Raw genomic sequence first — 89,622 nt, 5'->3', positions numbered from 1 at the left:
CCAAATCCACGTGAAGTGACGAAGAACCCACAATAATTACCCTCCCCAATAGCATCTAGGCCTATTATGTCGCCAGGAAGAAAGAAATGTGAGATTAGTTCCTTTTTATTTTCATGTTGAATTATTTGCTTTAATGTACCACATTGTACAACGTATAATCCTTGAAATGGTTTTCCTTGGTGAGCTAACGTGTTTTTTTTACGTAATGTGAATAGAGGCTGAGAAAGGTTGATTAAATCCTGTGTTTCTAAAAATGAGTGTGACCCATATATATGTTTTCGATGTGTATTTAAACTTCCTAGTTTGTTTAGTATTTCCATATCCCCTCCCCCTGCCTGTGTTTTTTCCTGAGTGAACAGTGCATAGTGTGAAGAATAATTGAAATTTAATGATAGTGTTTCGCAGTGAGTTTTAGCTATATGAAAAGCTTGCAGCTTGTGGTGTTTGTTTTATAGCTTTTTGTGAAGTGTGGTTCATTAGGGATAGGTATCTATAGGTTGTACAAAATAGAGTCTTTAAGAATGGCTTTTATCATGCGTATTGTGTTGATAAATTTGCTGAGAATAATTATCTGGCTTTTAGTGATTTTTTAATGCTTTGCCGATTGTGCTGGAGAGATGGTGCTTTGTAACTGTGAATGCTGATCAGCTCTGTTTGATAGCCATCCTCAAAGAGCATAGCATGCATAGCATCTTCATCGAGTTAGCAATACAGGCGTTGTGCTTTTCTGGCTATGTTTTTGTGACTATGTTTTTCTAACATAGCTACCAGGGGCGTCTTCGAGCGGTGGGTAGGTTTGTGAACCCACGCCGGGTGCCTTAATAAGAGAGCCTGACCTTGTTGCCAACCATGATTGCCATGCAGCCCACCATGAACCTGATTTAATTACTGTGCGTTCCAGCCAGGTGTCTGGATCAATATAGGAGTCACCTTCACAGGCGGTGGCTATCCGATAATGCCGATGCGATTGTTCAGGGGGGCTAATAATACCCGCGTTATGACCTCCACTAGTGAGTAAAAAAGTAATCTCAGGCGCATCTGCAATGAGAAGCAACCTATAGGTGGATCGCCAGGGTGCGACATGATCCCACTCAGTTCCGACACAGAAGATAGGTATCTGAATATCGCTAAGTGCCACCGGACGGCCATCTACTCGCAGGCGACCTTCGGCTAGATCATTATTTAAAAAAAGATGACGCAAGTATTCAGAGTGCATACGGTAGGGCATACGCGTTGCGTCGATGTTCCAAGCGAGGAGATCGTTAATGGGTTGCCGTTTGCCTAACAGGTACTCGTTAACGATCCGGGACCAGATTAAATCGTTAGAGCGCAGTATCTGGAAGACGCCGGACATTTGCTTAGTATCAAGAATACCTTGGGCCCACATCAAATCTTCAAGGAAGGCGAGCTGCTTTTCGTCAATAAATAGCATCAATTCGCCAGCTTCCCGAAAGTCCGTTTGCGCGGCGAAGAGTGTCATTGAGGCTAAACGATTGTCTCCATCTCTCGCCATTGCAGAAGCGGTAATGGCCAAGAGTGTGCCCCCAAGACAGTAGCCTACTGCATGTACCTTCTGACTAGGAAATAGGTGTTCAATGATATCAAGGCTTGCCAGAATGCCTTGTTGCCGATAGTCATCCATTCCAATATCGCGATCATCTGGCGTTGGGTTACGCCATGAAATTATAAAAACCGTATGGCCATGATCGACTAAGTACTTAACAAGCGAGTTATGTGGCGACAGGTCCAGGATGTAATATTTCATAATCCATGCGGGCACAATGAGTATAGGCATCGCGTGTACCCTTTCGGTAGTAGGGATGTACTGAATTAGCTCAATCAGATGATTACGATATATCACCTTGCCTGGCGTGATGGCGATATTTTGACCAACCACATACTGTTCAGCACCCACTGGCCTTTTGCCAAGATAGTGGTTCTGGATATCTTCACAGCAATGCTGTAGTCCTTGAACTAGGTTGGCGCTGGCGCTTTCAAAGGTCTTTTTGAGCACAGTGGGATTGGTTAGTAAAAAATTGGAGGGCGAGAACACATCAAGCCACTGACGAGCACCGAATTCTACTGCCTGTTCGTGATGCGGAGATAAGCCGCGTAGTCCGGTGGTAGCGTTATGCCACCACTGCTGTTGAAGAAGAAAACCTTGATAAAGCAGGTTATAGGGAAAATAGCGCCAAGCAGGATCACGAAAACGACGATCCTGTGGCAAAGGCTCATACAAGGAGTGGCATTGGGGTCGAAAGCCGAATGGCTGGCCCAAGCCAGTAAACGAAGATGTTTCTTCATTGCTTTTTGTAGTAGATGAGCCTGAGTTCCAGGAGAAAGCTGGAGGCTAGATAGCCAGTCCAAATAAGTCAGCATGGCCGATGTAGGGGAAATACCGAGTGTTAGCCCGGCCAATGATGCACGTACTAGCCTGTCGATATTTTGGTATTGAGTGTCGTCGTAAATCATCAACATGAAACCTCATACAGGTAGTTAGGCTGCCTGTCTCTTGCCTATCTTTGATTTAGTATCCTGAAGCCGTTTTTGCCACTGAGTGATCTATGTTTAAAAGATACTTCGTTTTAAATTTTCTATGAAATCGGCTTGGCTGATAAGTAAAAAGTATCATGTCGCTTTGTTAAGTTTTTGATTTTTAAAGTGGCCTGTAAGCTCTTATTTGGCAATAATATTTTGGTTGATTGCATGGAGAGGTAAGTTGCTCTGGGTCAATTTTTAAACGTTTTAATACTTTTTCGTTACGTTGGTCACCTTTTCAAAAAAAATGTTTGCACTATAAATATCCAAGTGACATCTAATGGCATTTTATTTGATGCCTAGGATTAAACGTGCTGGATATGGATTTTGACGAAATCAGATGAAAGTAGATAGGAGAGAAGTCGTGGAAAAAACTGCCAACAAACCTGTGGTTGCGGGTCAGGAGTCAAGCGCATTACCAGCCAGTCGGTCGCTAAATCCGCTTGAAGAATTTGATCGATTAATGGAGGGGTTTTTTGAGCGTAGCTGGCTAAAGCCTTTCTTTAGAGATGATGTGATAAAGGAAAGGCTCGGTTTTTTTGCCCAGAATAACCCTAAGATTGACATTATTGACCGAGAAAAGGAGCTGGTCGTTCGTGCTGAGATGCCTGGTGTTGATCGTAAGGAGATCGATATTGAGATCACCGACCATGCTGTGATGTTAAAAGGGCGGCGATCTGGTGAAACCGAAGAAAAGAAAGATGAATATTATCACTCGGAAATATGGCAAGGCGCTTTTGCTCGGACTATTGCCTTGCCTGTAGATGTAGATACACAGCATGCAGAGGCCAAATTCAAAGATGGCATCCTGACAATCACCATGCCCAAATCCAAACAGGCGTTACGGAGAAAACTTGAGGTCAAGTAAATCGAAAATTATTTAAAAGTCATTTAGTTGACGGAAAGATTAACTGCAAAAAAAGGAGTATTGATGATGTCAAAATCAGATAGCCAACTTCAAAAAGATGTGCTTGCGGAACTTAGCGATGAACCCTCTGTCCGAGCGTCGGATATTGGCGTAGAGGTAAAAGACGGCATTGTAACATTAGCGGGTCATGTTGATAGTTACGCTGAAAAATGGCATGCAGAGAAGGCGGCTCAGCGGGTTGATGGTATTAAAGGAGTAGCCGTGGAAATTGACGTAAAATTGCCAGGAGAGAACCAGCGCACTGATGCTGATATAGCACGTGCGGTTAAGAACACGCTTGAGTGGAATGTATTTATTCCCAACGACCCGATTAAGGTAATGGTTGAAGATGGATGGGTAACGCTAACAGGGGAGGTGCCCTGGGAGTATCAACGTCGCCTAGCTACAAGCTCTATTCGGTATTTAGCAGGTGTTACCGGTGTTAGTAACCAGATTGTTCTCAAGCCTAAGCCGACAACGACGGCGGTTAAGGCTAATATTGAGGCCGCACTTAAACGAAGAGCGCTTCAAGATGCTAATGCCATTAAAGTAGATGTGCATGATCATAATGTCACGCTAAGTGGCAAAGCCCACAATTTTGCAGAGAAAGAGCTCATACACCAGGCTGCATGGAATTCACCTGGTGTCTGGAAGGTGACGGATAATATCAAGATCTGAATACGCTCTATGCTAGAGGCCGATAACATTCGGTTTAGTCATCGAATCACTTAACGTGGTTCGATGACGTTACACTTCGGGTGCCCCGCTAGGGAGAGAGGGCGACTACTTAATCTGCTGTTCGGTGAAGCGCTGCATGATGGTGAGCGTCTTATCGCTGACGTGATGCTCCATCCCTTCGGCATCAATTCTTGCCGTGCTGTCATCTACGCCGAGCGCCCGTAAAAAGTGCATACAATGTCGTGGCGGGCGCGGGACGTTTCCGCCATTTTCTGACCCTCTTCGGTCAAAAAAAGCGAGCGATAGGGCTTGCTGGTCACTAATCCTAGTTCATTCAAGCGACGAATCATTTTCGATACGGTTGCTTGGCTTACTGCCATACGATTGGCGATATCGGCGGCGCGTGCCTCGCCACGATGCCGAATTAAATCGCCAATTAGCTCGACATAATCTTCGATCAACTCGGTTTCGTGTGCATTGCGCACCGTTTCATACTGCTGTGCGTGCTGTTCCACGGGGGGCAGTGCATCACCGCTTTGACCGCGTGGAGAGAGGGTGCGCTGCTGTTCGTGATCACTCATTGGCAAAGGTTATCAAGGTTAGTGGAAACGTTAATTGGCGATGGTAGCGCATTTTTCACGATAATTGTTAGCCAAGGCTAAACTGTTTGCACAAAGCTTTTTTGTTGAGCTACAGTTGTATTTAACACCAGCCTAGCACGAGGGAGAAACAGGATGCCCAAACAGTATGCGTGGGCCTTACTAAGCGCTTCATTGGCTTGGACCAGCGTTGTGACCACCGCGCAGGCGGAGGAGTTGCAGCAGCCGTCCATCAATATTGCAGTGACTTTTTCTGTGCTCGGTGACTTAGTTAAAAAAGTAGCCGGTGAGGATGCCAACGTAACGGTACTCACGCCTATTAATGCTGAGGTGCACGAATGGGAGCTAACCCCCGACAACTTTGCAGCGCTTGAGGAGGCTGACATCGTTTTCTACAACGGCTACCAGCTTGAGCAGTGGATGCGTCAAGTTGAGTCGGTTGTGCAAGAGGATGTACCAATGGTTGCCGTTGCCGAAGCCTCTGGCTATCCCACTCAGTCGATCGTTACTGGCGATATGGAAGGGGATGTTGATCCACATATGTGGATGGATCCGCGTGCCGCCATTGCCTACGTGCAAGCTATCACAAATGCTTTGAAAGATGGTTTGTCTCACCAAGGCGATGCCCTTCAGCAGCGAGCGACTAACTTGGAGGCACAGCTGCAAGCTCTTCATGTAGAGCTACAGCAATCGCTGGAAGCTATCCCAGATGAGCGCCGCATACTGCTCTCTAGTGAAGCGGCCTTCCTCTATTTTTCCGATGCCTACCGTTTTGAGCATGACGGTATTTGGGGCACAAATGCTGAAACAGAGGGCTCGCCGCGCCAACTGATGCGAGTCATTGACCGTATCAAGGAGCGCCAGCCTGCTGCTCTGTTCTGGGAAAGCACGATATCGGATCGTCACGTGACCAGTATTGCTCGTGATACGGGGCTGCCAGTGGCAGGGCCACTCTATGTCGATTCGCTGAGTGCTCCTGATGGTGAAGCTGCCGACTATTTTGCTATGCAACGCCATAATGTGGCGTTGCTGCGCCGTTACTTGGCTTCTGAGTAATTTTTATGGATACGTCTCTAGCAATGCACACAGCTGCGATTGAAGTAAAGGGACTCTATGCTGCTTATCAACGGCAGCCGGTATTAGAGGATATCCATCTCTCGTTACCGGCAGGCCGCTGGACAGCGATTGTGGGGCCAAATGGCGCAGGTAAATCGACACTGTTTCACGTTTTAACCGGTAGTATGAAGCCGCTGCGTGGCCAGGTTGATGCATTTGGCAAAGCGATTGAGCATCATAGAAAGGCGGGTAGTATCGCTTATATGGCCCAGCGAGAAGCAATCGAGTGGGATTTCCCCATCTCGGTTTGGGAAACCGTCATGAGTGCTCGCTATGGGCATATGCGCCAAGATGCTTGGTGGCGGCGGTTACTGCCTGCTCGCTGGCATGAGCAGCGGCATTACCACGCGGTCGAAAAAGCGCTGGATGATGTCAATATGATGGCATTTGCTGACCGGCCCATTGGAGCACTCTCTGGAGGGAAAAAAAAGCGTGTGCTGCTTGCCAGAGCGCTGGCGCAAGAGGCGAGTATTCTATTGCTGGACGAGCCGTTGGCAGGCGTTGACCCGCCCAGCGAGCAGCTTATCCTGGATGTTTTAAAGCGGGAGCGCGAAGCGGGAAGAACCATTGTTATGGTCACCCACGATATGCCCGGAGCGCGCCGGTATGTGGATCACGTCGTACTGATTAACCGATTTATCCGCGGAGAAGGAGCCCCTGACGAGATGCTCAGCGATAGCAAGCTGGCGGAGCTAGCCGTTAGCTCCATAGAGCAATCTGCATACGAAGTCAGTGTGGCTGGCAGCCCAGCGCTGGCAACCAAATAGTAGGCATCAGACATGTTACATACGTTAGACGCTTTTAGTAGTGCACTAGTGGCCGGGCTGATTGCTGCGCTCATGGTGCCGGTCAACCTGTTGCCTGATAGCATCTCGGATGCTTTTCAATACGCGTTTATGCAGCGGGCGTTGCTCACGTCGATGATGGTCGGCGCTATTTGCGGCATGCTCTCATGCTATGTGGTACTAAAGCGCTGGTCGCTACTTGGGGATGCGATTTCCCATGCCGTACTACCAGGGGTAGCGATTGCCTACTTGCTGGGGCTGCCTTTTTTTATTGGCGCCTTTGTGACCGGGGCTTTAACGTCGCTGGGGATTGGTGCTATTGAGCGCCATACTCGAATTAAATCCGATGCGGCAATGGGTATTATGTTTACCGGGGCTTTTGCGCTTGGCATTGTGCTGATCAGCAAAATTGCCTCTAGCACTCACTTAATGCATATCCTGTTTGGCAATGTGCTGGGGGTGCAGCAGTCAGCACTTCTGCTGACGTTAGCAGCGAGCGTCGTAGCGCTGCTGGTGGTTTGGCTCGCCTTCCGGCCGCTAATGCTCTACGCCTTCGACCCAACTCAAGCCCAGGCCTTGGGATTTAACACAGGCGTCATTCACTACGGTTTGATCCTGCTGCTCACTCTCACAATTGTGGCCAGTTTAGAAACTGTGGGCATTATCTTAGTAGTAGCCATGCTGATTACGCCGGGGGCAACGGCTCACTTACTCACCGACCGCTTCAAAACCATGCTGTTTATCTCTGTCGGGGTAGGGGTGGGCTCTGCGGTACTGGGTTTATGGCTATCGTTTGCGTTTGATGTGGCTTCCGGCGGCACTATCGTATTAGTGGCCACCGGCTGCTTCTTTATGGCACTACTGTTTTCACCGAAACACGGTGTGTTGATGCGCCTTTGGCGGCATCGCCAAGTCGGCGCATCTTAATACTACTGCGAGGCTTCCTGCAGTTTCTCCCAGGTTTTTTCAGCAATGCCGATGCCTGCACCGGTCATCAATAGGTAAGTTTGATCGACACCGGCACTATGCAGCGGCTCGGCTTCATCTTGAAAATGAATGCCAGCAATAGCTGGCCAGTGAAGCCAGCCTTGCGCAGCTCGCGACTTGCTATCAGCTTGCTTTCCAGTTCGGGGGTAGCCAAGGTGACAGCGGAGAGGCCGCGGATATCCAACTGGTGCCAAAACCCCACATCCTCAATATCGCCATAATAAACATGGCGCTGGTTGTCTGACTTGTTGGGGTCAGAATCGATACCTACCACTTCTAGCCCTTTATTGCGGAAGAAATCGTAAGCTGCACTGCGTGTTCGCCCCATACCCAACACTAGTACAGTGGCCGTTCCTAGGTTGACGGGGTGCTCATCAGGGTGGCGCGCATGGCGTTCAAAGCGAGTTAAATGTTTTTCCCAGCGGTCAAACAGGCTATGCGCCAAGCGGTTAAAGGGTGCCGCTATGACGAATGAGAGCGCCACGGCAATGGCTAACGGAACCAGCCACTCCTCTAAAATGCTTGAGGCGACGATGAGTCCAAACTCGCTGTAGGCCGTGAGGCTTAAACTGCCCAGAAAAGCGTTTCTAGCGCGTAACCGGAAGGCTATCAGCAGAGCAAAAAACAGCACTCCCTTTAGCGGCAGTACAATGGCAAGCGCCACGGCAAATAACAGTGCATTGGCATCCGGTAAGCCTGCCATGCCAATTTGCAGGAAAAAGCTGATCAGCAGTACTTCCTTGAGCCCCCATAGCGCTTTGGAAAGCTCCTGGGCGCGAGGGTGATTGGCTAGTAGTAACCCCATTACCAGAGCGCCCACCTCAGAGCTTAATCCAACGGCTTCAAAACCCATGCCGCCGACGGCAATCGCCAGCACCGCACCCATCAATACTAATAGCTCGTCATGCTGAGCAATGCTCATTAGCCAGTACAAAAGCGGGCGAAGTAGAGGGAGTAGGAATACCAACAAAGCCCACAGGCTGGGTGATTGGCCGCTATACATACTTAGCACTGCCAGGGCAGCCAAGTCTTGGATAATCAAAATGCCAATGGCAATACGGCCGTGTAGTGCACGCAGCTCACGTTTGCTTTCCAGCACTTTAGCGGCCAGCACCGTGCTGGAAAACGACAGTGCGATGGCCAGCAGTAGCGCGGTATCCAACGGTAGTGAAAAAAGCACCGAGAACCCAAAGGTAAACACTAGGCAGGGAATGACTAAGTGAATCAAAGCGCTGCCTAATACCACCGGCTCGGCCAGGCTTCTAATATTTAGCTTCAAGCCAATAGTGAACAGTAGCAGCAGTACACCTAGGTGGGCGAGATGCTCTAGGAGCGGGCCTGCGTCGTCAGGCAGGCCAACGCTGGGGCCAAACGCATTGAGGGCAAACCCAGCCCTAAAAAGCCGACTAACGGGGGAAGATTGACTTGGCGGGCGGCAATACCGAAAACAAACGCGAACGATAAAATAAGTACTTCAAACATGCGGTGTCCTTAGCAAAACGTGTTGGGCTGGCTATTTATTAATACGCCAATGTTTTTGCATTTCGATAAATGTAAAAGAAGCGGACCATGTAATCAGTACGAAGCCCGTCAGTGCCAGCGTGCCGTATAGGAACCGAACGGGTCCGACGGCATAGATATCCCCGTAGCCGACGGTGGTGTAAGTCACTGAAGAGAAGAAAATATAATCTAGCAGGTGAAAGCTCTCATAGCCTTTCAGGGCGCCGATGCCGTTTATGGCCGAGAGCCACCAGCCCGTTAAACCAAAGAGCCAAATTTCAGCGATATGAGTGGCTAGCACGCCGAACGCCATCACGAGAATACGCTGGCGATGGGGGCGGTGCGACTGCTCAATTTGTCGAGAGATTAGCCACAGTGCTTCGTAATGCAGTAAGACGGCAAGCACGACGGCAATAAACGTCGTGATCACAACAGCTACATGTCCAGGATAGGGAATAGCCACGTTACATTAGTACCCAAAACGTTGATGAAGTGGGCAGTGATTTAGCATAACCGGCTGCCAAACAGTAGCAGTGATGGATCTAGTGTTTGCCATCCCCACCAAGCCAGAAATAAGAACCCGCTGAATAACAGTAGGCTAAGTGCCGTCCATAACGTAGTGGTTGGCGTCATGATGTCACCTGGGGCGCAGTGGGGCGGGTGAGAGGCTTCTCACTAATAAACCAATGAAGAGCGGCAGCGACTACCGAGAGGATAATAGCAATCTGCCACACCGTATTGTAATGGCCGGTGATGTCGTACAGATAGCCACCCAACCATACCCCCATAAAGGAGCCTAGCTGATGAAACAGGAACACAATTCCCCCCAGCATGGATAAGTGGCGCACACCAAAGACCGAGGCCACAATACCGTTAGTGAGCGGAACAGTGGAGAGCCACAGTAGCCCCATTGCAATACCAAACAGATAAGCGCTGGTGGTGGTCAGCGGTAGCACGATAAAAGCGGTAATCACTACACCACGAATTAAGTATAGCCAGCTCAGCAGGTGCGGCTTAGACCAAATGCCGCCCATCCAGCCAGCGGTATAGGTACCTACAATATTGAATAGCCCGACAAGAGCGAGCACCGTGGTGCCTACCTGCACCGCTAAGCCGTTATCGAACAAATAGCCTGGCAAATGCACCGCGATAAACACCACCTGAAAGCCACACACAAAAAAGCCCAGGCAAAGCAGCCAAAACCCTTTTTGCCCAGCCGCTTCGTTAAGCGCATCGCGCAGGCTTAAATCGCCCAGCGCATTGGCGCGGGGGCGGTCTTTTACCATCGCGCCTAGCGGTATCATCAGCGCAGCAATCGCCCCCATGGCCAGCAGCGCAGAAGACCAGCCTAACCACTCAATCAATCCTAGCGTGCCGGGCAGCATAGCGAATTGACCAAACGAGCCTGCCGCACTGACGATGCCCATTGCCATACTGCGTTTTTCAGGCGCGACCGCACGGCCAACGGCACCTAAAATGACCGAAAAGGTAGTGCCTGATAAACCAAACCCAATCAGTAGGCCAGCGCTTAGGGTCATTCCTAAAGAGCTGGTTGCAAGGCTCATTAAGCAAAGCCCTAGTACGTAAAGCGCACCGCCTACCACGATAATCCTGGCCGCCCCAAAACGGTCGGCCAGCGCGCCAGTAAAGGGTTGGGATAAGCCCCAGATCAGGTTTTGAACAGCCAATGCGAAGGCAAAAACGCCACGGCCCCAGCCAAAGTCGCTGCTGATGGGCTCCAGAAACAAGCCAAAACCATGGCGTAGACCCATGGCGGTTGAAATAACCAGGCTGGCGAGCACAATAAGAAGCAGCGTGTGGTGTCTTTGGAGTGCCATGTCACGTCTCTTTTATGTGGTTGATTAACGCGTCTAACTCTCGCATGGCTTTGATGGCTTTAGAAGCTTCGCCATAGCAAGCGTTAAGTGTCACCAAAGGCCGGGATACTAAGCAGTATCTTATAAAGCAGCAAGCCTAGTTAATAAAAGTAGCGCTGTGCTCGCTGCCATGATCAAACTGATTTCCACCTGGCGTAGCCTTTGTTTAGCCTGATTATCAGCGCTCTATCTGTTAGAATCTGCCACCTTCGGCGTTAATGACCTTCCAATAGCTCTAGGTATTTCCATGAATGCAGTAATTCTTGCAGTGCTCGTCATGGTGGCACTGTCGCTTCTTCGCGTGTCCGTGGTTTTCGCTCTGGTGGTCGGAGCGTTAGTGGGGGGGCTAGTGGGTGGCCTTTCTCTAGACGATACGCTCAGCGCGTTTAATGAGGGCGTCGGTGGTGGCGCGCAAGTAGCGCTAGCGTATGCAACGTTAGGGGCTTTTGCGGTGGCCATCTCCCGTTCCGGCCTGCCCGATATGCTGGCGAATCGATTGATTACCATGTTGGGGAAACATGCAACGGCCGCTCATCAAGCGCGTGTAAAAATGCTCCTACTCGTGGCCGTATTGCTGGTGGCGATTTCTTCGCAGAATGCGATTCCGGTGCATATCGCTTTTATTCCCGTACTGATACCGCCGCTGTTGGCGGTGATGAACCGCCTACAGCTAGACCGCCGTGCCGTAGCCTGCGCACTGACCTTTGGCTTAACCGCTCCCTATATGCTGCTACCGGCGGGGTTCGGGGCGATCTTTCTGAACGATATCTTGCTGGCAAACTTGAACAGTGCCGGCGAGTCGTTAGGGCTGGAAATTACCCGCGGCATGGTGCCCATGGCGATGGCGATTCCGGTGGGTGGTATGGCCATTGGTCTACTGGTAGCGCTTTTGTTCAGCTACCGTGGTCAGCGCGAGTACGCCAATCAAGATTTAGCCGCGCCAAATGCGCAACAAACACAGAAACCTGCTGAACCTCATATGCTGGGGCTGGTAATGTCGGGTGTGGCGATTGTGGCTGCACTAGGCTTGCAGCTGTATACCGGCTCTATGATCGTAGGGGGCTTGGTCGGTATTGGCTTGCTCTCCTTAGGCGGCATTTTCAAATGGCGCGAGGCGGACGACCTGTTTACCAGCGGCATGCGCATGATGGCGCTGATTGGCTTTATCATGATCTCGGCGGCTGGCTTTGCTGAGGTGATGAAAGCCACTGGTGATATCGAATCGCTCGTCGTTGGCGCATTCGATCTGTTCGGCGATAACCGTGGCTTAGCCGCGTTGGTGATGCTGCTGGTCGGCCTGTTTATTACGTTGGGCATTGGCTCTTCGTTCTCTACCATTCCCATTATCGCGGCGATTTTCGTGCCGCTGGCCGTGCAGTTTGGCTTCTCGCCCATGGCGACCGTGGTGCTGGTTGGCACCGCAGCGGCGCTAGGTGATGCGGGTTCTCCTGCATCGGATTCCACTTTAGGGCCAACCTCAGGTTTGAACGTGGATGGTCAGCACGACCACATGTGGGACAGCGTGGTACCGACCTTCCTGCACTACAACATTCCACTGATTGCGTTTGGCTGGCTGGCAGCCATGTCGCTTTAATCAGCGATATCTGCCGCGTCAGTCGTGGTGAGTAATGCAAAGGGCAGCGATAAGCTGCCCTTTTTTAATGCAATCTAGCGAGTGGTGTTGCTACTGTTTTGGCAAGTGAGTTTCAAAAGCGCTCAGCAGGCCGCGCAGTAACGAGAGCTCTTTTCGGCTGGGTTGGGCACGAGCGAACAGCGCTTGCAACTGCTCTTCAGTGCGGGCATGAGGCTGGGTTAAGAACCCGCTCTGTTGCATGAGTTTTCCAAGGTGCTCCTGGAAATAGCCAAACTGTTCCCGGCTAGGCGGTGTGGCTTCCAATGGGCGCTGATACTCAAAGCCGCTGGTATCGCGCTTCCGCCAAGCACGGTGCACTTCATAAGCGAGAATTTGTACCGCTTGGGAGAGGTTCAGAATGCCGTACTCAGGGTTGGCGGGAATGCTGACCTGATGGCTGCAGCAGCGAATCTCATCGTTGGTTAAGCCCGAACGTTCCCGACCAAACACCAGTGCAACAGGGGCCTGCGCGGCGTTCGCAATGACCTGTCGCGCCATGTCGTCTGGTTCATCAAAATGCGGGAGCGGCATGCTGCGTAACCGGGCGCTGGCACCGACGACTTGAACGCAGTCGCTAACGGCTTCTTCTAACGTGCTTACACAGCGAGCGTTTTCCAGCACATCCGTTGCGCCAGCGGCTAAGCGAGTAGCTTCGTCATCGGGAAATGTGCGCGGGTTTACCAGCACAAGTTCCGTTAACCCCATGGTTTTCATGGCGCGGGCAGTGGCGCCAATATTACCCGGATGAAATGTTTGCACCAGTACGATACGAATATTGGAAAGCACGGGAAATTAAACCTAAAAGCTGCCAAATAAAGGCGATGATGGTAGCACGCTTTGTTGCGCCATAAAGGTGATACAAAAGAAAGAACCCCGCCGAAGCGAGGTTCTTAATGACGTTAACCGTCAGAGCGATAGGCTCATGGGTGCATCACATCATGCCGCCCATGCCACCCATTCCGCCCATGCCACCCATATCAGGGGCAGCTTCTTTCTCTTCCGGGTCGTCAGCGATCATGCACTCAGTGGTGATCATCAGACCAGCAACAGAACCGGCGGACTGAAGGGCAGTACGGGTTACTTTTGCCGGGTCCAGAACGCCCATTTCGAACAGGTCGCCGTATTCGCTGGTTTGCGCGTTGTAGCCGAAGTTGCCGGTCTCATCTTTAACACGGTTGATGACGACGGCGGGCTCTTCGCCAGCGTTGGCAACGATTTGACGCAGCGGTGCCTGCATAGCACGTAGCGCCATGTTGATACCGCGGTTCTGGTCTTCGTTGTCGCCGGTCAGGCCTTGTACTTTGGCCATTACGCGTACCAGGGCAGTACCGCCGCCAGGCACAACGCCTTCTTCTACGGCAGCGCGAGTTGAGTGCAGCGCATCTTCAACACGGGCTTTCTTCTCTTTCATTTCGACTTCGGTAGCTGCACCGACACGAATCACAGCAACACCGCCTGCCAGTTTGGCAACGCGCTCTTGCAGCTTCTCTTTGTCGTAGTCAGAAGAGGTGTCTTCGATTTGCGCGCGGATTTGGTTAACGCGTGCTTCGATGTCGCCTTCTGCACCCGCACCGTCGATGATGGTGGAGTTTTCTTTCGACATAGTCATGCGCTTAGCGGTACCCAGGTGATCCAGGTTCGCTTGCTCAAGCGTCAGACCGACTTCTTCAGAAATCACGGTGCCGTTGGTCAGGATAGCGATATCCTGCAGCATGGCTTTACGACGGTCGCCGAAACCAGGTGCTTTGGCAGCGGCTACTTTAACGATGCCACGCATGTTGTTCACGACCAGCGTGGCCAGCGCTTCGCCTTCGATATCTTCAGCGATAATCGCTAGCGGCTTGCCTTGCTTAGCAACAGCTTCCAGCACCGGCAGCAGTTCGCGGATGTTGGAGATTTTCTTGTCGACGAGCAGGATGTAAGGGTCTTCCAGCTCAACGGTCATGGTGTCTTGATTGGTGACGAAGTAGGGCGAGAGGTAGCCGCGATCGAACTGCATACCTTCAACCACTTCCAGCTCGTCTTCAAAGCCGCGACCTTCATCGACGGTGATGACGCCTTCTTTACCGACTTTTTCCATCGCTTCAGCGATGATTTCGCCAATGCGCTTGTCGCCGTTGGCAGAGATAGTACCTACCTGGGCAATGGATTTGGTGTCGGTGCAGGGTACAGACATTGCCTGGATCTCTTTCACTGCCGCAGCGACCGCTTGGTCGATACCGCGCTTAAGATCCATCGGGTTCATACCGGCAGTAACGCCTTTCAGGCCTTCCGCGACAATCGCTTGAGCCAGAACGGTGGCGGTGGTGGTGCCGTCACCAGCGGCGTCAGAAGTTTTAGAAGCAACTTCTTTAACCATCTGAGCGCCCATGTTTTCGAACTTGTCTTTCAGTTCGATCTCTTTGGCAACCGATACACCATCTTTGGTCACGGTCGGTGCGCCAAACGACTTGTCCAGTACTACGTTGCGGCCTTTCGGGCCCAGCGTAACTTTTACGGCGTTTGCCAGAATGTCGACGCCGCGCGCCATACGTTTGCGAGCATCATCAGAAAACTTAACTTGCTTAGCTGCCATGTTCGTTACTTCCTAAATATTGAAATAGAAAAGTGAAAGTAAGTAGCCGAGGCGGATTAGCCTTCAACGACGGCCAGGATATCGGCTTCGCTCATGATCAGAACTTCTTCGCCGTTGATTTTTTGCTTTTCAACGCCGTAGCCGTCTTTGAAAATCACCGTATCGCCAACTTTTACATCCAGCGGGCGTACGTCGCCGTTGTCGAGAATGCGGCCATTACCAACAGCCAGGATCTCGCCACGCGTGGGTTTTTCCTGTGCATTACCCGGTAGCACGATGCCGCCAGCGGTTTTCTGCTCTTCTTCCACGCGACGGATCACAACGCGATCGTGCAAAGGACGGATATTCATGCTCACGTTCTCCTGAGTATCGTCAAAGCCCCTAGGGGCAGTTAGCTTAAAGTGATTTCCGTGGGCTAAGCCCTCGGAAAGTGAAGGCACGTTGCCTTCATGTTTATGGCGAAAGCGTAGCTTTCACCGAACCTGTGTGCTGACTCAAAAGTGGGGGCTAGCCAACACCTTTCAAGGGGGGATAAGAAAAAAATTACATAATCGCGGTTTTCAAAGGCGATAAGCACTTAGCGCCGACGGGGTGTATCGTCGCCGCTAATAAACTCTCCCTCAATTGGGCCGTTTTGCGTGTTGGAATAGTCGCGCTGAGTGTTCTGCTCCCAGCCTGAAGAGCCGCTCTGGTAAGTGTGTTGCTTGGCTGTTGCAGTTTTGAGCCCCGCCCAGGTCAGCGCTTTCATCAGCAACTGGCGCGCATTGGGTATGAGGCAGGCAATGCCCAGTGCATCCGATAGAAACCCCGGGGCGAGCAGAAGGGCGCCGCCAAAAATTAATGCCGCCCCAGTGAGCAGCTCTTGCGAAGGAATTTCACCCATCTGCATGCGCTGGCGTGCGCGGGCAAAAGTAGAAACGCCTTCCTTGCGAATGAGGTGAAGCCCGATAAAGCCTGTGCCTAGCACTAATAAAAGCGTGGTTAGCAGGCCTATTTGGCTGCCGATGGTAAAAAGCAGCACAAAGTCCAGTAGAGTGAACAGCGAAATAAAGAGAAGAATAGGCATGGACGACTCCAAAACAGGCGTAATCGTTGAATATGGTGACAGAAATATAAAAAACAAGCAGCAAGTGTGGTTTGGCAAGCCAAAGGCCGCTCGATATTTTAAACTGGCTCTTATATGCTGCAGTGCACAAATATTGGTGAAAGAGTGCGTGTTGTTGGTACTAGCTAGCTGCCAGCACGCTTGCTTAAGGAGAAAGAGATGCAATTAGATAAAAAAGTGGTGGCGATTACCGGTGGTGCCCGTGGATTAGGGTTTGCCATTGCCAAGCGGTTAGGCAAGCAGGGTGCTCAGATTGCCCTCATTGATATGAGTGCAGAGGCTTTAGATAGCGCGGTCTCTGCGCTTGGTTCTGAGGGCGTATCTGCCCATGCATTCGTTGCTAATGTGGCAGACGAGCAATCGGTTCAGCATGCCTTCGCTGATATCGCCCAGCGCTTGGGGCCTGTCAGTGGCTGTGTGAATAATGCAGGCATTACTGACGATGGGATGTTGATTAAAGCGAAAGACGGCGTTGTAGAAAAGCGCATGTCGCTCGCTTCATGGCAGCGTGTGCTGGACGTTAACCTAACGGGTGTATTCCTATGTGGGCGTGAAGCGGCGACGCACATGGTTGAGGCTGGGCACGAAGGCGTTATCGTCAATATTTCTAGTATTTCCCGTGCGGGTAATATGGGGCAAAGTAACTACGCAGCGGCAAAGGCGGGGGTACATGCGCTAACGGTGACGTGGGGGAAAGAGCTGGAGCGCTATGGAATTCGCACCGGTACTGTGGCGCCAGGGTTTATCGAGACTGAGATGACTGCCTCAATGCGCCCAGACATGCTGGAAAGAATTGCCGCAAGCGTTCCATTAAAGCATTTAGGTGAGCCTGACCATATTGCTCAAAGCGTGGCGTTTGTGTTTGATAACGACTACTTCACTGCGCGTATTATTGAATGCGACGGTGGTTTGCTGCTTTAACCAAAAAGCGATGAGCATTGGCCATATAGTGCGCTGATGCTCATCAGCTAGGGGCTTGTGTTAGGTAGCGCTAACACTCAAAGTAGTCCCTCTGAATTGCCCGCTGAAAGTACATTTCTAGGCGTACGGTCATTGCCCAGCGCGGGTCGTAGCTATCTTCACGCTGGAAATGCAGTTCAGGAATCACATCTCCAAACAGAATCCCTTTATGAAGATCGCGACGGTAGCGCGTCTGTAGGTAATAATTGGTCATGCGCGGGTTAGAAGCGCTTTCACCAATCGCAATGGCAGAGTAGCGCATGGCGCTGCGGTCATTTAGTCGCTGATTCAACTCAGCCACTTCGCTATATTCTAAGGTGTCTTCTTCTTCGCGCCATTGAACCGTGGTAATGAAGCGTAGATGGCGATTTTCCGATAGCGGTCGGCCCATGTCCCAAGTAGTACGCGCTGAGTAACCATCATTATTAAACCAGGATACTCGGTTGAAAGACTCTAACTGCCAGGGGCCGTCGCCAATATCCCAAAGCCGCTCACTGGTAAAGCGTACGTAAGGGTCCAGAGGCATGCGAAGGCGAATACCCGCGCCAATTCGGTTGCTCCAGTTTTCGCGCTTATTACGACTCTCTAGCCATCCAGGCCAAAGGTGGAGGTGCTGCGGTCACGCTGGTCGTTATAAAGGCGGCCGGAGCCTTGATCTGCCAACGTGCCTTGTGATTCTTCTGGGTCGCTTTCAATGACTAGGCGTAGACGCTCTTCTGTCGTAGGCAAGTCGATCCGGTAGCGGACACTAATATCGCCGCTGGTGCCATCACCTTCCATCCAGTCAATTTCCTGGCCAAGGCGCAGATAGGATTCATTATTGACGGTTGCGGACTCTCCGCCCCCAAAAAATGCATCAATGTTGCGAGAGGTGTTGTCGACCCAGTTGCCAACGCTGGCTCGAAAGGGCTCAACGCGCTCCTCTGCCCAGTCAGGTAAATCGCTATCTTCCTCAGCAGCATGACTTTGAAACGAGAGGGCGGTAAGTGTGCCAAGGCAAATAAACGCAATGACGGGTTTCATAGGTCTGTCCCCAAAATTTTAATTATGCGCACTGCATTATTGTACTTTATGCATTTCGCTATCTTTAGCCCATTTCAAAACGCGTTTGCGATCTCTTCGGCTATTCATGCGCTCTGTATCGACTTTTAGTGGCGTTAGCTGATGAAGCGGGTCCGTCGTTAGGTCAAGAGCAAAGCGACGTGACGCTCCAACGGGCATATCTTCAGAGCCATAAATGGCAATGACGCGTATTTCCAGCTCTGGCTTCTGTTGTTGCAGTGTTTGCTCATCAAGCTGCCAGTGGCGCGTTAATTGCTGAACAATCGCACCAAACGATTGAATATGTAAGTAATCGCCTGACGCCAGCGGCCCTTGATGGGTGCGATAACAGGCCTCATCATCATCGCCGCTCTGCTGCTGATACTCCACCACGTCTAGTTCATAAATACCGTCACGGGTATGGAGCACTGCCACCAAATGCTGGATGTAGATCGCTTCACTGCTCATATTGCTAATTAAACATAGCGCGTCAGTGCCAACACCTTTGCCGCGATTCACAATAATACGAGGGCGGCGTTGACGAACGTAGCCGTTATAGAGCAATTGTGCGTAGAAAACCCACACAAATAGCGTGCAGATGCTAGTAATCGCTGAAATTGCCTGGGCGTTGTCATTAAGCCATTGCATAAGTTGAGATCCTTCTCAAATTAAACGGCGATCATAGGTCGCTAACGTAGCGTAAAAATTGGCGCGCGTCAGCTAGTTAGAGCAGTTTGAGGGAATTTAGAAACAAAAAAATTCGGTTAGCATTAAGCTACCGAATTATTTGAAATGATACGCTTTAAATTGGTGCGGATGGGGAGACTCGAACTCCCACACCTTACGGCACTAGAACCTAAATCTAGCGTGTCTACCAATTCCACCACATCCGCAGAAGACGAGGCGTATATTATCAACATTTGCGCTAATGTCAAATCTTACAGCGCTATTTTTTAACATGAAGGCAAAGGAGGACTTGAAGCGGTGAAGAAATGGATCGTGACCATTAACCAGTGGCTCAAGCAGGGGCTGCCCGGCTACTGTGCATTTTGCCTTACTGGGCGCTCATCAAGTGCAGGGTGGTGCGATGAATGCTTTGCATTGCTTCCCTGGAATCTTCATAGCTGCGAGCAGTGTGCCGAGCCGCTGGCGGGGGTGGCTGGTAAACGGTGTAGTCACTGTCTGACGGAGCCACCTAGCTTTACCACCACGACAGCGTCGCTTTGCTACCAAGATACGATAACTTCCTTGGTGCACGACTTTAAGTTTCATGGCTCCCCACGTGCGGGAATGCTGCTAGTTGAGTTGATGTTATCCCGGTGCCCCAGCCAGATGGCCAGCGCATTGCTCCCTGTGCCTATGTATCCCGGGCGTGCCAAAGAGCGCGGATTCAATCAGGCGCAGTGGCTGGCTGAACGGCTAGGCGACCGGTTGGATCTACCGGTGATGCAGGCGCATTGTATTAAGCATTTGTCTTCTCAGCGCTCTTTAAACCGCCGGGAGCGACAGCAAAACTTAGCAAGTGCATTTATGGTGGATACTGAGATGCCCGCGCATGTGACTATTATCGACGATGTAGTAACAACCGGTGCCACCGGCCATGCGTTAGCGACCGTACTGCTGGAACAGGGTGCCAAGCGCGTTGATATTTGGGCCGCTGCCCGTACACTGCTGCAGAAGAGTTGATAAACTAGGCAGCCCATCCAAGGAGTCATCTATGCCGCATCCGTTTAGCGCGCTTTCGCCTGATCTGGTTATGTCAGCCGTTGAGTCGATAGGTATTTGGCCTGCTGGCGAACCGTTTGCTCTCAATAGCTATGAGAATCGTGTGCTGATGTTTCGTGATGACGACGGTGGTCGCTGGGTCGTTAAATTCTATCGGCCAAACCGCTGGTCAAATGAGGCTATTCAGGAAGAGCATGATTTTTTAACCGAGTTAACGCAGGCGGGCGTTTCGGTGGTGGCACCGTGGCGCAATGGCCAAGATGTATCGTTGCATGAGTATCAGCAGTTTCGCTTTGCCTTATTCCCACAGTGCATAGGGCAAGCACCCGAGTTAGATAACCCTGCCCATCTATTTGCCTTAGGTGAGGTGCTGGGTCAACTTCATGAAGTGGCTGCTAAAAAGTCGTTTCAGCATCGCGGCACGCTATTGCTCAGTGAAGGGGTGACCGAGGCCGAGCAGCGCGTAGTGACAAGCTCTTGGCTCAATAATCATCAAGCCCGCACCTATCAAAACGCAGTCGATAAGATTCGCCGCCAACTTGAGACAGTACATATCCCTTCTGCAAGCATGATACGTACCCATGGAGACTGCCATTTAGGCAATATTCTTGGCCGCGATGAGACATTTACGCTTGTCGATTTTGATGATTGCCTGATGGCGCCCGCCATCCAAGATATATGGATGCTGCTGCCCATGGAAAATCCGCAGCTATGGCGGGCGCAACTCAGTGAGATGATAGAAGGCTATGAAGAGACAAGTCCGTTTCCCCATCAGCAAATGTCGCTTATTGAGCCATTGCGTGCTTACCGCTTAATACGTCACGCGGCGTGGCTGGTAACTCGGTGGGATGATCCTGCCTTTCCTCGGGCATTTCCCTGGCTGGCAGAAAGTGGCTATTGGGATCAGCATATTCGCCAGCTTGAGCAGCAACTACTGCACCTGGATAAGCCATTATGGTTGGCCTAATGCATCGGCTGGATTAGTTTTATCTTGTACCTTTAAAGGCGACCCTTAGTGAGATGCTCGCGAAGGGCCGCCTGGGTCTTGCAGGTTGACTACTCAGGCTGCTCTGTTGGGGCTGGGTTTTCTACGCTTTGGTCAGGGTCTGGACGCTCACCAGGAATAGGGTTGCCGACACCTTCCCCATTGGCTTGGCGACGGGTGGCATTAATGTCAGCCGAGGGATTGTCTTGAGCCTCAATACGGACGCTTTGATCTAATGCCAAGACGAAGGTTTGTCCAGGAGTTAATGAGCAGGAGCCGTCGTCGCAGGCAAGACCATACTGGCCATCTTCTGCATAGGCGCTGGCTGAAAAAGTGCCTGAGTAGATGGCGCTTTCTGAATCGTGGGTTTCAATGCAGGTTGCGTCTTGGGTAGTAATACGGACGCGATCACCGTTTAATTGCGCATTGGCTACTAACAAGCAGTATTCAGGCAGTGAATGGGTGGTGCCGCTTGCTTGTTTTGGATGCAGCAGAATATCGCTGTAACGTGTTTGGCTGCTATCAAAATTCAAAGCTTCAACGACTTCAACGCCTACTTTCGCGCCGCTGGGAAGTTCCAGCGCCGACTCTTCTGCGTGCAAAGGTGATACAAAGAAAGTACCCAGCAGGGCAGTTAGCCAAAAGGGCGATGATTTAAATGACATAGCATACTCTCAACAGTGGCCCCTGCACTATTAGCAGGAAAATTGTGCTTTTATCATAGCACAGCTCAATTAGTGCCGAAGGGGGGTGCGTGTCACTCTGCCACAGCCTGCATAGGTGCGTTAAAATAGATTAATCTACTGTTAGTATTGTACATGAATTGATTAAGATATATTTTTTGTACAGGATAGGCGTTCAGCTAGCACTCGCAGGGTAAGGCAGCTAAACGGAAGAAACCGTAAGCTACTCAGTAGCTTGCCGATAATGGAAGCTCGCTGGCGCGATAACATTGCTGCAAGGCGATTAAGTGATAGCGAATAAGCACAGTTTTGATGAGGCCTACAATGACCGACGATCTCGCCCAACACTACCGTCAAATTATTTCCGCGCTCGGTGAAAACCCTGACCGTGAAGGGCTGCGAGATACACCAAAGCGCGCAGCTAAAGCCATGCAGTTTTTAAATGCTGGTTATCATCAATCATTAGAAGAAATAGTGAATGGGGCCGTTTTTGAGTCACAGACCGATGAGATGGTGCTGGTCAAAGATATCGAGCTCTACTCCATGTGTGAGCACCATTTACTGCCTTTTATCGGCAAATGCCATATCGCCTATCTGCCGAGTGGCAGGGTGCTGGGCCTTTCCAAATTTGCTCGTATCGTCGATATGTATGCACGTCGAATGCAAATCCAAGAGAATTTAACGCGTGAAATCGCCGAGGCGGTTCAGCAGGTTACTCAGGCAAGAGGGGTGGCTGTTGTGATTGAAGCCCGCCACCTCTGCATGATGATGCGCGGTGTGGAAAAGCAAAATTCCAGTATGACCTCATCGGTTATGTTGGGAGGTTTTCGCAGTAGCCAGGCAACGCGCCAAGAATTTTTAACGCTGATCAACTGATCTGAGTGAAACTCAGCAGGTTTCATGTCAAAGACTTGGTTAAATGCCTCGTTTCGTCTTAGCATGAACAAGTAAATGAGCCTGCAAGGCCGTCATTTGGTCAGGAGTCTGTCATGGAAGCGCTGAAAGAAACACAGCTGTATTGCCCGTTTGCCTATATTGACGGCAGTTGGGTAGCCGCCGACAGCGGTGAGCAAATCAACGTTTTGAATCCAGCCACTGGTGAGTCGGTTGGTGAGATGCCACGCCTAGGTAAGGCGGAAACCGAACGTGCCATTGATGCTGCCGATGCGGCGCTGCCGTCATGGCGGGCGTTAACCGCTCAGGAACGGGCAGACTTATTGCTCAAGTGGCATGACCTAATGCTTGAACACAAGCATGACCTTGCTCTGCTGATGACCCATGAGCAGGGCAAGCCAGTGAAAGAAGCAGAAGGTGAAATTGCCTACGCCGCGAGCTTCTTACGCTGGTTTGCTGAAGAAGCTCGCCGTGTTTACGGTGAAACCATTCCAGCCGCCAATGCTAATCAGCGTATTGTGGTGACGAAACAGCCGGTAGGCGTTGTTGGCGCGATTACGCCGTGGAACTTTCCCGCTGCGATGATTACTCGTAAAGCAGGGGCGGCACTGGCTGCTGGCTGTACCATCGTGGTGAACCCGCCAGTCAAACGCCTTTTTCCGCCACTGCGCTGGCGTTACTCGCCGAACGTGCTGGCATTCCCCGTGGGGTTTTCAATGTGGTGCCAGGCAGTGCGTCTGACATCGCGAAAGCGCTTACAGAATCTCCCAAAGTCCGTAAGATCACCTTCACGGGCTCGACGGAGGTGGGGCGCACTCTGATGGCTCAGGCCGCTGAGCATATCCAGAAAATTTCTTTGGAACTGGGGGGCAATGCGCCGTTTATCGTTTTTGAAGATGCAGATTTAGACGCGGCTGTTGAAGGTGCCATGGCGGCTAAATTCCGTAACGCCGGGCAAACCTGTGTATGTACTAACCGCTTTCTGGTGCAATCCAGCGTCATTAACGCGTTTTGTGAAAAACTTGCCGTTGCAATGAACAGCGAGCTAAAGGTGGGGGATGGAACAGAGCCAAATATTAATATTGGCCCGCTCATTGACGAGAATGCTGTTAAGAAAGTCAGTGAGCACGTTCAAGATGCCATTGATAACGGTGCGGAGCTGCTTCTGGGTGGACACCCGCACCCCTTGGGTGGCAACTATTTCACACCAACGCTGATCAGCTTTGCTACCGATGCAATGAAAGTGGCCCACGAAGAGACGTTTGGCCCGCTGGCAGCCGTTTTCCCCTTCGATGACGAAGAGACCGCCATTGAGATGGCCAACGACACCCAGTACGGCTTGGCTTCTTACTTCTACTCTCGCGATTTGGCTCGCGTGTGGCGCGTAGCGGAGGCGTTGGAGTATGGCTTGGTGGGCATTAACACCGGGCTTATTTCCAATGCGGCGGCACCCTTTGGCGGGGTGAAAGCGTCGGGTCTTGGCCGTGAAGGTGGCCATCAAGGCTTAGAAGAGTATCTGGAAACGAAATACCTGTGCATTGATCTTGGCAAGTAATACGTCCTAGACCGAAAAAGCCCTCACTTGAAGCAAGTGAGGGCTTTTTTTAATGCAGGAGGCTATCCTCTGATTAGTGGCGGAAGTGGCGCATGCCGGTAAATACCATGGCAATGCCCGCTTCGTTAGCGGCATCAATCACTTCCTGGTCGCGCATGGAGCCGCCAGGCTGAATAACCGCCGTAATGCCCGCTGCTGCGGCGGCATCGATGCCGTCTCGGAAGGGGAAGAAGGCGTCAGAAGCCATCACTGAACCAGGAACGGAAAGCCCTTCATCTGCCGCTTTAATGCCGGCAATTTTAGCCGAGTAAACCCGGCTCATTTGGCCTGCTCCTACGCCAATCGTTTGGCCTGCTTTGGCGTAAACAATCGCATTGGATTTCACGAACTTTGCTACTCGCCATGCAAAGGCAAGGTCGCGCAGTTCTTCTTCAGACGGAGCGCGTTCGCTTACCACGGTAAGCTCATCTTCAGTGACCATGCCTTGATCACGATCCTGTACCAGCAGGCCGCCATTCACGCGTTTGAAGTCAAACGCAGGCTGCGCCGTACCGGGCCAATGAGCGCTTACGTCCAGTAGGCGCACGTTCTGCTTCTCGGCCACAATGGCGGCTGCGTCGTCGCTGACCCCTGGAGCGATAATGACTTCGACAAACTGGCGGTCAATAATCGCGCGTGCGGTTTTGGCATCCAGCGGTACATTGAAGGCGATAATGCCGCCAAAGGCGCTGGTCGGGTCGGTCGCGAAAGCTTTCTCGTAAGCTTCCAGAGCCGTTGCGCCCACGGCAACGCCGCAAGGGTTGGCGTGCTTGACGATGACACAGGCGGTATTCTCAAAGGCTTTTACGCACTCAAACGCCGCGTCAGTGTCAGCCACGTTATTGAATGAGAGCGGTTTGCCTTGAAGCGTCTTGGCGGTGGCAACGCTTGGCTCGCTGGCGGCGGGGTCCACATAGAAAGCCGCTTTCTGATGCGGGTTTTCACCGTAACGCATGTCCTGCTTTTTATGCAGCTGCAGGTTGAAGGTGCGGGCAAAGGTGTCGTCTTCGCTGGCTACCTGACGGCCAAGATAGTCGGCGATGGCACCGTCGTAACCAGCGGTATGCTCAAACGCTTTAACGGCTAGATCCAAACCGGGTGGCGGCGCTCACTTGACCAGAGTGGTCGTTAAGTTCGCCCAGCACCCGGTCGTAGTCGCTGGCGTTAACCACAATCGTGGTATACGCGTGGTTTTTGGCGCAGGCACGTACCATGGTGGGGCCGCCGATATCGATATTCTCGATGGCGTCTTCCAGCGTGCAGTCTGGCTTGGCGACCGTGGCGGCAAAGGGGTAAAGATTCACCACTACCATGTCGATTGGTGAGATGTCATTCTCTGCCATGACAGCGTCGTCTTGGCCGCGGCGTGCCAAAATACCGCCGTGAATTTTTGGATGCAGCGTTTTAACGCGTCCATCCATAATCTCTGGAAAACCGGTGTGCTCAGATACTTCCTTAACCACAATACTGTTCTCTTGCAGTAAACGGAAGGTGCCGCCAGTGGATAGCAGCTGCGCCATGTTCGGCGAAGCCGCGGGCAAACTCTACGATGCCAGTTTTATCGGATACGCTCAGCAGGGCGCGGCGAACGGGGGTAGCGGTACTATCGGCCATAAGGGTGCTCGTCGTGTGCAGGTCGGAGTTTAAAACAACAACGCCCCTTTAAGGGGCGTCACTTTCAATTAATCCATACAGCTTAAGCTTTTTGCGCAGCGTGCCACGGTTTAAACCAAGCACATCCGCCGCGCGCGTTTGGTTGCCATCGGTGTGTTCCATTACACATGCCAACAGAGGAGCTTCCACCTCTGCCATCACCATGGCATACAAATCGGTAGTTTGGCTGCCATCGAGATGTTCGAAGTAGCGGCGCATTGCCATCTCAACCGCTTCTCTTAGCGGCTGTGGCTGGGCACTGTCGGAAGGGTCTGCTAGCGTGCCAGAGAGATGGGAGGAGCGTTCGCTGGAGAACAGGTTGCGTTCATTCATGCAGCATGGCTTCCTTTGGCTAGCAGACGCTTAGCGGCGTCGTGGGTCATGGCGTTATTAATCCAGTCAAACTGCGCTTCAGTCGAGGCAAGGGCATTAAACTGCTGCTTGAGCGCTCGCTGTTCAACGTCTGAAAAGCGGTGGTCGTCATTGAGATACCAGCCGACATGTTTGCGTGCGATGCGTACGCCCATGGTATCGCCATAGAACGCATGCAGTGCCTGCAGATGCTCAAGTAGTATCTGGCAGCGCTCTGTCAAACTGGGTGGTGCTAACCTTTCACCATGAGTTAAGTAGTGAGTGATCTGTTGAAAAATCCACGGATTTCCCTGAGCGCCTCGGCCTACCATTACGGCATCTGCGCCTGTATAGCGCAGCACGTGGGCAGCCTTTTCGGGCGACGTGATATCGCCGTTGGCAATCACCGGGATAGCAAGGTGTGACTTAATCTCAGCAATCGTGTCGTATTCAGCCTCACCAGTATAGCGCTGTTCTCGGTGACGGCCATGGACAGCCAGAGCCTGAATGCCTGCAGACTCTGCCAGTTTGGCAATGCGCAGTGCATTGTTCGACGCGGCGCACCAGCCGGTGCGTATCTTGAGCGCGACGGGAATATCCACTGCGCTCACTACGGCATCTAAAATCTCAGCAACTAGCGCTTCATCGCGCATTAGGGCAGAGCCCGCCGCCTTGTTGCAGACCTTTTTCGCTGGGCAGCCCATGTTGATGTCGATGATTTGCGCGCCAAGCTCAGCATTAAGCCGGGCGCCCTGGGCCAGCATCTTGGCATCGCCTCCGGCAATTTGCACTACCCGGGGGGCGGGCTCGCCTTGATGATCCATGCGTAGCTGAGATTTACGGGTATGCCATAGCGAAGGGTCAGCGGTGACCATTTCACCTACTACCCAGCCAGCGCCTAGCCGACGGCAGAGCTGGCGAAACGGACGGTCGGTGACGCCCGCCATGGGAGCCAGCATTACCGGGTTAGGCAGTTGGTAAGGCCCAATCGCAGGTGGCGAAGTAATCATCAAGGTCATTGCGGTGCACTTTGGTAGGCATGAAATCGACGAGTAGGACGTTTCAAGGGGGCGTATGATACGCCTACTCGACAAGGGATTGAAGGCCAATTCCGATTTTATGCGGGGCGGTGACCCGTCAAACGCACCCAGCCTTCGCGCACGGTGGGTTCATCCATATAAAGCCCTTGGGCTTCGTAGGCTTCCAGCACATCTGAGGCTTGATTGGCCAGTATGCCGGATAGTGCAATGTGACCACCGGGCGCTACGTGGCCAGCAATCATGCTAGAAAGCTCGACCAGTGGTCCTGCCAGAATATTGGCCGTGACGATGGGGTAGGAGCCGCCTTTGAGTTGTTCTGGGTAGTAGAGCGCGAGCTGCGCCGCACCAATAGCATTACGCTCCGCGTTTTCGCGGCTGGCTTGTAGCGCTTGTGGGTCAATATCCGTGCCGTCTGCATGCGTCGCTCCCAACTTCAGCGCCGCAATGGCGAGGATGCCCGACCCACAGCCTACATCCAGTACGGCTTTGCCCTGCAGTTCATTACGCACGGCTAAACTATCCAGCCACTCAAGGCATAGCGCGGTGGTCGTATGTGTGCCTGTACCAAACGCGAGGCCCGGATCAAGGATTAAATTGACTGCGCCAGCTTCGGGCGGCTCATGCCAACTAGGAACAATCCATAGCCGTTCACCCATGCGCAGAGGGGTGAAATCATCCATCACTCCCGCTCCCAGTCACGGTCAGCCAGCAGCTAGTATTCAATGGTCGGGCACGGCTCACCGGGCACTTGCTCAGCCCAGGCGGCTTCAATACGGCTTAACATGTCGTTGATACCGTCGAGATCATCATAGAGGCCCGTCAAAATGGTGTCTTGCCATAGTGGGGTTGTGCCGCGCTCGGGCTCAAAGACGGGATCGTCGTGGGCGTCCTGTAGGCCAATGGCCGTCGCGCCCTCCTCGAGCAGCAGCTCTTCGAGAAGGTCGGCTTGTTCGGGGGCGACGTGTGCTTTTAATTGCAGCCAGGGCATCGGGGGTCTCCACGGCGTTTAGAGGAACAAGGAACAAGCGAAATTGCGACATAACTAGGACAAAACAGCAGCGGGGTGGCGATGGCCACCCCGCAGAAACACCCGCCAAGCGGCAGGCGTAGTAGCAACCTATGGCTTAGCCGCTTAGCTTCTTTTCCAGGTAGTGAATATTGACACCACCCTGGCGGAAGTAGCTATCCCGCACCAGATCTTTCTGAAGGTCGATATTGGTCTTGATGCCTTCGACCAGCAGCTCATCGAGCGCGTTGCGCATGCGCGTTAAGGCAATCTCGCGGTCAGCGCCCCAGGTAATCAATTTACCAATCAGGGAGTCGTAGTGCGGCGGAACGGTATAGCCGGTGTAAAGGTGAGAGTCCATCCGAACGCCTAAGCCACCGGGTGCGTGGAACAGTGTGACTTTGCCAGGAGAGGGCATAAAGGTACGCGAATCTTCGGCATTGATACGGCACTCAAAGGAGTGACCGTTCAGCTTTACATCTTCCTGGCGAATTGAGAGCGGCATGCCCGACGCAATACGCAGCTGCTCTTTAACGATATCCACGCCCGTGACCATTTCTGTCACCGGGTGCTCTACCTGTACGCGGGTGTTCATTTCGATGAAGAAGAACTCACCGTCTTCGTATAGGAACTCGAACGTACCCGCACCGCGGTAGTTAATCTCGATGCACGCCTGGCGGCAGGCTTCAAGCACTTTAGCACGGGCTTCTGGATCAATACCTGGGGCCGGTGCTTCTTCGAGTACTTTCTGGTGGCGGCGCTGTAGCGAGCAGTCGCGGTCATACAGGTGAATAGCATTGCCCTGGCCATCAGCCAGCACCTGAACTTCCACATGGCGAGGCTTCTCGAGAAACTTCTCCATATAAACCGTGCCATCGCCAAAAGCGGCATGGGCTTCGGTGCGGGTAACGGTAATGGCGGAGAGTAGGTGGCCTTCGGTATGCACAACACGCATGCCGCGTCCACCACCACCGGCAGCCGCCTTAATGATGACTGGGTAGCCAATGCGACGTGCAGTGGCCAGGTTAGTGGCGTCATCATCACCTAGCGGGCCGTCGGAACCGGGTACTGTCGGTACGCCAGCGACCTTCATGGCTTCAATCGCGCTGACTTTATCGCCCATCAGGCGAATGGTTTCAGCGCGTGGGCCAATAAAAGTGAAGCCCGAACGCTCCACCTGCTCGGCAAAGTTGGCGTTCTCAGATAGGAAGCCATAGCCGGGATGAATGGCGCTTGAGTCAGTCACTTCAGCCGCGCTGATCAGCGCAGGGATGTTTAAGTACGATTGCGCCGAAGAGGCAGGGCCAATGCAGACGGCTTCATCGGCAAGACGAACGTGCATCAGTTCGCGGTCTGCTTTGGAGTGAACCGCAACAGTTTTAATCCCTAGCTCTTTACATGCGCGTAAGATACGAAGGGCTATCTCGCCGCGGTTCGCGATAAGTACCTTGTCCAGCATGGGAGAATCCACCCGTGTTGATATGAAAGATTAAGCGAGGACGATCATCGGTTGATCAAATTCCACCGGCTCGCCATCTTCCACTAGGATGGCCTCAACCACGCCGTCGCGGTCGGCTTCAATCTGGTTCATCATTTTCATCGCTTCAACGATACACACAGTGTCGCCTTGCTTCACTGTATCGCCTACTTCAACGAATGCTTTCGCACCTGGTGCCGGGCTGCGATAGAAAGTGCCTACCATCGGCGAGTTAACTGCTTCACCGCGATAGCTAGCGCCTTGAGGTTCGGCATCGGCGGGGGTAGTGGCCACTGGCGCTTGAGGAGCAGCAGGCGCGGGCTGCGCGTACTGAGGCATCGGTTGCGGCTGCCACGCAGCGCCGTTGGGGTGACGGCTGATACGAACCGATTCTTCACCTTCCTGAATTTCGATTTCACTGATGTTGGACTCTTCCAGCAGCTCAATCAGTTTTTTAACTTTGCGAATATCCATTCGTATAGCCCCAAAAGTTGATCAAAGTAACACGTCGTCACAGGAGAGATATGCCTGCTAGGCGCGGCGCTTTTAAGCGCAGTAAACCAAATTTAAAAATGAAGAGAACGCAGCACGATGGCGAACGTTAACCCAGACTCAGCGCTAAAAGATGGGTTTTTTAGCAAATATGGCTGTGGAGTTTGCCGAAAAAGTCACCCACTGTCCAGTGGCCGCGGTAATGTGTGTGATATTTGCGACTTAAACAACTGTTTGACGACGATCGCGACACGGCAGCTTAAAAATGTGTTCAAAGCCGGTTGCACTGGCGCAACCGGCCATGAGTTCATCTTTTATCCCTGCTGCCAGCGCTTGAACGAGTCGAGATGCTGAACGAGGTCTTGAGCAGTCACTTCGCCCTGAATGCGAGCCTCACGCACTTCCTTGCCCTGGCTAAAGAGTAGCAGGCTGGGCGGGCCAAAAAGGTTGAAATGATTGAGCAGTTCGCGACTTTGTGCATTGGTCTCTGTCACATCGACCGCGATTAGTTGAAAATCGTTCAATGCAGCGGCGACTTGAGGATCAGGATAGACATCTCGCTCCATCAGTTTGCAGGAGATACACCACTCTGCAGTGAAGTGGGCAAACACGGGCTGCCCCGCTTGAGAGGCTTGCTCCAACTCAGACTGTAGTGCGCTGAGACTGTCGACTTCTTCAAAGATCGGAGTGGTAGCGGCTTCCCCTGTACTAGAAGTGGTCACTGATAGCGGTCGTAATGGATTGCTGCTTCCTGGGCGGCGCCCAACACTAGTGCTACCCCCCAGGCCAACAGCATTAACCCCGCCGTTTGCCGGGCTTTTGCCCAGCCGTGAGAGGGCGATGTATTCAGTGCGCCAAGGGTGAGGGCACTGCCGATTGCTAGGGCCGCCCACAGCAGAAGAGAGATTGATGGCGCAATTAAACGCTCAATCATCCAAATCGCTACACCTAATAACAACAGCCCGAAAGCAATTTTAACGCCATTCATCCAGCCGCCAGAGCGGGGTAGCAGCGTTGCGCCGAAGGTGCCCACGAGCAATAAAGGGAGCCCCATGCCAAGTCCAAGCGCAAACAGCACTGCGCCACCCATAATGGCGTCCCCAGTGGAAGAGATAAATCCCAAGGCGCCCGCTAGCGGAGCCGTTACGCAGGGAGACACCACTAGCACTGACACCGCACCCGCCACCGCCAAGCCCAGTGGGCCACTGCGCTGGGCGCGGGCTTGCCAAGTGTCTACTTTACTGGCGATTCGCGGTGACATGCGAAGGTCAAAGGCGCCAAACATTGCCAAAGCGAGCAGGGTAAACAGAATGGCAAAAGTAATTAAAACGGGGGCGGACTGTAAATGTGCCTGGAGGTTTAGCCCGGCTCCAAACAGCCCCATTAATACGCCCACTAGGGCATAGGTAACGGACATGCCAAGCACATAGCTGGCGGAGAGTACAAAAGCGCGGGGCTTGGTGGGGTTCTGGCCAACCACGATGGACGACAGAATGGGAATCATCGGCAGCACACAGGGCGTAAAGGTTAGCCCGATGCCAGCGAGGAAAAAGAGCCCTAAGGCGAGCGGTAGGCTGGTATCACTAATCAGCGCGCTGAATTTGCTATCTTCACTTTGCGGGGCGGAGAAGCCAGCGTTCTCGCCCGATTGAGTCGCTGCGCTGCTTGGGGCAGGTTCACCCGTGCTTGTTTGATTTGGAGAGCTTTGTTCGCTCTCATCCTGCCAGTTGGCAAACGTGCTGGGCGGTGACGTTTCTGCGGCTTCAAGGGTGATGCGCTCAGGTGGGTAGCATAACCCCGCATCGGCGCATCCCTGAAAGGTCAGCTCGATACTGATTGGCCCGCTATAAGGGGCGCTCAGCGGAACATCAAAAACGAGCTGATCGCGAAAAACGTACACATCCCCCACAAATTCATCGGTGGTGAATGTGCCCTGTGGGATAACAGGCTCTTCTAAGTCGACCGATGCCTGCTGGCTCGTGACGGCAAGCTGGTGGCGGTACAAATAGTACTCATCGGCAATGTCGATCCCAATGCTGAGCGTATCACCATCGTGCCACGCGCTGGGTTGGAAGGCTTCCATCACTGGCAGGAAGTCGCTTTGATTGCTTGAGGAGAACCACTGTCCATGGGCCAATAAAGGTAGCCAGCACAGCATAAAAAACAGGCTAAAACGTCGCATGAGTAACACGGAGTATCCTTTGCGCATTGGTAACAGGTTGGGGGTACAAAGAGGCAGGATAGCGCACCTGCTGAGATTAGCGTATTTACTGCGGTGACGTGACGCGGTGCTTCATGCTCCGTTAATGTAAACGCAAAAGGCCGCCTCTAAAGGCGGCCTTTGCAAGCAGTGTCGTGACGCTAATTACGCTTTTTTGTAAGCCGCGGCCGACTTTTCGATGGCCTTGCGAGCGGCTTCAACGCCTTCCCAAGACTCAACTTTGACCCATTTGCCTTTTTCGAGGTCTTTGTAGTTCTCGAAGAAGTGAGCAATTTGCTGGCGCAGCAGTTCGGGCAGGTCAGTCACTTCCTGCACGTCATCATACAGCGTTGAGAGTTTCGGGTGCGGCACGCATACCAGCTTGGCGTCTTCGCCGGCTTCGTCGGTCATGTTCAGAATGCCCACCGGACGCGCGCGAATGATGCTGCCAGGCGCTACCGGATGAGGGGTCACTACCAGCGCGTCTAGCGGGTCACCGTCGTCGGCCAGCGTGTGCGGGATAAAGCCGTAGTTGGCCGGGTAGAACATGGGCGTGGCCATGAAACGGTCAACGAGGAGGGCACCCATATCTTTGTCGATTTCGTACTTAATCGGCGCGTGGTTAGCAGGAATTTCGATCGCCACGTAGATATCGTTGGGCAGATCCTTTCCAGCGGGGATGTTATCAAAGTTCATCGTTGGTTCCTTGGCTTGGCTTTTCTTACCTATTGCAGAGCGCAGTAGCTAAGCAGTTGATGCATTGCATTAATGGTGAAGAATTATACGAACAAGGTCGATAGATTACCAATGCGACATAGGTGTTTAGCGGCGTGGATGTTGAAGATCACCGCGATTTAAGGGAATGCCTCATATTAGGCAGCTTAGTGAGCTTCAAAGTAGTAATGGGGTACGGGCTGGGTTTTTGTACCGGTCGCGACGTTAGGTGGGCATCGTTTCGCTGTGCCAGCGTGTATGATAGCTCTCTGTGGTTGTGATAGTAGTGGATATGGTGGTTGCGATGGTGAGCCGTAAGCCCAGGAGGATGAGTTGGCGCACGCCCAGTTGCTAATTAGTTATGGTCAAGCGTTTGTTGCCCCAGAGCGGCGGCAGCACCGCAGCTCAATGTCGGTGCGCCTGCCGGAAGCACCGCTGTTAAAAGTGAAGGGCGGCTGTGCGGTGATTAGTGACTCGATTTCCCGCAATACCATGGCCAAGCAGGCTGGGGATTTGAGTGTTCGTGGGTTTCTCTCTGATTACTACTCGACCCCCGAGCACTGGGATACCAAAACCTCGGCCACCCGCGTGCTGCGCGCCCTCAATAGTTGGTGCTATAGCCAAAGCCAGCATGTTAAAGAGGGTAGCTTTGTTTCCTCGCTCTCCGCGATGGTGTTTTTGGGCCGCGAAGGGCATCTGTTCCATATGGGCGATACGCTGGTATTTCGCTTACGTGGCGCCGAGTTTGAGCAGCTCACTCGCGACCACGTGACCGATGTGGGCGGCTATCGTTATCCTTCCCGCGCGTTGGGCATGGACGGTAGCGTGGATATTGATTACACCCATCTAGCGCTCAAGCAGGGCGACCTATTTGTGTTCACCACCCAAGCGGTTCGGGGCACGCTAATGCCGTCGGACTATGTGCGCCTCATTCGGCAAGATGCCAGCGACTTGGATGCCGCCTGCGAGCGTTTGGCCAACGAGGCAAAGCAGCGCGCTCAGGAGCGCGGTTACGGCGGTGATCAGTTCTGCTTTCAACTCCTGCGTATTGATGAGCTGCCGGAAGAAGCAACCGACCACCCGGGCATGCTCTACGGCGATCTGCCGATTCCCCCAGAATTAGCTCCTGGCGAGCGCCTTGATGGGTTAGAAATTCAGGCCGTGCTGTCACGCAACGCCCAGTCTCGCGTTTACCGAGTTCGTGATGTGCATAGCGATCGCGTGATGGTGATGAAAGCACCCAGCCCGGAGCTTTCACTGCGTAACGCCTATTTAGAGCACTTTTTACTGCAGCAGTGGGTGGTGGAACGGGTGAATTCGCCCTTTGTGGTAAAAGTCATGGAACCCTCGCGCCCACGTCGCTACCTATACTACCTCATGCAGAACGTAGAAGGTGAGACCCTGCGCCAATGGGCCGAGCGCCACCCGCAAGCGAGCCTCGTCCAACGTCTCGATATTGCCAATCAGTTAGGCAAGGCAGTTCAAGCGCTGCATCACCGCGATATTATCCATCAGCAGGTTACGCCAGATAACGTGCTGATTGATCAGCATGGAAAGGTAGTGCTGGCGGATTTTAGCGCCTGCCACATGCGTGAAGTGGATGGCCATCGTCACTCAGGCGAACTGCTTCGCCAAATCGGCTTTAATGAGCACACGGCTCCAGAGTACGCCCTGGGCGACAGTGTGGGGCGACGCAGCGATCAGTACTCGCTGGCATCCACGGTTTATTGGCTGTTAACCGGAGAACTGCCCTATACCTTGACGCCGAATAAGCTGCGCTGTCATACCGATTTAGAAGAGCTCAGCTACCGTAGCGCCCGTACCACCAACCCGGAGATTACCCCCGCGTTGGATGAAGCGCTGCGCCGAGCGCTGGACCCACAGCGGCCGCTGCGCTTTAGGCGCATGTCGGAGTTTCTTCACGCGCTACGTATCCCGTTAGGACGGATGCCTCAGCGAGAAGAGCCACGGACGGAGTCTCGACGCTTTTGGCAAGGCGTGGCGGGCATTTTGCTTTTGCTATTGGTGCTTTCCTGGCTGCTGCGTTAGGAATGCGTCCAGTAGTCAACTCTATTCAGGACAGGACACTGTTTTCAAAACGCTCTCGCAGAGCGTGTAAACGGGATATTGAAGACGGCATTTCTCTTGGTTCAGCCAGGAGATGTTTGTCAGGCACGTACGATGGTGAATGAGTCCGTCGAGATTTATAACAGTCAGCGGCCACACCTAGCGCTGAAATACAAAACGCCCAATGCAGTGCACTGGGCGTTTGAGATGAAATAAGTGTCAATCTATTTCAGGACTAGACACCAGCGTTTCAGCCAGCCGAGAAGTTACAGTGTGAATTTAGGCAGCTTCTGCTCCACTTTCGCCAGCTTGAGCTTGGCGACTTTGGGCAGGCCATTCTCGAACGGAGGGAAGTCTTCGCCTTGGATCAGCGGCGAGAGGTAGTCTCGGCATGCTTGAGTAATGCCAAAGCCGTTCTCGCTGATGAAATCGCGAGGCATGAATTTCTCTTGGTTGGCAATTTGCGACAGCGGCGCAGAAATCACATCCCACTGGTAGGGGGTTTGTGAAATACGGCGGATCGCCGGCATCATGGAGTTCTTGCCCGCCAGTGCCAGCGTCACCGCTTCACGGCCCACTGCGTATGCTTGCTCAACGTCGGTTTTTGACGCTAAGTGGCGAGCCGCACGCTGTAGGTAGTCGGCCACGGCCCAGTGGTATTTGTAGCCTAAATCTTGCTTGATCATACCGGCCAGAGTGGGCGCAACGCCGCCTAGCTGGCGGTGACCGAAAGCATCGGTGTTACCCGCATCTGCCAGGAAGGTGCCGTCTTCGTAGCGCGCGCCTTCCGATACTACGATGACGCAGTAGCCGTACTTCTTAACGCTCTCATCCACCCGTGCCATGACCGCTTTACGGTTAAAAGCCACTTCCGGGAAGATAATCAGGTGTGGCGGCTCGCCTTCACCTTCGCCTGCCAGTCCGCCTGCGGCGGCAATCCAGCCCGCATGGCGGCCCATTACTTCCAGCACGAACACTTTGGTCGACGTGGCGCACATGGAGGCGATATCCAGCGATGCTTCACGGGTAGACGTGGCAATATACTTTGCGACGCTGCCAAAACCGGGGCTGTTGTCGGTAATGGGCAGGTCATTGTCGACGGTTTTAGGAACATGAATCGCGGTCAGCGGGTAACCAAGCTTTTCTGAAAGCTGTGACACCTTTAGGCAGGTGTCGGCGCTGTCACCGCCACCGTTATAGAAGAAATAGCGGATATCGTGCGCTTTGAAGACTTCGATCAGGCGCTCGTACTGGGCGCGGTGGGTATCAATATCCTTCAACTTGTAGCGGCACGAACCGAACGCACCGCCAGGCGTATGACGAAGTGCCGCAATGGCATCATCACTCTCCTGGGTGACATCGATCAGGTCTTCCGTCAGCGCACCAATAATGCCGTTATGGCCGGCATACACCTTGCCGATTTGGTCGGGGGCTTGCCGGCAAGCTTCGATAACGCCGCAGGCGCTGGCATTGATGACGGCGGTAACGCCACCGGACTGGGCGTAAAAGGCATTATGCTGGGCCATGGAAACGTCTCATCTCCTGAAAACGGGTGGTTTCATCGTTATTGACGGCAAGCGTTCGCTCCCTTGCTTGCCGATGCTTCACAGGCGCACTAAAAGTCGCCCTGTGAACCAAGCGCTCTTAATTGACGCAAAGTTTAGCGTAAAGCTATTTCTGCTGCATTACATGCTGTTTCAAGCCCGCCGCTGCGGGGGTTTTTAGCTGCCTGCGCGGATTACTCATCGCCACCGTCCAGCGCTTGTTCACGCTGGGCTAGTCGCCAGCCGCCCAAATCTTTATAGCGGTTAACCATTGCGCAAAACAGCTCAGCCGTGCGCTCGGTATCGTAACGCGCGGAGTGGGCCGCTTTGTTATCAAACTCAATGCCTGCCGCACGGCACGCTCTGGCCAGCACAGTTTGACCATATACAAACCCGGCTAGCGTCGCCGTATCAAAGCTTGAGAAGGGGTGGAACGGGTTGCGTTTGATGTTGCAGCGGTTGGCCGCGGCATTCAGAAAGCCGTGGTCGAAGGCAGCATTATGGCCGACGAGGATCGCCCGTGAGCAGCCGTGGGCTTTCAACGACTTGCGAATGGGCCGAAAGATCTCACCCAGCGCCTCGGATTCGCTAAGCGACACTTGGCGACGCAGCGGGTCATCCAGATTGATCCCTGTGAAGTCTAATGCCGACTGCTCCACGTTGGCCCCCTCAAAGGGGTGGATGTGGTACGCATAGGTCGCGTCAGGCAGTAAATTACCGTCCGGGTCCATGGTGAGGGTGACAGCTGCAATTTCCAATACGGCGTCCGTTTGGGCATTAAACCCACCCGTCTCCAAATCAATGACAACCGGTAAATAACTGCGAAAACGCTGGGCCATCAATTCGCGGGCAATTGCCTCGCTCATGCAGCTCTCCTTAGTAAAGCGAGTAGTCGGTCAGAATCAGCGGCGAGTGTTTGCCGCTATGGTTGGGTGATTCTAGCAGCTTTACCCCTAAGGCGTCGTTGACGGTATTCGCTGAGCATTGAGAACGCTATACTGACGGTTTGAATAAACAGGTAGCGCTGGCTTAAGGGCGCTACCCTTTCTGGTGAACTGCTTTTTACAAGGAGCAAAGAATGTCCGATGTCAAAAAGGTTGTGCTGGCATATTCAGGCGGCCTGGACACATCCGTAATCGTTAAGTGGTTGCAAGAGACCTACAACTGCGAGGTAGTGACCTTTACTGCCGACATCGGTCAAGGTGAAGAAGTCGAGCCTGCTCGTGCCAAAGCGCAAGCGCTAGGCGTAAAAGAGATTTACATCGAAGACCTGCGCGAAGAGTTCGTACGCGATTACGTCTTCCCGATGTTCCGCGCCAACACCATTTATGAAGGTGAGTACCTGCTGGGCACCTCTATTGCTCGCCCGCTGATTGCCAAGCGCTTGATCGAAATTGCTAACGAAACCGGTGCAGACGCTATTTCTCACGGTGCGACGGGTAAAGGTAACGATCAGGTGCGTTTTGAGCTGGGCGGCTACGCGCTGAAGCCAGGCGTTAAAGTCATCGCGCCATGGCGCGAGTGGGATCTCACTTCACGCGAAAAGCTGATGGCTTACTGTGAAGAGCACAATATTCCGGTCGATTTCTCCAACAAAAAGAAGAAATCTCCCTACTCCATGGATGCTAACCTGCTGCACATCTCCTACGAAGGCGGCATTCTGGAAGATCCTTGGGCCGAAGCCGAAGAAGACATGTGGCGTTGGAGCGTTTCTCCTGAAGCCGCGCCAGAGCAGCCGACTTACGTTGAGCTGACGTACGAGAAAGGCGACATCGTTGCGATTGACGGCGAAGCGCTGAAGGCACATGAAGTGCTGGAGAAGCTCAACAAGCTGGGTGGCGATAACGGCATTGGCCGCCTGGATATCGTTGAGAACCGCTATGTGGGCATGAAGTCGCGTGGCTGCTATGAAACGCCAGGAGGCACGATCATGCTGCGCGCTCACCGCGCGATCGAGTCACTGACGTTAGACCGTGAAGAGGCTCACCTGAAAGATCAGCTGATGCCCAAGTATGCCGAAGTAATCTACAACGGCTACTGGTGGAGCCCTGAGCGCCGCATGCTGCAAGCTGCTATTGACGAGACGCAGAAAAATGTCTCGGGTGTTGTCCGCATGAAGCTCTACAAAGGTAACGCTACGGTAGTCGGTCGTAAATCTGAGCAGTCGCTGTTTGATGAGTCTATCGCAACGTTTGAAGACGATGCGGGCGCTTACAATCAGAAAGATGCCGAAGGCTTTATCAAGCTGAATGCGCTGCGTCTTCGTATTGCCGCGGGCAAAGGTCGTCAGCAGAGCTAACGTTCAACAGTGGCCAGCCTCAGGGCTGGCCACTGCGTAACAGGAGCCGTTATGTTTAAGAAGTTGCTTTCAGGCTTATTTGGTTCGCAGGGCGGTGGTAACACGAGTACTGGCACCAAAGCGGCTGAATCGGTGGAGTATAAAGAGTATTTAATTATCTCCCAGCCCGATAACCAAAGCGGCCAGTATCGCGTGAGCGGCTGGATACGCAAACCCGATAGCCAAGGTGGCGCGCAAGAGCACCGGTTTGAGCGTTCCGATATGTTGCCGGGGCGTGAGGCTTGCGATGCGCTAATGGTGTCAAAAGCGCAGCGCTATATCGATGAAGTGGGGGATGCCATGTTCGAGCCCGACCCCCGCCGCGATAGCAGCACGGCTAGCTAATTATGGGCGTCCATTAGGGCGCGCGCTTCTATGGCTGCTTGCAACATAAGCTCTGCGGGCACGTCCGGGGTAGCAACACCCCGCTCGCAAGCTTCGACATCCCGTAACAGCTCTCCTAGTGGGCCCTGGTACCCTACAAGGGCGTGGCGAATAGCATGGTTAAGCGGTAGCTCTTGGAGCATGGTCTCTAAGTCAACACCTAAAATTATCGGCATATGCGAAAAAAGCCCGGTTATAAAGCTCTCTTCTCCATCAAGGCCTCGTTGTAAAGCCAACGCTTCGCAGGCAAACGCATGCGTTAATCCATTAATCAGATTAACTTTGCTGGCAGGGCTGTTGCCCGCCAGCATCACAATAGAAACCAGCGTTCTCAGCTCTTTCAGGCCAATAATATGGATGCAGTCCAGCAGTTTGTAAGCAGGACGCTGAGAGGCTTTCTCAGCTGAGTTGGCGCGTTTAAATACAGCATTAAGTAGATATGGGTCTCGCGCTATTAGTGTGCTTAATGCTGGCAGGCGTACTTTATCGCTATATAGCTGGGCGAGGAGCTGCATTTGATTGGCGCGGGACGAGCTACGGCGCTGGGTCTGCGTGGCTTGCACTTGGGGGCGTTGGTAAAAATACCCTTGAAACAGGCGAAAACCGAGTGCTTTACACCGCTCGAAATCCGCATAGGTCTCTACGCGTTCGGCCAGCAGCGTATACCCTTTGCTATAAAGGCGTTGAATAAGTTCTACGGGTAATCCAACCGATATATCGAATTTAACGATATCGGCAAGGTTTAATAGCGCACTATTGGCGGAAGTGAGCTCGAAATCATCAAGCGCTAACGTATAGCCTTTTGCCTTTAGTTGACGTAGAGCGGCGATCAGCGGCTCGCTCGGTTGAGTATCCTCTAGCACTTCGATAACAATTTGATTGGTCGGAAGGCCATCCAAATCGGGATTAAGCAGCCACTGTTCAGAAGCATTAATAAAAATCTGACGCTGGCCGCAAAGCTTTTCCAAACCAATTTCATAAATAGCCACAGCACAGGCACGAGCGGTTGCCTGAACATCATCTAATACTGCGGCGCTATAGGCAGATATATCCCCACGGTAGAGCAACTCATCTGCAATATGTTGCAACTGGGCATTCACTATGGGTTGGGTGGCGATGGTGTAGTGGCCACTCTTCTCTTGTTGAGCTAATCCATGCATCGTGTTGCTGCTCCGCCGGTAACGGGTGAAAAGCGTGCGAGGGCGCGAAGAATAGCGTCAAAGAGTCAGCGGATGCTAGTTACACTGAGATACCATGCGTTAAACGGCACAATTGTTTACATAAAAGAGGCTTTCGGAAGTTCCAATACCATTTTGGTGCCACCTAATGGGGATTCGGTAGCCCATAGTTTGCCACCCAGGTGGTGAATTATAGCGCGGCTAATGGGCAAGCCTAAACCGCTTCCTTTAGGCCGACCTTGCATTGAAGTGTGCTCTTTAAGCTGCAGCTGATAGAATTTCTCAAAGACATTTTCGCGCTCTGTAGGCGGAATGCCTGGGCCATTATCCTCAACGCTAAGCTGAAAGGCATTGTCGATAGGATAAACAGACAGCTTTATCTTTGGGTGTTGAGGGTTAGCAAATTTTCGTGCATTTTCCAGTAGGTTAATAATGACCTGCTCAAGGCGGTCTGGGTCCGCAATGACAATGGCGGGAGCATCCGCTGCATAAAACTCAAACCCAATACTGTTCTCCTCATGTAAGCGGAAGATGGCATCGCTATTTGTTTTGCAAGTTTTGTTAAGTTTACCGCCACTGGCTTCATGGTTAATCGGCCGCTTTCAAGTCGCGCTAAATCCAAAATCTCCTCAATAAGCCGGGAAAGGCGCTGGCTTTCCAGTACCATAATGCTGAGAAATTGTTGACGTTTATCGGCCGCGATATCGGGTGTGTCGCGTAAAATTTCTGCAAATGATCGTATAGATGTTAGTGGCGTGCGAAGTTCATGACTGACCATAGCGACAAACTCATCTTTCATGCGATCAAGCTCACGTAACCGTTCGTTAGCGCTGCGTAGCTCTTCACCGACACGAGCTAGTTCCTGGGACTTTTGCTCTAATTGGCGGTTGTATTCTAAGGCCTGGGAGGTGGTGTCTAAAATAGTGAGCACTGACTCTACATCTAATGCTTCACCACGTAAGACCGAGTTGATTAATACGCTGGCGGATGCGCTACCCAGGGAGCCAGCCAATGATTGTTCAGCACGAGTGATTAGTGCCTTAGACGCTGGCCGCTGATAAGCATCGGTCTCGGTAACAGGTTGTGCCGTTTGGGATGCAAAGACACGCTGAGTTGCCATACTTCCCAAATACCGAATTAACAGTGCATGGAGTGCGCCTTCGGTGGTTTCACCTTGCCAGAGTGAAGTGGTTTGCAGATTGGGGTGCATTGCCTCGGTAAATAGTGCGGCCTGAGTCTGCTCTAGTGGTGTAGGACGAGTGAATAATGATACGCCAATCAGTAAGCTAACATTAACTAGCATGCTCCAAAACAGTGAATGCGTATAAATATCCCATCCGCTTAGCCCCAGCAGCGCGTAAGGTGATAGCCAACTGATTTCCCAAGGGCCCTGGGTGATTAACGTCTCTTTCAGCCAGCCCGACTGTGCAAACCCCGGCAGCAGCAGCGTATAGAACCAGATAAAAAATCCAGCGAGCAGCCCTAACGTTGCCCCCTGGCGCGTTGCCCCGCGCCAGTAAAGCCCGATGAGCAGTGCAGGGGCAAACTGGGCCACTCCCGCAAAAGAGACCAGCCCGATGGTTACCAGGCTGTAGCTATCGCCGATCAGCGCATGGTAGAGATAGCCCATGAGTAGAATCAGCAAAATGGCGATGCGCCGAATGTTGAGTAGCCAGTCGGCAAGCCGGCCATGGCGCCCAATATAAAGGCGCTTTACTTTCAGCAGCAGAGGCATAATGAGCTGATTGCTGACCATGGTAGAGAGGGCAATCGTCTCAACAATGACCATGCCGGTGGCGGCTGAAAGACCACCGATAAAGACTAACAGCGGCAAACCTTCTAGCCCCGCAGAGAGGGGCAGCGTGAGCACGAAGCTATCGGGATCGCCCTCGACAAGTAGCAGCCCGGCTAAGGCAATCGGGATGACAAACAGGTTAATCAACAGCAAATAGAGCGGGAATAGCCCGCTGGCGCGATGGAGGTGCTGCTCGTCAACATTCTCCACCACGAGAACCTGGAACTGCCGGGGTAGTGTAAAGAAGGCCAGAAATGCCAGCAGCAGCATACCCACCCAGCCCGTTGCGCCGCCAGGTACGTTTTCTAGGCGCATGCTATTGATTAATGCTGGTGTAGCAGCGACTTCGGCTAAGAGGGCGCCTGGCCCTGCAAACATGATGAACGTGACAAATACGCCCACTGCCAGAAAGGCGATCAGTTTCACCAGGGACTCTACGGCAATGGCAGCCACCATCCCTTCGTGGCGCTCGCTGGCATCTAAGTGACGGGGGCCAAAAAGAATAATAAACACCGCCAACACCATCGCTATCCAAAAAGAGCGGTCCATCCAGAAGCGTTCGTTCTCTAGCGTGATATCGGCACCCAGCGGGTAGTTCATCAGTACCGCATGACTCACCGTGATGGCTTTTAGCTGAAGTGCGATATAAGGGGTGATGGTGATGAGCGCCATGATGGCCACGAGCGCCCCTAAACGAGAGCTTTTGCCGTAGCGGGCGCTGATAAAGTCGGCAATCGAGGTGATGCGCTGCTGTGCGGCAATGCGCACCATTTTGCGTAGTGTAAAAGGGGCTAACAGCATCGCCAGTGTCGGCCCCAGGTAAATCAGTAGGAAGCTAGGGCCATACTGTGCTGCGCGGCCAACGCTGCCGTAAAACGTCCAGGCAGTACAGTAAACCGCGATAGAGAGGGCATAGACCGTAGGCGAGCCAATCAGCGAGCGCCCCTGTTCGGCGCGCCGGTCTCCCCAGGCGGCGACCATAAAGAGCAGGGCCAAATAGCAAAAGGCGGTACCAATCACTACCCAATCGCCGCGCATGGTCATGGTTCCTTGGGAGGCTCAACCAGCCAAGCGGTGAATCCAATGAGCGCTCCCCAAACGACAAATAGGTAGAGCGGTAGCCAACCCAGCAGGCCCGGTAAACGATCAACAATAAGCAGCATCGGTGGGCAAAACATAAACAGTGCCAGCAGGGCCAACGCGATGAGCCGTTCGCGCCTGCGGGAGGGAGCGCTGAAGGGGTTCATGGCGCGCTGGCATCCTCTTTATCAAAGGCATTTGCCTGCAGGGCAAGCAGCTCTTCCAGCGTATCAATGCCTCGGGCCTCGAGCCGTGGCAGCAGTGATAGCCATAGCTCTGCGGTAACGCGGGCATCACCTAACGCCGTGTGGCGAGTGCCCGGTGGAAAGTGGAGGTCATAGCGCTTGGCTAGCGTGTCTAAATCGTGACCATCCAATGCTTCATCGAGCGCTTTTGAAATAAGCAGTGTGTCTAAAACGGGAATATCAAAGGCAACGCCATGGTCGCTAATGGCCAGCATATCGAAAGCCGCATTATGGGCGAGCAGCACGGCCTCACCGACGTAATCACGAAACAGGTCAAGCACTGTTTCAAGGGGGGCAGCGCCCGCGACATCCGCATCGGTAATGCCGTGAATCACCGTACTGGCAGCAGGAATGGCGCGCTTCGGGTCCACGAAATGATCAAACGCATCATTCGCCAGTAAACGGCCATTGACGATCCGGCAGGCGCCCAGGCTAATCACCGTGTCTCCTCGGCGCAGCTCAAGGCCAGTAGTCTCCGTATCAAACGCCACGATATCTAGGCAGCGTAGAGCTCTGCTAGCCAGAGCCACGTCAGGCGCAGGGAGCTGGGCGATGCCAAAGTCATGGAATTCCGGGCGCGGAGGGGCGAGCTCACGAGGCGCTTGGGCTTGTGCAATCGTTGGTAGCGGCAGTCTTAGTCGTGCGTGGCGTTTATCCGCATCGGCAACACTCCAGATATCGGTCGCGTGCTGGCGCAGAATATCCGCGACTGAGGGGCTAAGCGGTAGCGTGGTCAGCGGGTGCTCGCGCCAAATGGTGAGCTCGCCTTCGGGGACGGGGGAGCCTTGCCAAATCAAGTCAACGTAAGCGCGTTTTGGGTTGAGCGTGACTTCACCTTCAAAACCGCTGCTGGGCAAGTGGCAGCGCAGGTGATCCACCAGAGAGTGGAATAGCTCAATCAGCGCGGGGGCGTCGCCTTTAAACCAAGCGGGCACGCCGATAGGGGTGATTAAGCGGTGGGCAGGGTCAAGGCGCTCATCCAGCGATTGCCAAAAATCGTTGGACCAAATGGGTCTTAAACGTTCGCCGTGGTACTGAAGATCGTCCAGCAGCGAGCCAATCTCCGCGACGTGCTTGTTTAATGCTTGGCTCTCATCGTGCACTACTTGCTCTAAACGTGCTCGTAGCTCAAGCGACGTTTCTGAGGGGGGAATTTGACGCAGCGCATCAGCGGCGCTGCTTAAGCTGGCGGAGTGCTGGCGAAGTGGCGGCAATAGATGATTAAGTTCGGCCCGCACGCCCATTTCGTTATTCCAGGTGGTGGTCGCATCGCTACAGGTCACCAGCGTTTCGCGTTCACTGCCGGGGACCCGGCGAATGACAACCTTTAACCAGCGCTGGTCACAGGGGGCGAGCATTTCCCGAGGCGAGCCGTCGTCGGGTAGTTGTGCTATGGCGTTGGCAAGGGTAGCTGTCGGCAGCAGGGCATCCAGACGTTTACCAAGCCCCAGGCCGGTATTACCCGCAAAGAAGTTTTCGGCAGCCTGATTAAACAACATCACCCGCCGGTGCCGGTCGCAAAGTAACAGCGGTGTTTCAAGCACCTGCAGCAACGTTTCAAGCTCTTGGCGTATACGCGATGCGCTACGCGCTCCTTCTGCATGGGCGGTGGCGAGTCGTGAGCGGTCGGCGCGCCAGCTGTGGCTGACGCGGCGAAGGTCTGGGCCAAGCCCTTTTAACCAGCCCTCTGCAGTGTGTTCGTCTTGGGCATCTGGGTTGGCTACCCAGCGTGCCAGCTGCGCTTGAAGGTGGCGAAGGGGTGTAAATAGCATGCGCTCCAGCAGCAGGCCCATTAAAAAAAGGCGTGATGCCGCCTGAAAACCTGCCTAGCCATAGAGCCGCACGCGCCACGCCTGAAAGTGCCAGCTGGCTATCTAACCAAGCGGCAAAGAGCGCTCCCCCTACTAAGCTAACGCCGCTTAGCAGCAGCCACACGCCGACCAAGCGTTGGCGTTTAGGAAGGCCCTTGCGTGTCATGGTGCACGCTCGGCTAACAGGGCTTTGACCTTCTCTACAAGCTGTTGGGTAGAGAAAGGCTTGGTGACGTAGTCATCTGCGCCCAGCGCAAAGCCTTTTTCCCGCTCTACTTCACGGCCATGAGCCGTTAACATAATCACCGGTAAATGCCGTTCGGACTCTGAGCGGCGCAGCTGCTCCAGCACTTCAAAGCCACTGATGCCCGGCAAGCTGATGTCCAGTAACAACAGGTCGGGGGATGCATCGGCAATTCTCAGCAGCGCGGTTTCGCCATCGGGCGCTGTCGTCACCGTCAGCCCGGCATGGGACATGAGGAACTCAAGGGAGAGTAGGATATTGGGTTCATCATCGACCACTAATACGTTGGCCATTACGGTCTCCTCAGCGGCGTTAGATGAGCAGTGCGACTGCTAGCGATGGTTTAAGTGTATGTAGCGTACAGCATTCGGCCAAGACGACCTTGGCCGAATGCTGTGTATGAAGAGAACCTTTCACCGGTAGGCAGGATGGTGCGCGTTTTATTGTTATCGGCTTATGAAGCGGTTAGCCACCGTTATTGGGCTAACAGCTTAATGGCTGAAGTGAACGAGGTAGCCTGGACGTTGCTAAGCTTGCCTCCTCGCCACTTCTCCTGGCGCATTCGTGGCAACCCGTTGAGCTGGTGGTTAAAAGAGTACGAGCGGTTAAATCAGCCCTACGATGTAGTGCTGGCAACGTCTATGGTAGATATCGCCACCTTAGTGGGGCTGTTTCCCCATCTGGGGCGAGCAAGAAAGATCGTCTATTTTCACGAAAATCAGTTTGCCTACCCAGAATCCAGCGAGCAGATGCCCCAGGTAGAAGCCAAAATGGTCAACTTGTATGCGGCACTGGCGGCAGATGTCCTTGTGTTCAATACGGCCTATAACCGGGACTCTTTTTTTGATGGTGCGCGGCGTTTTTTAAAGAAAATGCCGGAAAATCTACCCGCGGCTAAACCGCTAGAACGGCTACGCCAAAGTGCTCGCGTGGTGCCCGTGCCCATCGCGCCTGCTAACTGTGCCGCCGCTGGTAACTCAAACCCGCAGCGGCTGATTTGGAATCAACGTTGGGAGTATGACAAAAACCCGGAGGACTTCTTCGCGGTGCTGTTCAAGCTAAACGAGCAGCAGGTGCCCTTTGAGTTGGCGGTGCTTGGCCAGCAGTTTCGCGACGTGCCGCCGGTATTTGCCGAGGCGCAGGTGCGCCTGGCTGAGCATATTATCTGCTGGGGGCCGCAGCCAGAGGCGGAGTACCGCGCGCTGCTCAACGGTGGCGGTATTGTGGTGTCAACCACTTGGCATGAGTTTCAGGGGCTGGCGATCATGGAGGCTGCCCAGCGAGGAGCCACGCCGCTGGTACCGGATAGGCTCTGCTTTCCTGAACTTTATCCCGCCCAATATCGCTACGATGGTACACAAGAGGGGCTCTATCAGCGCTTGAAAGCGTGGCTGTTAGACCCCGGTAGCCAGCCCGCGCAGATGGATACTCAGCCATGGCAGTGGCCGCGCTGGCGAGAAACGTATCGTCAGCTGCTGGTGGAGGGGGCAACTAATGACCTGCTCGGCATAGAGTGATCCTGGCGTTGGCGTGCCGTTAGGCAAGCTCGGTCTTTTCTTTATAGTCGCATAGATCTTCGATGATGCAGCTACCGCAGCGGGGTTTACGCGCAATGCAGGTGTAGCGCCCGTGTAAAATCAGCCAGTGGTGGGCATCTTGTTTAAAGGCGCTGGGAACGTGGCGCAACAGCTTCTGCTCGACTTCCACCACGTCTTTACCTTTGGCGATACCGGTACGGTTCGAAACGCGAAAAATATGCGTATCCACCGCGATAGTAGGCTGGCCAAAGGCGGTGTTTAAAATCACATTGGCGGTTTTACGCCCGACACCGGGCAGCGCTTCCAAGGCTTGACGGGTGTTGGGAACCTCGCCGCCGTGCTGATTGACCAGCAGGTGGCAGGTCTTCATTAAATTTTCTGCCTTGGTGTTAAACAGGCCAATGGTTTTAATGTGCTGCTTTAGGCCATCAATACCCAGCTCAATGATCGCCTCAGGGGTATTCGCGACCGGATAAAGCTTGGCCGTGGCTTTATTCACGCCCACATCCGTTGCTTGGGCGGAGAGCAGTACCGCTGCCAATAGCTCAAAGGGCGTGCTCCAGTTGAGCTCGGTGGTGGGGTGTGGGTTTTCCGCCTGGAGGCGCGCAAATATCTCATGACGCTTTTGAGCATTCATGGCGTGTTCTCTTGGTTATTGAATGGTGCTTATTTAATGGTGCCGGTTACCCGCACACGACGCTCGGCTCGCGGTGCGACGTTGACGGGCTGAGCGCGGGCGGCGCGACGCTGATCCAGCACGTTTTTCAGCGCGATCAAAAGCCCTGCCACGAAGAACGCGCCGGGGGGCAGGATGAAAAAGAGAAACTGGTAATCCGCCACCAGGGTGATCTGCCAGTGAGCGGCAACCGGCCCAAACAGAAGCGCCATGTCGCTAAACAGCGTCCCTTGGCCCACCAACTCGCGGATTGCGCCCATCAGCACTAATACCGCACCAAAGCCCAGCCCCGTCATCAGCCCATCGACTGCCGCAGGCAGCACGGGCTGGCGGGAGGCAAACGCATCCGCCCGGCCCAAAATGGCGCAGTTAGTCACGATGAGTGGGATGAAAATCCCCAATATTTGATAGAGCGAGTAAGCAAACGCGGCCATGAGCAGCGCAGCGCAGGTCACAAAAGCGGCAATCACCATCACAAACGCGGGGAGCCGCACGGCGCTAGGCACCTGGTGGCGAATGAGCGAGGTTGTTGTGCTGGAGCCTACCAAGACCAGCAGAGTGGCCAGCGCCAAGCCTAGCGCATTCACCACCGTGGCGCTGACCGCCAGCAGCGGGCAAAGCCCCAGTAGCTGCACCAGCGCCGGGTTATTTGACCAAAGCCCTTCTCGGGCAAGCTGTGTCCACTGGCTCATGGTGTGGGCTCCTGCTGAGCGAGTTCGCGCTGATAGTAGCGCATCGCATCGTGTACGGCATTGATGACGGCCCGTGGGGTAATCGTTGCGCCGGTAAAGCTGTCGAATTCGCCGCCCTCTTTGCTCACGGCCCAGCCGCTTGGGGGCAGGCTCTCAAGGCTTAGGCCGTTGAATGATGTGATCCAGGCGCTGCGTGACCGCTCGATATCATCGCCAAGACCTGGCGTCTCTTGGTGGTGAGTCACCCGCACCCCGGTGAGTTGCCCGCTTTGGTTGATGGCAACTAGCAGGCGAATTTCACCGTTATACCCTTGGCGTGTCACGACCGGCAGAATAGTCGCGGTGCTGCTGCCTTGCTGCACCCGCCAGCCCTCTTGTGGTGTTCGATGGCCCAGCGGCGCTGGGTCGGGTAGCGAAAACGCGCTCTCTAATACGACCTGAACCGGCACCGAGGCCAGTGAAGCGGGCAGCACCTCCTGCAACTGACGATGCTGATAAGCAAGCTGGTGCTCGGCAATACGCTCCGCGGTCACGGCGCGGGTGAGGGCGACGCTGCCGGCAGTGACCAAGGCAAACAGGCCAAGGGCCAGCGCGCCACGCAGCATAGCGTGTTGAGTGGTCATGGCGCGCTCTTCCTTTCATCAGCCCGAGCAGTAGCTTGACCGACCGGGCGTGGCACGCTGACCATGTCCAGCAGCGGCACGCAGAGATTCATCAGCAGCACGGCAAAGGCGACGGCATCCGGGTAGCCGCCTAAATTACGAATCAGGATGACCAGCACGCCAATCCCCGCACCGTATAACAGCTTCCCCTGACGACTAGTGGCCGCTGAGACCGGGTCGGTGGCAATAAAGAAGGCACCAAACAGCGTCGCCCCGGTGAGCAGATGAAACAGCGGTGAGCCAAAGTGGCTAGTGTCGCTGGCATAAAACAGCGCTGAGAGCAGCATCATACTGCCCAGCATAGCGACCGGAATATGCCAGCTGATCAGTCGTTTGACGATCAACACCACGCCCCCTGCCAGCCATGCCAGCGCGATATTACGCCAAGCATTCAGCGTTCCTTCAGGGAGCGGCGACGATGCCCAGAACTCGCTGGCGAGCACTGCGTCGCCTTTATGTTTGAGGGCATCTAAGGGTTTGGCTCCGCTCAGGCCATCGAGCGCTGACGTGGGTAGTGTTCCCATTATTTGTGGCCAGAGGGAGTCGGGCCAAAGCGGTTGGGGCGGTGCCCAGGGCGTCATATGGGTGGGAAACGACACCAGCAGCAGCGCATAGCCCACCATCGCAGGGTTGAACGGATTGTGCCCCAAGCCGCCATAGAGCTGCTTCGCGACGACGACGGCGGCGATCACCCCAACGCCAATTAGCCACCAGGGGCTCGCAGGTGGCAACGAGGCGCCTAGCAACACGCCAGTGAGCAGGGCGCTGGAGTCGTTGAGCGTCGGCCAAATGGGGCGGTGGCGCAGGCGCAGAATGAGCGCTTCAGCGGCGACGGCCCAAAGCGCCGCGATCAGTACGTTGCTGAGTACCCCTAGGCCAAAATAGAGCGTCATCACCGCAAGGCCCGGAAGCGTGGCGGCGATGACCCAGCGCATCACATGGGCTGTTGATGGCGCTTTACCCCGCTGGGGGGCGTGCATCATCCTCATGGCGCTTCCTTCTGTTCACTGGCGGCGCGAGCTTCGGCCAATCGTGCTTCTGCCGCTTTTAGATTTTCTTGGGCAGTGGCGAGCTGGGTCTCCAAATCGTCGTGGCGCTGCTGCGGGTCTTGAGCGGCGGCCCGTGCCAACACTTTCTCCGCTTTTCGTACGGCGGCTTTGGCGGCCGTTTGAGCGATGCGCAGGCTGCGAAGGTCTGCCACGGGAACAGCTTGAGTGCCCTTAGCGTCGCTGGAAGCGGACTGCTGCTGGGCGAGCCGTGCCTGACGGCGCGCCTTCTTCTCCGCTTCTTCCCTGGCCAGCCGCGCTTGGCGGAACTCAAAGCGGTGCTTGGCGTGTTCCGCTTTGGCGGTTTCGATGCGTTTATACCGGATGCGCTGTTTGGAGGAGCGGTAGTCCTGCACCAAAGGGATCGCGCTGGGGCAAACGTAGCTGCAGGCACCGCACTCAATACAGTCGAACAGATGATGGGCTTCAAGGGCGGCATCGTTTTCGGCACGGGCGTACCAGTGCAACTGCTGGGGAAGCAGTTGAGCAGGGCACACACTTTCACAAGCGCCGCAGCGAATGCAGGGGGCTTCTGCGGGTGCTGGCGGCAGCTCCTCTTTTGTCGCGGCAATCAGGCAGTTGGTCGTTTTGGTGACGGGAGTGTCTAATGACGTAAGCGGCGTGCCCATCATCGGCCCGCCGACCACCACTTGATGCAACTGCTCGTCGTCCACGCCAACCTGCGCCAGCAGCGCGTCTACCGAGGTGCCTACACGAACCCAGTAGTTGCCGGGCTGGGTAATGGCATCACCAGTTAGGGTAACGACCCTTGCGACCAGCGGTAGTCCGTCGCGTACCGCTTGCAGACCCGCGAGCAGCGTTCCGGGGTTGTGGCATAGCACGCCGATATCCGCCGGTAGCCCACCGCTAGGCACTTCGCGGTTCAGCAGCTTTTTAATCAGCTGGCGCTCTCCGCCGCTGGGATAGCGGGTTTCGATTATCTTCAGCGTCACGCTCGCGAGCGGTTCGCTGTCAGCAATGACCGTAAGAAGAGCTTGTAGCGCCTGAATAGCCTCAGGCTTGTTATCTTCAATACCGACGATGATGTGCGCGGCTCCACATAGGCGGGCCAGCAATTGAGCCCCCTCAAGCACATCCGCCGCATAGTGGCGAAGCGTGAGGTCATCAGCGGTAATGTAAGGCTCACATTCGGCGGCATCGACCACCAGCGTATCAATGGCGTGGTGCTCGTTGACTTGAGCTTTGATATAGGCCGGAAAGCCAGCCCCCCCTAGCCCAATAAGCCCGCTGTCATCTAGCCGTTCCAGCAGCGCGTCGCGCTCTGTGGTTCGCCAATCCAGCGGTGGCAGCGTGGCCCAGCGATCTTCGCCATCGCCTTGAATGATGATCACGCTGTCAGTTATCTCGATCACGGTGCCGCTGATACTGGCGTGCACGTTGGCTGAGACCATGCCATCTCGGCGGGCGACTAGCGTACCTGTTTTGACTGTATCGCCCACGTTGACGCAGGGCCACGCTGCCTTGCCGGTATGCTGCGACATCGGTAGCGTTACCTCACTGGGCAACGGCGCGGGGCGCAGCGGCGCTTGATTAGAACGCTCTTTACGCTCGGGCGGGTAGATGCCACCGGGAAATTCATAGGCCGGCATGCGCGCTCCTTAATGGCTGGCGGTCGCTCACGATGGGCTCCCACTGTGTCAGCGGCTTGCGTCTGGGCAGCATGTCGATGCAGTCCACCGGGCAGGGGGCTACGCAGAGGTCGCAGCCGGTGCACTCGTCTTCGATTACGGTATGCATCTGTTTAGCCGCGCCAATAATGGCATCTACCGGGCACGCCTGAATGCACTTGGTGCAGCCGATACACTCGGCTTCACGGATATACGCCACGGTATCTTCACTGGCTGCTTCCCCATCTAGCGGGGCAGGGTCACGGCCGAGCATATCCGCTAGGGCGAGAATAGTTGCCTCACCGCCGGGAGGGCATTTATTGATGGCGTCGCCCTGATTGATCGCTTCAGCGTAGGGGCGACAGCCGGGATAGCCGCACTGGCCACATTGGGTTTGTGGCAGCAGCGCATCAATTTTCTCAACCAGCGGGTTCTCTTCACCTTTAAAGCGCGCGCTCGCCATGCCGAGTAGCGCGCCAAAGGTGATGCCCAGGCCGGTGAGTACGCCGACGGCGCTAAGCACGCCCCACCATGAAAATGAATCGCTCATGGCCGTTACCCCTGTACCAGTCCGGAAAATCCGAGAAATGCCAACGACATGAGGCTGGCGGTAATCATGGCGATAGCGGCACCACGAAAGGGCTTGGGTACATCTGCGCTAGCCAAGCGTTCGCGCATGGCGGCAAACAGTACAAGCACCAGCGAAAAGCCTAACGCAGCGCCCAGGCCATACAGCGTGGTATGGAAAAAGCTCAGCTCTCGGTTCAGCGACAGCAGCGCCACGCCGAGGACGGCGCAGTTGGTGGTAATCAGTGGCAGAAAAATACCCAGCACCTGATGCAGTAACGGACTGAGCTGGCGCACCATGATTTCCGTGAACTGCACCACGGCGGCAATCACGACGATAAAGCTAATGGTACGCAGATAGGTAATATCAAAGGGCACCAGCAAGCCGTGATAAACCACATAGCTAGCGGCAGAGGCTAGCGTCAACACGAACGTGGTGGCCAACGACATGCCCATTGCCGATTCGAGCTTGTTCGAGACACCCATAAACGGGCATAGCCCAAGAAATTGGACCAACACAAAATTGTTGACCAGCGCGGTGCTGACCAAAATAACGAAGAGTTCATTCATGACGGCGTATTTTGCTTAGAAATAGGGTGGCTGGCTAGAGGGGGCTTGTAGAGAGCCATGCAGTGGCGGCCGCTGGCTTTGGCTAAATACAGTGCTTGGTCAGCGGTGCCCATAACTGCGCTTGGCAATGATGTTTCACTATCTTCTAGCATACCGATGCCTAAGCTAATGGTGACATAGCGGCTAACAGGTGACGTGGTGTGGGGCAGCATAAGCTGGTCGACTGCCTCAATCAGCGCATTGGCAAATTCGGTAGCCTCTTTCGGGGTAATACCTGGCAGCAGCGCGCTAAACTCCTCTCCACCGGTACGAGCAATAAGAAAGTCATGTTGGTTGGCTATGCCATGCAGCGCCGTCGCCACTTGCTGTAAGCACTCGTCTCCTTTCTGATGGCCATAATAGTCGTTGTAGAGTTTGAAGTGATCGATATCCAGCATCATGACGGCCAGTGGTTCACTGTCTGCACTGGCTTGGCTCACCGCTAAGGTTAAGCGCTGATCGAATAACCGCCGGTTGGGAAGCTCCGTCAGTGAGTCATGGGTCGACATGCGGAGCAGTTCCGCATTGAGCTGCTGTTGGCAGCTGAGCTGTTCTGAAAAGGCTCTGGATAGGATACCGATTTCATCGCGACGTTGGGTTAAACCATTACTGTCATTAAGCTGGCCCGCAGACTGTGTGAACGCGGTGAGCTGGCGCAGTGGCTTCAGCACCATTCGCTCGAGCAGTAATAGCACCATGCCAATGACAAGCAGCATCAAACCGGCTGTCCAGAGCAGGATGTAGCGAAAGGTGGCGAGGCTTGCGAGGTACTGCACGCGATTTAACTCGATCTCCAGCGACACAGCCTCGTTCGTTCCCAAGGCGGGAAACTGCTGTGATGCTCGGGCTTGGTCGCCCGAAAACGTGAGTTCGGTAGCCTTTGCAGCGTTGTAGGGTGTGACGTTGAGCGATATGGGGAGCCCGGTGTAATCGGCCATGCGCTCAAGCCAGGCATCATCCATGGCTCGGACTTTAAACAGCCAGCCGTTGGGTGGGCCGCTCTCATCGGTACGTAAAATTTGGCTAGCCGCCACGATGGCGGGCCACTGTTCGATATAAAGCGTTATCGGGTCAACCTGGTTTGCGATGGCTGATTGCATCGTCTCGACCCAAGGGGCCATCCATCCACAGCGGTTAACGGCTGCGGTACAGGTTTGATAGCGACGGGTAACTGGATCAAGCCCCGCCAAGAAATGAACATCGCCTGCTAGGGTAAAAAACGCCATAAGGTGGTAGTTCATGTCTTCAAACATCTGCTGGCTAAAGTTGACCTCGGTATAGCGAGGGTTGCTACCTTCAAGAAACTGGTAGCTATCATCCCAGTTCGCCCAGTCCCGTGCCTGGGCGAGCAGGCTCTCTTGATTGAGCATTAGGCTGCGCTCAGCCCGATCTAGTTCGCGCTGCACGGCGGTGTGTTCTTCAGCCTGTAGCGCTGGGAAAATCAACCATTTGCTGATGACCGCGAGCGCTATCATTGCGACGATTAATAACCCGCCTAATACGGCAAAGAAACGAAAACGCAATGATAGAGAGAGGCGCTGGCCCATAGAGCAAACTCGTATTGATGTTTATGACGGCCATTAATGGGTCTAAATGAAAGTAGCCTAAAAACAAAAGGGGCAGGCTGTTCGCCTTGCCCCTTTCATCCGTGAATGGCGGCGTTACGTTACACGCTGACCCGGCTCGGCGCCAGCATCCGGCGAAGCAGATAAATACCCTCTTTATTCGCTGAAGCAAGCACCATGCTTTCGGATACACCAAAGCGCATCTTGCGGGGCGCCAAGTTGGCGACCATCACCGTCAGGCGGCCTTCCAGGGCTTCTGGAGAGTACGCAGAACGAATGCCAGAGAAGACGTTGCGGGTTTCGCCACCCAAATCCAGGGTAAGCTGTAGTAGCTTGTCAGCACCCTCGACATATTGTGCTTTGGCAATCCGAGCAATGCGCAGGTCAACCTTGGCAAACTCATCAAAGCTAATTTCATCCGCGATTGGCTCGTCTGCTAGCGGGCCTTTCGGGGTGTTTTTTAGCTTCTGCTCTTCTACCAGATCCTCTTTTGATGCGTCGATCATGGCATCGATTTTGTCCCGTTCAACTCGGGTCATCAGCGGTTTGAATTTGTTGATCGGGTGGTTGACCAGCACATTACCACGGCTTTCCCAATCAAGAGTGTCAATATTTATAAACTCACGGGCTTGCTCTGCCATGGTGGGCACCACCGGTGCCAGATACACCATGAGCTGGCGGAATAGGTTGATACCCACCGAGCAGATTTCCAGTACTTCTTGATCGCGACCATCCTGCTTGGCAAGTGCCCAGGGCTCTTTTTCAGCGATATAGGTATTGGCTTCATCGGCCAATTCCATAATTTTGCGCATGGCGCGGCTAAACTCACGCGCTTCAAAGTCGGCGGCAATGTCGTCACCGGCAGCGATAAAGCGGGCAACCATCTGCGGCTCGGCACAGTGCTCAGAGAGGGTGCCGCCCCCGAGTTTTTTGACAAAACCGGCACAGCGACTGGCAATGTTCACGACCTTACCGACGAGATCTGAATTCACTCGGGCAGCGAAGTCTTCAAGATTTAGGTCAAGATCATCCACCTTGGAGGTGAGCTTGGCGGCAAAGTAGTAACGCAGGTACTCGGGGTTGAGATGTTCAGCGTAAGTGGCAGCCTTGATGAAGGTGCCGCGCGATTTCGGCATCTTCGCACCATCGACGGTCAAAAAGCCGTGGCAGTTTACCGCCGTGGGGGTGCGCAAATCAGCACCGTGGAGCATGGCAGGCCAGAACAGCGCGTGGAAATAGACGATGTCTTTACCAATGAAGTGGTAGACCTCCGCGTCTGAGTCTTTTTCCCAGAAGCGATCGAAATCAATACCTTCGCGCTCGCAGAGGTTTTTAAAGCTGGCGAGATAGCCGATGGGGGCGTCTAGCCATACATAGAAGTATTTGCCGGGCGCATCGGGAATCTCAAAACCAAAGTAGGGCGCATCGCGGGAAATATCCCACTCGTTAAAGCCAGACTCAAACCACTCCATTAGCTTATTGCGGATTTGTGGCTGTACGTGGCCATCATTGATCCACTGCTGCAGGAAGTCGGCGAAGTCCGGCAGTTTGAAGAAGTAGTGCGTGGAGCTGCGTACTTCGGGCGTGGCACCGGAGATGGCGGAAACTGGATTGATCAGGTCCGCAGGTGTGTAGGTTGCGCCGCACTTTTCGCAGTTATCGCCGTACTGATCGACCGCGTGGCACTTCGGGCAGGTGCCTTTGATGAAGCGATCGGCTAGAAACAGACCGTTCTGCGGGTCGAACATCTGCTCGATATCGCGAGTGGCAATATGGCCTTTATCGCGCAGGCGGGTGTAGATCAACTAGCTGAAGTAGCGGTTCTCATCCGAGTGGGGGGGGGGGTAGTTATCGAACCCCACGCCAAAGCGGGCGAAATCTTCCTGGTGGTCTTGGGAAACGCGTTCAATCAGTGCTTCAGGGGAAATGCCTTCCTGCTCGGCACGCAGCATAATCGCGGTGCCGTGAGCATCGTCAGCACAAACGTAGTAACACTGCTGGCCACGGCTCTTTTGGAAGCGTACCCAGATATCCGTTTGGATGTACTCAAGCAGGTGGCCTAAGTGAATAGCGCCATTGGCATAGGGAAGGGCGCTCGTCACCAGAATGTTGCGCGGGGCAGTATTGGACATGGTGAGTGATAATTCCGGTTAGGCAGTACAAATAAAGACGGCGAAGGGGAGGTGCTTCGCCGGTAATGTCATGTTAATGCATACAAATAGCCAGAGGCTCAGCCTGACAGACTAGTAGAGCGCTTGCTCTTCTTGAACTACTTCACGCAGCAATTCTAAAAATAGCTTGTCTGCTTCCGAGTGCTCTGCCGGGTCTTCAGGAATATGCACACTGGTGGTATCTGAAATCTCATTGGCAATACGTGCCATCACGGCGGGACTACTGCCTTCAATCATTTGCTGGCGTGCAATAGCCAGCGACTGCTCTAGAATTTTAGGGTCTTGCAGAAGCTTGCGAATAAAGCCGCGTAGCTCGTTGATAATACGTGTTTTTTGAATTTCTGATGCGGACATAGAGAGTCTCCTTAAGACCGCGCCTGATGAAGCTACCAAGCGAGACCAATGAATGCCTTGACCATAGCACTTTTTCGAGCTGCGAGCATGCGTTGATCATTACGCTTAACTAGGTAAGCCGCTGCATGTAAGCCTTTATACGCTGAGTCGCCCCGCCTTATGTTTCACCGGGTTGGCATACTGCTCCAGCCAGTAAGGTTGCAACTCGTCTGGAACACTTGCCAGTCGTGCTTTGAATCGCTCCCGGTCTTGACGGGTAATAGACTTACGAGCGACCAGCTCCGGCGATTCACCCAACGCTTCAAGCGCCAGATAGTGGCTGGGAAAGAGGCGGTAACCACCAATCACCTGGCGGTCAATTTCAGCGGCCACTTCGTCAGGTGTCGCCATATCAGCACCCACCGGCGTACCAAATTTTAGCTGAACGCGGCCTTTAGAGCCGGTAATGCCAGAAACAATTGAGCGGATGTCTTCAAACTCACTCTTGGCGTAGCTACCCTGGGTGGCGATATCATGCAGTTCCTGGGCTTTTTGCAAGTCGCAGGGATCGTACTCGTAGCTAATCGATACAGGAACGAGCTTCAGCTCGGCAATGGCATCGCCAAAGACCATATCTCGCTCTGCATGGCGCTTTGCCATCGTGAGCATTTTGATAATGGCGGGGTCGGTGCGGTCAATGCCGTTTTTAGCACGACCTTCGCGCTGGGCCATCCAGATAGAGTGATTGTCTTCGGTAATCGAGTGGCGAATGTAAGACGACAGCTGCTGATAAGCGGCCAACATGGCCCGCTTTCCGCGTGCGCTCCGCGGCACAATAAAGCTTTTGTTCAGCCGCATCAGGTCGGTTACATAGGGCTTTTTCAGCAAGTTGTCGCCAATCGCAATACGTACCGTATCTCGGCCTGCCTGGTAAAGCGCGTAATTAACAAAGGCGGGGTCCAGCGAGATATCGCGATGATTGCCGATAAATAGATAAGCGCTGTTGTCGTCGAGTTTGTCTAATCCCGAGACCTCAAAGGCATCCGTGGTGGTGCGGATCATGCGCTCCATATAGCTTGCAATGCGCATTTGAAATTCGCGAACGCTGGTAACACCCTTTACTTCACGGCGAATGGCGTGGCCTGCCAGGGCTCGCGCTACGGGCGGCGCCCATTTGGCCATGCGCGGCAGCCTAAAGCGGGTAAGCGCGTCAAGCAGTTCACTATCGTGAGAGAGCCGTTCAAGAACATCGGCCACCTCATGATCCATATAGGGGCGAATGTCTGCCCATGGGTCGTTGGTGGTGTCAGTGTTGGGTGCGTTATTGTGATGAGTCATGCGATCCGTTGGATATAAGCAAAAATAATCGGGTTGCTGCGGCTTAAAATATAGAGCGTTAGGTATCTTGCTGAGCCGTCGGTTCCCGCTGAGTTTCGCCACCAAGCCATTCCAGCAGGCGGGTAACATCGTCAGAAAGCGCTTGGGCCATCAGAATAAAGTCGGTTTCCAGGCGGGCTAGCGCATCATCGCCGTCGTCGGCATGGTCGGCTTCTTCAATCAGTGCGTCGCCAAAGCGCAGCGACTTCAGCGCTAAATCGTCATGTAGCACAAAGCTTAGGCGGCCTTCCAAGCTGATCGCCAGTTTGCTGGCCTGGCGTCCGCTCTCAAGTAGCTGCTGAATTTCATCGCTGTCTAGGTCAACTTGCCGTGCGCGTAGCACGCCATCGTCGCCTTTTGCCTTGAGTTCCACTTGGTCGCCGAGCTGTAGGTCGCTTGGGCGGCTAGATGGGTCGCCTAACCAGGTAGTCATGGCGCGTATCGGCAATGTTTGGCTGCTCAGTGGCGTAGCTTTTAAGCTGCCGAGTGTCTCACGCAGCAGGTCCAATACATCTTCTGCTCGGGTGCGCGAGCTAGCATTAACGCCAATGAGCTGGCGCTTAGTGTCCCACCATAAGTCAATTTTCTGGCTGCGGACAAAGGCGCGGGGCATGAGTTCTTCGGTGACCTGCTCTTTCAGCGCGGTCTTTTCCTTGCGCGTGACTTTGCGTCCCTCACTGGCCTCGATGTCGGCGACTTTTTCGTCGACTTCTTCTTTGACAACCGACGCGGGAAGCAGGCGCTCTTGGCGTAGGGCAGAGAGTAAGCGGTGCCCCTGAATTTCATGCAGACGCTGGTCGCCACCTAGCCGCCCCGCAGGCGCTGTCCAGCCTAAGCGGCGTGCATCCGCATTGCCTAGCGGCTTGGCCGCGTGCTCATCCCATGCGTTGGCCAGAGTTTGGCTATCTAGCTCGGGAGCGCCGTGTAGGCGATATAAATGCAGGTGCTTAAACCACATGTCACCGATCCTATGAAAAAGGTGGCACATTATGTCGAAACGCGGCCTTTCCTACCAGCACCTTGGTGCAGCGACTTGCTGTTGCACGAGTTTAAAACTTGTGTTTGATTTGCAGAGTATTAATGATTCCTTGCCCATTTTGTAAAGAGTGAATAGAGAGGTTGCTATGTCTGAGTCGATTTCCCACGTCAGTATGCGGGTCCGTGGTTACCACCTAGATGGCTATGGTCATGTCAACAACGCGCGTTATCTGGAGTTTATGGAGGAGGGGCGCTGGGCATTCTTCGATGAGCACCCTCGGCTTATCCAGCAGCTTCACAGCGCTGGGCGGGCATTCGTGGTGGTTAATTTAAACATCGACTATCGCGCGGCGGCCGTCCAGGGTGATGATTTGCAGGTATTAACGGGCATCGTCGACGTTGGTGAGCGTAGTGCTCTTTGCCACCACCGTATCGTGCGTGCAGATGGCACCTTGGTTGCCAAGGCAGACCTCACCTTCGTGCTGCTGGATGTGAAGGCCAATAAAGCCGCCGCCATCGAAGGTGAGGTGCGCGACGTGCTGCGGGGACTGATCGTGCCCAAAGAGGCGTTTACGGCCTAAATGGCAATGGCGGTGTCACCGACTGCCCTTGATGCGCATGCAGTGGTATGATGTCACGGTATCTGCGCGCCGCCTTCATGTACTCAGTCTCGTACGACGAAAGGCGGCATTTTCAAGCGCTTTCAACTCTCGCAGTGCCAATGCAGTGCAAAGGATCTGACTTTCATGGGTGACATCGCCAGAGAAATCTTGCCCGTCAATATTGAAGACGAGCTCAAACAGTCGTACCTCGACTATGCGATGAGTGTCATTATCGGCCGCGCGCTACCTGATGTGCGCGACGGCCTGAAGCCCGTTCACCGGCGTGTGCTGTTTGCCATGCATGAACTGGGCAATGACTGGAATAAACCGTACAAGAAGTCGGCGCGTGTCGTCGGCGATGTCATCGGTAAATACCACCCGCACGGCGACAGTGCGGTGTATGACACCATCGTACGGATGGCTCAGCACTTTTCCATGCGCCATGTGCTGGTCGATGGTCAAGGTAACTTTGGCTCCATCGACGGTGATAACGCGGCGGCCATGCGTTACACCGAGGTGCGTATGTCGCGCCTAGCCCACGAGCTGCTGGCTGACCTAGAAAAAGACACGGTCGATTGGGTCGATAACTACGACGGCACCGAGCGTATTCCTGAAGTGCTGCCGACCAAGGTTCCTAACCTGTTAATTAACGGGTCATCAGGTATCGCCGTTGGTATGGCCACCAATATTCCGCCTCATAACATGCGGGAAGTGATTGACGGCTGCTTGGCACTGATCGACGACTACACCTTAACCGTCGATGATCTGATGCAGTACATTCCCGGCCCGGATTTTCCTACCGGCGGCATTATCAATGGACGTGCAGGCATCTTGGATGCTTACCGTACAGGGCGAGGCCGCATTTACGTACGCGCTTGCCACACCATTGAGCACGACGATAAAACCGGCCGCGATCACATTATCATCACTGAGCTGCCTTATCAGGTGAACAAAGCCCGGTTGATTGAGAAGATTGCCGAGCTGGTTAAAGAGAAGAAAATCGAAGGCATTGCTGAGCTGCGCGATGAGTCGGATAAAGACGGCCTGCGCGTGGTGATTGAGATCAAGCGCGGCGAGTCCGGCGAAGTGGTCGTCAATAATCTGTTCGCCCAGACGCAGCTGCAAAACGTATTCGGCATCAACATGGTGGCGCTGGAGAATGGCCAGCCCCGCACGTTGAACCTCAAAGAGATGCTGGAAGCGTTTATTCGTCACCGCCGTGAAGTGGTGACGCGGCGCACGCTATATGAACTTAAGAAAGCGCGTGAGCGTGGCCATCTGCTTGAAGGTTTGGCCGTCGCGATTTCGAACATAGATGAAGTCATTGAGCTGATTAAAGCCTCGCCTAACGCCGCTGAAGCGCGTGAAAAGCTGCTGGCGAAAGTGTGGAAGCCTGGTCAGGTAACCGCGATGTTGGAACGTGCTGGCGCGACCTCCTGCAAGCCGGAGGATCTGGATGAAGGCTTTGGTCTTAATCCGTCAGCGACCGAATATCGGCTTTCCCCCGCTCAGGCGCAGGCCATTCTTGAGTTGCGCCTGCACCGCCTTACTGGGCTTGAAACCGAGAAGCTGCTGGATGAGTACCTCTCGATTCTTGAGAAGATCGCCGAGTTTACCGAAATTCTGGCTTCCGCTGACCGCCTGATGGAAGTCATCCGTGAAGAGCTGCACGCGGTGCGTGATCAGTTCGGCGATGACCGCCGCACGGAAATCCAAGCCAGCCACCTGGATCTTTCCATTGAAGACCTAATCGCGGAAGAGGATATGGTGGTTACCGTGTCCCGCTCTGGTTACGCGAAGACTCAGCCGCTGTCTGATTATCAGGCTCAGCGTCGTGGCGGTCGCGGCAAGTCGGCGACGTCCATGAAAGACGAAGACGTCATCGAGCACCTGCTCGTGGCTTCGACCCACGACACCGTGCTGCTCTTCTCTAACCGTGGCAAGGTGTATTGGCTGAAAGTGTACGAAATGCCCAATGCAAGCCGCGGCTCTCGTGGCAAGCCTTTGGTGAACATGCTGCCGCTGGAAGAGGGCGAATCGGTGAATGCCATTCTCCCGGTCCGGGATTATGACCCTGAGCATTACATTTTCTTCGCCACCGCAAATGGTACGGTCAAACGTACCAGCCTTGAGCAGTTCTCTCGCCCGCGTAGCGTTGGCCTGATTGCGATTGACCTGGAAGAGGGTGACCGCTTGGTCGGTGCTGCGATTACATCGGGTTCCGATCACGCCATGCTGCTCTCCTCGAATGGCAAAGCGATTCGCTTTGAAGAGGGCAATGTGCGCGCGATGGGCCGTACCGCTCGCGGCGTACGTGGTATGCGCTTGGCAGGCGATGCGGAAGTTATCAGTCTGATTATTCCGAAGAGCCAGCAGATTGATGCCGAAGCCGATACCGACGCTGAGGTAGCTGCGCAGGCAGAGGCGGTGGAGCAAGCCCAGGGCGAAGGCCAGATTTATATTCTGACGGCCAGTGAGAATGGCTACGGCAAGCGCACCCGACTGGAGGAGTTTCCGCTGCGCGGCCGTGGCGGCCAGGGCGTCATTGCGATGCAGACCAGCGAGCGTAACGGCTCATTGGTTGCCGCTATGCAGGTGTATGACAGCGACGAAATGATGCTGATTACCGATCGCGGCACGCTGGTGCGTACTCGCGTGGAAGAGGTGTCAACGACTTCGCGTAATACTCAGGGTGTGATGCTGATTCGCTTGGGTAAAGAAGAGAAGCTGGTGAAAACCGTACGCGTTGATGAGCCTGAAGAGTCCGATGTTTTAGAGGCAGGCGAGCCAGCAGACGCAGACAATGGCGCACAGGAACCGGGAACCGATGACACGTCATTATAACTTTTGTGCAGGGCCTGCGGCCCTGCCAACCGCCGTTTTAGAGCGAGCGCGTAACGAATTGCTTGACTATCAGGGTCGTGGTTTGTCTGTGATGGAGATGAGCCATCGTAGTGATGAGTTTATTGCCATTGCAGAACGTGCCGAGGCAGATCTTCGTGAACTGCTAGCAATTCCCAGCAATTACCAAGTGCTCTTCTTGCAGGGCGGCGCAAGCATGCAGTTCTCGATGCTGCCGATGAATTTACTGGGCCAGGGCGGTAGCGCTAACTTTATCCAAACAGGCATTTGGGGAAAGAAAGCGTTAAGTGAAGCCAAGCGGCTTGGCTTCAACTGCCATGTGGCTGCCAGCAGCGAGGCTAATGGTCACACTGCCGTGCCTGATGAGGCGTCATTATCAATCACCAATGACGCGGCCTATCTGCACTACACGTCGAATGAAACCATTGGCGGTTTAGAGTTTGATTACACGCCCCAGATAACCCGCGCTGACGGTGCAGCCGTGCCGCTGGTGTGCGATATGTCGTCGAATATTCTCTCTGGCCCGATTGATATCAGCGATTTTGGCGTGGTGTACGCTGGCGCGCAGAAAAATATCGGCCCGGCGGGGTTAACCATCGTGGTCGTACGTGACGATCTGCTAGGTAAAGCTCCTAGCACGATTCCATCACTTTTTGATTATCAAATGCTGGCGGAAGCGGGCTCTATGGTGAACACCCCGCCCACTTATGCCTGGTATCTATCGGGCTTGGTTTTCCAATGGCTTAAAAATGACATCGGTGGCTTAGATGCAATGGATGCGCTGAATCAGCGCAAAGCGCAAAAGCTTTACGCTACCATTGATGCCAGCGCCTTCTACAGTAACCCTATCGCCGTACCTAACCGTTCGCGTATGAACGTACCGTTTGTGTTTGGCGGATGCGCGTTTGGATAAAGCGTTTTTACAAGAAGCCGATGAGGCAGGCCTGCTAAACCTTAAAGGCCACCGCAGCGTAGGTGGTATGCGCGCCAGTTTATATAACGCCGTACCAGAAGAGGCGGTCGATGCCTTAATCGCCTTTATGGCGGATTTTGAACAACGAAGAGGCTAACCATCATGTCCGATACGCCGATCAATTTAGATGACTTGCGTCAACGTATCGACCAGTTGGATGGCGATATTCTGCGCTTGATCAGTGAGCGTGCCAGCTGCGCCCAGCAGGTGGCGCACGTTAAGCTCGCCCAAGATAAAGATGACGTGTTTTACCGCCCAGAGCGCGAAGCCCAGGTGTTACGGCGCATTATGGCGCTTAATAAAGGCCCGCTGGACGCTGAAGAGATGGCCCGCCTGTTCCGCGAGATTATGTCGGCCTGCCTCGCGCTGGAGCAGCCGGTAAAAGTGGCCTACCTAGGGCCGGAAGGCACTTTCACCCAGCAAGCGGCGCTCAAGCATTTTGGCGAAAGTGCGGTAAGCCTGCCTATGGCAGCTATCGATGAAGTGTTCCGCGAAGTGGAAGCAGGCGCGGTGAACTATGGCGTGGTGCCGGTGGAAAACTCCACTGAAGGGGTGGTGAACCACACGCTCGATACCTTTATGGACTCTTCCATCAAGATTTGTGGTGAGGTAGTACTACGCATTCACCATCATCTCTTAATTAGCGAAACAACGCGCAAAGACAAAGTCTCGCGTATCTACTCGCACCCCCAGTCGTTTGGCCAGTGCGTAAATGGCTAGATGCTCACTATCCTCATGCGGAGCGTGTGCCAGTCTCTTCCAACGCTGAAGCGGCTAAATTGGTGAAAACCGAATGGCACAGCGCGGCGATTGCGGGCGACATGGCTGCCAAGCTGTACGGCTTAGAGCGCATTGCCGATAAAATCGAAGACCGCCCGGATAACTCCACGCGCTTTTTGATTATTGGTAATCAAGATGTGCCTATGTCAGGCGAAGACAAAACCTCCATTGTGGTGGCCATGCGTAACCAGCCAGGCGCGCTGCACGATTTGTTGGAGCCGTTTCATCGCCACAAAATCGATTTAACACGCATCGAGACTCGCCCTTCGCGTACAGGCGTATGGAATTACGTGTTCTTTATTGATTTTAAAGGCCATCGTGATGAGCCGGGTGTGGCCGCTGTGCTTGAAGAGGTGCGCCTGCGCGCTTCTGAATTGCGCGTGTTGGGTTCTTACCCTCAGGGCGTGCTGTGACGGTGTTAGCACAAAGTGCTGGGCGTGTGGCGTGTCATGAATCGCGTATCTTAATTGTTGGGCTGGGCCTCATTGGCGGTTCGTTAGCGGCAGCTCTACGTGCCTCCGGCTATCAAGGGCGTATCGTCGCCTGTGATCCCAATAAAGATGAGGTAGCGCTAGGCATAGAGCTTGGGCTGGTAGACGCTGGCGGCACTCAACTAAGCGAGTTGCTTGATGATGTTTCCATGGTCGTATTGGCGGTGCCGGTGCTGGCCATGGAGAGCGTGATGACCACGTTGGCCCAGGCGCTACCTAACGCTTCCGTTGATGTAGTGATCACCGATGTGGGCAGTACAAAAACTACTATTCGTGACTGTGCTGAACGAGTATTTGGCCGCGTGCTACCCAATATAGTCTTGGGGCATCCCATCGCGGGATCAGAAAAAAGTGGCGTGGCTGCTGCTAATCCGTCGCTTTATGTCAATCACAAAGTGATTCTGACGCCCGAACCTAACGTCGATGCTGATGCACTAGCACGCGTGGAAAAGCTCTGGCAGGCGGGTGGTGCAGAAGTCTTGCAAATGAGCGTCGAGCGCCACGCTCAGGTGCTGGCACGCACGAGTCACCTGCCCCACCTTTTGGCGTTCTCTCTAGTGGATACGCTGGCGCGTCAGGATGAGCGGCTGGATATTTTTCGTTACGCTGCGGGCGGATTTCGTGATTTTACCCGTATTGCAGGCAGCGACCCGGTCATGTGGCGGGATATTTTTATCGCCAACCGAGAAGCGGTGCTGTCGTCACTAGACGACTTTGAAGCAGGGTTAAAGCGTCTTCGTTACGCCGTTGAAAGCGGTGATAGCGATGCGCTAATTGCAACGTTTGATCGTGCCAGCCACGCGCGACACTATTTTGATACGTTATTGAATAAAACCAGTTATCAGGCGGAATATCATATGCAACCACACGGTAAAGTGACTTATCGCGTGCAGCCGGGCGGCCAAGCGCAAGGCCGTCTTCGCGTGCCGGGCGATAAATCCATGTCTCACCGCTCCATTATGTTGGGCGCCTTGGCAGAAGGTGTTACCGAGGTAAAAGGCTTCCTGGAAGGTGAAGATAGTCTGGCAACGCTGCAGGCCTTTCGTGAAATGGGCGTGGCGATTGAGGGGCCGCACCAGGGGCGAGTCACTATCCACGGTGTGGGCATGCAAGGTTTGAAAGCGCCCGCAGGGCGCTCTATGTAGGCAACTCCGGTACGGCTATGCGGCTCTTTGCCGGTTTGCTGGCGGGCCAATCTTTCGATAGCGAGCTGACCGGTGATGAGTCGCTCACTAAGCGGCCGATGGGGCGTGTGGCAGATCCGCTGCGTCTGATGGGCGCTACCATCGATACCGCCGAAGGCGGCCGTCCGCCGTTAAAGATCCACGGCGGTGCGCCGCTGAAAGGTATTCACTACGACATGCCGATGGCCAGCGCGCAGGTAAAGTCATGCCTGCTGCTTGCTGGGCTCTATGCCGAAGGTGAAACCCGCGTGCGCGAGCCAGCTCCTACCCGTGACCATACCGAGCGTATGCTTAACGGCTTTGGCTACCCCGTTTCCCGGGAAGGGGACACCTGCTGGCTGCAGGGGGGCGGTAAGCTGACGGCAGGGCCGATTGACGTGCCTTCCGATATCTCTTCCGCCACGTTTTTCCTCGTCGCGGCGGCCATTACGCCGGGCTCGGATATCACGTTAGAGCATGTAGGTATCAATCCAACCCGCATTGGCGTGATCAATATTTTGAAATTGATGGGCGCCGACTTAACGCTTGAAAACGAGCGTGAAGTGGGTGGCGAGCCAGTGGCGGATATTCGTATTCGTTACGCGCCCCTAAAAGGTATTGATATTCCCGTCGATCAAGTGCCGCTGGCTATAGATGAGTTCCCGGCGCTATTTATCGCGGCGGCCAATGCTCATGGCACGACGCGCCTGCGCGGCGCGGAAGAGCTGCGGGTGAAAGAGTCCGACCGTATCCAGGCCATGGCCGATGGCCTTGCGGTGCTTGGCGTTGAGCATACGGTGGTGGAAGACGGTATCGATATTATCGGTAACGGCAACGACAGCGTGCCGAGCTATGGCGGCGGCCGTATCGATAGCTTGGGTGACCACCGTATTGCTATGGCGTTTGCCATTGCGTCACTGCGTGCAAGCGACGAGATTGTTATTGACGACTGTGCGAATGTCGCTACCTCGTTCCCCGACTTTGTCGCGCTGGCGCAGCGCATCGGCATGGGCGTTAGTGTGGAGGGTGCCAATGGCGTCTAAGGTACCTGTGCTGACAATCGATGGCCCCGGCGGTGCCGGTAAAGGCACGATTAGCAGCCTCGTGGCCGAGCGTTTAGGTTGGCACCTATAGACAGTGGGGCACTTTATCGTCTTACGGCCCAGGCGGCTGTCAAGCATCATATCGCCCTAGATGATGAGGCGGCACTGGCAGCGATTGCCACTGAGTTAGATGTTGCCTTTCCTGTGGTAGATGGTCAGCCTTGCACCCTGTTAGAGGGCGAAGACGTTGGGCAGGTGATTCGTACCGAGCAAGCGGGTGAACTTGCTTCTCAGGTCGCAGCACTGCCTAGTGTGCGCGCAGCACTACTTCAGCGCCAGCGAGATTTTTGCCAATTACCTGGGCTGGTGGCAGACGGCCGCGATATGGGAACTGTCGTATTTCCCGAGGCGCCGTTGAAGGTTTTTCTCACCGCCAGCGCTGAAGAACGGGCTCGCAGAAGGCATCTACAGTTGCAGGAAGCAGGGGTGGATGCTAGTCTGTCGAGTCTTTTAAAGGAGATTCAGGCACGCGATGCACGCGATACGCAGCGCAGTGTGGCTCCTCTCAAGCCGGCAGATGATGCCATTACGCTTGATACCACGCGCCTGAGCATACAGGAAGTGGTTGATCGGCTGACCGAACTGCTTGCCCAACGCGGCATGTCTAACGGCATTTGATTCTCCCTTGCGGCGTTTTTGGAAAGGTGTCACGACGTGGCAGGGCGATAACTCCATATCAGTGAGCCCGGTCAGGTCTAACCAGCGCTAACGCCTCCAAAAGCAGAGTGACATTAGGCCCGTACTCGCTGGTGGTACGGAGAAGGCAGTTATGCCTCAACAACGTTGATCACGTAGGAAAACCATGAGCGAAAGCTTTGCTGAACTGTTTGAACAGTCTATTAACGACATCAACATGGAGCCAGGCGCTATCGTCTCGGCTCAGGTTGTCGACATTGACGGTGACTGGGTTACCGTTAACGCTGGTCTGAAATCCGAAGGTCAGATCCCTGCGGCACAATTCCGCGATGAGAATGGTGAACTGACCATCGCTATCGGTGACGACGTTCACGTTGCACTGGAAGCCGTTGAAGATGGCTTCGGTGAAACGCGTCTGTCCCGTGAAAAAGCCAAGCGCGCAGAAGCTTGGAAGATTCTGGAAGCAGCCTTCGAGAAAGACGAAATCGTCAAGGGCGTGATCAACGGTAAAGTCAAAGGCGGCTTCACTGTCGACGTCGACTCTATCCGTGCCTTCTTGCCGGGCTCTCTGGTTGACGTTCGTCCGGTTCGCGACACTGCGCATCTGGAAAACAAAGAGCTGGACTTTAAAGTCATCAAGCTTGATCCGAAGCGCAACAGCGTCGTTGTATCGCGTCGTGCCGTGCTGGAAGCAGAAAACAGTGCTGAGCGTGAAGCGCTGCTGGCCACTCTGCAAGAAGGTCAGCAAATCAAGGGTATCGTTAAGAACCTGACTGATTACGGCGCCTTCGTTGATCTGGGCGTCTTTGACGGCCTGCTGCACATCACTGATATGGCTTGGAAGCGTATCAAGCATCCGTCTGAAATCGTTGCCGTTGGCGACGAGATCAACGTCAAAGTGCTGAAGTTTGACCGTGAGCGCAACCGCGTTTCACTGGGTCTGAAGCAGCTGGGCGAAGATCCGTGGGTCAACATCAAAGAGCGTTACCCGGAAGGCATGAAAGTGCACGCTGTGGTCACTAATCTGACCGATTACGGCTGCTTTGCTGAGCTGGAAGAAGGCGTTGAAGGTCTGGTTCACGTGTCTGAAATGGACTGGACCAACAAGAACATTCATCCGTCTAAAGTCGTTCAAGTGGGCGATGATGTTGACGTGATGGTTCTTGATATAGATGAAGAGCGTCGTCGTATTTCTCTGGGTATCAAGCAGTGCACTGCTAATCCGTGGGAAACGTTCAACGCTGAATACAACAAGGGCGACCGTGTTTCCGGTACCATCAAGTCAATCACTGACTTCGGTATCTTCATCGGCCTTGAAGGCGGTATCGACGGTCTGGTTCACCTGTCCGACATCTCCTGGACAGAAACAGGCGAAGAAGCCGTTCGCAACTTCAAGAAAGGCGACGAAGCAGAAGCCGTTATTCTGTCTATCGACCCGGAGCGTGAGCGCATCTCCCTGGGTATCAAGCAAATGGATTCCGATCCGGTTGCTGAGTACCTGTCAGTGAATGATAAAGGCAGCATCGTTACTGGACGCGTCGTAGAAGTTGACGCTAAAGAAGCACACGTTGAGCTGGCAACTGACGTTATTGCCATTCTTAAAGCGTCTGAAATTAGCGCAGACCGCGTTGAAGATGCACGCAATGTGCTGAACGAAGGCGACAGCGTTGAAGCGCGTATTGTCAGCGTCGATCGTAAGAGCCGTCAGATCAATCTGTCGGTGAAAGCGAAAGAGCAAGACGACACTCGTCAGAACCTGAAGAAACGGCGTGACCAAGAGCCGGAAGCAGCAGGTGGCCCGACCACTATCGGTGATCTGATCAAGCAGCAGATGGGTCAAGACTAAATTATTAGTTTTTTCCTACTAAAGCGCCGCCCAAAAGGGCGGCGTTTTTTTTGCAAAATTTTACACACTTTTCTTTGTTGGCTTAGTCAGAAGTAAGTGGATGATTGGGTTAATAAGCAAAGGCTTTAAAGCGCTATTGTGGATTGTAAAATTGTTTAGTAAATGGACCAAAATGAACTAGACTGTTGTCAATTACAAAATTTAAGGCAATAATGTGTCCGCATCCTGAACTAATCGGTATTGAGTTGCCCAGCTGAATGCCATCGCAGTTAAAACCAAGCTAAAAGGATTTCCTATGTCACTGTTAAACGACTACATTCAAAAAGAGCAGCAGCTTAAACAGCTTCAAGAAGAGCTGCAGCGTCTTGAAGGCGACCAGCGCCTGAAAAGCGAGCTTGAGTTTAAAGCTAAACTTGAAGCACTGATGAACGAGTTTGGTAAGCGTCCTGCAGATGTAATTGCGCTTTTGGATCCGACTACTGATCAGCGCAGTGCCAAAGCAGCTCCAGCCGCCTCTACTCGCCGTAAGCGTCGTTTAAAGATCTATAAGAACCCGCATACTGGTGAAGTGATTGAAACCCGTGGTGGGAACCATAAAGGTCTGCGTAGCTGGAAAGATGAGCATGGTGATGAAGCTGTCGAGTCCTGGCTCGTACGCATGGAAGACTAAGTAGTTTAACCGGCATTTCTAATAGAAATGCCGGTTTTGTTTTTAGAGGGTTAGTTTCCAGCAGCGACCTAGAAGACTGGCTTGGAAGTCAGCAGGGTTTGGCACTGCGGACTAGTCGGCCACTAGTTCAGCATCAACCAGTTCAATAGGTGTGCGTTGCTTCTCTCAGTAGTGGCACCCGCAGCTCTAAGTGATCGGGGTGCCATAAAATCCGTGGGGATTCTCCACTAATGTGAAAGCGATGCTGTTGATTGAGCAGCTGCAGTAGCGTTGATGTCAATGCATCTGATAGCTCATCAAAATCATCAAAGCAGGTTTTTGCATAGTGTTGTGCAGGAATTTCAATGCGCCGGTAAGCAACTGGTAGGGCTAAATTTTCTGTATTTGCTGTGTGGGCTAAATAGAGACCAATGTCAGTTCTTGACTTGCGTACCTTAGCGCCTGCCTCAAGGGCGTCAACTTTGTCTGCGAGCAGGTCAGGTAGCGCTACTGTAGGTGTCGCATGCCCCAGTTGAGCCACAAAGCAGGGGAGGTGGTTAGCATGGTGCGACATATTGCCTAGGCCAGAGATAGCATTTGGAGCTTTATAGACACGCGTAAAAACAGCCTGGCGTGGACGGCTCTTTTCGATAGTAGTGGTAAACTGTTTTACAGGTAACGCTAGGTGGCGCATGCTGCTAAAAGATTGGCGATAATGCCTAGGCGTCAGCTGATAGCGCCGCTGAAATGCGCGCGAAAACGATGAATGGTTTGCATACCCGCAGCGCATGGCAATATGCGCTATATTTTGTGGGGTAAGCGATAGCAAGACCGCTGCTCGCTCTAAGCGCCTCTGCTCACGATAAGCGCTAGGAGAGGTGTTGAAGCAGTGACGAAATTGCCGCCGTATCTGTGACGCTGAATATCCCAAGTGATTAGCAAGGTCTTCTATACTTAGCGATTGATCAAGCGTGTCCTGTAGCCAGATCTCAGCTCGCGACATTGCATTGAACATTATCTGGCCTCCCATGCGTGAGTCATACAGGTCAGTTGATAGCTTGCCTGTAATGCACCCTCCCGGTGCTTGTTGTTGCTGGTAACCTGGTGGTCCATGACTTTTATCGTTGCCACCAGTGTTTGAGTGTTATCTACAGAGCGGCCATCCATGGCTCGTGATGGAACGTGATGCGTTTGACGTTCGATAGATAGCCGGATAATCATTATTACCGATTAGTGGCTTCATCACGATGGTGTCTTTATGCTGCTAAGCTGAAGCAAAGGCAAGTTTGCTATGGGAGTTTACGCGTTTGTGCACAGTTTTTTTGTAAATAAAGTCTGTTTTGCAGACATATCGACCATCCCAAGTAAGGTGTAAATGAAACATCGATGAAATATCAAAAGGTTCAAAAACAACTGGATGAGCGTGAAAAGCTGCGTAAGTTTCGTGAGCTGGATGACGCCTTTGCGCAAGCATTGCGTCAGTTGGAAGATCCTGATAGTGACTTTGATATTCCAACAGGGCCCCCTGTACGCTCTTTAGCGGCGCTCGAGGCTGATGATCAGGCTGAGCGGCAGAAGGAACAGGATCTGCTGTTCAGCCAGCGCTTAAAGGCCTTGCTGAAGGAGTATGATTTATCAGAGGGTGGGGTAAGCGAACTGATACAGACGCTATTGGCCTACGGCCTATGGGAGATGGATCGCATGCCCGCCCAAAGTGACAGTGGGCACTAACGGTAGCGATATACCCGCAAGCTGGGTAGAAATACGTCACTCTCCAGCTTTTCATCCCGACGCTTTGCCCGCGTACGCTGCGCGGGCGGCTCTAGGGGCGGCATTTTATATGTGGCAAGCGATTTTCAGGGGCGGGAACAATAAGCGGCATGGCAATATTTAATGCGCGCCGGGGATGGCCGTCTTCTAGTGGTTCTGTAAAAAACAGGTTGCCGCGCATGAGCGGGGCTTGGTTTTGTACCTGTGCTAGCGGTTCGCTGCTTGGTATTCCCGCTAGTCTACGTAGCTGAATGCGGATATGTGGCGAGTCGGTATCTAACTGCAGTAGTTTCTGCTCAGCCTCCTGAACTGTGATGCGCTTGATAGAGCGCCCGCTGCTGTACCAAGCGAACCGAACTCTTGCGACAGGTGCTTCTGCAATAGGTAGCTGTCGCCAGCACTGTTTTAAATGCAGCCTAGCAAGGCCGCCCTGGCGAAGCACTGTTTCTACTTCAGGGTGGCGCTGTGGAAGGCGGTGTTTGGCTTCGCTGAGTGCGTTAGGGTGGCTTTGTTTGATTCGTTGGAGCAGCTCGCTTATCGCCTTTTTGGCAGCATTGACCTCTTGGAATGCTGATATAAGTGTATCGTCAGCGGCAATAAGAGCGATGTAGTTGCGAGTCTCACGGCCGTCTTGATTCTGCTGATGCCACATATCCAGCAATGCGGCCCGTAGCCACCCCGCATTGCTTAACCCATCAAAACGCCAGGTAGCGGGCGTTTTCGCTTCATATAACGTAGCGGCATGATGAATGGTGTTAATGAGTTGATCAAAATGATCATCTAACTCATGGAGTAAGCGATAAAGCGGGCGCGAGGTGTCGGTCATTAGCGGTACGCTGTGTTAAGAGAGCGGAGCATCTTTGTCGGCCTGAGCTAGCAGGGTTTCAATATCTGCTTCGTCCATAGCGGATTCACCTGAAATACGGTGGGACTCTTCTGCCCAGGCACCTAAATCTAGCAGTTGGCAGCGCTTACTGCAGAAAGGGCGGTAATGGCTTTCGGGGGCCCAGGGCACCCGTTTGCCGCACTGTGGGCAATCTACTTCCAGCGGTGCATCATTAGCGGGAATGGGCATGGTGGGCTCCTTTATGATGTTTTGCTGTTTCGGTAACGCTGATCTAGCGTACTTACTTGTTGCCGAGTGAAGTCGAGGCCCTGACTGTTATCAATGACATCGTCTGCACGTGAGAGGCGTTCGTCTCGAGGCAATTGGGCGGCGAGGATAGCACGCACTTGCGTTTCGCTCACCTTATCCCGCGCCAGTGTCCGGGAGATTTGCTCGTGTTCTGGAACATCAACCACCAATGTACGGTTCACCAAGGCATCCTGTCCTGATTCAAACAGTAACGGCGATACCAATAGCACATAGGGCGATGTTGCGCTCAAGCGCTCAAGGTGTGCAAGTAAACGCTCGCGAATGCGAGGATGAGTAACGGATTCAAGCCACGCGCGCTGAGTAGGGTCATCAAACACAATTTGGCGCAACGCAGCCCGATTAAGGCTCCCATCTTCATTAATAACCTGCTCACCGAAGCGCTCGGTAATTGCCGCTAGAGCAGGCTCACCTGGTGCTACGACTTCACGAGCAACGTCATCGGCATCCACCCAGCCCGCTCCAAGGTCTCCAAAAGCGCGGGCAACGGTGGATTTTCCTGACCCGATACCGCCAGTGACACCAATAATCATGTGATTCCTTTAAAGGCTATCAAAAACAAAGGTAGCAGACTGATTAATAGATGAGCGCCAGATAAAGTGCCATCAGCTCATCGCCCACCAGTAGCCCTATCCATCCAGCCAGCGCTAAAAATGGCCCAAAGGGGAGAGGCTGCCCGCGTAAGCGGGGTGATAGTGCTTGGGCTACTAGCCCACAAATAGCGCCTATGCCTGCCGAAACAATCAGTAGTAGCGGTAGCATGCTCCAACCAAGCCAAGCGCCTAAGGCGGCTAGCAGTTTGAAGTCGCCAAAGCCCATTCCCTCTTTGCCAGTTACCAATTTAAAGAGCCAATAAAAGCTCCACAATACGAGATAGCCAGCCATCGCTCCCCATACTGCGCTAGGCAGCATCACCGGCTGAAAGAGTAGTTGGTAGAGTAGGCCCGCCCATAATAGCGGTAGGGTAATAATGTCGGGCAGCAAATAAGTGCGTAGATCTATCACAGTTAAGGCTAGCAGCGCCAGACATGCACCGTAGATGAACAGGCTAGCTACGCTAGGACCGTGCAGTGCCAAGACGGCTACAGCAAGCACTCCACCCATTAACTCTACAACTGGGTATTGGGGGCTGATGCGGGTTTGGCAGTGGGCGCAGCGGCCGCGACGCTTTAACCAACCTACTAGTGGTAGATTGTCGTGCCAGGCAATGGCATGTTCGCAGCTTGGGCACATAGAGGGTGGGTAAGCGAGGTTAAAACGCGGTGCAGGCTCCGTGGGTTGCTCAAGCGACTCCAGCGCCTCGTTGCGCCACTGGCGCATCAGCATAACGGGTAAGCGAGTGATCACGACGTTTAAAAAACTGCCTAAGCAAAGGCCTATCACCAATGCAGACACATACAAAAATGTTGGCGGTAAGCCCATGGTGCTCCTAATTGAGTCTCAAGGTTAGGTTATAGCGCCGTACCAATTTCAAATATCGGCAGGTACATTGAAACGACAACGCCACCCACCAGGAAACCGAGTACCACAATAATAATTGGCTCCATAAGTGAGGTTAGCGCATCCACTTTGTTATCTACTTCTTCTTCATAATAGTCAGCCACGCGGTTAAGCATGGCATCTAGCGAGCCCGCTTCTTCGCCAATGCTCACCATTTGTACAGCCAATGCAGGGAATCGGTTGGTCATGCGCATGGCGAAGTGGAGCTGTTGGCCCGTAGTGACATCTTGGCGCACTTCATTGATTGCTTTGCTGTACACACGGTTATCCGCAGCACCAGCGGCAGTTTCCAAACCTTCAACCAACGGCACACCAGAGGCAAAGGTTGTCGCTAGGGTACGAGTGAAGCGGGAGACGGCTGACTTATGCATGATATCGCCAATGATGGGTAGCTTAAGCAGCAAACCATCTAGCCGATAAGCGACCTTAGGCGAGCGCCGCGCAGCGGCTTTTAAAAGCATGATGCTTCCCACTAACGCGCCGAGGGCATGGAGCCAATACTGCTGCGCCATCTCAGAAAGGTTAACGGTAAACTGAGTAAGGGCGGGTAGCTCAGCACCAAAACCCTGGAACATACTCTCGAACTCTGGCACTACCTTGATTAACAGCAGCATAGTGACCCCAATACCAATAGCCATAACGGAGGTCGGTTACCAAAGTGCTTTTTTCACTCGATTTTTAAGCGACTCCACTTTCTCTTTGTAGCTGGCAATACGCTCCAGCATTTGGTCGAGCGCGCCAGCCTGTTCGCCTGCATCGACTAAGTTTACAAATAGTCGATCGAACTGTCTGGGGTGTTTGGCCATGGCCCCAGAAAGGCTATCACCCGAAGAGACGTCCTCCATAATTTGCTGTGTTAGCGCCACCATCGCTGGTTTTTTTAGGCTTTCTGAAACGGCCTGCAGCGCCTGCAAGATAGGAATGCCCGCTCGTACCATGGTGGCCATTTGGCGAGCAAAGACCATGATATCGACATTGGTGACCTTGCCTCGGCCGCTGAAGCTGCTGCGCTTTTGGACTTTGCTAGCAACAATACGCTGTTTGGCGAGCTGCTCTACAATATCCGCCTTGGTACGGCCGATGAGTTCGCCACGCATAGGCCTATCTTGGGGGCCTTTACCAGCCCACTTCCAGCGGTGCAGCGGAGCGGGCTTGGCGCGGCGTGCTTTGGCTCTAGCCATTCGCTGGGTTACTCCTTACTGATTCGGTTAACTTCATCTAGACATGTGCTGCCATCAAGAACGCGGCTTAGGCAGCTTTGGTAAAGGCTAGGGTAGCCTTCCCGGCGCGCTTGCTGGTCGATTTCAATGGCATTGCCATCGCGCATAATCAGTTGGCGCATCTCGTCGGTAATCGGCATTACTTCATAAATGCCAAGCCGCCCTTTATAACCCTGAGTACATTGCTTACAACCAACCGCCTTATAAATAGTGGCATCGCGAATATCTTGCTGGTTGAAGCCTGCTTTACGCAGTGCCTCGACAGGAATCTCAGCGGGCGTTTTGCACTGATGACACAATTTACGGGCTAGTCGCTGAGCAATAATTAAGCTGACTGAGCTGGCAATGTTGTAAGTAGCGACCCCCATATTGGCAAGGCGTGTTAGCGTTTCCGCCGCCGAGTTAGTGTGCACGGTTGAAAGCACCAAGTGGCCAGTTTGAGCCGCTTTTACGGCGATCTCAGCGGTTTCTAAATCACGAATTTCGCCTACCATCACAACATCAGGGTCTTGGCGCAAAAAAGCACGGAGAGCGCTGGCGAAGTCGAGGCCAATTTTGGGGAGTACGTTGACTTGGTTAATGCCTGAAACTTTAATTTCTACCGGGTCTTCAGCCGTGCAGATATTGCGCTGGGTTTGGTTGAGAATATTGATGCCGGTATACAGAGTGACGGTTTTACCACTGCCGGTTGGTCCAGTCACCAAAATCATGCCTTGGGGCTTTTTAAGCGCGTTCTCATAAGCAGTTTGCTGTTGAGGGCTAAAACCAAGCTGGTCAATACCCAGTTGTGCGGATGTGGGGTCCAATATTCGCAGAACGATTTTCTCACCCCATACCGTAGGCAATGAGTTGACACGGAAATCAATCGAACGGGTTCGTGAGAGCTGCAGCTTGAGCGCGCCGTCTTGTGGCAGGCGTCGTTCGGAGAGATCTAGCCGGGGCATAATCTTCAAACGCGCGGCAAGACGGTCTCTTAGGGCAAACGGCGGGCGAGCAAACTCTACCAACAAGCCATCGACACGAAAGCGTACACGGAATTGGGTTTTGTAAGGCTCAAAGTGAATATCCGATGCCCCTCGACTAATGGCATCTAGGAGGATTTTATTGACAAATTTAACAACGGGGGCGTCTTCGCTGTTTTGCTCGGCTTTATCCAGGGCAACTTCATCGCCATCCGCGTTTTGGATGATATTAAGCCCACTGACCGCATCATCAACGTTTTCCAGTTCCTCAAGCATGCTGCGCTCATTTTGCGCGAGATACTGGATTAAAGTGTTACGAAGCTGATCAGCGGGTGCTAGTACGCCATCTACACTTAGGCCGGTGGCAAACTGTAGTTCATCCAGCTGTGTTAAGGTGGCTGGGTAGGGCACGGCCACGGTAAGCCGGTGTCCATGCCGAGCAAGGGGAAGAATATCCAGCCGTTGTAGAATTTTTACGGGGTAGTCATTAGCAGGTGGTAGGGCGTTAACACGGATAGCTTCCAGATCAATGACAGGTAGGCCATACTCCCAGGCCGCTGCAACGGCCGCTGCATTGGACTCAACTAGCCCGCTATCCACCACATGCTGTAGAAGCGAAATTTCTAAATCCGCAGCCGTGCTTTCCGCAACGGTCGCCTGGGCATCGGTTAGCAGGCCGTGCTTGACCAGCCGTTTGGCAATACCGCGCAGCCCCCCATGGTGGGCCGCATGGCTAAGGGTGGACTCCGGGGTGATTTGGCTCATAGCTGACTCGGTGGCTAGGCATATATGCTGAGTGTTGTACCATATTTACCCTATATGAGGTACTAGCCACCTCTAGGCTAACCGATGAAATAGGCTGCTACAGAGGCTCTAAACGGATGAGAAAGCTGGTTGCCATAGCCGGGTTCGTAAGCTACTGTAAGCCGTATGTTAGGCGACGGTTTAGTGAATCCTAGCATACTCATACCCTCACCACCGCAAGGGAACCTCGCAATGCAAACTACTCAACCTAACCAACCCCGCCGCTTCAAGCAGCAGGGCTTTACCCTCATCGAGCTGCTGATTGTAATTGCGATCATCGGTATTCTTTCCGCTGTAGCTGTGCCTCAATACCAAACGTATACACAACGAGCAGAGGCAACATCGGCATACTCCACTCTAAGCTCACTTCAGACTGGTTTTGACGCCGCTTTGGCTTCTGGAGTTGATCCCGATGAGGAGTTTGATGCTACTGATGGCAATGATGCTTTTGAAACTTATGTAGGCTTTGACGAAGAGGAGTTGAGCGGTGGGAATACTGTTACATACACAGGCCTGGATACGACTATGCCGACAATAACTTTTAACTTTGGTTCTATTGGTGCTGCTGCAACCAGTGGAACGGATGGAGCGGGTGATACATCCGCTTCTAACACTATGGCTGTAACTCGTACTGCTAATGGTGGCTGGACTTGTGCAGCCACTATTGAAGACAATATTCGTCCGCGTGGCTGTCAAGAAGATACAGAACAAGAGTAATTAATATTTGTTTGCTTAAAACAGCCGCTGACTATGCGGCTGTTTTTTATTTCCACACTCCCTGCGTATTTGCCTTATACACTCAAAGCTCCTAGATAGATTAAATGCCTTGAAGGAGCCAGTTATGAGACCCTTCACCTTAGGCGTTTTACTCGCCACTCTGTTTTGGCATACAGCCGCTTCCGCACAGCCTGCCCATGCGCCTGCTCACGGTGCGCGAGACCACGGTAATGCCAAGCATCATCATGAACAGCGCCACCAGTATGAGCGCGACCACCGATATGTCGATTTGCCGCGTATTAATGAACGTGAGCTACTTAGCCTGTTGCGCCAGTACGATGCCCCCCGCGCTGAGCCGCTGCCGCCAGGCATCCAGCGCCGATTAGAGCGCGGTAAACCGCTTCCTCCAGGCATTGCTAAACACTTTGATGGGCCGATTGCCCGTGAGCTGCCTCGTTATCCCGGCTACGAGTGGGAGCGTGTATGGGCGGATGTGGTCTTGATTGAAGCGGCTACCAGGGTGGTTGTAGACGTGCTGGTAGACGCTTTGCGCTAGCCCCCGAAAAGTGCAGCGTTTATGCTGGGTGAATGGTGGAATTTATCCAATGAACAGGAGCACTTATGGCTAACATCCCTCTAGAAGAGCGCCTAGCGCTGGCAATGGCGATTGCGGAAGAGGCCGGGCAGATGATTCGTGATGCCCGCGAACAGCAAACTTTTAGCCAGCGTTTAAAGGCGGGCATTGAGCTCGTGACCGATGTGGATGTTGCCGTCGATAAGCTGATTAGCCAGCGTTTGGAAGAGCACTTCCCCGGTGAGGCGCGCTTAAGCGAAGAGCTAAGCCCAGAAGAAGCGCTACACAACCCCGCCGAACAGCTATGGGTGGTTGACCCTATCGATGGCACGGTGAACTTTGCTCAAGGCCTGCGCCATGTGGCAGTTTCTATTGGCTGGATTGAGCAGGGGGTAGGAAAAGTGGGAGTGGTTCATGCGCCATTTCTAAATGATACCTTTAGTGCTGCTCAGGGCTTAGGGGCGTTTTGTAATCAGCAGCCGATTACACCAAGCGGTGCGGATTCGCTGGAAAGCACCTTGGTAGGCACTGGCTTCCCTTATGATAAAACAGCACGGAAGCACCTGCTGCGCCGTTTGGAAGCTACGTTGACCCACTGCCAAGACGTACGCCGCAATGGCTCAGCGGCCTTAGATATTTGTGATGTCGCCTGCGGGCGGTTAGATGCCTACTATGAAACAGTTTCGCCCTGGGATTTTGTAGCGGGCTGGGTTATCGCCCGGGAAGCTGGTGCGCGTGTAGGGCATCTAGTGGATGTGCCCGCCGACATACCTGCCGACCTCTTTCCAGAGCAGCTGTTGGTCACTGCGCCAAAGGTATATGACGCCATGGCCACGATGCTGATTGAAGCCAGCAGCTAGCCGGTTGGCAGGCGAAACGGCAAGCATTTGAAAAGAAAGCGCAAAAAGAGCTTTTCATTTGGCTAATAAAGCGCTAGTATACGCACCGTCTTGAGGCAAATGCCAAACAGACATCGGAGTGTGGCGCAGCTTGGTAGCGCGTTGCAATGGGGTTGCAAAGGTCGCAGGTTCGAATCCTGTCACTCCGACCAAAGAAATTATAACAAAAACCGCCGCTTACGGATCATACCGAGCGGCGGTTTTTGTTTGTGTCGAAAAATTTTCGAAATATTTTCGAAAAACTCTACATAGTCTTTTCTAGCATGAGACGTGGCGCATCCCACTGATAGCCCATACGAGTCATCTACATATGCCGCATATGTAGATGCTGTTAATCATTAGTTGCATGTCCATAGGCGAAGTCTATGACTTCTCTGGCAACACCCTCATAGCCTGGAAATAATACAGATCCCTTCACTCCAAGGTCTTCACAAAGCCATAGGAGCTCAGCAGCCTCATCGATAGGTAGCGTGATTTTCAGGAGTGATGGTTGGTCTTTGAAGGGATGCTTGTAAATTTCCTCCTCATATTCTAATCCAACATAATCAAGTTTTTCCCCGCGACCTGCATTGAGCCTGGATACTGTAAAAACCCCCTCTTGCGCCGATAAATTTGCACTAGTTCCTCCAGGCAATTCTAGTAAAGATATTTTTTTCCAAGCCCTATGTGAATTAATGCTTAGAGCCCAAACAGCCAGATGCCCATCTTTTCTATTTGTCTGTTTCAGTGCCGCTGATGCTGCAAAATACGCAGCTACATAGGATCGTCGCGTCCAATCCAGCAAACAGGTTGGAATGCCATGGTGTTGTGCAGTAGCAAGTACTGGATAGATAATTTCAGGTGGCCATGCTTTCGGGTCAATGGTGTATTGGTCTGGTGCAGCAAGGAGGTTTCGCAACTCTCTTGAATCACCAATAACTTGAATGCCAGATCTATCACAGGCCTCAAGAAATTTTTGAAGTACTATCACCTCAAAATAAACCTGAATATCTCCTTTTGGTTCGCCTAGTCGTCCTAGTAATGAACGAGTAGAAGGTATGCTCTGTGGGCGGTAAGCAGCTGGTACCAAGTTATACGTAGAGCATGGTTGACCACGGAATACGTACCCTTCACGAGGCCACCGTTCTCGGTTTAATGGAGAAAGGTAGTCTATGAGATCTCTCGCTTTTTCGATTGCCTTTTCTTGGTACATGAATATCAAGCCCTGCTTTTTATGATGATTTTTAGAATAAAATTTCACCTATACCAGTTGACATTAATTGTTTTATGTATATTGGGTGTTGGTTTAGGAAAAAATTATCTTCTTGTTCAGCTTGAACTAATTTCTATTCTGAACAAGCTTATTGATCAAAGGAATATCGTTCTTCAGTCAAAGTAGACAATAATAATTTGATTTAACCCTGCAGCAAAGCCTCCATCGTATAAGGGTTCCCCTTCGACTGTTGCCACCGTGTGTCGTGGCCATCGAGGTAGTGCTGCGTCATGCTTTCGTCGGCGTGGCCCATGAGCACCTGTATGTCGTTCACCGGCGTGCCTTTCAACTCCAGCAAGCGTGAGCCTAGCGACCGTATCTCATGGAAGGTCGGCTGTGCCGTAGCGGGCATGCTCTTGATGCTGGGTACACGCTCGCGCAGCTTGGCAAATTCCCTCGATAGGTAGTCACCCGACACCTGGGACCAGTGCGCTTTCCCTTTATGATCGGCGATGCGTTCGGGCATGCGGTGAACGATAAAAGGGGAGACAGGCGCAATTAGGCGCGATCTGCGAATCAGGTCTTCCATAGCCGGGGTAAGCTCGATCGCTACGTAGGCCGTCTTGCTGCGGTCCCGCGTTTTCTGGCGTATGTAGTGGAGGCGGCCGTTGCGAATGTCGTCGTATCTAGCGGCGGTTACCTCGGCACGGCCGAATAGGCACAGTAGCGAGAGTTCCATGGCAATCTTCATCCAATCCGGAGCCAGGGCGTGCATGGCTTTGAACTGGTCGACCGTCAAACGCCGGCGCTGCTTCTCATAGTGGTTGTTGGTGCGCGTTGGCGCGACCGGGTTGGTGTCTATCCAGCCCTTGGTCTGGGCGAACTGGAAGATCTGCGATAGCACTGCGCGATACTGCACATACGCGCTGCCCTGGTGGTTTTCATCCAGGTACTCGGCACACCAGCGCGTCGTGATGTGCTCGAGCAGCATACCGCCTGCATCTTTAATCAGGCGCTGGCCACGGCCACGCTTTGCCTTCTTGGTCCACTCCTTCAGCTTAGGGTCGGCGTCTACCCATTCGCTCAGCCATGCTGTGACTGCAGCTTTGAGCGTGACACCGCTTTCGCCCATCACCTCGGCTACCAGATCGGCACCGGTCATCAAGCGCGCATTGAGAATGCGCGCCGCGTCCTGCGCCTTGGCTTTGTCTCTACCCATCCCGTGGCGCGTGCCAGTGTCGGGGCGACGGTAGATATAGTAGCCCTTGCTCTCATACAGGTTCGGCTCCAGGCCTTTGTTCTTTCGCTTCCTTGGCCGTGGTGGCATGTCACGCCTCCATCAATACGCTGTCGGCTAGGTCGTTGCCGGTCTGGCGACGTTCGGCGTCGAGATCAATAAACCAGGTACCGCCCATCTTCTTAGCGGGTACCGAACCTTCGCGGCACCAGCGGCGCACCGTGGTGAGAGCGGGCGGATTACCGGCGAACCGTGCGCGGCGCCACTGATCTAAGTCCATCAATTTACCTGTTCGCATGTCAGTCTCCTGTGTGCCGCTGGCCACCAGGGCCATACCCTTGTTCTGCGCGCCACTGTTGATCCTGCCGCGCCATACTGTCATCAATCAATTGCTGCTGATGCTGCTCGAGTAATGCTCGAATCGCGGGGTTAGCCTCAAGCTGCCGTAGCCGGTTCAGCTCTGCCTGTTGGCGCTCGATGATGCCGGTGGCCACCGTGGCCAACTCCCACATATCGTTAGTGGTTTCACCGTCTGCCCGCACTTTGCCCAGTCCGTAGCAGTGCCCACAGGGGCGGTCTTTATTGCCCTTGATGTGGTCGTGACCGCTGCCAAGGCAGACGGGGCAGTCGTCGGGTAGTAGCGGGCGCCAGTGGTCCAGCCAATCGTCCTGCGTGGTAACATTCTGAATGCCTTTGTCGAGATCCTCGTAAATGATCAGCCAGCTACCCTCGAGCGGGCTTGCGCCCATGTGCTGCTGTAGCTCAGCGTATTTACCACCGCGCTCGCGGTGGGTGTGGGTGGGTTGCTGGGTCATTGGTAGGCTCACGCTCCTTTCCTCCCTTGCCCGGAAAAATGCCGATAAGCCAGCTTTGTCAGCTCGTATTGCTTTCCAGAAAGGCATGTACCTTCTGCAATCAGGCCTGCTGCTATGAGCCTATCGAGTGATGCTATAACTCGTTGATCTGTCCAGCCGCGACCCTTACCGGGCCGCCAGCATGAGAGCAGGTGGTCAAGCTCTTGGATTCCAACGGGTGAATAAAAAAAACGCTTTAGAATGATTTCGTCATCGATCATCTGGTCTTCAGCGGCCAGGGCGTCGATTCGCTGCTGGCGCTTGCATGGAGCCAGGCCTGTATCAACAGCAGCGTACCGGGCGTTTGCCTCTAACAGCTCATCAAGTGCAGCACTCATACCATCATGCCCTCCTGAATGGCTTCCCGCGGCTCAGACCGATTGATCACGTCGAAGCACTTCTCAACGCTGGGCTGCTGGTGGTTCACCGTCCACCTCCCAGCACTGGAAGCCCTTCCTCATCGATCGGCGCACCGGCGGGGAGAAAGTCGGTACCGGGTTGCCGACGCGTAATCTTCAGGCGATCATTTTCAGCACGGGCGGTATCCACAATCTGGGCCGATACTTCGCTTACCGCTCTAGCGCGCTGGATCTCTTCTTTCAGCGCAGCCCCTTTGATGCTCTCGTCACCCAGTCGCTCAAGCTGGGCAAACAGGTGATTGCGTAGGTCATCAATCTTGTTTTTCATACCTGTTGACTCCTGCGGTTGATCTTCCGGTTTAGGGCCCCGCGTAGCTGAACAATTTGCGGCAGCGGCTCGGGCAGGTTGAGGTAGCTGTTACGGCGCATGAGATCGGCGCGGCTGATCAGCTCCAGGTTGGCTGGCGCAAAGTTCCGGCTGTTGCTGTCGCGGAATATCACGGCGTGCCCCTTAGGCACGGGTTTGCCGTGATGCTTCTCCCACTCGATGTGGCTGACCGGCACCCAATCCCGTGGCGGGTAGCCGGTATCGCTCAGCTTGCGCTGCAGGGTAGCCCTCTTTTGTGACGCGCTCGCTGCCAATCGGCAACCAAGTGTGCGGCTTGTGACCTGGCTTGAATTGCCCTTTCTCGCTGCCGCGAGGGCGAAAGTGCGTGCCCTTATTCCACGTGGGGTGGCCGCTCCGGAATTGACCAGGTTTTTCCCTTTCCAGGTAAGCGGCTGACTTTTTCAGCTCGTTGTTCACCGCTGCGTTTTTAATACTGCTCAGGCTGCGGCGGAAGATGCGTGCCAGCGTTGCGTTATCCGTGTCCGGATACACCTTCGCCAGCGCTGCCAGGTCTTCCGGCGACCAGGGCTTACCGTTGTTAGCGAGGTAGTCCGTCATTGGCCATCCCCCTTGGATTCCTCCCCGCCGAGCCACTCCAGAATGCGCTCTACACTCTGGCGCAGGCTGCCCGCCATCAAGATGAAGTCGGTTTCAAAGCGGGCGAGGGCGTCGTCGCCATCGTCGGTGGCGTCGGCCTCCTCAATGAGCGCATCACCGAAGCGGAGAGACTTCAGCGCCAGGTCGTCATGAAGCACGAACGAAAGCTGGCCCTCGATGCTGAGTGCGAGTTTGCTGGCTTGGCGTCCGCTTTCGAGGAGCTGCTGCATCTCGTCGCTATCGAGATCCACCTGCCGACCGCGCACCACGCCATCGTTGCCTTTGGCTTTGAGCTCGACGTTGTCGCCTAGCTGGAGATCGGCGGGGCGCGAGGCGGTGTCACCCAGCCACGTGGTCATGGCGCGAATAGGCAGCGTTTGACTGGTCAGCGGTGTGGCTTTCAGGCTGCCCAGGGTTTCGCGCAGTAGGTCCAGCGCGTCTTCAGCGCGTGAGCGGCTGCTGGTGTTTACACCGATTAGCTGGCGCTCTGTGTCCCACCACATATCAATCTTCTGGCTGCGTACGAATGCCCGGGGTAGCAGCTTCTCGGTAACCTGTTCCTTTAGAGCGGTTCTCTCTTTGCGCGTGACCTTGCGCGCCTCGGTGGCTTCGATCTCCGCGACTTTCTCGTCTACTTCCTCGGCAACTACGGAGGCGGGCAGCAGGCGCTCTTGCCGGAGGGCGCTTATCAGGCGGTGGCCATCGTTCTGCAGGGTGTGCAGCAGTTGCTCGCCACCCTTGCGACCCGCTGGGGCTGCCCAGCCAATACGGCGTGCATCGGCATTGCCTAGCGGCTTGCTGGCATGTTCGGCTAAAAGCTCTGCCGTTTGCTCAGGGCTGAGCAGTTGCACGCCGTGCAGGCGGTATAGATGTAGGTTTTTGAACCACATGTTAGGCGTCCTCTAATTCGACTGGCGAAAAGATGCTATGAATCGCGCCAGTCTTTATAAAATCGTCTAGTACGATGACCTCAACGCCTTTACCCAGCGTCCCGAGAAAGCCATAAGACTTCCAATTACACGCTTCGCCATTACTATCGATGTGGCCGCTGTTGCATTCGTAGGGATTGCTGGTTTCCTTTGAGCAGGCCGGACAGCGAAACTTTCCCGACGAGAACCTCGCCTTAAATTCATCCAGCGTCTTGAAAACATGAACATCATTAACGTTTGGATAGCGAGACTGCTGGTAGTGGTTAATCGTATTCACGCGGCGACCCTCTTCCCAAGCGCGTAGTAGTTGTTCTTTGTCAATTCCCAGGTGCTGGCTATAGTGCTCAAGCCGATCAGGAATGAAGGCGCGCAGCTCGCACGCGCGCTCTTCACCTACATGCCCTGGCCACCCGTCATAAGCCTGCTTGGCCAGAGCTTCGATAGTCGTGGTGATGTAATCGCTCATTTAGGCGTCTCCCTGCTTGGGCTTCTCGCTGCCCTTAGCGGGCGCTGGCTGTCTAAAGATTCGGTCGAACTGTTCATCAAAGGTCATGACTGGCTCAAATGCCGCCGTATATCGCTCGCTGCGCGTCTTCGGCGGGGTAGTTGGGGTTGTGGTAGCACCACTCCGATTTGATCCGGTGCGGGAAGTGGTAGCCGTCGCAGTAGCACGTTAGGTGCCGCCACCCGCGTTTATCGGCCCAACTGTCGATCCGGAGGGAGTCGACGCTGCCGCAGCTTCTGCAGCGGAGGCGGCGGACGTAATCGCTGGGGTGCTTGGCCTTCACTTGGCGCGCACCGCATACCCGGCACCGGCAGTGGCGGCGGCGGTTGCCGACGGTCACGGCCTGGCCGAGCTTGTTGCGGACTATCACGCGGCCACCTCAAGGGGCACTGCCTTGGTGAGGTCGCTCTCCTCGATGTAGCGGCCCAGCTCTGAGCGGGTGTATTTGCCCGCGTCGTTTGTGTTGTTGCGGTAACCGTTAAAGTCGGGTGCGAACCATGCCGAGTGGCCTTTGTGCCAAATCAGGTAAAGGGGTTCGTCAGTGGGGAACAGGATCTCTTTCAGCACTTGGGCGCGCTTGAAGTCCATGGCCTTGATGGCTTTTGAGAGCTCGCCTTCCAACCGCTTGCGGCGTTGGCGCTCGTTGCGCTTGTCGCGTAGGCTGCCGGGGTTATTGGCGTATAGGTAGAACGATGCTTCATTGGTAACGCCGTACTTTCCGCTCACCACCCACCACATGTTGTTGATGTTGTAGTAAGCCGTACCGGTGCACATACGGCCTTTACTGTCAGGGAAATAGACGTGCTGACCATGTTCAATTAGCTGGCCGTCAGCTGATTTGCGGTTGTGGTCGCTGATCTCATAGGTGCTGGTGTCGCCTTTGAAGTGCCAGCTTGACGCCCAGCAAGCTTCTACAAACTGCATGGCAGTGAGTGCACCAGGGCCTCGCTTTTCGCTACGCCCATCACTTTTGCTCGAAGAAAACTCATAGCCAGCAAATACGTTGCATAGGTAGCACCGTAGGCGGTTACGGGTGCGCTGCATTTCGAGGCGCAGCAGGTAGGGCATGCGCTGCTCTTTATCAAAGTCGTAGCGGCCACCGTTGGAGTTGCTGACGTTGGCAACGTCTTGCCACATTTGAAATTCGATGTGGCGACCGGAGAGATCTAAAAGCCCCTGCAGGTCGCCTTTACGGCAATGGCGGTGATCTTCAGCCAAGCGCTGGCCATACGTTTCAACCATGTCAGCGGGCACTTCTGTGTGCCACCCTAGCCGCCGCAGCTGCTGAGCCATGCGAAGAAACACGTCTTTTTTGAACTGGCGTTCCCAATTGCCAAGCACCCGGCCTTCTGGTTCTTCCCAGATGTTTATGCTGGCATCGTGAAATGAAACGGTTCCTGTACGGTTGATCTGTGGCATGGTCATCACCTCAAAACTGAACCAGTTGATGGATAGGCACGGTCTCGGGCATGGCGAGCTGTGCCGGGGCGGAGTAGTGGGGTTGGATGGCTGGCGCGGCGGGCTGCATGCCGGGGCACTGTTCTTCCGCAATGTCTTTGTAGTCCGGCTGGCCGGTGCGCTCTGAAAGGGGAACGCCCCTGGCTTCTTCGGCGGCCCAGATCGCCGCGTCGGTGCAGTAGCTCACGAGCCAATCAGCTTCCTCTTGGGCTTCGCCTTTGGAGAGGTAGCCCATCACCAGCACCGCGATGACGAGAAACGCTGCGCATAGGGTCTTAATGGCTTGGGGGCTCACTGGGCACCTCCTTTGTGTTGATAGGCGCGCAGTTCAGCCACCATTTGCTCCAAGCCGTTCAAGGCGCGCTCTGGCGTGGTGAGGGGCGGTAGCGAGGTGGAAAATAGCGTCTCTTCTTCATGGTCATGCGCATCTTTCACCGACACGCCGCCGGGGGCGATGACCATGACGGCACAGCGCTGCTGCAGCACCTGCATATCCAGCACGATGTCAGCGAGGTCATGCACGCGGTTACGAATGAGTTGCTTGATGGTTTTATCTTGAATGCTCATGCGTACACGCTCCCGGTATCACGGCGGGAAAACGTGCGGCTGGCGCTGACTTGCTGGCGCGTGCGCACCGGCGGGCGGTGGCGCAGAGTTTCGGCATCGGGGTTCAGGCCGCTGATGACCAGGGCGATCAGTAGGGGAGCTATCCAGCCGCGGCGCATGGCCTCAGCTACTGCGCCCGCCGCTTTGTAAACACCCAGCTTGTGATAGCCCTTTTTGAGACTGCCGCGAACGGTTTCAGGGGAGCGCCCGGTGGTGCGCGCTATCTCTTTGCAGGTGTTGCCCGCGGCCAGCAGCATGAGATCCACCGCCTCGGTGCGGGTAAGCCCTAAGCTGCCGAGTTCTGTGTTGATGGTGGCTTGCCAGTTGCCTTGTGTGATTTGCATTGCGCTTCCCCTTGCAACTCATAAGTTATGCGTTGAAGTATGCGAAAGCTCATAATATCTGTCAATGCGAAAACTCATATTTTTTATGGGGCACAAAAAAAACCGCCTCGATGGGCGGTTTTGTTTAGGCGATAGGCTGGTGTCAGGAAACAGCGTGCATCTCCTTTTTTTCTGCAATGGCTCTGGATTCGTAATATTCTTGCGCTTCAGCTTTCATGGTCCAATGGGCGTTATGGCCTTGCTCGTCAATGACTTGGCGCACCTGCTTAATTGGAATATTGAAAAACTCTTTGCGAGGATTGATGCGGTTGACTTGGTGTTCTGTAAACCTACGGTGTAGCTCTTTTTCTAAGCTAGGCGCATCTTCTGAGTAGATCATGGCATGAACATCGAATGAGAAGGGAACGCTAGCATCGCCAAGTTCTTTAACACGATCCATGGGATCTAACCGTCGAGTCATGCCGATTTTTAGAACATTTTGGCCGAAAGAGCCAATATTAGAAATAACATATACATGGCCACGCTTCGTTTGCTGCGCCATGGAAAGTGCTCGTTGCCCGCGCGCTTCTGCCTCTTCCAGCTGTTGCTCTAGCTCGTAGAGGCGCTCTTGAAACTGCAGGCGCTCTGCTTCGCTGGCGTTATCCATTTGCTTGCGTGCTTCTTCCATGGCTTTAGCAAGCATTCGCTCTTCTTTTTCTGCTTCGTTCCGCGCTTTCTCAATGTCACGGCGAGCCTTTTCTTCTTCTCGCATCTGTTCTCTGATGGCGCGCTGCTCTTTGTAGTGGTCAACTAATCCCGGACAGTAA

The 89,622-nt window shown here is 53.8% G+C and carries 76 protein-coding genes, 2 tRNA genes and 17 pseudogenes; 29 read left to right on the top strand and 66 right to left on the bottom strand.

Going from position 1 to position 89,622, the window contains the following annotated elements:
- The 3 genes and pseudogenes from B4967_RS04670 to B4967_RS18745 form a co-directional block, all read right to left on the bottom strand.
- Positions 1-320: cyclic nucleotide-binding domain-containing protein (locus tag B4967_RS04670; RefSeq protein WP_139794404.1), on the bottom strand; the 320-nt coding region annotated here is incomplete at its 3' end.
- A 425-nt stretch (positions 321-745) separates the two neighbouring features.
- Entirely contained in the window at positions 746-2,227 is a 1,482-nt protein-coding gene (locus B4967_RS04665) for a PHA/PHB synthase family protein (RefSeq protein WP_243470320.1), read from the bottom strand.
- Positions 2,228-2,388: 161 nt separating this feature from the next.
- A pseudogene (locus tag B4967_RS18745) lies at positions 2,389-2,472 on the bottom strand (hypothetical protein); the annotation flags it as partial.
- 430 nt (positions 2,473-2,902) lie between these two features.
- On the opposite strand from B4967_RS18745, the gene B4967_RS04660 reads away from it, so the two are divergent.
- Positions 2,903-3,406 (top strand): Hsp20/alpha crystallin family protein, encoded by a 504-nt coding sequence (locus B4967_RS04660; protein ID WP_083023904.1) that lies wholly within the window; start codon positions 2,903-2,905, stop codon positions 3,404-3,406.
- Positions 3,407-3,469: 63 nt separating this feature from the next.
- A complete protein-coding gene (locus tag B4967_RS04655) occupies positions 3,470-4,123 on the top strand; it encodes a BON domain-containing protein (RefSeq protein ID WP_243470319.1) in 654 nt (217 codons plus the stop codon).
- Positions 4,124-4,228: 105 nt separating this feature from the next.
- Here the strand turns inward: B4967_RS04655 and mntR are convergent.
- Positions 4,229-4,704 (bottom strand): annotated as a pseudogene (gene mntR / locus B4967_RS04650) (manganese-binding transcriptional regulator MntR).
- 153 nt (positions 4,705-4,857) lie between these two features.
- Between mntR and B4967_RS04645 the strand changes: the two are divergent.
- Genes B4967_RS04645 through B4967_RS04635 form a run of 3 tightly spaced genes read left to right on the top strand, consistent with a single transcriptional unit; the run spans position 4,858 to position 7,550 of the window.
- Complete coding sequence (locus B4967_RS04645) at positions 4,858-5,778, top strand: metal ABC transporter substrate-binding protein (RefSeq protein WP_083023903.1); 921 nt, start codon at positions 4,858-4,860, stop codon at positions 5,776-5,778.
- A 5-nt stretch (positions 5,779-5,783) separates the two neighbouring features.
- A complete protein-coding gene (locus tag B4967_RS04640) occupies positions 5,784-6,605 on the top strand; it encodes a metal ABC transporter ATP-binding protein (protein ID WP_083023901.1) in 822 nt (273 codons plus the stop codon).
- A 12-nt stretch (positions 6,606-6,617) separates the two neighbouring features.
- On the top strand, positions 6,618-7,550 hold the full coding sequence (locus B4967_RS04635) for a metal ABC transporter permease (protein ID WP_083023900.1): 933 nt from the start codon (positions 6,618-6,620) through the stop codon (positions 7,548-7,550).
- A gap of 67 nt (positions 7,551-7,617) precedes the next feature.
- Here the strand turns inward: B4967_RS04635 and B4967_RS04630 are convergent, their stop codons facing one another.
- The 4 genes from B4967_RS04630 to B4967_RS04620 form a co-directional block, all read right to left on the bottom strand.
- Positions 7,618-8,904, bottom strand: a complete 1,287-nt coding sequence (locus B4967_RS04630) for a cation:proton antiporter domain-containing protein (protein ID WP_422821839.1) — start codon at positions 8,902-8,904, stop codon at positions 7,618-7,620.
- 32 nt (positions 8,905-8,936) lie between these two features.
- Positions 8,937-9,092 carry a hypothetical protein gene (locus B4967_RS18740; RefSeq protein WP_243470318.1) on the bottom strand — a complete coding sequence of 52 codons (156 nt, stop codon included), beginning with the start codon at positions 9,090-9,092 and terminating at the stop codon, positions 8,937-8,939.
- 31 nt (positions 9,093-9,123) lie between these two features.
- Positions 9,124-9,573, bottom strand: a complete 450-nt coding sequence (locus B4967_RS04625) for an ion channel (protein WP_083023898.1) — start codon at positions 9,571-9,573, stop codon at positions 9,124-9,126.
- A gap of 166 nt (positions 9,574-9,739) precedes the next feature.
- Positions 9,740-10,948 (bottom strand): MFS transporter, encoded by a 1,209-nt coding sequence (locus B4967_RS04620; protein ID WP_083023896.1) that lies wholly within the window; start codon positions 10,946-10,948, stop codon positions 9,740-9,742.
- Between the two features lie 286 nt (positions 10,949-11,234).
- On the opposite strand from B4967_RS04620, the gene B4967_RS04615 reads away from it, so the two are divergent.
- Positions 11,235-12,581, top strand: a complete 1,347-nt coding sequence (locus B4967_RS04615; protein WP_083023894.1) for a Na+/H+ antiporter family protein — start codon at positions 11,235-11,237, stop codon at positions 12,579-12,581.
- Between the two features lie 90 nt (positions 12,582-12,671).
- On the opposite strand, the gene B4967_RS04610 is transcribed toward B4967_RS04615, so the two are convergent.
- From B4967_RS04610 to B4967_RS04595, 4 genes are all read right to left on the bottom strand, one after another.
- Entirely contained in the window at positions 12,672-13,406 is a 735-nt protein-coding gene (locus tag B4967_RS04610; RefSeq protein ID WP_083023893.1) for an RNA methyltransferase, read from the bottom strand.
- Positions 13,407-13,551: 145 nt separating this feature from the next.
- On the bottom strand, positions 13,552-15,195 hold the full coding sequence (gene groL, locus B4967_RS04605) for a chaperonin GroEL (protein ID WP_083023891.1): 1,644 nt from the start codon (positions 15,193-15,195) through the stop codon (positions 13,552-13,554).
- 56 nt (positions 15,196-15,251) lie between these two features.
- On the bottom strand, positions 15,252-15,545 hold the full coding sequence (locus tag B4967_RS04600) for a co-chaperone GroES (RefSeq protein WP_044628009.1): 294 nt from the start codon (positions 15,543-15,545) through the stop codon (positions 15,252-15,254).
- A 227-nt stretch (positions 15,546-15,772) separates the two neighbouring features.
- Positions 15,773-16,261 (bottom strand): FxsA family protein, encoded by a 489-nt coding sequence (locus B4967_RS04595; protein WP_083023889.1) that lies wholly within the window; start codon positions 16,259-16,261, stop codon positions 15,773-15,775.
- 198 nt (positions 16,262-16,459) lie between these two features.
- Between B4967_RS04595 and B4967_RS04585 the strand changes: the two genes are divergently transcribed.
- Positions 16,460-17,221 carry an SDR family oxidoreductase gene (locus B4967_RS04585; protein WP_083023886.1) on the top strand — a complete coding sequence of 254 codons (762 nt, stop codon included), beginning with the start codon at positions 16,460-16,462 and terminating at the stop codon, positions 17,219-17,221.
- A 70-nt stretch (positions 17,222-17,291) separates the two neighbouring features.
- On the opposite strand, the pseudogene B4967_RS04580 reads toward B4967_RS04585, so the two are convergent.
- The 3 genes and pseudogenes from B4967_RS04580 to B4967_RS04570 form a co-directional block, all read right to left on the bottom strand.
- A pseudogene (locus B4967_RS04580) lies at positions 17,292-18,283 on the bottom strand (hypothetical protein).
- A 36-nt stretch (positions 18,284-18,319) separates the two neighbouring features.
- Positions 18,320-18,949 carry a hypothetical protein gene (locus B4967_RS04575; RefSeq protein WP_083023885.1) on the bottom strand — a complete coding sequence of 210 codons (630 nt, stop codon included), beginning with the start codon at positions 18,947-18,949 and terminating at the stop codon, positions 18,320-18,322.
- A gap of 160 nt (positions 18,950-19,109) precedes the next feature.
- Positions 19,110-19,194 (bottom strand) — tRNA-Leu (locus B4967_RS04570).
- Positions 19,195-19,285: 91 nt separating this feature from the next.
- Between B4967_RS04570 and B4967_RS04565 the strand changes: the two genes are divergently transcribed.
- Together B4967_RS04565 and B4967_RS04560 are read left to right on the top strand one after the other, a co-directional pair.
- On the top strand, positions 19,286-19,987 hold the full coding sequence (locus B4967_RS04565; RefSeq protein WP_243470317.1) for a ComF family protein: 702 nt from the start codon (positions 19,286-19,288) through the stop codon (positions 19,985-19,987).
- Between the two features lie 31 nt (positions 19,988-20,018).
- On the top strand, positions 20,019-20,993 hold the full coding sequence (locus B4967_RS04560; RefSeq protein WP_083023883.1) for a serine/threonine protein kinase: 975 nt from the start codon (positions 20,019-20,021) through the stop codon (positions 20,991-20,993).
- 89 nt (positions 20,994-21,082) lie between these two features.
- Here B4967_RS04560 and B4967_RS04555 read toward each other — a convergent pair whose 3' ends face one another.
- Complete coding sequence (locus B4967_RS04555; RefSeq protein WP_083023881.1) at positions 21,083-21,676, bottom strand: hypothetical protein; 594 nt, start codon at positions 21,674-21,676, stop codon at positions 21,083-21,085.
- A gap of 342 nt (positions 21,677-22,018) precedes the next feature.
- Here B4967_RS04555 and folE point away from each other — a divergent pair, with 342 nt between their 5' ends.
- Complete coding sequence (gene folE, locus B4967_RS04550) at positions 22,019-22,570, top strand: GTP cyclohydrolase I FolE (RefSeq protein ID WP_044628002.1); 552 nt, start codon at positions 22,019-22,021, stop codon at positions 22,568-22,570.
- A 113-nt stretch (positions 22,571-22,683) separates the two neighbouring features.
- Positions 22,684-24,143 (top strand): annotated as a pseudogene (locus B4967_RS04545) (NAD-dependent succinate-semialdehyde dehydrogenase).
- Between the two features lie 73 nt (positions 24,144-24,216).
- Here the strand turns inward: B4967_RS04545 and purH are convergent.
- From purH to ppa, 8 genes and pseudogenes are all read right to left on the bottom strand, one after another.
- Positions 24,217-25,796, bottom strand: a pseudogene (gene purH, locus B4967_RS04540) (bifunctional phosphoribosylaminoimidazolecarboxamide formyltransferase/IMP cyclohydrolase).
- A 48-nt stretch (positions 25,797-25,844) separates the two neighbouring features.
- Positions 25,845-26,168, bottom strand: a complete 324-nt coding sequence (fis, locus tag B4967_RS04535) for a DNA-binding transcriptional regulator Fis (protein ID WP_083023880.1) — start codon at positions 26,166-26,168, stop codon at positions 25,845-25,847.
- The gene (dusB, locus tag B4967_RS04530; RefSeq protein ID WP_083023878.1) at positions 26,165-27,205 is read right to left on the bottom strand and encodes a tRNA dihydrouridine synthase DusB; all 1,041 of its coding nucleotides are present in this window, start codon (positions 27,203-27,205) and stop codon (positions 26,165-26,167) included. Before dusB ends, fis begins: the two co-directional genes overlap by 4 nt.
- 98 nt (positions 27,206-27,303) lie before the next feature.
- Positions 27,304-28,214, bottom strand: a pseudogene (prmA, locus tag B4967_RS04525) (50S ribosomal protein L11 methyltransferase).
- A gap of 136 nt (positions 28,215-28,350) precedes the next feature.
- Entirely contained in the window at positions 28,351-29,691 is a 1,341-nt protein-coding gene (accC, locus tag B4967_RS04520; RefSeq protein WP_083023877.1) for an acetyl-CoA carboxylase biotin carboxylase subunit, read from the bottom strand.
- 30 nt (positions 29,692-29,721) lie between these two features.
- The gene (accB, locus tag B4967_RS04515) at positions 29,722-30,183 is read right to left on the bottom strand and encodes an acetyl-CoA carboxylase biotin carboxyl carrier protein (RefSeq protein ID WP_083023875.1); all 462 of its coding nucleotides are present in this window, start codon (positions 30,181-30,183) and stop codon (positions 29,722-29,724) included.
- A gap of 332 nt (positions 30,184-30,515) precedes the next feature.
- Positions 30,516-32,392 (bottom strand): annotated as a pseudogene (gene dsbD, locus B4967_RS04510) (protein-disulfide reductase DsbD).
- 174 nt (positions 32,393-32,566) lie between these two features.
- Entirely contained in the window at positions 32,567-33,097 is a 531-nt protein-coding gene (ppa, locus tag B4967_RS04505) for an inorganic diphosphatase (RefSeq protein WP_044627994.1), read from the bottom strand.
- A 351-nt stretch (positions 33,098-33,448) separates the two neighbouring features.
- Between ppa and B4967_RS04500 the strand changes: the two genes are divergently transcribed.
- Together B4967_RS04500 and B4967_RS04495 are read left to right on the top strand one after the other, a co-directional pair.
- Positions 33,449-35,164, top strand: coding sequence for a bifunctional protein-serine/threonine kinase/phosphatase (locus B4967_RS04500; RefSeq protein ID WP_083023873.1), 1,716 nt, complete (start codon positions 33,449-33,451; stop codon positions 35,162-35,164).
- A 39-nt stretch (positions 35,165-35,203) separates the two neighbouring features.
- A pseudogene (locus B4967_RS04495) lies at positions 35,204-35,398 on the top strand (integrase core domain-containing protein); the annotation flags it as partial.
- A gap of 50 nt (positions 35,399-35,448) precedes the next feature.
- Here B4967_RS04495 and B4967_RS04490 read toward each other — a convergent pair.
- Positions 35,449-36,708, bottom strand: coding sequence for a 6-phosphofructokinase (locus tag B4967_RS04490; RefSeq protein ID WP_083023871.1), 1,260 nt, complete (start codon positions 36,706-36,708; stop codon positions 35,449-35,451).
- A 212-nt stretch (positions 36,709-36,920) separates the two neighbouring features.
- Positions 36,921-37,592, bottom strand: a complete 672-nt coding sequence (rnt, locus tag B4967_RS04480; RefSeq protein ID WP_083023868.1) for a ribonuclease T — start codon at positions 37,590-37,592, stop codon at positions 36,921-36,923.
- 212 nt (positions 37,593-37,804) lie between these two features.
- Between rnt and B4967_RS04475 the strand changes: the two genes are divergently transcribed.
- Both B4967_RS04475 and B4967_RS04470 read left to right on the top strand, forming a co-directional pair.
- Positions 37,805-39,025, top strand: a complete 1,221-nt coding sequence (locus B4967_RS04475; RefSeq protein ID WP_044627989.1) for an argininosuccinate synthase — start codon at positions 37,805-37,807, stop codon at positions 39,023-39,025.
- A gap of 51 nt (positions 39,026-39,076) precedes the next feature.
- On the top strand, positions 39,077-39,409 hold the full coding sequence (locus B4967_RS04470; RefSeq protein ID WP_083023865.1) for an HlyU family transcriptional regulator: 333 nt from the start codon (positions 39,077-39,079) through the stop codon (positions 39,407-39,409).
- Here B4967_RS04470 and B4967_RS04465 read toward each other — a convergent pair.
- From B4967_RS04465 to B4967_RS04445, 5 genes and pseudogenes are all read right to left on the bottom strand, one after another.
- Positions 39,406-40,608, bottom strand: coding sequence for an EAL and HDOD domain-containing protein (locus tag B4967_RS04465; protein WP_083023863.1), 1,203 nt, complete (start codon positions 40,606-40,608; stop codon positions 39,406-39,408). The genes B4967_RS04470 and B4967_RS04465 overlap by 4 nt on opposite strands.
- Positions 40,609-40,724: 116 nt before the next feature.
- Positions 40,725-43,459: pseudogene (locus B4967_RS04460) on the bottom strand (ATP-binding protein).
- A gap of 2 nt (positions 43,460-43,461) precedes the next feature.
- Positions 43,462-43,668, bottom strand: a complete 207-nt coding sequence (locus B4967_RS04455; RefSeq protein WP_044627986.1) for a hypothetical protein — start codon at positions 43,666-43,668, stop codon at positions 43,462-43,464.
- Positions 43,665-45,723, bottom strand: a pseudogene (locus tag B4967_RS04450) (3'-5' exonuclease). The gene B4967_RS04455 and the pseudogene B4967_RS04450 overlap by 4 nt, the downstream one beginning before the upstream one ends.
- Entirely contained in the window at positions 45,720-46,094 is a 375-nt protein-coding gene (locus B4967_RS04445; RefSeq protein ID WP_083023861.1) for a response regulator transcription factor, read from the bottom strand. The pseudogene B4967_RS04450 and the gene B4967_RS04445 overlap by 4 nt, the downstream one beginning before the upstream one ends.
- Before the next feature lie 138 nt (positions 46,095-46,232).
- On the opposite strand from B4967_RS04445, the gene B4967_RS04440 reads away from it, so the two are divergent.
- Complete coding sequence (locus B4967_RS04440; RefSeq protein ID WP_083023908.1) at positions 46,233-47,318, top strand: tRNA-queuosine alpha-mannosyltransferase domain-containing protein; 1,086 nt, start codon at positions 46,233-46,235, stop codon at positions 47,316-47,318.
- Positions 47,319-47,337: 19 nt separating this feature from the next.
- On the opposite strand, the gene nth is transcribed toward B4967_RS04440, so the two are convergent.
- The 12 genes and pseudogenes from nth to B4967_RS04380 form a co-directional block, all read right to left on the bottom strand.
- Complete coding sequence (nth, locus tag B4967_RS04435; RefSeq protein WP_083023859.1) at positions 47,338-47,976, bottom strand: endonuclease III; 639 nt, start codon at positions 47,974-47,976, stop codon at positions 47,338-47,340.
- 29 nt (positions 47,977-48,005) lie between these two features.
- Positions 48,006-48,707, bottom strand: a complete 702-nt coding sequence (locus tag B4967_RS04430; RefSeq protein ID WP_083023843.1) for an electron transport complex subunit E — start codon at positions 48,705-48,707, stop codon at positions 48,006-48,008.
- On the bottom strand, positions 48,704-49,330 hold the full coding sequence (gene rsxG / locus B4967_RS04425; protein ID WP_083023841.1) for an electron transport complex subunit RsxG: 627 nt from the start codon (positions 49,328-49,330) through the stop codon (positions 48,704-48,706). Before rsxG ends, B4967_RS04430 begins: the two co-directional genes overlap by 4 nt.
- Entirely contained in the window at positions 49,327-50,358 is a 1,032-nt protein-coding gene (locus tag B4967_RS04420) for an RnfABCDGE type electron transport complex subunit D (RefSeq protein ID WP_083023839.1), read from the bottom strand. The genes rsxG and B4967_RS04420 overlap by 4 nt, the downstream gene beginning before the upstream one ends.
- Positions 50,355-52,025 carry an electron transport complex subunit RsxC gene (gene rsxC / locus B4967_RS04415; protein ID WP_083023838.1) on the bottom strand — a complete coding sequence of 557 codons (1,671 nt, stop codon included), beginning with the start codon at positions 52,023-52,025 and terminating at the stop codon, positions 50,355-50,357. Before rsxC ends, B4967_RS04420 begins: the two co-directional genes overlap by 4 nt.
- A complete protein-coding gene (gene rsxB / locus B4967_RS04410) occupies positions 52,012-52,593 on the bottom strand; it encodes an electron transport complex subunit RsxB (protein ID WP_044627978.1) in 582 nt (193 codons plus the stop codon). The genes rsxC and rsxB overlap by 14 nt, the downstream gene beginning before the upstream one ends.
- Before the next feature lie 5 nt (positions 52,594-52,598).
- On the bottom strand, positions 52,599-53,180 hold the full coding sequence (rsxA, locus tag B4967_RS04405; protein WP_044627977.1) for an electron transport complex subunit RsxA: 582 nt from the start codon (positions 53,178-53,180) through the stop codon (positions 52,599-52,601).
- The gene (locus B4967_RS04400) at positions 53,177-54,766 is read right to left on the bottom strand and encodes a sensor domain-containing diguanylate cyclase (protein ID WP_083023836.1); all 1,590 of its coding nucleotides are present in this window, start codon (positions 54,764-54,766) and stop codon (positions 53,177-53,179) included. Before B4967_RS04400 ends, rsxA begins: the two co-directional genes overlap by 4 nt.
- Positions 54,767-54,880: 114 nt before the next feature.
- Positions 54,881-56,916 (bottom strand): annotated as a pseudogene (metG, locus tag B4967_RS04395) (methionine--tRNA ligase).
- A 111-nt stretch (positions 56,917-57,027) separates the two neighbouring features.
- On the bottom strand, positions 57,028-57,309 hold the full coding sequence (locus tag B4967_RS04390) for a hypothetical protein (protein ID WP_083023835.1): 282 nt from the start codon (positions 57,307-57,309) through the stop codon (positions 57,028-57,030).
- A gap of 135 nt (positions 57,310-57,444) precedes the next feature.
- Complete coding sequence (locus tag B4967_RS04385; RefSeq protein ID WP_083023833.1) at positions 57,445-58,626, bottom strand: 1-acyl-sn-glycerol-3-phosphate acyltransferase; 1,182 nt, start codon at positions 58,624-58,626, stop codon at positions 57,445-57,447.
- Positions 58,627-58,684: 58 nt separating this feature from the next.
- Positions 58,685-59,623 (bottom strand): recombination-associated protein RdgC, encoded by a 939-nt coding sequence (locus tag B4967_RS04380; protein WP_083023831.1) that lies wholly within the window; start codon positions 59,621-59,623, stop codon positions 58,685-58,687.
- Positions 59,624-59,789: 166 nt separating this feature from the next.
- Here B4967_RS04380 and B4967_RS04375 point away from each other — a divergent pair, with 166 nt between their 5' ends.
- The 8 genes and pseudogenes from B4967_RS04375 to B4967_RS04340 all read left to right on the top strand — a co-directional run bounded on the left by B4967_RS04375 (position 59,790) and on the right by B4967_RS04340 (position 70,769).
- Positions 59,790-60,224: an acyl-CoA thioesterase gene (locus tag B4967_RS04375; protein WP_083023830.1), complete on the top strand. Its 435-nt coding sequence runs from the start codon at positions 59,790-59,792 to the stop codon at positions 60,222-60,224.
- Positions 60,225-60,389: 165 nt separating this feature from the next.
- Positions 60,390-63,089 (top strand): DNA gyrase subunit A, encoded by a 2,700-nt coding sequence (gene gyrA, locus B4967_RS04370; protein ID WP_083023828.1) that lies wholly within the window; start codon positions 60,390-60,392, stop codon positions 63,087-63,089.
- Positions 63,073-64,177: pseudogene (gene serC / locus B4967_RS04365) on the top strand (3-phosphoserine/phosphohydroxythreonine transaminase). The gene gyrA and the pseudogene serC overlap by 17 nt, the downstream one beginning before the upstream one ends.
- Positions 64,178-64,182: 5 nt before the next feature.
- A pseudogene (gene pheA, locus B4967_RS04360) lies at positions 64,183-65,273 on the top strand (prephenate dehydratase).
- A gap of 26 nt (positions 65,274-65,299) precedes the next feature.
- A pseudogene (locus tag B4967_RS04355) lies at positions 65,300-67,557 on the top strand (bifunctional prephenate dehydrogenase/3-phosphoshikimate 1-carboxyvinyltransferase).
- Positions 67,547-68,235, top strand: a pseudogene (gene cmk / locus B4967_RS04350) ((d)CMP kinase). Before B4967_RS04355 ends, cmk begins: the two co-directional pseudogenes overlap by 11 nt.
- 184 nt (positions 68,236-68,419) lie before the next feature.
- Positions 68,420-70,099, top strand: coding sequence for a 30S ribosomal protein S1 (rpsA, locus tag B4967_RS04345; RefSeq protein ID WP_083023826.1), 1,680 nt, complete (start codon positions 68,420-68,422; stop codon positions 70,097-70,099).
- 295 nt (positions 70,100-70,394) lie between these two features.
- Positions 70,395-70,769 (top strand): histone-like nucleoid-structuring protein, MvaT/MvaU family, encoded by a 375-nt coding sequence (locus B4967_RS04340; protein WP_044627966.1) that lies wholly within the window; start codon positions 70,395-70,397, stop codon positions 70,767-70,769.
- Positions 70,770-70,911: 142 nt separating this feature from the next.
- On the opposite strand, the gene B4967_RS04335 is transcribed toward B4967_RS04340, so the two are convergent.
- Entirely contained in the window at positions 70,912-71,751 is an 840-nt protein-coding gene (locus B4967_RS04335; RefSeq protein WP_243470321.1) for a helix-turn-helix transcriptional regulator, read from the bottom strand.
- 383 nt (positions 71,752-72,134) lie between these two features.
- Between B4967_RS04335 and B4967_RS04330 the strand changes: the two genes are divergently transcribed.
- Positions 72,135-72,479 (top strand): hypothetical protein, encoded by a 345-nt coding sequence (locus tag B4967_RS04330; protein WP_054641180.1) that lies wholly within the window; start codon positions 72,135-72,137, stop codon positions 72,477-72,479.
- Here B4967_RS04330 and B4967_RS04325 read toward each other — a convergent pair.
- The 6 genes and pseudogenes from B4967_RS04325 to pilB form a co-directional block, all read right to left on the bottom strand.
- Positions 72,476-73,344 (bottom strand): annotated as a pseudogene (locus B4967_RS04325) (DNA replication terminus site-binding protein). The gene B4967_RS04330 and the pseudogene B4967_RS04325 sit on opposite strands and share 4 nt — an antisense overlap.
- A 15-nt stretch (positions 73,345-73,359) precedes the next feature.
- Positions 73,360-73,593: a DNA gyrase inhibitor YacG gene (gene yacG / locus B4967_RS04320; RefSeq protein WP_083023823.1), complete on the bottom strand. Its 234-nt coding sequence runs from the start codon at positions 73,591-73,593 to the stop codon at positions 73,360-73,362.
- A gap of 11 nt (positions 73,594-73,604) precedes the next feature.
- Positions 73,605-74,204 carry a dephospho-CoA kinase gene (gene coaE, locus B4967_RS04315; protein WP_083023821.1) on the bottom strand — a complete coding sequence of 200 codons (600 nt, stop codon included), beginning with the start codon at positions 74,202-74,204 and terminating at the stop codon, positions 73,605-73,607.
- A 43-nt stretch (positions 74,205-74,247) separates the two neighbouring features.
- A complete protein-coding gene (locus B4967_RS04310) occupies positions 74,248-75,093 on the bottom strand; it encodes a prepilin peptidase (RefSeq protein ID WP_083023820.1) in 846 nt (281 codons plus the stop codon).
- Between the two features lie 29 nt (positions 75,094-75,122).
- Positions 75,123-76,352: pseudogene (locus B4967_RS04305) on the bottom strand (type II secretion system F family protein).
- 8 nt (positions 76,353-76,360) lie between these two features.
- Positions 76,361-78,118, bottom strand: a complete 1,758-nt coding sequence (gene pilB, locus B4967_RS04300) for a type IV-A pilus assembly ATPase PilB (protein WP_083023818.1) — start codon at positions 78,116-78,118, stop codon at positions 76,361-76,363.
- A 231-nt stretch (positions 78,119-78,349) separates the two neighbouring features.
- Between pilB and B4967_RS20075 the strand changes: the two genes are divergently transcribed.
- The 4 genes from B4967_RS20075 to B4967_RS04280 all read left to right on the top strand — a co-directional run bounded on the left by B4967_RS20075 (position 78,350) and on the right by B4967_RS04280 (position 80,499).
- Entirely contained in the window at positions 78,350-78,874 is a 525-nt protein-coding gene (locus tag B4967_RS20075) for a pilin (RefSeq protein ID WP_139794403.1), read from the top strand.
- Positions 78,875-78,998: 124 nt separating this feature from the next.
- Positions 78,999-79,430 carry an anti-virulence regulator CigR family protein gene (locus B4967_RS04290; protein WP_083023814.1) on the top strand — a complete coding sequence of 144 codons (432 nt, stop codon included), beginning with the start codon at positions 78,999-79,001 and terminating at the stop codon, positions 79,428-79,430.
- Between the two features lie 65 nt (positions 79,431-79,495).
- A complete protein-coding gene (locus B4967_RS04285; RefSeq protein ID WP_083023812.1) occupies positions 79,496-80,308 on the top strand; it encodes an inositol monophosphatase family protein in 813 nt (270 codons plus the stop codon).
- Positions 80,309-80,422: 114 nt separating this feature from the next.
- Positions 80,423-80,499, top strand: a tRNA-Pro gene (locus tag B4967_RS04280).
- A gap of 179 nt (positions 80,500-80,678) precedes the next feature.
- On the opposite strand, the gene B4967_RS04275 is transcribed toward B4967_RS04280, so the two are convergent.
- From B4967_RS04275 to B4967_RS04210, 16 genes are all read right to left on the bottom strand, one after another.
- The gene (locus B4967_RS04275; protein WP_083023811.1) at positions 80,679-81,539 is read right to left on the bottom strand and encodes an FRG domain-containing protein; all 861 of its coding nucleotides are present in this window, start codon (positions 81,537-81,539) and stop codon (positions 80,679-80,681) included.
- 202 nt (positions 81,540-81,741) lie between these two features.
- Positions 81,742-82,866 carry a tyrosine-type recombinase/integrase gene (locus tag B4967_RS04270; protein ID WP_083023809.1) on the bottom strand — a complete coding sequence of 375 codons (1,125 nt, stop codon included), beginning with the start codon at positions 82,864-82,866 and terminating at the stop codon, positions 81,742-81,744.
- A 1-nt stretch (position 82,867) separates the two neighbouring features.
- A complete protein-coding gene (locus tag B4967_RS04265) occupies positions 82,868-83,074 on the bottom strand; it encodes an excisionase (RefSeq protein WP_083023807.1) in 207 nt (68 codons plus the stop codon).
- Between the two features lies 1 nt (position 83,075).
- Positions 83,076-83,591 carry a hypothetical protein gene (locus B4967_RS04260; RefSeq protein ID WP_083023805.1) on the bottom strand — a complete coding sequence of 172 codons (516 nt, stop codon included), beginning with the start codon at positions 83,589-83,591 and terminating at the stop codon, positions 83,076-83,078.
- 8 nt (positions 83,592-83,599) lie between these two features.
- Positions 83,600-83,968, bottom strand: a complete 369-nt coding sequence (locus tag B4967_RS04255) for a hypothetical protein (RefSeq protein WP_083023802.1) — start codon at positions 83,966-83,968, stop codon at positions 83,600-83,602.
- A gap of 85 nt (positions 83,969-84,053) precedes the next feature.
- Positions 84,054-84,317: a hypothetical protein gene (locus B4967_RS04250; RefSeq protein WP_083023800.1), complete on the bottom strand. Its 264-nt coding sequence runs from the start codon at positions 84,315-84,317 to the stop codon at positions 84,054-84,056.
- On the bottom strand, positions 84,314-84,490 hold the full coding sequence (locus B4967_RS18205; RefSeq protein WP_243470316.1) for a hypothetical protein: 177 nt from the start codon (positions 84,488-84,490) through the stop codon (positions 84,314-84,316). Before B4967_RS18205 ends, B4967_RS04250 begins: the two co-directional genes overlap by 4 nt.
- A gap of 10 nt (positions 84,491-84,500) precedes the next feature.
- The gene (locus tag B4967_RS04245) at positions 84,501-84,935 is read right to left on the bottom strand and encodes a hypothetical protein (protein WP_207953573.1); all 435 of its coding nucleotides are present in this window, start codon (positions 84,933-84,935) and stop codon (positions 84,501-84,503) included.
- Positions 84,932-85,864: a recombination-associated protein RdgC gene (locus B4967_RS04240; RefSeq protein WP_083023796.1), complete on the bottom strand. Its 933-nt coding sequence runs from the start codon at positions 85,862-85,864 to the stop codon at positions 84,932-84,934. The genes B4967_RS04245 and B4967_RS04240 overlap by 4 nt, the downstream gene beginning before the upstream one ends.
- A gap of 1 nt (position 85,865) precedes the next feature.
- A complete protein-coding gene (locus B4967_RS04235) occupies positions 85,866-86,369 on the bottom strand; it encodes a hypothetical protein (RefSeq protein ID WP_083023795.1) in 504 nt (167 codons plus the stop codon).
- A 94-nt stretch (positions 86,370-86,463) separates the two neighbouring features.
- On the bottom strand, positions 86,464-86,778 hold the full coding sequence (locus B4967_RS17735; protein ID WP_139794401.1) for a hypothetical protein: 315 nt from the start codon (positions 86,776-86,778) through the stop codon (positions 86,464-86,466).
- Positions 86,775-87,827 (bottom strand): hypothetical protein, encoded by a 1,053-nt coding sequence (locus tag B4967_RS04230; RefSeq protein WP_083023793.1) that lies wholly within the window; start codon positions 87,825-87,827, stop codon positions 86,775-86,777. Before B4967_RS04230 ends, B4967_RS17735 begins: the two co-directional genes overlap by 4 nt.
- A gap of 10 nt (positions 87,828-87,837) precedes the next feature.
- On the bottom strand, positions 87,838-88,161 hold the full coding sequence (locus B4967_RS04225; RefSeq protein ID WP_083023791.1) for a hypothetical protein: 324 nt from the start codon (positions 88,159-88,161) through the stop codon (positions 87,838-87,840).
- On the bottom strand, positions 88,158-88,433 hold the full coding sequence (locus tag B4967_RS04220; RefSeq protein ID WP_083023789.1) for a hypothetical protein: 276 nt from the start codon (positions 88,431-88,433) through the stop codon (positions 88,158-88,160). The genes B4967_RS04225 and B4967_RS04220 overlap by 4 nt, the downstream gene beginning before the upstream one ends.
- Positions 88,430-88,816 (bottom strand): LuxR C-terminal-related transcriptional regulator, encoded by a 387-nt coding sequence (locus tag B4967_RS04215; protein WP_083023787.1) that lies wholly within the window; start codon positions 88,814-88,816, stop codon positions 88,430-88,432. Before B4967_RS04215 ends, B4967_RS04220 begins: the two co-directional genes overlap by 4 nt.
- Positions 88,817-88,958: 142 nt before the next feature.
- The coding region (locus B4967_RS04210; RefSeq protein ID WP_192859193.1) for a GIY-YIG nuclease family protein at positions 88,959-89,622 on the bottom strand (664 nt) is incomplete at its 5' end.

Origin of the sequence: Vreelandella lionensis (assembly GCF_002087295.1) — a bacterium.
Lineage (GTDB): Bacteria > Pseudomonadota > Gammaproteobacteria > Pseudomonadales > Halomonadaceae > Vreelandella > Vreelandella lionensis.
Note: the sequence above shows the minus strand (reverse complement) of the source record. Positions and strands in the feature narration are given on the sequence as shown.

What these genes read in the sequence shown, in the direction of transcription:
- B4967_RS04655 (WP_243470319.1), top strand. Translation starts at nt 3,470, where the DNA reads ATGATGTCAAAATCAGATAGCCAACTTCAAAAAGATGTGCTTGCGGAA.
- B4967_RS04645 (WP_083023903.1), top strand. Translation starts at nt 4,858, where the DNA reads ATGCCCAAACAGTATGCGTGGGCCTTACTAAGCGCTTCATTGGCTTGG.
- B4967_RS04640 (WP_083023901.1), top strand. Translation starts at nt 5,784, where the DNA reads ATGGATACGTCTCTAGCAATGCACACAGCTGCGATTGAAGTAAAGGGA.
- B4967_RS04635 (WP_083023900.1), top strand. Translation starts at nt 6,618, where the DNA reads ATGTTACATACGTTAGACGCTTTTAGTAGTGCACTAGTGGCCGGGCTG.
- B4967_RS18740 (WP_243470318.1), bottom strand. Translation starts at nt 9,092, where the DNA reads ATGTTTGAAGTACTTATTTTATCGTTCGCGTTTGTTTTCGGTATTGCC.
- B4967_RS04620 (WP_083023896.1), bottom strand. Translation starts at nt 10,948, where the DNA reads ATGGCACTCCAAAGACACCACACGCTGCTTCTTATTGTGCTCGCCAGC.
- B4967_RS04615 (WP_083023894.1), top strand. Translation starts at nt 11,235, where the DNA reads ATGAATGCAGTAATTCTTGCAGTGCTCGTCATGGTGGCACTGTCGCTT.
- groL (WP_083023891.1), bottom strand. Translation starts at nt 15,195, where the DNA reads ATGGCAGCTAAGCAAGTTAAGTTTTCTGATGATGCTCGCAAACGTATG.
- B4967_RS04600 (WP_044628009.1), bottom strand. Translation starts at nt 15,545, where the DNA reads ATGAATATCCGTCCTTTGCACGATCGCGTTGTGATCCGTCGCGTGGAA.
- B4967_RS04595 (WP_083023889.1), bottom strand. Translation starts at nt 16,261, where the DNA reads ATGCCTATTCTTCTCTTTATTTCGCTGTTCACTCTACTGGACTTTGTG.
- B4967_RS04585 (WP_083023886.1), top strand. Translation starts at nt 16,460, where the DNA reads ATGCAATTAGATAAAAAAGTGGTGGCGATTACCGGTGGTGCCCGTGGA.
- B4967_RS04575 (WP_083023885.1), bottom strand. Translation starts at nt 18,949, where the DNA reads ATGCAATGGCTTAATGACAACGCCCAGGCAATTTCAGCGATTACTAGC.
- B4967_RS04560 (WP_083023883.1), top strand. Translation starts at nt 20,019, where the DNA reads ATGCCGCATCCGTTTAGCGCGCTTTCGCCTGATCTGGTTATGTCAGCC.
- B4967_RS04555 (WP_083023881.1), bottom strand. Translation starts at nt 21,676, where the DNA reads ATGTCATTTAAATCATCGCCCTTTTGGCTAACTGCCCTGCTGGGTACT.
- folE (WP_044628002.1), top strand. Translation starts at nt 22,019, where the DNA reads ATGACCGACGATCTCGCCCAACACTACCGTCAAATTATTTCCGCGCTC.
- fis (WP_083023880.1), bottom strand. Translation starts at nt 26,168, where the DNA reads ATGAATGAACGCAACCTGTTCTCCAGCGAACGCTCCTCCCATCTCTCT.
- dusB (WP_083023878.1), bottom strand. Translation starts at nt 27,205, where the DNA reads ATGACCTTGATGATTACTTCGCCACCTGCGATTGGGCCTTACCAACTG.
- accC (WP_083023877.1), bottom strand. Translation starts at nt 29,691, where the DNA reads ATGCTGGACAAGGTACTTATCGCGAACCGCGGCGAGATAGCCCTTCGT.
- accB (WP_083023875.1), bottom strand. Translation starts at nt 30,183, where the DNA reads ATGGATATTCGCAAAGTTAAAAAACTGATTGAGCTGCTGGAAGAGTCC.
- ppa (WP_044627994.1), bottom strand. Translation starts at nt 33,097, where the DNA reads ATGAACTTTGATAACATCCCCGCTGGAAAGGATCTGCCCAACGATATC.
- B4967_RS04490 (WP_083023871.1), bottom strand. Translation starts at nt 36,708, where the DNA reads ATGGCCCAGCATAATGCCTTTTACGCCCAGTCCGGTGGCGTTACCGCC.
- rnt (WP_083023868.1), bottom strand. Translation starts at nt 37,592, where the DNA reads ATGAGCGAGGCAATTGCCCGCGAATTGATGGCCCAGCGTTTTCGCAGT.
- B4967_RS04475 (WP_044627989.1), top strand. Translation starts at nt 37,805, where the DNA reads ATGTCCGATGTCAAAAAGGTTGTGCTGGCATATTCAGGCGGCCTGGAC.
- B4967_RS04470 (WP_083023865.1), top strand. Translation starts at nt 39,077, where the DNA reads ATGTTTAAGAAGTTGCTTTCAGGCTTATTTGGTTCGCAGGGCGGTGGT.
- B4967_RS04465 (WP_083023863.1), bottom strand. Translation starts at nt 40,608, where the DNA reads ATGCATGGATTAGCTCAACAAGAGAAGAGTGGCCACTACACCATCGCC.
- B4967_RS04455 (WP_044627986.1), bottom strand. Translation starts at nt 43,668, where the DNA reads ATGAACCCCTTCAGCGCTCCCTCCCGCAGGCGCGAACGGCTCATCGCG.
- B4967_RS04445 (WP_083023861.1), bottom strand. Translation starts at nt 46,094, where the DNA reads ATGGCCAACGTATTAGTGGTCGATGATGAACCCAATATCCTACTCTCC.
- nth (WP_083023859.1), bottom strand. Translation starts at nt 47,976, where the DNA reads ATGAATGCTCAAAAGCGTCATGAGATATTTGCGCGCCTCCAGGCGGAA.
- B4967_RS04430 (WP_083023843.1), bottom strand. Translation starts at nt 48,707, where the DNA reads ATGAGCCAGTGGACACAGCTTGCCCGAGAAGGGCTTTGGTCAAATAAC.
- rsxG (WP_083023841.1), bottom strand. Translation starts at nt 49,330, where the DNA reads ATGACCACTCAACACGCTATGCTGCGTGGCGCGCTGGCCCTTGGCCTG.
- B4967_RS04420 (WP_083023839.1), bottom strand. Translation starts at nt 50,358, where the DNA reads ATGAGGATGATGCACGCCCCCCAGCGGGGTAAAGCGCCATCAACAGCC.
- rsxC (WP_083023838.1), bottom strand. Translation starts at nt 52,025, where the DNA reads ATGCCGGCCTATGAATTTCCCGGTGGCATCTACCCGCCCGAGCGTAAA.
- rsxB (WP_044627978.1), bottom strand. Translation starts at nt 52,593, where the DNA reads ATGAGCGATTCATTTTCATGGTGGGGCGTGCTTAGCGCCGTCGGCGTA.
- rsxA (WP_044627977.1), bottom strand. Translation starts at nt 53,180, where the DNA reads ATGAATGAACTCTTCGTTATTTTGGTCAGCACCGCGCTGGTCAACAAT.
- B4967_RS04400 (WP_083023836.1), bottom strand. Translation starts at nt 54,766, where the DNA reads ATGGGCCAGCGCCTCTCTCTATCATTGCGTTTTCGTTTCTTTGCCGTA.
- B4967_RS04390 (WP_083023835.1), bottom strand. Translation starts at nt 57,309, where the DNA reads ATGTCCGCATCAGAAATTCAAAAAACACGTATTATCAACGAGCTACGC.
- B4967_RS04385 (WP_083023833.1), bottom strand. Translation starts at nt 58,626, where the DNA reads ATGACTCATCACAATAACGCACCCAACACTGACACCACCAACGACCCA.
- B4967_RS04380 (WP_083023831.1), bottom strand. Translation starts at nt 59,623, where the DNA reads ATGTGGTTTAAGCACCTGCATTTATATCGCCTACACGGCGCTCCCGAG.
- B4967_RS04375 (WP_083023830.1), top strand. Translation starts at nt 59,790, where the DNA reads ATGTCTGAGTCGATTTCCCACGTCAGTATGCGGGTCCGTGGTTACCAC.
- gyrA (WP_083023828.1), top strand. Translation starts at nt 60,390, where the DNA reads ATGGGTGACATCGCCAGAGAAATCTTGCCCGTCAATATTGAAGACGAG.
- rpsA (WP_083023826.1), top strand. Translation starts at nt 68,420, where the DNA reads ATGAGCGAAAGCTTTGCTGAACTGTTTGAACAGTCTATTAACGACATC.
- B4967_RS04340 (WP_044627966.1), top strand. Translation starts at nt 70,395, where the DNA reads ATGTCACTGTTAAACGACTACATTCAAAAAGAGCAGCAGCTTAAACAG.
- B4967_RS04335 (WP_243470321.1), bottom strand. Translation starts at nt 71,751, where the DNA reads ATGTCGCGAGCTGAGATCTGGCTACAGGACACGCTTGATCAATCGCTA.
- B4967_RS04330 (WP_054641180.1), top strand. Translation starts at nt 72,135, where the DNA reads ATGAAATATCAAAAGGTTCAAAAACAACTGGATGAGCGTGAAAAGCTG.
- yacG (WP_083023823.1), bottom strand. Translation starts at nt 73,593, where the DNA reads ATGCCCATTCCCGCTAATGATGCACCGCTGGAAGTAGATTGCCCACAG.
- coaE (WP_083023821.1), bottom strand. Translation starts at nt 74,204, where the DNA reads ATGATTATTGGTGTCACTGGCGGTATCGGGTCAGGAAAATCCACCGTT.
- B4967_RS04310 (WP_083023820.1), bottom strand. Translation starts at nt 75,093, where the DNA reads ATGGGCTTACCGCCAACATTTTTGTATGTGTCTGCATTGGTGATAGGC.
- pilB (WP_083023818.1), bottom strand. Translation starts at nt 78,118, where the DNA reads ATGAGCCAAATCACCCCGGAGTCCACCCTTAGCCATGCGGCCCACCAT.
- B4967_RS20075 (WP_139794403.1), top strand. Translation starts at nt 78,350, where the DNA reads ATGCAAACTACTCAACCTAACCAACCCCGCCGCTTCAAGCAGCAGGGC.
- B4967_RS04290 (WP_083023814.1), top strand. Translation starts at nt 78,999, where the DNA reads ATGAGACCCTTCACCTTAGGCGTTTTACTCGCCACTCTGTTTTGGCAT.
- B4967_RS04285 (WP_083023812.1), top strand. Translation starts at nt 79,496, where the DNA reads ATGGCTAACATCCCTCTAGAAGAGCGCCTAGCGCTGGCAATGGCGATT.
- B4967_RS04275 (WP_083023811.1), bottom strand. Translation starts at nt 81,539, where the DNA reads ATGTACCAAGAAAAGGCAATCGAAAAAGCGAGAGATCTCATAGACTAC.
- B4967_RS04270 (WP_083023809.1), bottom strand. Translation starts at nt 82,866, where the DNA reads ATGCCACCACGGCCAAGGAAGCGAAAGAACAAAGGCCTGGAGCCGAAC.
- B4967_RS04265 (WP_083023807.1), bottom strand. Translation starts at nt 83,074, where the DNA reads ATGCGAACAGGTAAATTGATGGACTTAGATCAGTGGCGCCGCGCACGG.
- B4967_RS04260 (WP_083023805.1), bottom strand. Translation starts at nt 83,591, where the DNA reads ATGACCCAGCAACCCACCCACACCCACCGCGAGCGCGGTGGTAAATAC.
- B4967_RS04255 (WP_083023802.1), bottom strand. Translation starts at nt 83,968, where the DNA reads ATGAGTGCTGCACTTGATGAGCTGTTAGAGGCAAACGCCCGGTACGCT.
- B4967_RS04250 (WP_083023800.1), bottom strand. Translation starts at nt 84,317, where the DNA reads ATGAAAAACAAGATTGATGACCTACGCAATCACCTGTTTGCCCAGCTT.
- B4967_RS04245 (WP_207953573.1), bottom strand. Translation starts at nt 84,935, where the DNA reads ATGACGGACTACCTCGCTAACAACGGTAAGCCCTGGTCGCCGGAAGAC.
- B4967_RS04240 (WP_083023796.1), bottom strand. Translation starts at nt 85,864, where the DNA reads ATGTGGTTCAAAAACCTACATCTATACCGCCTGCACGGCGTGCAACTG.
- B4967_RS04235 (WP_083023795.1), bottom strand. Translation starts at nt 86,369, where the DNA reads ATGAGCGATTACATCACCACGACTATCGAAGCTCTGGCCAAGCAGGCT.
- B4967_RS04230 (WP_083023793.1), bottom strand. Translation starts at nt 87,827, where the DNA reads ATGCCACAGATCAACCGTACAGGAACCGTTTCATTTCACGATGCCAGC.
- B4967_RS04220 (WP_083023789.1), bottom strand. Translation starts at nt 88,433, where the DNA reads ATGAGCATTCAAGATAAAACCATCAAGCAACTCATTCGTAACCGCGTG.
- B4967_RS04215 (WP_083023787.1), bottom strand. Translation starts at nt 88,816, where the DNA reads ATGCAAATCACACAAGGCAACTGGCAAGCCACCATCAACACAGAACTC.